The following is a 113,102-nucleotide window of genomic DNA, read 5'->3' as shown; positions in this document are numbered from 1 at the left end:
GCCAACGCCACCTGCAAGGTAGGCAACTGCCCCAACAAACAGCATGACGATGCCGCCAAGCTGCTGATCTTGGCTCGCAGTCATGGTCACGCCAAAGCAGGTCACATCAGCCACGCCATAAAGAGGGCGCGGAGCCATCGTCAGCAGCACTGCGAGAAGCGTCATATGCATCGAGGTGAGAAGGAGTGCGACAGCGCCGCTAAGCCCTGCATCTGCTTTCCTGCCGGCTCCAAGACACGCAATCCAGAGAAGGCCGCCCGCGACCAGAAAAATTGCAAGCTCAGCCAAACGCATGCCAATCGAGGCTTCCGCCAGATCCCTCATCGCCGGGACATGCCAAACCCAAACGACGACGAGCTCGACGAAGGACAACAGAAGGCCGGCGCCAGGATGCCAGTGGCTGCTCGGGTCCCATCGTGTTCCCGAGACAGCGAAAGCAGCGAGCGGGGCGACCACAGCAACGAGCGCCATGTGCGTCCCCATATGTCCGGAAAATGCCCGTGGGTCGAAAACAAACAGAGATGTGCATACCGCCGCCACCAGCAAAATCATAGCAGCGATGAGACTGGCCCATCTCATGAAAAGCACCCGTTGATCAGCATGATCGGGGTCGCCACGAACAGGACGGCGACGAAACTCAGGGCCGATAGAAGCAGGGTTGCAAAGCCCTGGAAGAGTCTGCGCGCCCGATCCGTCGATTCATCATGCGGTGGGTCCGCCGTGCCAAATCCCCACTGTCTCCAAGCGAGATAGGCAGAAATCGCGATCGCTACGAGTGCCAGCAAAGTTAGGGCGCCAAGCATCAACTGAAGGCCGACATATTGTTGCGCGCTTCCTCCCTTGGCGCAGAAGATCGCCGCCGTCAGATAACAGACGAGGAAATGCAGCGCCCAGACAATCGGCGCCGTAAACAGCGTCCAAAAAGTCTCGATCTCTCGCGGTAATAGCCGCATAGTTCCTCTCACATCATTGCCGGGAACAAACCGATGACACCCAGGGTGGTAAACGCGGTGATCGTCAGAAAGTGCCAATATAGAACCACATTGACGAGATCGATGTCATGAGCAGCGGTCAGGTGACCGAAAAAGCTTCGCGCCAGGCAATAGACCTGCATCACCACGCCTACGCCGGCATGACAAACGAGCCAAAGCACCAAAACCCAGACGATGGCCGGATAGACATGCTGCGTCGGATCCATCTGCGAGAGCCACGGCCCGGCCAATGTAGCGACACTGCCGAGAAGCGTCAGAGCAAGTGCACACAAGACAAGCAGACGCATCGCAAGTCTCTGACCCCTGCGGTTCACCGACCGCGCCGTAACCATTGCAAACCAAGCTACGAGAAACAGGCAGAGGGACGCCATTGGCCATCCGATACCAGGCCCGGAAAGGCCGGCCGTGAAGTCGCGATGGATGGTCCAATAGAAGAAGTAGCCGAAAACCAGGCTACCGAACGCCGTTCCGTCACCAACCATGGTGATGAACATCGCCCACCAGCCAACCGATGCGGGTCCAGAGACGTAGAGTGGCAAGGAAAGGCCAAGGCCGACATCTTTTCCCGCTTTCTCGGGCACGGTCGCCGTGCCGGTCCACAACCAGCTGACCACGAAAACAAGGAAGGCGGCGGCAAACAACGTGGCCAGGAGCCACCAGTGAAAGGTAACGGCCACAAACACCCCGCCTAGCGCGGCCGCACTGAGGATGGTCAGATAGGATGTACCGCCGACGCGCAGACATTGGATCGGTTCGGCATCGAGCACAGAGGTGACGAGCGTCTCGCGAAAGCCCTCTGCTGCATCGGGCAGATAAAAGCGCGCGTTGTCTATATCTTCGCGAATTCCCGGCTGGTCCCAAAGCGGGTAGCGACTGCTTATGATCGGGATCGAGCGCACACCCCAGTTTTCCTCTGGTTCGGATATCCACTCGAGGGTTCCGGCATTCCAGGGATTAGCCTCGCCCCTGGGCTGGCGATGCTTTGGCCTCAAGACATCGACGACAACAATGAGGATGCCCGAGGCGAAGATGAAGGCGCCCACCGTCGAGATCAGATTGAACCAATGCCAACCGACATCGCTTGGATAGGTAAAGACACGCCGGGGCATGCCGCGCAATCCGGCGAGGTGCATCGGAAAGAAGGCGAGGTTGAAGCCTGAAAACATCAGCCAGAAAGCAATCTTGCCCAACCGGTCAGAGAGCTTCCGGGCATTGATGAGCGGATAGTAGTAATAGATGCCGGCAACGACGGGAAAGAGCATGCCGCCGATCAGAACGTAGTGCAGATGCGCGACGACGAAGTAGGTGTCGTGCGCCTGCCAGTCGATCGGTACGAGCGCAACCATGACGCCTGTCAGGCCACCGATGACAAAGATCACGAGACCGCCGCCGCCAAAGAGCATCGGTACGGAAGGGGTCACGCGCCCTGCCAGCATCGTTGCTATGAATACGAATATCTGGACGCCGGTCGGAATCGCGACGGCCTCGGAGGCCGCGGAGAAAAAGGCAAGGGAGATTTGCGGCAGGCCCGTGGTGAACATGTGGTGGACCCAAAGGCCGAAGCTTAAGAAACCGGTTCCGACCGCCGCCAGCACGATCCAGGAGTAGCCGACGATCGGTCGTTGGGCGAAGGTTGGAACGATCATCGCCATCAGGGCGATCGCCGGCAGGAAGATGATGTAGACCTCAGGGTGACCGAAGATCCAGAAAAGATGCTGCCACAGCAGCGGATCACCGCCACGCTCGGCATCGAAAAATGGCCAGTCGAACATCCGCTCCATTTCGAACAGGATGTCGCCGGCGATAAGAGGCGGGAAGGCAAAAAGGATCATACCGGCGACAATCAGCAGATACCAGGCAAAGAGCGGCATCATGTTGATGCGCATGCCCGGAGCGCGGCATTTCATGATGCCGACGATCAACTCTACTGCTGCGGCAATCGAGGCCACTTCGATAAAGGATAGCCCGAGCAGCCAGATGTCAGCGCCAATACCCGAATACTGTTTGTCCGTGGCCAGCGGTGGATACATGAACCAGCCCGTATTGGGTGCTGCGTCAAAGAAGATCGATCCGCATACAAACAACCCGCCGAGCAGGAAACTCCAAAAACCAAACGCCGAAAGCCGCGGAAAGGGTAGTTCGCGCGCGCCGAGCATCGGCGGCAAAAGGAAGATCGCCACAGCCTCGAAGATCGGCACGGCAAACAGAAACATCATGACGGTTCCGTGCAGGGTGAACGCCTGATTGAAGAAATCCGCCGACAGGAAATCGTTTTCGGGTATGGCGAGCTGCGCGCGCACGAGCAACGCGAGGACGCCGGCAAACAACATGAAGATGAAGGCAGTGGCCGCATACCAAAGGCCGATTTGGGTATTGTTGACCGAAGTCCAATAGCGCCATCCCGACGGATTGGCCCAGACAGCTCGAAGCTGCCGCTCTTCCTCGCTCTTCGACGCCTGTTCGCCGAGCCGGTCCTCGGTGGTGGTCATGTTTCACCTGCGAGGTAGTCGATGATTTCGTTCAATTCGTCCTGCGGGATCATAGGGAATGCCGGCATTTGGGCGCCGGGCTTGACGGAGGAAGGATCACGAATGAAACGGGCGAGGTTTTCCGGCGTGTTGGCCAGCGCCCCTGCTCCCACATGCTTGCGCTGCCCGAACCCTGTCAGGTTCGGTCCTGTCAAGCCTTGTGCCTGTGTCCCATCAAGCGCGTGACAGGCCGAGCAGCCATGAACGAGAAAAGCGTTTGCGGCGTGGTTACTTGTTGATCGCCTTTTCGCGCGGCTTTGTTGCCATGTCTGAAAATCTTCTGCGGACAGAACGTCTGCGGTAAGGTTCATGAGGGCATGCGACGTGCCGCAAAACTCCGCGCATGGCCCGCGATACGAACCGATGCGGGTCGGCTCCAGCCAGAGGGTGTTGGTTCGCCCGGGCAACATGTCCATCTTGCCCGCAAGCGCGGGGATCCAGAACGAATGGATGACATCGTGCGCCTTGAGCGAAATCCGGATCCGTCGATCGACGGGCAGTGTGAGTTCGTTTGCGGTTTCGAAAGCAATCCCCCCTGACTTGTCGAGGTATCGAATGCGCCACCAGAACTGTTCGCCCGTGACCTCGATCGCCAGGTCCGCCTGCTGCCGATCGAACCATGGTCTCGTCGCCGGCATGCTCCACACCGCATAGGACAGAAGCGCAAAGAGAACCGCCGTCGGCGCTACCACGCCGCCCCAGGTGATAAACCTTTGGGCCTGCTCTTGGCTCAACTGGCCCCGGCGCGCACGGCCGGCGTAGATCAGGAGGGATATGACGACTAGCCAGACGAAGGCTGCACCGACCACCGTTACCGTGATCAGGCTCTCGATTGCCGAAGCCTCGCGGCCAGCCGCTGCGAAGGTGGATTGCCAATCGCCGCAGCTTGCGAGCGGCATGGAAAGCAGCATTGCGACGGAACCGCGAACGCCAATGACAATGTGACGGTGGATGAAACTACTCGTCTTTTTGCGAACAAGACTACGCATCGCCCAGCGGCTGCATCGACAGGTCAAATGGCCCTCCCCTTCCCTGATGAGATGGAAACTGCGACCTTGGCGGGAAGTTCCTTCCGAAATCACGTTTCGGCGCATTTGGAGACAAGCGATGAAACGAACGACGGATTGGCGAGTTAGACGGCTGTCACAGTCTTCCGAGGAGTGTCAGCATGCAACGCGTTCTGATATCGATGGCGGCATTGTTCGCCGTCCTTCTGATTGTCGGTGCAGCGCTTGTTTTCTTATCTCAAGAACAGGCGAAACTAACGGCTGAACAGGGTTACGGAACAGCCCCGCTACTGCCTGCACCCAATCCCACCCTTATCCCCACGGTCAATGTGGCGGAGGCGTCCCACTGGGCCCCAGGCGAAAAGCCGACGGCTGCCGATGGGCTCGTTGTCGGCGCTTTCGCCGAGGAACTCGATCATCCGCGTTGGCTTCACGTCCTGCCAAATGGCGACGTTCTTGTCGCGGAAACGAACAAGCCAGAAAAGGAAGACACAGGTTTCAGCTTGCGCGGCTTTGCCATGGGACTGTTCATGGGGCGAGCCGGGGCAGAGGTTCCGAGCGCTAACAGGATCACGCTGTTGCGCGATGCGGATGGCGATGGCGTTGCAGAAACCCGGTCAGTCTTCCTCGAAAACCTCAACTCGCCATTCGGCATGACCCTGTCGAACGGGATCCTCTATGTCGCCAACACCGATGCCATCATGGCGTTCGACTACAAGGATGGCGACACGACGATCACGGCAAAGGGCAAAAAAATCGTCGATCTGCCTGCCGGTCCGATCAATCACCATTGGACCAAGGACGTCATTGCCAATCGGGAAGGCACCAAGCTTTACGCAACCGTCGGCTCCAACAGCAATGTCGGTGAAAACGGCATCGAGGCGGAAACCAACAGGGCAGCCGTGCTGGAGGTCGATCTGGTGAGCCGACAACTCCGCCTTTTCGCATCCGGACTGCGCAATCCCAACGGGCTTTCATGGCAGCCCGAATCCGGCGCGCTATGGGTTGCCGTCAATGAGCGTGACGAAATCGGAAGTGATCTCGTCCCTGATTACATGACCTCAGTCAAGGACGGCGGGTTCTACGGCTGGCCGTACAGCTATTTCGGCACCCATGTCGACGTCAGAGTAAAACCGCAAAGACCCGATCTCGTCGAAAAGGCAATCGTGCCGGACTATGCACTCGGACCTCATACAGCTTCCCTCGGATTGACGTTTTACACCGGCGAGCTCTTTGGAGAGCAATATCGGAATGGGGCTTTTGTGGGCCAACATGGATCTTGGAACCGCCGACCGCGCAGCGGTTACAAGGTAATTTTCGTTCCCTTTGCCAACGGTCAGCCGTCCGGGCCGCCAAAGGATATTTTGACCGGGTTCATCGGAGGCGACGACAAGGCCCGCGGTCGTCCCGTCGGCGTTGCCGTTGACCGGCAGGGTGCGCTTCTCGTAGCCGACGACGTCGGCAATGCGATCTGGCGGGTGACGCCCGCCAAATGAGAGACCTTTCGATAATACGGAACCGGTTGCCGAGCGCGCCGTTTCTTCCTGACAGGGGAATTCCGACCCCTACCTACTGATCAACCGCGGCCGAACCCCGAAGGAGATAAAAATGTCCAACAATGTGCAGCGTGGTGGCGACGTGAAGTCCACCGGCGAGAGCGATACGGAGTTTGGGAGATCAATGGAAAGCAAGGCACAGTTTGCCGATGCGCGGCGCCAATCGACCGATTTTGTCGGGGATGGCGAGACGTTGAACGTCTATCGGCTGGTGCCGGTGGCCGCACCCACGGACCCGCGGTGGCAGAATGCCCTCAATCAAGGTGAGGTGCTGGTGGCCGCTCGTTCGTCGGGCGATGCGCGTGTCGTCGCTTCGGGATGCGAACTAGACTACATGGAGGTCGATGCCGCACCCGCCGAAGGCGTCAGCACGCTTGATGCAAGCGCGTTCCGTGACGAAAAGCTCTACACGGTCATTGAGGTCGAGCATGCAAAGCCAGGGCTTGTGCGCGGCCTGATGGAAGGCGACCTATCGATAGCGACTATAAAGCCGGTACAGATCTGAGTGTCACGCTGGGAGAAGCTCGGTCTGTTTGACGATGGCGACAGTCTGAATGCTTCAGCCTCTATTCTCTTGATGGCTCGGTCTCTGACGGCGGCTCCCAGCCGAAGACACTGCGTCCGCCAAGTGAGGCGGAGTTTCGGAATTCGCCGGCAACGATTTCTTTCAGGTCAGGGCCGGTCACGTAATGTTCAAGGCGACGCGCCTGCTCGTCAAGGCGCCGAAGTGCGTCGAGCTCTTCCGTGTTACCGAGCTTGCCTCTTGAAACGGCGGACTTCATCACCTTGAGTGTTTCGTCATACACTTTCAACGGAACGGGGAACGGATGACGATCCTTGCCGCCGTGAGCCAACGAAAAGCGTGCAGGGTCGGAAAAGCGGCATGGTGCGCCGTGGACGACTTCAGCAACCATGGCCAGTGCTTCGACGGTTCGCGCGCCGACGCCAGGCGTCAAAAGCAGCTCCTGAAAATCCTTCGGTCCCCGCTCGGCTGCAGAGGCGAGCGCTGCATGCAGACGACCCATATTGACGTCCTTTTCGCGCACGTCGTGGTGAGCCGGCATGATCAGATGCGGGAGCGACAGTTGATCTGGAAGACTTTCGGCAAGGGGCCCTCCCCGCCGCACGGCGAGGGCCTCGCGCACGATGCTGTCGGGTCCCATATTTGCAAGCAGGTCAAGCTGTCCTTCTCGCGATCGCTCAGCGCGCCGGTCGGCGAGGTTGACGATGATGCCTTGGGCGTTTCCTTCAATGGCAGCATGCGGGGAATCGAGAAAGCATTCCAGGTTTTCCGACAGCCAGTGATAGCGCCTGGCCTGTCGTTGATCGCCGTTCATACCCTGCTGGACGACGACCCATTGTCCATCGTCGGTGACGATGAAACCGTGCAGGTAGAGATCAAATCCATCTTGAACCGCGGCACTGTCGATCTTCGCGACGAGGCGGCTGGTGGTTACGAGACGGTGAGCGTCGAAGCCGACCCGATCACCGATCGCAAGCAGTTCCGTGGGAGTTTTACGTGACTGCGCACCACGCCCGCCGCAAACATGAATTCCAAGTTCCGCGGACAGCGGCGTCAGTCCGCGCTTCAGAGCGCCAATGACGCTGGTGGTGATACCGGAAGAGTGCCAGTCCATGCCCATCACGGCGCCAAAGGACTGAAACCAGAAAGGGTGGGCCATTCGACGCAGGAATTCGTCTCGTCCGTAGTGCAGGATGACAGCTTCGGTAATGATGGCACCGAGCTTCGTCATGCGATCTCCGAGCCACTTCGGCACGCGCCCGCCGTGGAGGGGAAGATCGGCACTACCGGAACGTTTTACCATGAGCTTATCCTGTTGATCCGCAACGACGGATGGCGCGTTTTAGCATTTGCGGTGCCGGATTGGGAAGTTTGCGCTTGAGGCGGACGGTCGCAGGCTGGACGGGTAAGAAGCTCGACTGCCGTTTCGTTGGCCAAAAGGTGAAAGCGGAAAAACCCTGATGTTCTCCATCCCCATCGCGTCCGCTTGGCACAGCCTGTGACCTTTATAGGGAATGCACCCGGTGCTGGGATGTTCCACCGTCATTCCCTTCGATGGATTGATTATGACGCCGGCGCGTCAATTTCCGACAAAACGGTCGGGTCTGGAAAACTCCGGCTTAGAAAACCAGAACCCCTTGCGCCGAATCGCCACGGCAGATCGACAGCCTTGCTGATGCCAACACGCGGACCTCGGCAAACCTCGACTGCACTGCTGCCGGCGGAAAGCCTGAAGGGGGCCGAAAAAAGTGACAATCCGTCGAACTCCTGTGACACAGCCAGTGCCTGGCAAAGGCGCCCGGGGCCTGCACATAAAAGAAATGTGTTGGCGCCGCTGCGTCGCTGTCGCATCGATTCGATGCCAGTGGTCGGTTCGATCGCCCGGATCAGCACAGCGCTGCCTGCTTCGCACACGAAGTTCAGGCACCAATGCAGCCCATAGGACCTGTAAACGTAGGCATTGCCAGCTGCAGCGAACATGGAAGCGTTGCGTTTCGTCGGGCCTTTGTGACTATGGGAAGCGGGATCTTCGATTGTGTAAGCTTCTGTTTCGACGATTATGCCGCCGACGCCGTCGACCTCCAGGACGGTCCCGATCAGCGCTTTGGCAACATCAACAGCGTAACGATTGAAAAACGCGTGCGAAATCACTGCTGTTCCTCCTTTCTCCGGTGGCCTTGTGGGCGACGAAATTGGGCCGTTCCCAACAGAAGCCGCCAGCGTCTGGCGGCCCAGATCGATAGGCAAGCTCAGTCGACCTTTCGCTGACGCCTTACGCAACCCGTCCTATGTTTAAAAGCGGTACGCTCGTCTCAAAAGGCAATAACTTGCAATGGACGAAACATCGGCGCAAATCCTCGCGTTCGCTTAGCGTTGGAACACATCCGAACCTTTCTTGGATGCCAGAAGCGCGACGGCATCATAAAGAACCGAAGATCGACCATCGCGATCAAGCTTGCCGGCTGGTACGTGTTTACCTTTTCGATCCACGTGAGCGATCAACATCGAGCGCGCCGGATCAACGGCCTGATCTGGAAGGCAGAGACGATCATTAACGCCGTCGGATAGACGCCCCCCAGAGGTATCCTATGGCGGCGGCCGCAATCAGAACGGGGGCGAGGTGGTCTCTGATCCGGTTCTGCGTTGTTTCAAGTGCGACGACAGCCTCAGTCACGGCCAACCGGGACGTCCCACCAACGATTGCGGCGAGTTCCGCGCGCAGGTTCACAATTTCTGTCCGCAGCGCCTCAAGTTGGGCCTGTCGTGCCAGTGTGGCGTCATTTTCTGGTGCCGTCTCGAGTGGCTCGTTGACGACCCCGACTTTTGCGAAATCGCCATCGCTTTCGTAGCCGGTCTGATCCACCATCGCTGTTTCCTCTCACATGAAGGCAATGCCACTCAACGGTGAAAACGTCGTGTTGTTCCATCGGAAACGACCGCGGCGAGCATTTACAAATGCCAGCCCCAATGGAGCGTTCGTGACGAATGAACCTGTGGCGTTCGTGAGCGTTAGGCTCACCAGATAGTATTTTACGGTGACGACGATGCCTAAGCCCAAGGAAAGGTCTGATAGCGAACCCCGTCTTGGCGCCACAGCGAAATTCGCCTACGACAGAATGACGGTGGAACGCTTCCGCAATGCATTCCCACGCGCTCGCTGGAACGAGGAGCAACGCAGTTGGTTCGTGCCGGGCAAGACCGCCGGCAAACGCATTGCACAGTGGCTGGCGCGCGAGAGCGAAAACCTCGATTTATATGCGGATGCCAAAGGCCGCGATGCGTACGCTTTCGATCCTATTTCCAGTCAATATCTTCAAATCGAAGACGATATCCAGATACGCACCCCTTATTCCAGGGACGTTGTTGAGCAATTGCGGTTAATCCCTTGGGCTCGGTGGGATGATGAGATGCACGCTTGGCGGGTGCCGTTCCGATCCTACGAAGCACTGCGACGTTCGTGGCCTGATATAGACGCAGCTGCGCGCGCTAGCGAACCTGAGGAGCGCAAGCGCCGGAAGGAAGCGGAAAAACATACGGCGAAGTCCGAGCGCGCGAAATTGCGCTATGCCGAACGTCGCCGCCGGCGTTATCCGGTTCCAGCCGGGGCGCTACCACCGATCGGTCAGGCGGTGACGACATGTTCCTACCGCGTGGTGATTATAGCCGAGGTGGCCGGAGAATACGCCGAGCCGGATGATATCAAGCGCTTCTATCCCCATGCTGCAGGCGATCCGCGCGATTTTGTCTGGGTTCGTTGGCGCCCGGCGTCGCTAGCCGAACTGGTGGCAACCTGGCCGGCGCGTGAGAAGCCGAACGCGTTCGAGAAGGCGCGGGGCTGGTGGCGGCCAGTTCTGGACGAGCTGCGTGAAGCGCGATCGGAGGCGCGCCGCCTGGAGCGAAAAAAACAAAGGAGAACTGCGCCCCCCAGTGAGAGGGCCCGTGGTGCTGCACACGAAGGCACCCATTGAGCATGTCAAGCAGTTGGAAGTGTACGAGAGCGTGAACGTCGTTCTGCGGAGGCAGCGTGCACTGATGCTCGTCATCCTCGGGAAGAATGAGGGCTTTTCCTGCTTTTTCCTTTCGATTGGAGGTTTGATGACGCGCTATTTTTTCGATCTTCATAACGGTGACGGCGAAACACGAGATGAGCAAGGCGTCGAGCTTGGTTCGCGGGATGCCGTGATGCAGGAAATCCTCTTGGACGTTGCTCGGGATGAACTCCCAGATCGCAACCGCACAGACATATCCGTTTTGGTTCGTACCGACATCGGCAAAACCGGTTCGGTCGCAACGCTCACGTTTCGCAATCAATGGCTCGATTGATTGTCGCGAGCCGGGGAAGTTTTACGGCGTCGCTCGACCAGCTCTTAGGATTTACCGCCTTGCGCCTCGGAGATTGCGATTTCGGAACTATCTTGATCCGGTCGCGGTTAGTGGCACATCCAAATGGAGGAGCGTGACGTGCGTTTTCTACGAGACAACAGCCTGACGATCGTCCTCGTGACCGCGACACTCATGACCATCGCCGGCATGTACATAGCCGGCTGGCTGGCGAACAATGAAGAGTTGGCGGCCCACGGATCGCCGGCGCTGACATTGATGCAGTATGGCTTAAGCGGCGACTTTCTATCCGCCGTCTTCGAGAACTGGGAAAGTGAATTTCTGCAAATGTCGGTTTATGTCGTGCTGACCGCCTATCTCTATCAAAGGGGCTCTGCGGAATCCAAGGATCCTGACGAGAGGTCGCCTCAAGATGAAGGACTTGCGCACCGAGAAGAAGATCCCGAGGCGCCGTGGCCAGTCAAGAGGGGCGGTATGGTACGGCTGCTTTATGCGTACTCGCTGGGAATTGTTCTCACCGGTCTCTTCCTTGCGAGTTTCGTACTCCATCTTGTCTCCAGCGCCAGATCGGAGAGCGAGACGGCGCAATTGCATGGCCAAGCGACAACGACGGTCATGCAGCATCTCGGCAGCGCACAATTCTGGTTTGAATCCCTTCAAAACTGGCAATCGGAATTCCTGTCAACGGCGCTGATTGTTGTTTTGTCGATCTTCTTGAGGTACCGGGGCTCTCCTGAATCCAAGCCTGTAGGCGCGCCTCACCGCGAGACCGGCTCATAAGAGCAGCGCTTGGCCCGCGCGTGCGCCGATACGGTGCGGATAGCTGATAGTTGGCCGGGCCGATCGCGGTCCGGAGTGCCCGAAAAAATGTCTTGGTGCGGCCGGCCAATGGATATGCCGATGCGGTAGCTATGTCGGACACAGCTTTTCCGCAACGACCGGCGTGAAGCGCCACTCTTCTTGCACCGTTACAGGCCGGGCTCGGCAATCATCACAACCGGCTCGGTCACGGGTCTTGACGGCGAAAAAAGCTGTTTGACTATTCGATGGACAAGGGAGGTATCCACGCCATGAGACCCGGTGTAGAGGCCGCTCAATCCAAGCGACAAGGAGGCATCGCCGAAGTTCGGGCCCAACCTTCCCATGAAGCGACCGCGCAACCCTACATTTTCTTATCTGCATTGTTCTAGAAACATGAGCAGAGAGATCCTCGCCGATTACCGGCGACTCAAGGCCAAAGCACGTGTTCCCAATGGATCGCACACTATCGTTATTGGCCAGAGGCATGGATGATCACGTTTGTCGCTCTGAAGCAAAGTAAACAAATAAGAAAGGCCGCCCACATGGACGGCCTTTTCGAAGTTCTGTTTGGTTAGATCAACGTTCCACGGCTAGCGTATCGTGTGCGTTCCTCTTCAATTTGCGCCGGGCTATAGGGATCGAGTGTCTCATCGAATCGGTTCCAACCTTGCTCGCGATAAGAGGAGCGCCGCTCCTCGAGATCCACCCAGTTCGATCGCCTGAGGATCGCCTCCGCCTCGGCAGCCTCGCTGTCGGCAACGCGCGCTGTTACCAATGTGCCGCCTCGGCGCACACCCTCGGCATAGACATGCGCATCTTCTTCCGGCACGCCGGAATCCGTCAGCGCCCCGATAATCCCGCCGACCGCACCACCGGCAACCGCACCGGCAGCAGCACCCGCAGCAGTCGCCGCAAGCCAGCCGGCAGCAACGACCGGGCCGACACCCGGGATCGCCATCAGCCCGAGGCCGGTCAGAAGACCGCCTGCGCCGCCGACCGCAGCACCGATGCCAGCACCGGTACCCGCCCCTTCGGCCGCACCTTCTGTGTCGTCAACCTTGTATCGGCCCTCGCCGTTGCTCGCGACCATGCTGATGTCGTCATCGGGAATGCCGGCGGCTTTCAGCGCTCGTACAGCTTCAGATGCTTGGTCATAGGTGTCGAAAAGTCCAGTCACGGTTTTCATGTTGGTGTTCCTTCGATGGGTTTGCTGAGATTACAACTTCAGTTGGCGACGATGTTGCCCTGGTAGTCGAGGGTGACGGTTACGGGCTTTCCGTCCTTGGTGGCAGAGGCGTGCCATATGCCCTTCTCGTCCAGCTTCAGCCCGGTCACCGCGGTGTAGCCGTTCTCCTGAAGTCGGGCGCGCGCCTGCTCTTCGGTGAAGCTGTTGGCGCCCTCGACAGGCGCGGTCGGATTGGTGGTGTCGGGCGTGGCGATTGCCGGCGTTTCAGGGTCCGGCGACGTTGTTGCGGTCTGTGCATAGGCACTGAATGCGCTTGCCGCCAGAAAGGCTGTCGCGACGATCATTTGTCTCATTGTTGTCTCCTCGATGCGAAAATTGAACGACGCTGAGACAACGCGGGTGCTTGGCGATGGTTCCTTTTCCGTCGCAAAGAAGATTTTGGTTATCTATAAGTTACAATGGCTTACAAAAACCGTTCGTATGCCAACCACCTTCCTAGGTGAGGCCGAACTTCTTAAAAATTCGCTCGATGACGAGGCGCTTCAGTCAAACTTCGACGCGAGCTGAAAGTTCCCCAATTCGACCGCCGAGGCGCTCAATTCGGATGCCGAGTTTGGACGTGCGGGTTACCGCAAACCCGCGGCAGGAACAAAACTAACGATGTCCGTACTGCGATGGAAATTCGACTGGCAGATCATCGAGCGCCTGAATTTGCGGATCACGTACTCCAAGTCACGATGAACGACGAAGCGCTTGGCGTTCGTTACAGCCAGGCCGCTCGTACTCGGTCTGTATAGCGATCGCGGCCGGTTGGCATCAACGCCTTTCTTCTGCCCTTTCTCGCACTAATTTCTTAGAAGGAACAATATCGCCGGCAGGAAATGACCCACTCCGCTGACAGCCCAAATCAGACCGATGATGAAGATACCAATTCTTCGACGATTGGGGTCGAACCAGAAACCATTCGGGCAGCAGTGGAGCCGGCTGTCAGCTCTAGCGACAGCGCCGCTGCGGTTGCATCGTCAGACGAGAGCGAGCCGCACCCACCCGCCTTTACGGAAAGCAAGCGCGCACTTCGCCATCTTGCATCCGCTTTTCGCCGCGATCTCGGCACAGTCGGACAGCGTTGCCTCGCAGGTGCGCCCGCGCTGATCAAGAAGGTCAAACTGGTCGCGAGAGCTTCGCGCGCCTCATTCCCCCCCAAATTTCGACAGAGGGCGGCATCAGCCATGGCCCCCCTCCGCAAAGGAATATCCGGTGCAGTAGGCGTCGTCTCCACGCCGGCATGGTTTCCCGCCTTGCGACTTCAGCCTCGCTCATGGAAAGCCGGGATCTTGATGGTGACGTTGACCTTTGCGATCTTCGTGATCGGAATGCTGATCTGGGCACTGAAGGATGTGCCGTGGCGAGAAATCGCCGACGGCTCCCTAAAACCTATCGTGGTCCTTGAAGCCGCGGACGGCCAGCCAATCGTAAGACAAGGTCCTTTCCAGGGCCCCTACGCCCGATACGAGGAATTTCCAGCGCATTTGGTCGATGCCGTACTTTCAATCGAGGATCGGCGGTTCATGGATCATTACGGAGTCGATTTGAAAGGCATCATGCGGGCCGTATTGAGAAACTTCCAGGCCGGCTCGGTCGTTCAAGGCGGCAGCACGATTACCCAGCAACTGATCAAAGTGCAGTACCTTGAAAGCGATCGCACGCTGAAGCGCAAGCTGCAGGAACTGGTTATCGCGTTCTGGCTCGAGTGGAAGCTTGGCAAGCGGGAGATCCTCACGCGATACTTGAACTCCGTTTACCTCGGGTCCGGCGCGACAGGAATGCCCGCGGCAGCCCGGATCTATTTCAACAAGGAGATTGCCGCACTCAACGTCCAGGAAGCTGCGATGCTGGCCGGACTGTTGAAGGCGCCGAGCCAATTGAATCCGATCGACAATTTCGAAGCCGCACGCGAAAGGACGACAACGGTCCTCGATGCGATGGTGGCAAACGGCAAGCTCGCAGCGCAAGATGCGTCCGCCGCCAAGGCGAAGTTTGCCGAATTGCATCCGACCACGCCGACGCCGCGCTCGGGCAGTTGGTTTGCTGACTGGATTTCGCCCCAGGCCGGCGAAATTGCAGGTGCCTCTCCAGGTTCGACAACAGTGCGCACGACGCTGGTGCCACGCCTTCAGCAGCTTGCCGAAGATGTCGTCGCTCGCAATCTTGATAAGGAAGGAAAAACTCTGGGTGCGTCACAGGCCGCACTGGTCGCAATGACGCCAGATGGAGCGGTGGTCGCGATGGTCGGCGGACGCGACTACAAGGCCAGCCAGTTTAACCGCGCCGTTGCCGCGAAGAGACAGCCTGGCTCAACGTTCAAGCTTTTCGTCTTCTATGCCGCATTGAAGAACGGACTTACCTTGCGTGATCAGGTCTTCGATGGCCCGATTGAAGTCGACGGGTGGTCGCCGCAAAACTCGACAGGCCGCTATCATGGATGGGTAACAATTGCGGAAGCCTTCGCCCGATCTCTCAATGGTGCAACGGTTGCGCTGGCGCAGGAAGTGGGCATCGAGAATGTTGTAGCGGCCGCAAGAGAGCTCGGAATCGATGCTCCACTAAATCCCGTGCCGGCATTAGCGCTCGGATCATCCGAAGTCAGTCTGCTTGACCTGACGGGCGCCTATGCCTCGATCCGCCTGGGAAAATCGCCGGTCGAACCTTGGGGCGTAATCGATTTTCAGGCGTCGACCCAAACCAAGGCGTTCCGCGTCGGCCCGCTCACAGCCGCTTCGACCGATCTCTCCACCTACCAACAGGATCTGGTGAGCCTATTGCAGCTTGTGGTCGAGCGCGGCACCGGACGTGATGCTTTCCCGGGTTCATTTGCAGCCGGAAAGACCGGCACCAGCCAGAACAACCGTGACGCCTGGTTTGTAGGTTTTACGGAAGATCTTGTTGCCGGCGTCTGGGTCGGTAACGATGACGACACGCCTATGAAGGGCGTCACCGGTGGTGCGCTCCCGGCGCGCATTTGGCGGGATTTCATGCAAGCGGCAATGGCCCAACCTGAACCTCAGATTGATCCAGATACAGGGCTGATGACAAGCCAAGAAGGGCCAGCAGCGTCCTGCAATATTAGGGCTTGCGCGCGGAGCTATCGATCGTTTCGAGCGTCCGACTGCACCTACCAGCCTTATCGGGGAGAGCGCCGGCTGTGTCAGCGGTAGCTGTTCGCGATACGATCATATTTTCAGACGAATTATGATTTTTGCTCGATTGGCAGTCTGTCGGGCCTCGAGGGGGAACATCTGCCGTCCGAAGTGGTTCTCCTTATCACCAACGGAGATAGCTATGAACATCATCGGACAACAGGTGCTTTCCGACCCAGGGGGCGTGATGACTGTTGAATGGGTCGCAGAGGGTGGCAACGTGATCTCGGTTCGGCTGCAGGACAGCGAACACGATCTGGACGTTGATAGTGCCGTCGCAAAGGCTAAGGCGCTCATGGTCCAGGTGGCCACGTTCGATAAGGTCGCCACCGAGGTGGAGCCAGAGACAGATCCCCAGGTATCGCCCGCTGTAGAATCACTGCGCAGCGCGCGCACCGCCAAGGACACGGGCACATTGGAGGAACAGCTTGACGAAGGTCTGAAGGCGTCTTTTCCAGCAAGTGATCCGCCCGCCGCCACCGTTAGCACGATTCCCACGGGAAGAACTGATCATCCTGACGCCAAATCATGATCACAAACGGTGACGCGGGCAGTCGTTCATCCACCGGAGGATGCGCGGAGCGGGAGTTTCGTCATTTGCAACGAAAGTGCAGATCGCCGCACGATGACACTATTTTGGAAGTTGATCTTATCCCCAGAAAGGGAAGCCCAAGTCCGCGCCTCGATGGAGGAGAGTTCAAAAAGCGCTTTCTGCAACAGTTTCAGGACAGTTCCTCGATAGGATAACAGGCCTCATCATTCAGAACGGCGACATCTACGAGGATGTCATGGGCCCCAAGTATGCGGCGCTGAAATCCTGGTGGGCGGATCGCACGACCGAGACGCACCGGGTGTTGGAAGACGCGGTATCGGAAGCAGGCTTTCGCGCGGAATTTGTGGGTGAAGTGTCGGCCGAGGTTGCCGCACGAGTTCCCCCGGATTTGTGGAAACTGCATTGGCCCTTGATGAATACGCCGGAAAGACGAAGGATTTCAGTCCGGCTGATCGAAATCTGGGAAGAGAATTTTACCTGGTTTCCCCGCTATCAAGCCTATTTGCGGCAGAACCAGCCTTCGACTTTGATCGTATGGGGACCAGAAGACGGCTACATGCCGGCCCAGTCTGCCCGAGCCTATTTGCGTGATCTGCCGAATGCGCAGCTGCATCTGATCGCTGGTGCCGGTCACTGGCTGCTGGAAACCCACTTCGATGAAGCACGAGTGCTTGTGCGCGAATTTCTTTCTCGGCTGTCCGCATGACTTCGGGGCAAGTTGCCGCACTTGAGCCTGCCGCACGCTTCGGGTTTTCACAGCCCGGTAGGATGATTGCGGCGATCGACTACTTGGGTATCCGGTCGATCATGGCTGCGTGCGCCTTACAAACTGGAATGTGGAGGAATTGGTAGCCATCACCATTCGATCAACCGGGCGAAGATCTCGCTGATGCCGGGGATTGTATTCAACAGCTTCACATTGCATTGGCTTTGGTAATCGCCAGGATCGTTACCAACTCCCCGCCTGAATGGCGATCGAGGATGATTAATCGGGCGAAAGACCGTCAAGGCGTCGCGAACAAGCAGCGAACATCCACAGGACATACCGTGTATATCTGGTCTGGATTAGCTTCCCCGGAGTAGGAATGAGTTGAGGGCGCCTGTTGGCCTAGACGGCCGGGGCGAAATAACACTGACTTTCGTCATCATGGTCAAAAATTCAAAGCGATGCCGTGATCCATTCTGCACTCATAAGCAATGCCGATAACGAGGAATCCGTTCACCGCCAGCGGAGCCAGCCCAGCATCAGGTAAGTCCCGCCGCGCCAAAATTCCGCTCAAGATACTCGACGCCAAATTCGACGATGTCCTTGGCATCGAACAGGTAGCTGTGCGCACGCGCCACCGGGCCTTCGCGATGCCGACCCAAGAGCACGTACGCATTTGCAATCGTTTCGACGGCATCGGGCTCTCCATCGATCGCAAAGCAACTCAGGATGCCGTTCGAATCGAAGTCTTCCGTATGCGCCCAGATGGTTTGGCCTTGCGGGTCGAGAAGCGGCATCTCATAGGTCACGCGGCGCTTTCCAGGAATTTCGGCTATTGCCTCGGCATAGTGTAGAACAGTGACGGCATCCAGGGGAGCACCGAGCAACAGCACCTTTCCGCCCCGCTTGACAAAACGCTCCAAGGGAGACCCTTGACCGAATGCCCGTCCGAGAACATGCGGCTCGATCATCTCTCTTGCAAGCGATCCCACCGCGACCATGGATGCATCCGGGTGCGCACTGCGCAAAGCATCCGGCGTATCGACGAGGTACTGGTTAAGGACGCCAAAGCCGCGGTATGTTCCCGCCGTCTCGGGGTGGAACGGTGGCCAATTCCGGCGTCGCTCCTCGCTCAATTGGGCGCCGTTCAGAGTCTCGTCATAGGGTGATCGATCCCATGAGGCATAGCCCATCAAAGTGCCGTTCGGCCCGACGGCCTCAAGGATCGATGCCACAATGGCACGCGGGCCACCCTCCACGGCGCCGATAGCCTTCAGCGATGCGTGCACCATGAGTAGATCGCCAGATTGAACGCCCAGCGCTCGAAGGTTGCCGGTGATTGTCGCTTTGTCGTTCATCTATCGGCTCACCCCTCACGCGTTTCGTGTAGGCCCTGGGCGATATCTAGCCGATCGACTACGCACCGGATGACCAGCACCAGGCAGAGAAATTCATGGTGGCATCGTCCCATCGATGAGATGCTCGTGCAATGCGCGCGAGACGCACCCACAGACCGCCCGCAAAGCGCGAGCGGAACGTGGCCCCCATATCTCGCCAAATAAACCCGCTGCCCGACGTCGGCGATAGCCTCCCGCCCCTTCAGCAAGGGCCTTTTCATTATGCGCCACTGCGTCCTCTACCAGAAGCAGTCCGCCGCCATAAAAATCTCAACTTTTGCTCACTTGGAGCCAATTGGAGATTTCGCTATCTTTTCTCCCCCGGTGAAAGCGATAGCTCATAGAGGGAGGTCTATATGGCTATTCAGTTTGACCAGTCAGGCTTTGAACTCGCACCTCAGCAGATCGGCACCCTGCAAAGGATATTCGATCGAATTTGCTTCGAAGCGAGAATCCCGCGCCAAGACATTCGCGCACGCCGCCTCGCAAAATTCTTGATGGATGAACTCAGGTTCGGCAATACTGATGAAGTGGCATTGACCGAATGTGGCCGCTGGTTCTGCAGGCGGTAGCCCCCACACCTCGTATTCAGAGCGAACAGCCGACCTGGATGCACCACTAAGCTCTGTCATTTTCACATGGAATGCTCCGTGCAGTGGCTGGAGCTAATCCAGATACTAAGCCTTTGTGATAAATACTGCTGGAATACGCCACAATCTCCAAGGAGTGACAACAAAAGCAGCTGGGACCTTCTTCGAGAAGGTCCGATCTCCACGCGAAAATCCCAGAACGAGGGCTTGATTACGGCAACGTCCGCTATCCCCGAGGGGCCGGCTGGGATTAAGGCTATGAGTAAAAGTGATTGGACTTCGCACTGAGGTGATAATGCCTGACCACTTCAAGAATTTAGTCGGCGTCTCCAGGGAAGCAGTTCGGGAAAGGCACCTCCCCCTAGGCAGTGAAGGAGCCGCGCGGCGCGCCTGATCAGTCTGAGGCGCCTAACGAGATGGCCAGATAATTCTGGTTCTAGGACGGTTCGAGAACGGAGAACCAATGTCGTCCACCTTCATTCGAAGGTGCCAGCGGGACCCGCCTCGTTGATGCGGCGTGTCATAATGGAACCATTCTTTCCGGTTTCGGTTGGAGTCCTGAGGTTTAAAAGCTGCTGATCGGCGGTGGACTTCGAAACGATCGTCTGGAGGCTTTGATGGTCCAACTACCTGCGTATCGCCGGCAGTAGGACGCGTCGGGCTGCCTGCCGCGCCGAGCTTCGGCGTAGCCCTGTCACGGTCCTGGCATCGTAATGTTCATACGTCCCATCACATCGGAGGCGAGATAAAATGAACCGCTGGAACAAGGACGGCCAAGGCAACATAAGGGTGTCGCCTATCATTGGCTGGAAGACCGCGACGCTTATAAACCAGAACTCCGATGTTTTCCTTCGCCTCGAATTCGGTGTCGATCACGATCTGGAACAAGTTTCGGCTTTGCAGTTTGGACTCACCGCCCTCCAAGCCAAAGCACTCGGAGAACAACTCGCCTCCCACGGGGACAAGTTGGCTGGGATAGTCAAGGTGATCAAATAATGACCAAGCGAACGACCGAACGCACTTGGCTTTCAATCGGAATTAACAGCCCGTTTGGAAGAGGCCAGTCCGACACCACTGTGAACTCACAATCGCCTGGCGGGTTTCGATGTTGTTCACGTCCGAGGAAATCGCCGCTATCTCAGCCTCCATTTCAAATCGCGTCGGGCCGTTAAGTACCGATTACGGCAGGAAGTCCGTGAAGAATGCACTTGGGGTCGCTGAAACAGCGGATCAAGCGCCGAGCTCGAATGCAGCGGCGGGGCTGACCCGCTCAGCGCCTGAGGGCAAAAACCTCGACCGCGGTTTGACGTCCACGCACCTGCACCGATCCCATCGCAACTGCATCAACGCAACTCTCACGCGCGGCGTTAAATGTGGAGCCGCTAATGAGGCAATCGGTTGAAAACTCCTTATTCAATTCCTCGAGTCGCTGCGCCAAATTCACCGTGTCGCCATACAGTGTGTAGGTGTGACGTTCCTCACCCCCGACGGTCCCGGCGGCCACCTGGCCTGTAGCAACACCGATTCTCAGACGGAGCGCGTGGCCTTCGAATTCGCGTAAAGAAACCAGAGCCAGCAGATCGCGAGCGGCGGCAACCGCCCGTGCCGGGTGGTCTTCGGCGGGAAGTGGCGCATTGAAAGCCGCGATCAAGGCATCACCGATGTAGTTTACGACGACGCCACCGCGCTCATCGATGATCGCCGTCGCCGCGCTAAAAAAGCTATTGAGGATGGTGATCACGCAGCGTCGGTCTGAACGCCTCGAAATTGAAGATTTATGTGACCATGCGCGGATGGCGAGCGGGGTGTGAGGTAAGATATCTCGGGTACATAACCACAGATCCGGCGCCCTGGGACGGCGGCGCCTCTTCTGATCTCAAGAAACGGACAGGCCGCTACCCACCCAATCCTTAGTACCAACGTTGCTGAGCCACTGAGGCGCAGAACGAGCTACATATGAATTCGAGCGACACACTATTTCCAGGCGGCTTCGTTCTTCAACTCATAGTCGGTGAATGCTTTTACCAATCCACCAAGGACTTCTGCCGAAGTTTCGCATAGGGCTCTCAATTGCGTGTCGTCGACGGCATTGACGTCTTCGCGCAGATGCTGGATGAGGGCGTTCATTTCGGATTTTATCTTGTTGGTGTGATGCGCTGAACTGAAGACGGAAGTGGTCATGATGTATTCCTTCGTCGCGAATCGATCATGTCTCTTAAACTCTCAACCGCTCCGTTGGTTCATTCGAGCTTTAGCCGGCCGTCATGCGCCCTGGAGCACTCGGCGACGCGAGTTGTCAGCGGCTTATCATCTCTGGGCAGCCCTAACGAAAGAGCCCTGGTCCAGGAACCAGGGCTCGTCCGATGACTTTGAATCTTAACCTGCAAATATCCAGCAATCGGCGCCGCAATATGCCTAGTTTGTTAGCAAATTCGTCAAGACCAGGTTGGTGCCCCGCAGTGCAAGTCTATGGGTACGGAGAAGAAAATCAATTAATTCTTATGGGTTATCGTGATCAAACCTCAAAAGGTCCAACACCGGTTGGCCGGCGGTCGGTGGACCAACGAGATGTAGCACCTGTGCCGTTCAATCGGCGAACAGCTTGGTAGCGATTTCGCGACAGGCTGTTACCAGGTCAAAGGACTACAATTCCCGGCCGCGTGCTGTCCCGCCGCAAGCAAATCAGTGTTTTCGGTTGTCGTTTGTTGAGGTCGCGCTTTCCAGAACCACGATACCCGAATAGAGAACCGGACTGCCTTTGCGATCGCGGAAGCATCTACCGAAGGCAATGACTGAAACATAGCGGCCACCATGCGTTTTGACGCGATAGGCGGATTGCTGCGCCCGCCCTCCAACTATTGTTTCGGTGATCTTCTTTGCCAAGCGTGGCCGATCTTCGGGATGGACTCGATCAAGGTAGAGTTTGAGGGGCAATCCGCAATTGGTCTCCTCGGCGACAAGACCGAAAAGCTCCGCCAAGGCGGCATCGCCATAAACAAGGTCTTGGGCAATATCCCAGGTAAAAATTCCAGAGTCCGTTGTATCCGCATCGGGCAGATCCACAACGAACGTGCGCTCTCCAACCTCTACCATCGATCCTCCCTGTTTTGGGCTACACGGTTGTAGACAATGCCCTCTAGGGGCATCGTCAATCCCAGCGTCACAGTCGATTGGCGATTTTACATCTCCGGCATTCGCAGCCACCAATTTTTTCCCAAAAATCATGAAGATTTGTTTGTCGCGGCATCCGATGCTGTCGTCTTCAAGCGAATTTAGATAGACCTGCGCCCGCCTTGAATTAGCATAAACTAACAACTCCAGCCAAGATCGAACAATCGCTAGGGGGCAAAAGCGTGGGCACGACCTTGCTGCAGCAGCAAATCTCGCAAATGCGGCCTGTCGTTCCGACCATAACCCCCAAGAGCCGGTCAAATTCACCGGGAAACCGGCAAGGCGATGAATACCATACCGCCCAATGATTTCAGCTATTTCGAGATGATCAATGACCTGGTGCAAAAGGAACCGGCAGAGGCGCTCGATCCAGAGATTATGGGGTCGCTGGCCGCACTTGGCATCATCAAGGGCAAGCCCTTCGAGCCCGACGCCCAACGCCGCAGCTACCGATCGGTTGCGCTTGTAGGCCTATCCCGAACCTGCCGACTTATGCCGAAGAGAGACCCGAGGGCTTGGTGGTCAACGAGCGCGTGCGGGAACATGGATTGCGCGCCGACGGCGGTCGACGCGCTTCCCGGGATCGCCGACACCGTGGGCGGACGCATGACCATCCTCGCTGACAGCATCATCTGCCGTGGCAGCGACATCTCGATCAATGTCGGGCATGCTGCGCGAGTCGTCAGCGCATGAGGCGGCGGGCAGTCTTGCTAGTGCAGCGGGTCGGCGTCCGCGGTGGATTTGTCAGCGGCCAGCCCAAATAGAAGGGTTGCGTATATTCGCGCGCCCTAATGGAACTTTTAGCATCAGGTCCGATTCTACAATTATTCACCCGGTCACAAGGGGCCATCTCGCAGATGCAGCCTCGCCGACGCCGAAGAAGCTGTGCGGACGAATTCTTTCGATTGAGAGAATACAAAAGCCAAGGTGTAGTGGGCGGTTTGTTACATGCGTCGATGGAAAGCTCGTCGCGTTGGGCACGACCATCGCTGAGACGTCAAGTCGGGGCTAGCGGGGGATGGGATGGCATCATTGGTTAAGGTAAGACGATCGTCGCCTGCGCACCAACCCACCAAATCTTGTCGCTGGGGGAATGAACCCTCGTCGAGACGGGTTCCATAAAGCGGCATAGGAGTAAAACCGGACGGCTCACCCCCGGGGGGGGCAGGCACGATGAAGGGTGAGATACCGTCCGGCTCACTCACAACTGCCAAAACTTCTTTCGAATAGAAATGTTCCATCGTGTTCCTGCCGTTCGGACAGAGGAAGATGCTCACGACAGAAATCCCCGCCAGCAGGTTGGCTCGTTCCCACGTTAGACGGGTGTACCCGCGAGATGACGTTGCCCACCGCGTCGGCGACAGTGGGCGCCCCGTCTGGTCGAAAGTCACCGCGACCGACTCCCCATGGGCGTATCGCGTGCGCCGATGAAGAGAATGTCCTTTGGCTGGTCGGCTGGTTGACCGTTACGGAACTGCATGAATGTCACTTTGTAACCGCTGTGCACGCTGTCCTTCTGCCCGCCGAAGATTATGATTTCGAATGGAATTTGTTGAAGCCTTCCAACGACTCGGTGTGGCGCTTGCAATCGGGCTCCTTGTGGGTTGCGAGCGAGGCTGGCAGGACCGCGATTTGCCATCCGGCGGCAGAACCGCGGGCATCCGGACGTTCGGACTTTCAGGTTTCCTCGGCGGACTTGCCGGCTATCTCCAGCTACGATCGGGTCCTGTCATGCCTGCGGTGCTGCTATTGCTCTTCGGCACTGCTTTCGTCATTTTCAAGCGGCGCGAGGCGGAGGAAGAAGAGGATTACGGCGCAACGACAGTCATCGCGAGTTTCGTGGTCGTCGCGCTTGGCGCGGTTGCGGTCGTGGGCGACATACGGCTAGCCGCCGCCGGTGGGGTTGCAACCACGGCACTTCTTGCGGCCAAACGCAGCCTGCATGGCTTTCTCCGGCAATTGACCTGGCGGGAGGTTCGAGCAGCCCTCGTTCTTCTTGCCATGAGCTTAGTTGCTCTCCCGCTGTTGCCGAACGAGCCCATCGATCCGTGGCAGGCGCTAAACCCATTCGCGCTGTGGCTGCTGACGATCACGATCGCCGCCATCTCCTTTGCCGGCTATGTCGCAATCCGCGTTGCCGGCCCCAATCGCGGAATTCTGTTTGCTGGTGCCGCCGGTGGACTGGTCTCCTCCACGGCGCTGACACTCTCCTTTGCTCGCTTCGCAGCTGACGCACCGGAGAGTGCTCGGCGACTGGCTTGCGGCGCGGTGATTGCCGGCGCCCTGTCGCTGGTCCGTGTCGTCATTATCGGTGCCGTCATAGCGCCTGTTCTCCTGGTACCTCTCGCGATCGTGTTAACGCCGGCCGTGTTCGTGCTACTGGCTGCAAGTGGTTTGATTCTGTGGCGAAGCGGCGGTAAGCGTGATGCGCCGGATCTTCACCTGAAAAACCCATTCGAACTCGGCGAGGTACTGCGTTTCGGCGCCCTGCTCGGCGGCGTTACCGTGGCGTCAAAGTTTCTGGTCGAGAGAATCGGCCAGGTCATGCTTTTTGTGGTTGCCGCTGTCTCCGGCCTGATGGATCTCGATGCGATCACGCTTTCGACTGCACGGCTTACGCCGACGTCGGTCGATCTCACAACTGCCGTCGCGGCGATCCTGATCGCGGTGATGATCAATTTGCTGACGAAAGTGGTGCTGGCCTTTTCAGCCGGCGGCAAAGGACCATACGCGCTCACGCTCGCTTTGGCGACGCTTGCTGCAATCGCCGCAGGTTTGTTCGCCTATTTCGTGCTTGGTACCAGCTTTCCCAATTCTCAGTAAGCAGCACGTCCCAGCAATCCGAAAATCGACGAGAGTCGCTTCGCCAGCCGTGCGATTGGCGGCAGTAAAGGCGCGCAGCCGAGATCAATCACCGCCGCCGCAAGATTTCTTTTGCAGTGGCCGGGACGCGGTTACGAGGTCTGACAGGCTCGCCGTTTGGGTTCGGCGCTGGCGTCTCTCTCGTGTCTCGGCACGGATGATTGAGATCATCGGGTTCCGGTATCGTTTCCTGGTGCTTGGGGCGGCGGTCCGCTTGCTTCTTAGCTACAGTAATTTTCTTGGGCATAGCCAGTTACTCCCGTTTCAACAAGAGGAAGCGGCGTGTGGGGCTTAAGGTTCCAAAGCAAACGTGAATTGAAGCGGGCTCAGCTCGAATTGGTTTTCGGCACCGAGTTCGGTGAAGGCGAGAAAGGCTACCCACCCGCCGATCGAACGCGCCATTTGCTACCGGTTCTCACCAAAAATCCCGTTTGAGCCAGGTTCAAGGCATGGAAGTAACGTTGAGATCCCGCCGTCGGCTTCATCCCTCACCTCGATACCGAGACACTCCTCTCCGGTCAATTTCTCAAGCCGATGAACCGTCCCGGCACTGCCGCAGACCAACGCGTCTGACCTGCGGGCGGCGCAGTCTCCCAGTGAGCAAAAGCGGCCTGGTCGGAGACGATCCCGTTACCACCCGCCATTCCGGGGGAACAAAACTGTGCTTTAGCGGTTATATTAGTGCACGCGCAAAAAAAACGATCCAGATGATGATCCGTCGGGATCGTGTGCAAGGATGACCTTCGCCACGGAGGTCATCCTTTTTTGCATTCGGGCGTGGGACCCAGGTCCCACGCCCGAATTGGTCTGTTTGCCATCAGAGATTGGCAAGCAGGTCGTTGATGCGGCTCTCCGCGCTGCCAAGAGCTTCGTCGACTGTTTTGTCGCCGTTCACGGCCGCGCCCACCTCTTCGCCGATGATGTCCTGGATGGCGAACTGACGCTGGACAGCACCGGGCAGCGAGCGACCAGTCTCGGCAATCTCGGCGATGTTTTCACGGTGCGGCAGCGAGTTGAATTCTGGCATGTCGAAGACGACCTTGACCGCCGGCAGGTGACCGGTGCGAGCCCACTGGAAGTCGTTCTCGGCGAGGAACTTGAAGAGCTTGCCGATCGCTTCGATCTGTTCCGGCGAGCGATCCTTGTGCGGCATAACCCAGCTGTGGCCGTCGGCATAGGTACTGTCACGACCAGGATAGAGCTGCGGGACCGGATAAACGGTGTAGCCCTTCGCAAGAGCCGTACCCTCCTTTTCCGACTGGGCGACGAAATCGCCAATCAGCCAGGTGCCGTTGACCGCAATGCCACCATCGCCATTGGTGAAGGCCGTAACAGCAGCCGCATAGTCGAGACCGGTTGTCGTCAGGCCTACGTCCTTGATCTTCTTCATCAACTCGACGACGTTCTTGGCTTCCGGCGTGTTCAGCGTGATCTTGGTCGGATCGGCGAAGAAGTCAGCGTTCTGCTGCTGCAGCAGCGTGTAGAGTACACGCGCATAGGCGGCCGTCTCATTGGCGAGGATCTGCACGAGATAGGGCTTGCCAGTCTTTTCCTTGAACTGCTTTCCCTGAGCTATGAGTTCGTCGGCCGACTTCGGAAGAATAGGCGTGCCGTCTGCGTTCACGAGGCCGGCTTCCTTCATCAGGTTCATGTTGACGTGGAAGAGCATGGTCCAGTTGTCGAAGGGCAAACCGAACATCTTGCCTTCCTTGGTCACTCCGTCACGGGCGGCATCCGTGAAACTGTCAGGCGAGATGCCTTGGGTGGAAAGAACCTGATCGATCGGGTCAATCAGGCCCCGCGACTGGTAGTCAGAGATCGCGGAGTAGTGCATGGAGACGACATCTGGAGCGGCGCCCGATGAGAGCTGGGCGTTGAGCTGGTCGTAACCCGGCCATTCCACGGTGGTCACATTGACGTCGATATCCGGATTGTCGGCCTCGAACTTGTTGACCAGCGAAGTAATGATGCCGCACTCGCCGACGGCCTTGGAAACGTCGGTGACGGAACCATACTCTGCGTCGCAGGCGCCGAAGAAGCGCTGCAGCTCGATCTTCGTCTGCGCGTGGGCCGAGGTGCCGCAGGTCAGCGCAATCAGTGCTGCCGTACTGAGTAGAAAACGTCTCATGGTATATCTCTCCCTTTGAGGGGCTCTCGCCCTGGTTCAAGCCTGCTGCGGCCCTTTCCTCCCGGCCACAGCAGCAGTCACTTCACAGCACCGCTCGAAACCGCGGTGACGATATGGCGCTGGAAAATCACGTAGACGATCAGCACGGGCAGGCTGGCAAAGACGGCCTGTGCGCTGAGGAAGCCGAGACCTTCGCTTTGGGCGAAATTGGTCTGAGAGGAGGCGATGCCGATGGTGAGCGTGAACATCTCCTTCCTCGTGGCCGAGATCAGCGGCCACCAGTAGTCATTCCAGGCATGCAGGAAAGTAAAGATACCAAGCGTCGCCTGGGCCGGCAGCGTCAGCGGCAAAAGGACCTTCCAAAAAATGCGCAGCGACGAGGCATTGTCGAGCAGTGCCGCCTCGTCGATCTCCTTAGGGATCGCCTTGAAGAACTGGGTCATCAGGAAGACCCCAAAGGCAGAGGACATGCCAGGCAGCATCAGCCCGATATAGGAGTTATGCAGGCCAAACCAGTTGACCATCTGGTGACGGGCGATGATGACCGCCTGCTCGGGCACGGCAAGGCCGAAGAGCACGATGACGAAGATCGTCTTGCGAAACGGAAATTCGAGGCGCGCGAAAGCATAACCTGCAAGCGAGGACAGGATCAGCACGCCGGCCGTCTGCCCGATCGCAACTACGACGCTGTTGAAGAACCAGCCGAAGGCCTGCGACGAGTGGATGATATTGACGTAATTGACAAGCGTGTAGGGCAACTGGAACACCGATTCCGTGCCGAGCATCAGCTCCTTATTGTCCTTGACCGACAGGCCGACGAGCCAGGCGACGGGCGCCATCATGACGACCGAGAGCACAATGGCGATCGTAAGCAGCGTCCGATTACCAGTCAGGGCCTCAGGGCGATAGGTCGTTTGATCCGTGCTCATTCGGAGGCTTCCGTCTTGCGCGTCGAGACCACATACTGCGCCATCGCCGCCACGAGAATGATGAGGAACAGGAACTCGGAAGCTGCAGCAGCCTTGCCGACATCCCAGCGCACGAAGCCTACTTCGTAAATATACATGACCAGCGGTCGAGACGTGCCGTTGGGGCCGCCATTGGTCATGATCTGCGCCTGTCCGAAAAGCTGAAACTGCATGACGATCTGGATAATCGTGACCAGCATGATGGTGCGAGCGATCGAGGGGAGCGTAACGCGGGTGAGCACGCGCCAAGGGTTGGCATTGTCGAGTGCTGCTGCTTCATAGAGATCGTTCGGGATTTGTTGCAGAGCGGCAAGAAACAGCATCATCGGCAGGCCGAGGCACCACCACACGGTCGCGACGCCAACCGAAAACAAAGACCAGCCGCTCGTCGAGAGGACGTTTATCGGTTGTACCCCGAACTGTTCGGAAACAACCGCCAACAGTCCGTCACCGGGGATGAAGACGAAACGCCAAATCAGCGTCACGATCGTCACCGAAAGTACTGACGAAGAAAAGAACAGGCCGCGCAGGAACGAGGTTGTCCGTGTCGTTTTATTGAGGGCAAGTGCTAGGAAAAGTCCGAGCGCCACCAGCGACGGCACACTCACAAGCACGAAGACCATCGTGTTGCGCAGAGCCTGCAGGAAAACTGGGTCGGCAAGCACGCGCGCATAGTTTCCAAGACCGACGAAACGACCCGGCCCGAACAGATCGGCCTTGTGCAAGCTCAGCCACGCGCCCCAGAAGAGCGGAAAGACGAGCAGCGCCATAAAGACGGATAGGTAAGGTACGATGAAAAGGCCATTGCTCCACTGGCTGCGGCGATAACTCTCGGCCATGTCAGTCGCGCTCCGAATGGTGGGCGATACCGGCGGCGTCAAAAAGATGGATGGCAGTCGTATCGATAGCGATCTGCAATATCTCGCCGCCGCGCGCCTCGCTGCGTCCGTCGGTTTCGGCCGTCAACTTAGTGCCGTCAGACATTTGTCCGTAGATCAGCGTGCGATCGCCAAGCCGCTCGACGACTTCGGCCGTAAGAGCAATGCCTTCCTGACCGGCCGGCAGGACGGCCACATTCTCGGCGCGGATGCCGAGGCTTGCACCTTCTGGCGAAAAACTCGGTGGCAAGCGGAAGGCCGCATGGATGTCGCCAAGGCCCCTCGTCCCGAGCGTCAGTGTGTTGCTTTTGTCGGCCACACTCTTGATCGGCACGAAGTTCATGGCTGGCGAGCCGACGAAGCCTGCAACAAACCGGCTTGCGGGACGTCGATAGATTTCCATCGGTGTGCCGATCTGCTCAATCCTGCGGTTCTGCATGATGACGATGCGGTCGGCGAGCGTCATCGCTTCCACCTGATCATGCGTTACGAAGATCATCGTGCTGCCGAGGCGGCCGTGAAGCTGCGCAAGTTCCAGCCGGGTGCGCCCGCGAAGGGCAGCATCAAGATTAGACAGCGGCTCGTCGAACAGGAAGGCCTTCGGCTCCTTGACGATGGCGCGCCCTATCGCCACGCGTTGGCGTTGTCCACCGGAAAGTTTCTGTGGCTTTCGATCGAGAAGATGGGCGATTTCCAGCGTTGCGGCGGCCTGCTGGACGCGACGCCCGATCTCCTTCTTCGGCATGCCGATGTTTTCTAGGCCGAAGGACATGTTCTGGGCGACGGACATATGCGGATAAAGCGCATAGGACTGGAAGACCATGGCGACGCCGCGCTTGCCTGGTGGCAGCGTGTCGACGCGCTGATCGCCCACCGCGATCGTGCCGCTCGTCACATCCTCCAGACCTGCAATCATACGCAGAAGGGTGGACTTACCGCAGCCCGAAGGCCCGAGGAAGACGACGAACTCGCCTGCCTTGATCGACAGCGAAATGTCGTCCAGCACGGTAAGCGCACCGTAGCGCTTTGTGACGTTGCTGATCTCGATCGATGCTGACATGGTCCCTCCTCCCTGTCGTTGGCGTCTTACGCGCCGAGCCGGATCATCCGGTAGCTCAGCGGCGCGATTGCGGCGACCAAACGCCTGCCAGCAACCGATGCACCCGAGCCATCCCGCGGCTCGATCGCTTCGCCTCCGGGACCATTGACGGCGCGAAGATCGTGACCCTCCATGACCTTGTCCATGATCACCTTGCGGTCGCCGAAGCCTTCAAGAGCGAGTTCAAGCTCGATCGCTTCCTTCTGGTGTCGGTTGACGATGAAGAAGGTAAGGGCACCATCGGCCTCAGTCTCGACAGCGGAAACGTCGAGATAGGCGACATTTTCTGCAAAGTCGGTGGAATAGCCGGGGCAGTCCAGCGCCAATTGCAGCGCCTTGCCTCGACCATATCGCGAGGCGTAGGCGTAGGGGAAGAACGTGGTCTGCCGCCAGGCGGGTCCACCCGGGACAGTCATGATCGGTGCGATGACGTTGACGAGCTGTGCCAGGCAACCGACCTTTACCACGTCCGAACGGCGGATGAAGGTGTTGAGGATGCAGCCGACCTGCAGCACATCCTCGAAATTGTAGATGTCTTCCAAAAGCGCCGGGGCATGCGGCCAACCGTCGTTGCCTTCCAGCACCTTCCGGTCGGCCTCACGCGAGTGATACCAGACGTTCCACTCGTCGAAGCTGATATAGACATCCTTCTTCGAGCGCTTCTTGGCCTTGGTGTAGGTGATCACGCCTGCAACGGTGGCGATGTAGTCGTCGAGACGGGCGTTCTGCGCCAGATAATCGGCCGTGTTTCCTGCATGATTATCGAAGTACATGTGGAGGCTGATGTAGTCGATGGAATCATAGGTGTAATCGAGAACCGTGGCTTCCCACGCCGGGTAGGTCGGCATCTTCGGCGAGGACGAACCGCAGACCACAAGTTCGATCGACTTGTCGAAGGCGCGCATGGCCTTTGCGGTCTCGAACGCGATGCGGCCGTATTCTTCCGCCGTCTTCTGGCCGATTTGCCAGGGGCCATCCATCTCGTTGCCCAAGCACCACATCTTGACGTTCCAGGGCTCGTCGCGGCCGTTCTTGCGGCGAAGATCCGACCAGTAGCTGCCGCCCGGATGATTGACATATTCGAGGAAGGCGCGAGCCGAATCCAGGCCGCGCGACCCGAGATTGACGGCGAGCATCATGTCGGTGCTGGCCGCTTCCGCCCAATCGGCGAATTCATGGATACCAACGTGGTTGCTCTCGGAGCTGTGCCAGGCGAGATCGAGGCGCACGGGACGTTCTTCGCGCGGGCCGATGCCGTCTTCCCAGTTATAGGCCGATACAAAGTTACCACCGGGATAGCGTACGATCGGAACATCGGCTTCACGAACGAGGTCGATCACGTCCTGGCGCATTCCGTTCTTGTCAGCCGTCGGGTGATCCGGCTCGTAGATCCCCGAATAAACGGCGCGGCCGAGATGTTCGACGAACGAGCCGTAAAGGCGTGGATCAACGGTACTGATGACGTAACCGCTGTGTGCGGTACCGACTGCGCGCATGCTTTCCTCCCTGTATATCCAAAATACAGATATATATCAATTAGTATGATAATTTACACGGGAAGGCGCAGGCGTCAATCCGCCAATTTCGGCAACAAGCGCCCAATCACCAAATCAGATCTTCAAACGCAGCACGATGTCTTGGTCGTAATTGCCAAAACCTCGACCGAAGATATTGATTCCACCTGGGTGTTCGGCCGTTTCCGGAACTTCAATCCGTAGACGAATTGAACGATGTTCGAGCAGGTTGAGGTCAGCGAGATTGGTGTCGGAAAAGCGCACACCATCAATGAAGGTACCATGTTCGGTGACGCGGAAGGACTTCAGTACGCCATACTGGCTGCCCCGAAGCTTCCACCAGTCGGGAGTATATTTTCCCCGGCGATCGCCAAAGTCGCCAGGCGAGGTCCACACGAAGATACTCTTGCCATTGATGGAAAGCGTGATGTCCGATGGCCAGTTGTCCGAGGTTCCCGGCACTTCGGAGGAGAGCTCTAGGATGACCTCGAGTTCCTTGACCTCCGCACCCTTGATGCGGGCATTGTTGGGAAACTGATAATCGACATATCCCTTTGAAAACCATAGTAAACCAGCCTTCATGCGGTCTGGCGCGAGGAATGTGTCGGGGCTGTCGAGGTAACCGATGATGCCGTCACGGGAGCACATGCCGCAGGGCGCGTAGACCTCGTATCCGCTATAGAGACCGACTGGCATCGCAACCTCGATCAACTCCTGCGCTGTTCGGGCCGGGCTGGCAAAAGAGAGAATGATCTCCTCGTGCACGGCGTGGCAGATCTTTTGGCTGCCCTTGCGCGCCTTGGAAACCTCGGTTCGGATAAGACCCGCTTCCTCCAGTAGATTGAGATGCGTTGACGTGGTCGACTGCGGCAGCTCCAATGCCTCCGCTATTTCATTGACGTTCAGCGGTCCGCGATTGTGCAAAAGCTCCAACATCGAAAGACGCGCGGGAGCGGCAAGGCATCTCAACACGTCCTTGCCGTCTTCCGGGCTGATCATCAGAAATCGCGTACTCATATGTCCTCCGAAACGTCGCACCCGATCTGTATCAAATACCTTGATATAATCAATTGCCACAGGGCCATTCCGGAACTCGACGCCTCGCGCGTTTCCCCAGCTGAAAATTGTGTTCTCCAGGCTTTGGATGATGTGGTTGGTCAAGCCAGGGACGTGCAGTTCGATATTGAGATGCTTGCCGCCAAAGTGGGCGAGCAACACCGGCCCGCTGACTGATCCCTGCGGACAGCGCGACAGCAAATTCGCCAATTCTGCCGCAACGCACACCCCAGCGCTTGAGCAGGCATTACTCCCGGAAATTCTCGATTGCACCGCGCCAAATGCGGCGCATAATTATCTGCGCTGGGACAGCATGACATGTCCTCCTTACCGGTGGGGAGTTATGTGTGATGAACAAAACCGTTGGATCTCGCCAAGAGATAATAGCGCCTGAAGACTTTAGGAAAATCGAAGGTGTGTTTCGCGAATTGGTGCGTCGAAAGCGGGTTGCACTGGAAAGTGAAGAGGCTGATGCGCTCGCCGCCCGCCTTATAGGGCTGTACCAAAGCGGCATCCAAGACGCGGAGGCCCTCAGGCACCTTATGAGCTGTTAGCGGTCGTCGCCGCTCCAAAACAAGCGGGCACTGCGTAGGCCGCAACCGCTCAAGATTTCGAACCGGCCGAGCAATGAGGGCAGGATCGATAGCTCGTCTTTGATCCTGTCTGGGTCTTGGAAAGGTCCAATCTATTCAAGCCGCGAAGCGGCTTTCGACAACTCTTCATGGCCCTTGCGAGGAAAGTTCTGCTACCTTGCTAGGGCGCAACCGACTGACCACGGCTTCAGTGAACAGTAGGGTAGTTTGTTGTCACCTCTCGTGTCCCACTGACGAATATCAATTCGTTGTTTTCGCACTTGAAAAGCACTTAGCGGAAGATAGATGGTCGAACACGAGGCACCGCAGGAGGGGTCGAACCATGGGACAGTTGACGACCATCGAACGGGGGCTGGCGTCCGCCATATTAATTTTGCTCGCGATTATCGGGATCGCGATGGGAGTGGCTGGTCGAACCGACCCCCTGGGCGTTCATGGCGCAATAATCTTCTTCTACAGTGTCGCGCTCATATTCATCATCATTTCGCGTGCATTTGAGGGTGTGCCCGATCCGACCCGTATCGAGCGATACTATGATGATCCGATCAAGGCCGGTGTCGCATTCACCCTCGCCTGGGCGATCTTTGGGATGTTCATCGGTGTTTGGGCGGCCGCACAGCTCGCTTGGCCCAGTCTTAATTTCGATACGGCATGGACAAGTTTCGGCCGCATCCGTCCTGCGCATACGACGGGCGTCATTTTTGGATTTGGTGGCAATGCCTTGATCGCAACTTCATTCCACGTCGTCCAGAGAACGTCCCGCGCAAGGTTGGCCGACCAGCTCAGTCCGTGGTTCGTGCTGATGGGCTATAATCTATTCTGCATATTGGCAGTCACCGGGTATTTCATGGGGATCACCCAATCGAAAGAATATGCCGAGGCGGAATGGTATGCTGATCTCTGGCTTGTAATTGTCTGGGTGACCTACTTCATCCTGTACATCAGGACTTTGGCGCGTCGCCGTGAACCTCACATCTATGTCGCCAACTGGTACTATATGGCTTTCATCCTGGTGGTCGCTATCTTGCACATCGTCAACAACCTGACGATCCCCGTCTCACTCGGCCACGCAAAAAGCTATACAATCTGGGCAGGCGTCCAGGATTCTATGGTGCAATGGTGGTATGGGCACAACGCTGTTGCTTTCTTTTTGACTGCAGGCTTTCTGGCAATGCTTTATTACTATTTGCCGAAACGAGCCGAACGACCTATTTTTTCGTATCGCCTATCGATACTAAGCTTCTGGGGTATTACATTCTTTTATATGTGGGCCGGATCCCATCACTTACACTACACGGCATTGCCCCATTGGGTACAAAATCTTGGCATGACATTTTCGGTCATGTTGCTCGTTCCATCATGGGCCTCAGCGGGAAACGCGCTGCTCACGCTCAACGGCGCGTGGCATAAGGTGCGGGATGACGCCACACTTCGTTTCATGATGACCGCGGCCTTTTTCTATGGGTTGTCCACCTTCGAAGGCTCGTTTCTCGCCATACGCCCGGTGAACTCCCTTTCCCATTATACCGATTGGACCGTCGGGCACGTGCATGCGGGTGCACTCGGGTGGGTGGCGCTGATCACCTACGGATCACTGTACACGCTGGTGCCCGCCATCTGGAAACGGGAACGCATGTATTCAGCCACGCTGGTCGAAGTCCACTTCTGGCTCGCTCTTGCAGGCACGCTGATCTATGTGTTTGCCATGTGGAACTCGGGCATCATCCAGGGTCTGATGTGGCGCACCTATAGTGAGGACAACAATCTTACCTACTCGTTCGTCGATTCACTTGTTGCAATGTATCCCTATTATATCGCCCGCGCCTTCGGGGGGTTCCTCTTCCTGTTGGGCGCGATCGTTGCGACCTACAATATCTGGATGACCGTTCGGGAAGCCCCTGTGGGGGGTTACGCAGGAGATGCGCCGCCCATCACGTCAATCCCACAGAACACGGCAACAGGCCCAGCGGAGTAAAGCGATGCCAGAACTGTTTCATCGCAAGCTCGAACGGACTGCAATCGGATTTGTACTGGCAATCATCGCTGCGGCAAGTGTAGGAGGCATTGTGGAGATTGCCCCCTTGTTCACGATCGACGAGACGGTCGAAACTGTGGACGATATGCGGCTTTATACGCCGCTCGAGTTAGCAGGCCGCAATATCTATGTCCGGGAAGGTTGCTACGCCTGTCACAGCCAGATGATCCGCACGCTACGCGATGAGGTTGAACGGTACGGCCCCTACTCGCTTGCAGTCGAGTCGAAATACGATCATCCAATGTTATGGGGATCTAAACGCACGGGACCCGATCTTGCCCGCATCGGTGGGAAGTATTCAGACTTCTGGCACGTCGCTCATCTAAGCAATCCTCGTGACGTTGTGCCGGAGTCGAACATGCCGGCATATGCTTGGCTTGCGAGGACGCCATTGCGGATGAACGACCTTGCCGAGCACCTCCAAGCTCAGCGAGTGGTTGGCGTGCCCTACACAGACGCTATGATTGCCAATGCCTCGTCTGACGCCTACGGCCAGGCAATGCCCGACAGCACGCAATCCTCAGGCGTCTCCGAGCGATACGGGGAGAATACGACAGTCACTGCCTTCGATGGCGTTGCCACGAACGTGACCGAGATGGATGCGCTCGTGGCCTACCTCCAAGTGCTTGGCCGTCTGACCGAAGCCGCCTATGCCAACACGGCAGCGACGGAACAAGCACCCGATCCCAACGATTGAACCCGGGGAGAGCCGAAATGTTTACGCACGATACTCTGGTTAAAGCAGCCAAGAGTTGGGGCTTATTCTACCTCATCGGCTTCTCGATTTGCGTGCTTGTTTACACTTTCTGGCCGTCTAACAAGGCTCGGTTCGACCGGGCAAAACACAACATTCTCGATGAGGACGATGTGCCATGGAAGTAGACGAAATCGATCCCGTTAGCGGCCGCAAAACAACCGGGCACGAATGGAACGGCATAAAAGAACTGGACACTCCGGTACCGCGAGGGGTCCTTCTTTTCCTCATCGTCACGCATATTTTCGCGCTTGTATGGTGGGTGCTGCTTCCTACATGGCCGCTTGGTTCGACCTACACCAAGGGGCTGCTGGGTATCGACCAGCGCAAAACCGTCGAAGAGAAATTGGCAAGTGCCACATCAGCCCGGGCCGCCCTGACGACACAACTTGAAACCCTATCTTTCGACGAAATCAGAGCCAACGAACGTTTGATGGCCACCGTCAGATCGATGGGGCACCAATTGTTCGGAGATAACTGTGCTGCCTGTCATGGCGTCGATGGGCGGGGTAGGAATAACTACCCAGACCTCACGGATGACGATTGGCTGTGGGGCGGCAGTCCGGAAAACATTGCTCAGACGCTCAAAGTCGGGATCAACACCCAGCATGAGGAGAGCCGGGTGGCGCAGATGCCCGCCTTTGGCCGTGACGAAATGCTGGATCGCAATCAGGTCAGGGATGTCGCATTGTATGTTCGCTCCCTCACTATTCCCGCCGCCTCCACTGCCGATAACGTCGGGCAAATGGAGCGCGGCCGCGAAGTCTTCCTCACAACGTGCGCTGCGTGCCATGGTGAGGATGCCCAAGGAAATCAGGAGGTTGGGGCACCCAACCTTACAGACCAGTATTGGGTATATGGCGGTAGCCTTCAAAATATCATCGATACAGTTCACGGCGGACGGCAGGGCCACATGCCAACTTGGGACGAGCGGTTGACGCCCCTCGAGATCAAGGTCCTGGCTCTTTATGTGAACTCCCTTGGAGTAGAGAAGCCGTGATGACGACAAGAAACCGATCAAAATCGGCCATCCTGGTTTTCTCTCTCATTGCTGCGGCATGCGCGCTCTTTGTGGGCGCGAATGCTCATTTGTTGTTTGTGGCGTACGACAGCGATCCTGGATGTGTAGCGCATCTGAAGGATGCCGGAACTGGACCGGGGCAGTTCAAGGCAGCCAAGTCATCGTGCTGATCGCGAGCTTAAGGAGAGTCATATGGTTTCGCACAACAAAACCAGGCGTCTCATTAGTGAGGTCTCGGGTATAGAAGAAACTTGGAACCCAAAATGGCAACGACACCTGCCCATAAACGCCCCGTTCACCTGGCTGGCTAAAGGCTGGCGCGACTTCTTGATCTCCCCTGCCCAAAGCCTGGCCTATGGCGTCGTCGTCTGCGCTCTTTGCAGCCTCTCGGTATGGGTATTGTTTGCAACCGGGCGCGATTACTTTCTCTTTCCAGTTGTTGCCGGTCTGATGATCATCGGACCACTTCTGGCGTCGGGTCTTTATTTGAAGAGTGCTCGCCTTGAGAGCGCGCAGCAGACCACGTTCGGTGGGATGCTTGGCGTCCGCCCGAGAGCTGGCGCTCAGGTATTTTTCACAGGATTGCTCCTTTGCATGCTCATGCTTTTGTGGATGCGAGCCGCAGTCCTGATTTATGCACTCTTTTTTGGCGTTCGCCCCTTCCCCGGCCTCCAGCACGTCGCCGAACTGCTCCTCACCACGCCGACCGGCTGGGCGATGCTAGCCGTGGGTCTATTTGTGGGGGCCTTGTTCGCAGGTTTCTCATTTGCAATCAGCGCCTTTTCGATTCCAATGCTACTCGACCAGCAGATCGATGCCTTCACGGCGATGGGTGTCAGTGCCGCGTTGGTCTGGAACAACTTGCGTCCAATGCTGCTCTGGGGTGCGCTGATTTTGGCTCTGTTTGTGATCGCAGTGGCCACCGCGGGCATCGGGTTGATCGTCATTTTCCCGCTTCTCGGCCACGCAACCTGGCACGCGTATAAAGCGGTGAAATAGCCATGGCTTGCTGCTCGTTCGCTGATATTTGTCCAGACAAGGATGCGGTTCGTTCTCGTGGCGAGGAAATATTCCTGGCAAGCCGGGGTGTTGGAAATGGACTTCGACAGGTAACCCTTTCTACACCTGAGGTGCATTGCGCAGGTTGTATCGCAAAGATCGAACGGGCGTTGGGCGACCTCCAAGCTGTTGAATCCGCGCGCGTGAACCTGTCACGAAGACGCGTCACAGTCAGTTGGGACAGCGAAAAGGCCCAATGCCCCGATTTCATCGGGGCGTTAGCCAGGGCGGGCTATTCTGCTCACATCGTCACTGATGTGTCCGCCGATGAATCCTTGTCGTCGTTCTTGGTAGCGCTTGCGGTTGCCGGCTTTTGCTCAATGAATATCATGATCCTCTCTGTTTCGGTCTGGTCAGGGGCAGATCCAGCAACACAAAACGCATTTCACATGATTTCCGCTGGTTTGGCCCTTCCGGCTGTCTTCTACTCCGGCAGGATTTTCTATGCATCCGCATGGAGGGCGCTGCGGAGCGGACAGACCAACATGGATGTACCTATCAGTGTCGGCATCATCCTCGCTTTCATCCTCAGTTTGTACGATACCTTTACAGGCGCGCGACATGTTTATTTCGATGCCAGCGTGTCGCTCATCTTCGTCCTCCTGGCTGGCAGGACCCTGGATCAAATGATGCGGGGCAAGGTACGTTCCGCGATCGATGATCTTCAAAAACTCATACCGATGGGCGCCAACGTCGCGCATGAGGATGGGACGTTTTCTTACACCCCACTCGAGGAAGTTCAGCCGGGAATGCGCCTGCTTGTCCGGTCAGGCGATCGCGTACCGGTCGACGCCGTTGTGCACGAGGGAGGAACCGAAATCGACTCGTCCTTAGTGTCAGGGGAAAGTCGATGGAGGTCCGTCGACGTGGGCGCAACGTTGTCAGCGGGCGTACTGAACGCTGGTAGCCCAATCCTGGTTGTTGCGACCAAAAATGCCGGCGACTCATTTTTAGCAGAAACGGCACGCATGGTGGACGCGGCCGAGAGCGCTCGAACAAACTACAGGCGCGTGGCGGATCGCGCCGCAGCCTTGTATTCGCCGGTGGTCCACTCCATTGCCGCAATCACGCTTGCTGGCTGGTTGTACGTCTCGGGAGACCTTCACCAAGCCGTCACAACTGCGATCGCGGTTCTGATCATCACCTGCCCATGCGCACTTGGATTGGCGGTTCCCATGGTCCAGGTCGTCGCAACACGGCGGCTTTTCGAACGGGGCATCATGGTGAGGGACGGTTCTGCCCTGGAACGGGTATGCCACGCGCGCACCGTGTTGTTCGACAAGACAGGAACGCTGACGCTTGGCCTACCTCAGTTGGTCAAGGCCGAGCAAATACCTGCCGGCGCTCTTGGAATTGCAACCAGCCTTGCGCAGCTTTCAAACCATCCCGTCGCGCGAGCAGTTGCCGATGCGGGTACGCGCGCGGGTTCGAAGCCGGAAGTATTCGACAGTGTAGACGAAATTCACGGTCTTGGTATCGAAGGGCGCAGGCACGGGCAGACCTACCGTTTGGGCCGAGCATCCTGGGCAACGAACCTTCCGGACTTTTCACGAGACTTCGATGGGACCGCTTCGGTGCTCACCAGAGACGATCAGATACTTGCCGTCTTCGAATTTGAGGACGTCGTCCGACCAGGAGCGTCAGAGCTGGTTCAAACACTGAGGGCGGGTGGGACCTCGCTCGGTATTGTCTCGGGAGATAACAAACGTGCCGTATCTCGCGTTGCAAACCGTCTCGGTATTGAAAGATACAGCGCGGAGCTGCTCCCGGCTGACAAGGTTGCCGCGATAAGGGCTCTCCAATCCTCATCAGATAAAGTCGTGATGGTTGGCGATGGGTTAAATGACGCCCCTGCCCTCGCCGCAGCCGATGTTTCGATCGCGCCATCAACGGCCTCGGACATTGGCCGAAACCATGCTGACTTCATATTCCTGAGCGATAATCTGTTGGCTGTGCGAGACATTATCGAGACCGCCAAACGAGCAAACGATCTTGTCCGCCAAAATTTCGGTTTCGCGGTGGCCTATAACGTCGTCAGTATTCCGTTTGCGATTGCGGGAAGCGTCACGCCGCTAGCAGCAGCAATTGCAATGTCGTTGTCGTCGGTTCTTGTCGTTTGCAATTCCATGCGGTTAGCTAGCCCGATATTTCGCTGGGAGCAATGGAGCGGCCACCCCGCCGTGATATCATGAGTTATCTGGTGGTTCTCATACCCGTGGCACTCCCTTATGGGCCCAGTCGGCCTGTGTGCTGACAGTTCAGCAGTTCAGCGATTTGGACGGTGCAGCGGCGCGAATCCTCTTGAACGACGGCGAGGGTCGCCGGCGATACAAGGGCGTTTCGCAAGTGGGCAATTGAAGCGGCGATAGGGAGTGGAAAATGGAGCAAGGCGCAGAAAACGAACATCCGCCGATTGATGACACCGCACGTTCAACAATGATCGATCCGTCGGAAACGGTGACGGGCTTCGCAATTATGCTTGGCATTGTGGGTGCCGTTTTGGGGCTGGCGGCAGGGATTTACGTGCAGGCCGCGTCCGGCGTCCTGCCTGCACTGCTGAACGCCTTCATCGCAGTTCTTGCGGGCGGTTCCGCAGGCGCGGTTACAGGTGGAACTTTGGGAGCGGTTCTGGGCGTCGTCCGGGGCCGCCGCGTACCAAAGGCCATTGAGCAACCTTGAGCCGAATGGCCATCCATAAGCCTAGGTCAGCTTGACGGAGCGACGGCTCTTGATGCGTCGCGGCGAAGTGATGGGGCGTGATCCTCGCCCGGCTCGATCGAAAAGCCGAGATCGGCGGCAAGCAAAACACCGCCAAGCCCGGCGACACATCCTGACAGACCAGCGGATTGCTACTGCCTCAGCGACAGTCGGCGCTCTTTTGAGAGTGAGGCTCCACCTGCCCACCAGCTGACAACAATCCAGGGCGGCGCTTTCCAGGCTACGAGCAGCATGAACCCTGTCAGCGCTAAACCGTAAGGATCGAGCACAGCATTGGCCCGCACAGGGCTGTAGAGAGTCGACATTTCGCCCAACATCAGCATCAAATCAGCCTCATGCGGCTCGCCTCTAGTCTACCCCTCGCTACCTACGAGAGCGCAGGATTGTTGCCAAGCGACCTGCAGCAAAGCCTGGCCACTATGATCACTGGATCGCGAGGACGGCCAACGAAGCAGCGAGCGCGGGCACCATCACGACAAAGCCAGTCTTCATGAATGCCCAGGCTCCGATCTGAAGTCCCTCGCGGCGAAGCGCGGTTAGCCAAAGTATCGTCGCAAGCGATCCGGTGATGGAGAGGTTGGGGCCAAGATCGACGCCGATCAGCACCGCGCCGGCAATCTTATCGGACGCGTGTGCCAACTGAACGGCGCTTCCAGCGACAATCCCCGCGGGCAGATTGTTGACGAGATTGGACGTCAGAGCCACGACTGCGCCCGCAGCAGCTGCGGTCTGTGCCGGAGAGGCCGATGCCTGGTCGGAAAGATACTGCGCGAGATGATCAATCAGTCCTGTTCGGTTCAATGCCTCAACAACGACGAACAAGCTGGCGACCAGAGGCAGCACACTCCACGAAACATCTTTCAGCGTCTCGATAGGGCTTTTTCGCGTGATCAGCAGAACTGCGGCGGTTGCCACACAACCGGCGAGAAACGTAGGGAGACCGAGATCGAAATGCAGCGCCGATGCGCCAAGCAGTATGACGGCCGTCCCGCACAAAGCAAAACCAGCAAGCTTCGCACTGAAGGATAATGGCACGGCCTGTACATTGGACGCGACGCCATCAGCCGCAATGACCGAGCGTTGCGTCCAGTACAGTGCGAGAAATGTAACGATGATAGAGGCGAGCGAAGGCTGTGCGAAGTTGGCGAACCAACGCGATAGTGGCGGCATGTCCCCGCCTCCGAAAATCACCAGGTTGGCCGGATTGGAGATGGGAAGGACAAAGCTTGCAGCGTTGGCGATGAAAGCGCAGATAAGGAGATAGGGCATAGGGTCCCTCACCTTCGCTGCCCGGCAGGCCGCATAGACTGCAGGAGTGAGCACGACCGCTGTAGCGTCGTTCGACAGGAATACGGTCACAACAACTCCGACCGCGTAGATCAGGACAAACAAGCGTTTGGGCGATCCCTTGGCGTGGGTGGTGGCGATCGAAGCCAGCCAGTCGAACAGCCCCTCCTGACGAGCGAGCTCGGAGAGCAACATCATGCCGATTAGAAACAGATAGACATCAATACCCTTTGCAATACCAGCCCAGGCATCGGTCGGACCGATAAGCCCAAACCCAACAAGCAGAACCGCGCCGAGCATCGCCCATATTGATTCCGACCAGGCAAAGGGCCGTGTAATCACCCCGAGTGCGGTCAAGCCAGCTATGCCCCAGGTCATGGTCAATGCGTTCATCGTGTTTCCAAATTAGATTTCGGAGGCTGCAACAGCAGGAAAGAAGGGCGGTATATCCGCAATCGCTCACCGAAAAAAGGCCCGTGGAAATGCGCTGCCCTGAGTTGGGGTAGCCAACCTGTCCGGAATCAATCCGCGTCTGAAGAAGTGCATCTGAAGCCGGAAACCGGGCGCTGGATTAGGCAAAGCGTGTCATCGGTAAATCGGGGTTCATCGCCCGGCTTGCCGCATACGACCCAGTCGCGCTTCGCCCGCAGGTAATTGGTCAGCTCGGCCAATTGGGTTGCCTTCTGCTCAAGCTTGACGAGCTGGATGTTCATGATCTCGATTTCCCGCGCCGGCGATAAACCCTCGCGTTGGAGTTCCGTAGCAATCTCCGCGATCTCCTTGAGTGGCAGACCCAGTGATTGTGCGAAACGGATCATCCGAACCGTCGAGGCGTCCCGGTCGGTGAAGATCTGATAGGGATTGCGACCACCTTTGGCACCGAGTTGCGGCGTGAGCAGACCTTTGCGGACATAAAATCGGACAGTGTCCTGGCTCAACCCTGTCCGCTGGGCGAATTCTCCGATCAGCATATTTCACCCCTCAAGCTCTTGACCATGGACCTTAGTCCAGCCTTATACGAGGTGTTCCCTCAAATATGGAACACTTTCATGCTGAACTATCCCAATAATGATTCCCATGCGCCCACTGCCTTCGTGACGGGCGCAACCGGCCTCCTTGGCAACAATCTGGTCCGCGAACTAATCGCCGACGGCTGGAGCGTGCGAGCGCTGGTTCGCTCGCCCGAAAAAGCAACATTGCAGTTTGCCGGGCTGGATTTGGAGATCATCACCGGCGACATGCTCGACGTGCGGGGTTTCGCTGACGCGCTTAAGGGCGTGGACGTGGTTTTCCACACAGCGGCCTATTTCCGCGACTCTTACAAGGGCGGGAGTCATTGGGACGCCCTCTACGCGGCCAATGTCGCGGGAACCCGTGGCTTGCTCGATCACGCTTATCGAGCCGGCGTCCGGCGCTTCGTCCATACCAGCTCGGTCGCTGTACTGCGTGGTGCGAAGGGACAGACCATAGACGAGTCCATGTTGCGGGATGAGCGGGATGCCGATGATTATTATCGCAGCAAGATCCTGGCGGACCGCGTGGTGCTCGATTTTCTCGACAAACATCCCGATTTCTGGGCGGCCATGGTGCTACCGGGTTGGATGCACGGGCCGGGGGATATCGGGCCGACCTCGGCTGGCCAGACGGTGCTGGACGTGGCGCTCGAGCGCTTGCCCGGTGTTCCACCCGGCTCCTTCTCGGTGGTCGATGCGCGCGATGTGGCGCGGGCGATGATCCTGGCTAACCGCCGGGGGCAACGGGGCGAACGTTACCTTGCCGCCGGACAGCATATGACCATGACCGATTTGTTGCCCTTGATCGCACAAGCCACCACGGCAAAGGCACCGACGCGCCGCATTCCGCTCATTTTGCTTTACCTGATCGGCGCTGGCAATGAACTCTACGCTCGGATAACTGGCAAGCCGGTCCTCTTGAGTTGGGCCATGGCGAAAACGGTGGCAGCGGAGAATGATCGCTCTCGCTATGATTGTGCGAAGAGCACACGAGAATTGGGTCTGGAGTTCCGGCCGGTGATCGAGACCCTGCGTGATGAAGTGGCTTGGTTCCGTACGCACGGCTTCCTGCCTAGCTGAAACGTTCGGTGAGAAGGCCCTCATGCGAGTCCATCGGCAAGATGGTGCCGAGGTGCAATAGCAATGCGCCGATCATTTACGCTCGCAGCCAATGGTGGTCCCGATCTACTCGAGGACCCACCCCACGCTGGCGGGCGTCACCTCTCATGTGATGGGGCATCAAAGTCGGGGACGTTTCTTCGACCGCCACCGCGTGCTCAGGTTTCGGGTTGGCCAGCACCCGACGGCACCATGGTGGCGAGGAGCGACTGCGTTTCGGCTATTCTCGGCTGTTCATCCATGTTTCTTCGACGGAGCTGAGAGCCCTTCCTCGTCGCTACTGGCTCCCCTCCTGGAAATGCGGTCAGGTTTGGTAACGACAATCGAGTTCTGCCAAAGCGCGCTGAACCTCGTCAATAAGGACCGGTTCAGGTGTTCCTGGAATTTGACGCAGGGCCGGTTGTGAGTCTATCGCGTAATAGTCCGAAGCCCAGGCAGCGAGGATCGCGCGCTTGTCATCGACAGAAAGTGCGGGTGCCATCACAACGTCGATTGGCCGTTGAAACGCCAGACCTTGCAAGGCCAGAACTGTTGGTCCTTTCGTCATCGCATCGTTGACCGCGTTTTCCAAAGTCTTGTGGATCATTGGGCCACTCAACGCACGTGCGGATCTCTATCGCGCGGCAGGCGAAACGCAACGATGGATTTGGTGTCCGGCGTCAGCACATCGTGTTTCTCTGCAAAGGCCGCGAACAAGCCACGCGCGGTCTCTGCTTCTATCTCGCCGCGAAGCGCGGCTCCACATGCCCTTAACGCAATAGAATGTGCCGTGTCTCTGAGTGACGTCGGACACTCGGAGAGATAGCGGTAGGCCTCGAGGACGCTGCGAACCTCTGCGGGAAAACCGAGGCCAACAAGAATGGATACGGGCTCTTTGAACATATCGGGTTTCATCGTCTCTCTCCTTCCTGACCCGAAGTGTCATAGGGCGCCGACGCATCGGCGCCCCCTCACAGCTTCTCAAGCAGCCTTGTCCGCTTTGATTTGTGCCGGAGCGGTTGATGGCGCCAGAGATGGTTCGCTCTGGATGGAGATTTTCCTCGGCTTCAGTGCTTCTGGGATTTCTCGAACGAGATCGATGGACAGAAGACCGTTCTTCAGATCCGCGCCAGTCACCTTGACATGGTCGGCAAGCTCAAACCGGTGTTCAAACGGGCGGCCGGCAATGCCACGATGCAGATAGCCGTCCGTGGAAGGTTCCTGCCTCTTGCCGGTCACGGTCAGCAGGTTGGACTGAAAGGTCAAGTCAAGATCGTCCTGCGCGAAGCCGGCCACTGCGATCGAAATCCGGTAGCTGTCCTCGCCGGTCTTGACGATGTCATAGGGCGGCCAGTCGCTGATCGAGCGGCCGCGCTGCGCGTCTTCCAAAAGATTGAAGATCCGATCGAAGCCGATGCTCGAGCGGAACAGCGGTGCGTAGTCGTAAGATGTTGCCATAGCCATATCCTCCTTGAGCAACATGGGTACGGAAGCGCCGAAAGACGGGGCTTCCAGCAAAGCCAGCCCTGATCGCAGCGGCTGGCGACAATTGATCTGGTTTTCGCGAATTTCGGATTCAAGAGCGATGGCTGGGAAAATTTTCGGCCTTCAGACCAGCGGTAAATCTCTGGTTTCCCGATCAAGCTCATCGATCCTCGAGAGCACATGGGCCAGGGAGTAACTAATTCCGTTGAAGCCTCAATACAATCTGAACTCGCCGTCGACGCGCCGCCATTCATTAGGCCCGATCAGACGCTGATACGAATAGCGGACAGAGTGCAGCGGACCTTCAAGATTGGGCTGCCAGAAGTCGAGGAACCTATGCAATTGCGGGAAATCGGGAGCCAAATCGTAGTCCTGCCAGACATAGGCCTGCAGGACGGATTCGAAATCGGGAATGCGATAGAGGATATGCGCAGTGGTGAGACCATAACCGTTAAGCTGGCAATCGAGATCTGATGAGAATTGCATGCTTCACCTCCGTCCATTTGACTTTGTAAGGCGGTGCCTTTGCGCCTATAGCAAAAAAGCGAAACGCGGCGCGAAGGTTTGTTGTTCCTTTCCAGTGCCTTAGCAGCCACCGAGCTCGAGTGCTATTTTTTTGCGTCTTCCTCTTGAAATCGAAAATTCGGCAAACCAGATCATTTCGCGCAAGACGCTCGATTGAGGTTTTGTACCTGACCGGACTGGTCATCCAGGCCGACTGGGGGAACACCAACATCATTGTTTGTCCATTGGAGGAAAACATGTCGTTCCGACCGCTTCATGATCGCATTCTCGTCCGCCGGGTCGATTCCGAGGAGAAAACCAAGGGCGGCATCATCATTCCCGACACCGCCAAGGAAAAGCCGCAAGAAGGCGAGGTCATCGCCGTCGGCTCAGGCGCGCGCAACGAGGCGGGCCAGATCCAGGCGCTGGATGTCCAGGCGGGTGATCGCATCTTGTTCGGCAAATGGTCCGGCACCGAGATCAAGATCAACGGCGAGGATCTGCTGATTATGAAGGAAAGCGATGTCTTGGGCGTCATCGAGCCACAGGCCGAGCAGATTAAGGCCGCCTGATCCACGTCAGTCAACAAAGCTGCCTATTGAAGGAGTGAAAAATGGCCGCGAAAGAAGTCAAATTCAACACCGATGCCCGTGACCGTATGCTGCGCGGGGTCGATTTGCTTGCTAATGCCGTGAAGGTGACACTGGGACCGAAGGGTCGCAATGTCGTGATCGACAAATCCTTCGGCGCCCCCCGCATTACCAAGGATGGTGTTACGGTCGCCAAGGAGATCGAGCTTGAGGACAAGTTCGAGAACATGGGCGCCCAGATGCTGCGCGAAGTGGCATCCAAGACGAATGATCTCGCTGGGGACGGTACGACGACCGCGACCGTCCTTGCCCAGGCGATCGTGAAGGAAGGCGCGAAGGCCGTGGCCTCGGGGATGAACCCGATGGACCTAAAGCGCGGTGTCGACGTGGCCGTCGACGCGGTCGTCAAGGAACTGAAGACCAACGCCCGCAAGATTTCTAACAACTCCGAGATCGCTCAGGTGGGCACCATTTCAGCCAACGGCGACGAGGAAATCGGCCGGTACCTCGCTGAGGCAATGGAAAAGGTTGGGAACGAGGGCGTCATCACCGTCGAGGAAGCCAAGACAGCGGAAACCGAGCTTGAAGTCGTCGAAGGCATGCAGTTCGACCGTGGCTATCTCAGCCCATATTTCGTTACCAATGCCGACAAGATGCGCGTTGAGTTCGAGGACCCCTATATCCTCATCCATGAGAAGAAGCTCTCGAACCTGCAGTCGATGCTTCCGGTTCTCGAAGCTGTCGTTCAGGGCGGGAAACCGCTCCTGATCATTGCTGAGGACGTCGAAGGCGAAGCTCTTGCCACGCTTGTCGTGAACAAACTGCGTGGCGGGCTCAAGATCGCTGCCGTCAAGGCACCCGGTTTCGGCGATCGCCGCAAGGCCATGCTGGAAGACATCGCCATCCTCACCGGCGGCACGGTCATCTCCGAAGACGTCGGCATCAAGCTCGAGAACGTCACTCTCGAAATGCTCGGACGCGCCAAGAAGGTGGCGATCGAAAAAGAGAATACCACCATTATCGATGGTGTCGGTTCGAAGACGGAAATTGACGGTCGCGTGGCCCAGATCCGGGCGCAAATTGAGGAGACCACCTCCGATTACGATCGGGAAAAACTGCAGGAACGCCTTGCCAAGCTTGCCGGCGGCGTCGCTGTCATCCGCGTTGGCGGCTCCACCGAAGTTGAGGTGAAGGAAAAGAAGGATCGGGTCGACGACGCTCTGCACGCGACGCGGGCTGCGGTCGAGGAAGGTATCCTGCCCGGTGGCGGCGTCGCGCTGCTGCGCGCGGTGAAGGCGCTCGATAGCCTGCAGACAGCCAACCGGGACCAGAGGGTCGGCGTCGACATCGTTCGCCGCGCAATTGAGGCCCCCGTCCGCCAAATTGCAGAGAACGCCGGTGCGGAAGGCTCTGTGATCGTTGGCAAGCTGCGCGAAAAGAGCGAGTTCTCCTATGGCTGGAATGCTCAGACCGGTGAATATGGCGACCTTTACTCCCAAGGGGTCATTGATCCGGCGAAGGTCGTCCGGACCGCGCTTCAAGACGCAGCATCTGTCGCGGGTCTGCTGGTGACGACGGAAGCCATGATCGCTGAAAAACCGAAGAAGGAACCCGCCCCGGCCGTGCCTGCTGGTCCTGGGATGGAATTCTAATTCTTAAGGCCCGCCCCGACCGGCGGGCCCTGTCCAGAGTGTGCCACGCCCCAGGCGGTTCTTACCATCAAAGCAGAGGTGCGTTCGTGTGCGAGCGCACCTCATGGATGACAACAGGACACCCGAGTCTGGATCTGGGACTCCAGCCGAGGCGATTTAGACCGCCGAGTGTTGACGATCACCGCCGGCGTTGGGTCCGAGCGTTTCGTCCGCGTCCGATAACATGCCAGCATCTCGGCAGGCATCAATGAACGCTTCTCGCGTTATCGGGACTGGCGTTATTCGGCTTAGAGCACGTCGGCGCGTTTGAACCGCTCGATTGTGTTTTCTCCCCGTAACCTTACTGTTCCTCGGGACAGGACGATCGACGATCACGGTCGAGGTGGCTTTAGCGCAGGCTTTCTTGCGCGTTCTGCCAAGTGCGACCGCCATGGTCTTTGGCTTTAGGGCTTAAGGACCACCTTGATGCAGCCGTCCTGCTTGTCGCGGAAAGTCTTGTGGAGGTCAGGTCCCTTTTCCAAGGACGCTCGGTGGGTGATGATGAAGGAGGGATCGATCTCACCCTTTACGATGCGCTCCATCAACAGCGGCAGGAACCCTCCATAAATCCCCACGATGCCTGGCGCTACATGCCAAGGGGGCGCCGGCCGCCGAAAACCGGGCGTTCGAGATCAAATTGGTTGGATATAGCCTTATAGTGCTTGTCCAGCCAGGCCGGGTGCGCAATCTGAGGCGCGATGGACGGCTGTACACATCCATTCAGGAAAGAACGCGTTGTGCTGCAAGCCAGCCTTTGCCACTGAAACCACCTGTACCGCGATGACCAGTGGCGGGGAGCTCCGCCCCGCTCTGCCAAATTCATGCGTGAGCTGCTACAAACGCGCTAGCTGGATCAAGCTAGCGAAAAAGCCGAGATTGTCGCGCCCGGGCGTCGGCCTCACAACGAGGCTGTAATACCGCCGTCGACGTAGAGCACGTGGCCGTTGACAAAGGAGGAAGCGTCCGAAGACAAAAAGATGCAGGCGCCGACGAGTTCCTCGACCTTGCCCCAGCGACCGGCCGGCGTGCGCTTTTCCAGCCAGGCGGAAAAGGTCGGATCCGCGACGAGTGCGGCGTTCAGCGGCGTGTCGAAATAGCCCGGTGCGATCGCGTTGCATTGCAGACCGTACTTCGCCCAGTCGGCCGTCATGCCCTTGGTCAGGTTACCGACCGCGCCCTTGGTGGCCGTATAGGGTGCAATGCCAGGGCGAGCGAGCGCTGTCTGCACGCTGGCGATGTTGATGATCTTGCCGGAACCGCGCTTTATCATGTGGCGGGCAACCGCCTGACCGACGTTGAAGACCGTCGAAACATTCGTCTTCAGGAGCCGCTCGAATGCATCGGCCGGAAAATCCTCCAGCGGCATGCGGTGCTGCATTCCGGCATTGTTGACGAGGATGTCGATTGCGCCGACCTGCGCCTCGAAGGTGTCAATGGCCATCCGCACTGCATCATGATCCGTGGCGTCGAAGGCTAGTGTATGCCTTGCCCCGAGGCTTTCGGCGGCAGCCTTCAGCTTTTCCTCGTCGCGTCCATTGAGAATGATCTCGGCGCCTGCCGCTGCCAGCCCGTTTGCCAGCGCATGGCCGATGCCCTGCGAGGAGCCCGTAATGAGGGCGCGTTTGCCTGACAGGTCGAAGAGTTGGATGCTCATGGTTCCTCCCAAATCGTTTGGTCGCTTCGCATATCCGCTAAAATCGATCTGCGCCTTCCTCGCCCTTTTCCGAGCCAATATTGAAAGCCTTGAGCGCATCCGACAGTGCCAGAGTATGGGTGATTAGCGGTTTGACGTCGATCAGGCCACTCTGCATCAGCTTTACAGCAACGGCGCGCGCCTAGATGCGCGGAAACGGCACGGCCGAGCTTCGGCAGCCATTTCGGTCGCGCCCGTCCTTGGTATCCCACGAGATCGCCTCTAACGGTGGCGCTTGCTCACTTGGCATTCCACAGGCCCAATCGAGCTCGCTTGATAGTCACACTTGTGCACGCTCTGGCAAAGCAGGGTTTGAGTCGCGGCGCGCAGGTTTCGCTCTGCATGGGCCTTGGATCACGACGCGGATCACTTCTTGGCGGAAAAGCCGGCGCAAGGCCAATGCCAAGACACCGATCAGAACGGATAATGATCGAAGGCTTACCGCAGCGAGAGATCAGAGATGAATTGCCGGTTCAAGTGAGCGCCATCCTGGCCTCGTCGTGATGTCGCACCTCCCGTTCGGCCTCACCAGGTGTTTGACGAGCGCATCCAGGATGCGACGAAATTGGAGATTGATTTCCTTGATCTTGGATCTCCTCGGAGACCGCGCTTTCGCGTTCATCGGCCCCAAATGGCAAAAGCGACCGTCACGGTCAAAGCTGTGGGACGATTTCGAATGCTGCTTCTTTAGGTTGCCACTCATCACGAAAAGATATGATTCCATCTGAACCTTTCATGATTTCGTCTGCTCGACGGCCTTGACTCGGGAATATAAGCACTGACACATTCAGTTGTCAGACATCTTACATAACAGGGGATCATGGCTGACGGATCGAATAGGAGGATCATGTGAGGAAGCTCTTTGTACGATTGGCCGTAGGCGCCGCATTTATCGCCGCGGCCGCGTCTGCCCATGCCGGGCAGACGCTCGACCGCGTTATGGAAAAAAAGGCGATGGTCGTCGCCACCAACAGCGGCTGGCCGCCCCAGAGTTATCTGGACGACAGCAACGAGATGGTCGGCTTCGATATCGACGTCTCCCGGGAAATCGCCAAGCGCCTCGGCGTCGAAGTTAGCTTCGAGACACCGGACTGGGCGACGCTGACCGGCGGCCGCTGGCAAGGACGCTACGATCTCGGCGTCGGTTCTGTAACGCCGACCAAAGCGCGCGCACAGGTCATCGATTTCGTCGGCATCTACTACTACAGCCCCTATGTCTATGTCGTGCACAAGGACAGTGAGGCGAAGTCCGTTGCCGACCTCAACGGCAAAGTCATCGGCGTCGAGACCGCGACGACGTCGGAAGACTTCATCAACCGCCGACTGGAAATCGACGCGCCTGGCCTGCCGCCGATCGAATACAAACTGGAGCCGGGCGAAGTGCGAACCTTTGCCGATTCCATGCTGCCGTTCGACGATCTTCGCCTTGGCAGCGGCGTGCGCCTTGACGCAGTCATCGCGCCTGAGCAGACGGCCCTCAATGCCATCAAGAATGGCTATCCGCTCCGCAGCCTGGAAGGTGAATATGCCTTCCGCGAGCCGCTCGTCGTAATCGCCGAAAAAGTCGATCCGGAGTGGACGGCAAAGGTCGGCAGCATCATTGAGGAGATGAAGAAGGACGGCACTCTCAGCACGTTGACCACCAAGTGGTACGGCAAGGACTACAGCACGGACTGACGACATGGCGGCGTGGGTCGATCTGTCTCACGCCGCACCAAGCATCTGGGAGCCGGACAGCATGACCTATCCTGATACCTACTATAAACGCACCATGGTAGATCTGACAGCGCGTCCTTCGCTGTCGAGCTCGCACGATTGCGACGTCGTGATCGTCGGCGGCGGCCTCGCGGGGCTGTCGACGGCCCTGCAACTGGCGCGAGCCGGCAAAAGTGTTACGGTTCTGGAAGCCGAAAGCGTTGGTTACGGCGCATCCGGCCGAAACGGCGGCTTCGTCAGCCCGGGCTATGCAACCGACGGCGACGAAATCACGCGTATCGCCGGTGAAGAAGCAGCCCGTAGCCTCCATCTGCTGTCGATCGAAGGCATGGAGTTCATCCGCGAAAACATCCGCGACCTATCGATCGATGACGCTCAACCGCAACCCGGCCTGATGAGCGTGCTGCGCTACGACAATGCTGCAAGCCTAAAGACCTATGCGGAAAACACCAGCCGGCGCTACGGCTACGAACTCGAATTCATGGATCGCGAAGCGGTCCGCGCGGCCCTCAAGTCAGACCGGTATTTCCAGGCATTGCGCAACGACAATGCGTTCCACATGCACCCGCTGAACTATCTGCGCGCCATCGCCCGCGAGATCGAACGCCTTGGCGGCCGCATCTGCGAAATGTCCGCGGTACAATCCGTGGACCTTGCAGGCGCCCAGAAGCGGGTGAAAACGGCAGGTGGACACGTGACCGCCCGCGATGTCGTCTTCACGACAGGTGGTTACACCGGATCGCTCAATGGAAAATTGAAGCGCTCCTTCCTGCCGATCGCAACCTACGTCATGGTCAGCGAGGATGCACCGGATCTTATCGCCTCGGCGATCGCAACGAAGGATGCCATCGGCGACAATCGGCGCGCGGGCGACTACTACCGCGTGATCGATGGCGGCCGGCGCCTCTTGTGGGGCGGTCGCATCACCACCCGTGCAGCCTCGAGCGACGCGCTCGTGCGCGAACTGCGCGCCGAAATGGTCGGCACCTATCCGCAACTCGCCGGGTTGAAGACCGAAATTGCCTGGTCCGGCCTGATGTCCTACGCCCGCCATTTGATGCCCCAGATCGGGCGCATGAGCCCCGGCGTGTGGTATTGCACTGCCTTCGGCGGGCACGGCCTCAACACGACGGCGATCGGCGGCAAGGTCATCGCCGAAGGCATTCTCGGTGAGACCGAACGCTACAAGCTCTATGAACCGTTCGGCCTCGTCTGGGCGGGCGGGCTTGCCGGGCTTGCCGTCGCCCAGCTCACTTATTGGAAGCTCCAGGCACAGGATTGGTGGCGCGAGCGCGCCGCCTGAGAAGACGGGAAAGGTCTAAACCATGATCGGTCGATTGATACTAATCTATCCCGAGGCCTCGCGCCGTGCCGGAGCGCTGCTGATCCTCACCCTGGTGGTCCTTGCGCTCTATATGCTCGGTGTCAGCTCCGCCTGGATCGGCCATGTCTTGCCCGCCACGGCCGGTTGGCTTGGCGAAAACCCCACCATGGGACGGCTGGCTTCGTCTCTCCTGATCGCGCTCATCGTTGCCGCCAACTGGAAGGCATTGCGTCAGCTGTCACGGCGCCAGCAGGTGGTCGGCGTCTGGCTTGAGCTTTTCGTTCTTCTGATGCTCTTCTTCTACTCGTTCGATCTGTCCTTCGCGTTCATCGCCAAGAAGATCGGCTTTCTCATTTCACAGGGCGTGGTGACGACGCTCTACATTTCCGCGATCTCCATCGTGATCGCGACGGTCATCGCGTTGGCGGGCGCAATCGCCAAGTTGTCCAGCAACGGTGTCATCTACGGCCTCGCCACCTTCTACACCTCGCTGTTTCGCGGCCTGCCGCTGCTGATGCAGATCTACATCATCTATCTCGGCCTGCCACAGGTCGGCTATGTGATCGGCGCGGTGCCTGCCGGCATCCTGGCGCTTTCGCTGTGCTACGGCGCCTACATGACGGAAATTTTCCGCGCCGGCATCCAGAGCATTTCACGCGGCCAAACGGAAGGCGCCACCGCGCTCGGGCTCAGCCCCAACCAGACCCTGGCGCTCGTAATCCTGCCGCAGGCGATGCGTGTCATCATTCCTCCGACCGGAAACCAGTTCATCGCCATGCTGAAGGACTCCTCACTCGTCTCCGTCGTCGGCGTCTGGGAAATCATGTATCTCGCCCGCACCCAGGGCCAGACGGAGTTCCGTCACATCGAGATGCTGATCACCGCTTCGATGATCTATTGGATCCTTTCGATCGGCCTGGAATACGCCCAGTCTCGCATCGAGGAACGTTTCGGCCGCTTCAATGCCCGTTGATGCGCCCGCCCACGACCCGCGGCGGCGCATCCATCGTGCCGCCGAACAGCCGTGGACCTTCTTGTTGTTGCCCTCGCGATCTTCTCCGCCCACTGGTGCCATCTTGAAGGTCATGGCATGGGGGGTTGCCGGCGCCTAAGGCGACCTTTCTTGTAACCGAGGCCGCCCTCGTGGCACTGTAGATCCAGTCTTTCGCAACCGGCCGAAGGCTGCGGCTGTTACCGCGACAGCCTGGGCTCGCCGTCTGACATGCATCGCCCGCCCCGTCAGAGCGGCTGCGGCACCTGCGGAAAACCGCCAACATGCATGCAGGTCATTGCGGCCCGATCGCGCCCGGCCGCAAGGCAATCAGGCAGCGGCAGACTTGCAATACGGGCTGCGAGAAAGCCGGCAATGAAGCTGTCGCCGGCACCGGTCGTGTCGACCACCTCGACCGGCCGGATGCCGATCGAAACAGTTTGTCTTCCATCGCTGACCAGGGCTCCCTTGCTGCCTCGGGTAACGACAGCGAGCGGCACGCCGCATTCCAGCAGGCGGCGCAGCGTTGCGTCGTCGTCGCCGGCGGAACCAAAGGCGATCGTCAGACCTTCGATTCCCAGATTGACCGGATCGGCATTGACGGACACATCCTGGGACACACTGACACCGGCATCGGCGAGCGTGCGACGCAGAACGCCTTCATCGTCCATCCAGCCGAGATGCACGTGATCCATGGTCTTGAGGACGGCAATTTCGTCCGCGTCCGGCTTGTAGCCGGCGCAGACGCCGAAATCCTCGAAAGTGAAGACACGCTCCCCGGAGGGAAGCACGTCTATCTCCGTGTAGGCGGTGATGCCGAAACGTTCCTGCATGTGGGTTACGTCGACACCGTTTTCAGCCAGGAGATGCCGCGTTCGCTGTCCGGCCGGATCCGAACCGACTGCGCCGAAATAGTGCGAGCCGTGGCCGAGCCGGGCGAGCTGTACCGCAACGTTAACAGCGTTGCCGCCAACCAGCGATTGCGAAAGCGGAGGCTGGAACCGGTCTATGCAATTGTCGCCGACGGCGGCGAAGCGGAGGGTTTTCATGCGTATCTCGGGATAGGACGCGGAAGCCGCGAACGCGATAATGCGCGTTCGCAGCTCCGGATTATAGCGTCAAGCAGCTATATCAGTAGGCGACGCGCTTGTAGTAGCGCCTTGTCGTGAGAGGATGATTGCGCAGGACTTCAAGATGGGCGCTGATGCGCTCCAGGACAGTCGCCATCAGCACCGGCGACACCAGCGCCCGCACATCGGCCGAAACGCCGGGCAGTTCGAACTCGGCAGTGTCGAGAACGGTAAGCTTGTCGGTGTAGCCCGGCGCAAAGTTCTGGACGCGTTCGGCAAGCGGGCGTGCCGCATCCTCGCCCTTGAAGAGAATGACACTGACGCCCTTTTCGACGAGTTCGAGCGTGCCATGGAAAAAATCGGACGCGTGCACGGGACGGGTGCGGATCCACTGCATCTCCTCGAGGATACACATACCGTAATAGAACGCTTCCGGCCAGACGTTCCCGGCGCCGGTAATGATGTGGTAGTCCGAGGCGGCGAGGACTTTGGCAAAGGCCTCTGCCTTGGGCTCATAGGCTCGCTTCACCTCCAGTAGCAGCGCCGGCATGCGGGAGAGCTGGCTGACGATCTCGGCGTGGTTTTCGATCTCGTCACGATGGTTCAGGATCGCGAGCGCAATGAACAGCGACTGCAGATAGAAAGATTCGCAGGACGTGTCGTCCTCGGCAAAGTTGACGAAGACGTGGTCCCCGCCCTTGCCGAGCGGTGTCTCCTGATGGCCGACCAGGGCAATAACGGTCGCGCCGATTTCCTTCAGCCTGGAGAGAAGGGCTACACTTTCCTTCGTCGTCCCGGAAAGCGACGGCATGACGACAATCGACTTGTCCGTCAGCTGCGCCGAGCCTGCGAGCACCAGTTCCGCCGGCATGTCTATGAAGGTGGGAAAGCGCGAGCGCCGTTGCAGCAACTGAGCTGCGGGCTGCATCAGTATCGCCGCGCCGCCGGTGCCGAGGAAGAAAATGTTCTCTGCGCCCGCCGAAAGACTGGATACGATCACGGTTTCCAGGCGGCTCTGCAGTGCGATTGCCCCGGATTGGATACGCAGAAATCTCTGTTCGTCAAAATTCAGCATGGTTCTGTTCTCGGTGTCTACTTGAGATAGTTGTAAGACAACTGACATCATCAGGAATATCTGTCAAGACGGCTTTTCCGCGATCTACGGAAACGCCACGTGAACCGAGGCGGACGCGCTGCCCAAAGCGGGGCCTTCGTACACTTGACCGGCAAGGATTTGTCAGACAAGAACGATTGAACGATTAACAACGACATGAGGCGTTTAAGTGCAGGAGCCCCTTCGCGACTCGCGCACCCTGGCCATTCAGCTTCGCGACCGGATTGCCGATCTCATCCGGTTGGAGGGGCTGAAACCCGGGGACAAGCTGCCCACAGAAGCGCAGCTCACGCAGCGTTTCAAAATTTCCCGCCCGGCGCTTCGCGAAGCACTGAAGCTGCTCGAACAGGACGACGTCATCTATGTCGAGCACGGTCGCGGCCGTTTCGTTTCGGCGCTCGCGGCCGTGCAGGTCGATCGCCCGATCACGGTCTTCGAGAGCGTCACCGACATGGCGCACCATTACGGTTATACGACCGTCAACAAGGTGCTGTCGATTTCCGAGGAAACACCCGACGCGCGCGTCGCTGATAGCTTGCATCTCCCACCCACCGGTCGCGTGATCCGCATTGAGCGCATCCGTTTGCATGAGGACGAGCCGATCCTCTACTGTATCGACTACGTTCCGCGCAGCATTATCCCGGCGAAGCTCTACGACCTCGACTGGAGCGGATCGCTGATGGACCTGCTCGAGGAATGCGGCAGCCGCCCGCGTATGTCCGCCGCAAGCGTATCCTCCGTCATGCTTCCCGATGACGTCGTCGCGCGCCATGACCTCAGGGATTTCGGGCCAGCCCTGCTCATCACCGAAACCTGCTTCAACGCAGCCGGCATCCCGGTGAACTACGCGATTGACTATCATCGCGGCAGCCATTTCTCCTTTAGCCTGATGCGCAAGTAGGCGCTTTCCGAGAAGGCGTGCCGGACTCGATGTGGGGCCGTGCGTCGGCGTCCGGGGGCCCGCGACGGCAATGCAGACTGGCGATGCCGACCTGGCTATGGATTTTGCGATCTCACAGGAAGTCGATGACAGTCTGCCTCCGATCTTGGGTGTCCTGGAAGCTGTCGATCCCTCGTTTCGGGCCGTCCCCCATCAGGCCGACAAGGCGCGCGTGTGACCGCATTCGTCAACCGGACCAATTTCCTGACGGGAAACCCGGCGTCGCCGGCTGCCATTAGCGTTAAGATCATCGCACACGAAAACTCTGCAAGAAGGATCGCTTGAACCTTTACGAACAGAGTGGTTCAAATATATTCAAAGTGAACTTGAAAGGTCCGCTCACGGCAGCATTCACAATCCGCGTCCCGGACGAAGTTGCCGACCGTCTAAACCAACTTGCCCAAAAACACGACCGTTCCCGCTCCTACATGGCACAGGCTGTTGAAGATTTCGTATCATTCGAAGAGTGGCAGGTTGCGGAAATGGAAGCTGGTATTGCCGAGGCGGACCGAGGTGAATTCGCGAGTGACGACGACGTGGCACGCGTGATCGGCAAATACGTCAAGGCGGCTTCTCGGTAATGAAGCAGAGGCGCATCCGCTGGACCGTGTGGGCGTTGCAGCGGCTTGACGAAATCGGTGCGTACATCGAACATGACGATCCAAATGCTGCTGCACGGGTCGTTGCCCGTCTCGTAGCGTCTGTCGATATGCTAGCAGAGCTGCCGGCAGCTGGACGCATCGGTCGCATCGCAGGCACGCGCGAAATTGTATTATCCGATATTCTTTACATAATCCCTTATCGGGTTCGACAGGACATTTAAATCATTACTATGATGCAGAAGCCGTAAGCGCGCGCATTCATTTCAACGGCCTTCCATTTCCGCGCGTCGCTGTTTGTCCTATCCTTGCGGAGCGAGGCTCGTTCTGATGCCGGCCTCGGCAAAGCGGGTCAACTGCATCTGAGTAGCGTCGTCGGTATAAAGGACGTGAACGGCACGGCCGCTTGCAGTGAGCTTTTTGGCCTGCTCGAAAGCCTCTTCAAAACTGACAGGAATCGCATCGGTGGGGCTGGAGGTGTCGTGCTGTTCCAGGACGTAAAATGTCGAGCTTCTAATATCTCGTGTCATCGGTATTCTCCTTTTAGGCACCAACAGCTCGCGAGCACGATAGTTCCCGACGTCGGTCGTCAAACCCGGCCAGCAGCAGCGGAACCGGCCGGCCTCTCGACTACCGAATTGACAAAGTCTGATCGGCGCCCCAATTCATCAAGATGAGTTTGAGCGAGGTCGTGCGGAGCAACGCACAACGAGCAACAGCACTGGTCAAATGGTCCCTCCGCGGAAAACGCCGACGCCGGAGCAGCCCTGTTTCCTCAATGCGCAGCTTCTGGGGCCTATTGCTGGCTTATTGGCTATCTGAACGGTGGCGCGAGGCCTGGGGCTTAACGTTCCTCATCCTTCTACTCACCGGTTTGTCGGCTCAAGCGAGCGTCTGGTTCGCTTTGACGTCCGGCGAGCTCGTCAATCGGATTGCCAACTTCCACCATCCAACCGTGCCCACCACACCTTCGTCGCTGCTGACTACCGCGGCGACCCTCGCCGCGATCGCGATCACTAGGGATGCGGGATTTACTGCGGTCCGTCACTTCTTTTCGACCACGCTCCATCGGAAATGGCGCCAATGGCTTGACGCACGCTTTAACCAGGCCCTGCTCGATTCCAACCATACCCATTTTCATCTTCAGCAAAACGGGTTCGGGGCGACGACGGGCCAGGACACTTCAACGCCCGACAACATCGATCAGAGGGTACAGGAAGCCATAAAGGGCATGACGGGTGGCGCCATCGGCCTTGGCGTGGGAATCGCCGGCGTTGTGCTATCGCTGGGATTTGTCGGGACAAAACTGATCGAAACCTCGAGCCCCGTCAGGGGAATTGAGTTTCTGGGTAGCTACGGTACCGCCTGTCTGACATTGCTGGCCATCGCGATCTACGTGCCACTCAATACATTTGTCGCAGCCAAGCTCGGCAGTGTGATGCAAGGCCTATCCGTGGGCATTCAGTCCGCAGAGGGGAGTTATCGTGGCGAACTGAACCAATTGTTGCACCGTAGTTTTCATGTTGCAGTTATCAAGGGCGAACCGGCCCAGAGAGCCATCAACGGGCGCCGATATCGCGAGATTGACCAAACTTGGGCGAGCCTTAATCGCGTGACCGCCGGTTACATGGGCTTCGAGCTGGTGCATAACTTCCTAGGATCGCGTATCGTCGCCTATGCGCCCGGACTGATCCCCTATGTCGACAAAACGATCAGCTTGCAGGATTACGTCACCGGCGCCGAGCTGGCGACAGCGCTCATCAACGAATGTTCCTGGTTCATCCATGCGATGCCCGATATTGCGACGTTAAGGGCCGACGCACGCAGAATCACCGAACTTGCGCAAGCGGTCGAAGCGGTTCAGCAGCCGCAGGATTATTATGCTCGCAGCGGTCCCTCAGTTTTCGAATACAAGATCCAGGATGCTGCGCTCGGTTTGACCATCGAGCGGATTGAGCTCCTGCACACGGGTGATGACGAGCCATTCTTGGCCGCTGACCAGCTGCGCTTCGTTCCCGGAGAATGGATTTTAGTCGTGGGAGAATCCGGAAGTGGCAAAACCTCGCTTATCAAGGCGATAAATGGTCTCTGGGCGCACGGCCGCGGCACGATCACGACGCCAGAGACCGGAAAGAGCCTCTATGCCGCACAGGACGTGAAGCTTCAGAGTATTTGCCTGAAGGATCTCATTTGTTTGCCGGACCGGGCTGACGCGCACACCGACGCCTCTGTAGTGGCGGCCTTGGAAGGCGCCGGCCTCGGAGAGTTCGGGGAGGAGCTTTTGAGCGATGGACGCGATGGGCAGAACTGGGACAAACTCCTGTCGGGGGGCGAAAAACAAAAACTCGTCCTTGCGAAAATTCTTCTGCTAAGGCCGGATCTGCTATTCCTTGACGAGGCGACGAGCGCACTTGATGGCCAGGCGGCGCAGTCGTTTCACCAATCGATCAAGGACCATTGTCCAGAGGCGATCGTAGTCGCCGTGATGCACGATACCTCGTCCATCCAGTCAGAAGAAGGAGCGGACTTCTTCGATAGCGTGCTCGCCATCAACGACGGCGTTGCGGAAAGGATAACAATAAATGCCTGGCGTGACGGACAGGGATAGGATCGACACCTTAATGCAGCCACCGGTGGAGCCCTTTGCCGGCACCAGTTTTATATCTTCGAAGAAGCCCCCGGTACGCCCTCGGTTCACACGAGGATTCTAGCCAATGACGGACGGAACAAATTCCGGCGTAGGCAGTTCGATTTTCGAAAGTCGCTGCGCAGACCTTCACCCGCAAAGTTGAAAGATTACCGATGGCACGAAGGATCACAGCCGACAAAGCCCATAAGATGAATCTGATGCTCAGCCACGCCATCACCGCTATACGCGTCAATGAGCAGCTGATCTGTCGCCTCCTTCAGTGGGCTGCGGCGCACAGCCAGGATCCTCATGCCTTCATCGAAAGTGCATTGGAAGCAGCCAGGAGCGACATACGCCGTTCGGCCGACGATGGCAGCACAAACTCGGCGATCGCAACGGGCGAAGCGCTTGAGTATCTTGATGATCTCGCCAACGAGATGAAGCCGCGCCTTTCCAAGTCTAACAGCCAGTAAAGGACAGGATCAGCCTACGGCGCGGCGATTGGGGTTTGATGAGCACCGTTAGGTGCACGAGGCGTCGGGCCGCCGAGTGTCGACTAGGCTACGCGGGTTAGAACTGCGGATTCGCTTGGCACACTACCAAACTGGCCGCATAGCGCTGACCAGTTCCTAAAACGACAGCTATCGGTCTATATCGAGCGGTTGCGGCCGTGGAGCCTTAAACCATCTGGGTCAGCGCAATGCTTGCCTTGACACCGCCTCGGCGTCCGCGACGCGCCACGAGGTCGCTATGGTGCAGTGCCCAACTCTTTGAATAATATAGGTGCGTAAAAATCCACGTATTCTCCAACCCGTGCCGTTACCTCCTCGTCGGTATCGTTCCATGGTGTTTCTAGGCCGATAGCGGCCCTGCGCAAGGGCTCAGCAACAAGAGCGGCAAGGATCATCCGGGCAGATCGGTTGACATCAAATGATGGGACATCGGCTTGGTACTCGCGCAGCCAGTTTGCCACGGCCTGCACTCCTCGCTCGACCCCGTTTCGATTATAAATTTCTGCGAGCCGTTCTCGACCCTCCTTGTCAGCACAGATGAGACGGAAAAGGGCTACAGCTTCCTTGGATAGGGCGATCCGGTAAATCCTGCTCAATAGCGCCCGCAGGCTCCCCGGATCAGGACGCGCCTCGCCCGGCCGGGGATCTCCACTGGTTTGGAGTTGCTCAGTCCAGGACGCTACGATTTTCCCGACTAGTTCCTCACGATTGGTCGCCATAGCGTAAACAGTCTTTTTGGCAACTCCTGCGCTACGCGATACCGCATCGATGCTGAACTTGGCAAATCCCTGGTCAAACAGAAGCTGGGTTGAGGCTTGGAGAATACTGCGTTCCACCTCAAGCCGATTACGGGCCGGACGCCCTCTCGCTCGCTTTGCCAAATCTTGATCTCCTTGACCAACGTCGTACGAACGGTATACCGATTATATTTAGGAAACGACACACGTTTCCTAAATATAGGAGATTGGAATGCAACATGATTTGGAAGCCGCAATCCCTGTCGCACTGCTGCACGCCGACCCAATTAGACTGGAAATGGGGATCGAGCGCTTCGCCTCCGGCACCCTCACGGTCGCCTGCAGAACGGTAATGCCAGGGTGCAATGGAGCGATGCTGGAATGGTGGTTCAAGTATTTTGAAACCGACGAACACCTTCGCTGGTGGCACCCGATTGATCACAAGCGCCATTTCGGCTGGGACGAGCTTTGGAAAAAAGGGGAGAACTATATTGGCGCGACGATCAGGGCGACGGAGTCGTTAGGAGAGGTTCCTCCTGTCAAAGCAACCATCAAATTCCTAAGCCCAGCCGCATACTTCAGTGCCACGGACATCGATCCCGCAAAGCGGGTGGGCGGCGTCTCCGCACTAATCTACGCCGGAATTGGCTTTGGCGATAATGTTGAGATTGACGAGCATGGAATTCCATTAAGCGGCCGGATGATGCACGTCGCACGGGACACGCCCGACGGCCTCGTTCTGCGAAGCAGATTCGTTCTTGGTCTCGATAGCGACAAGGGCGGCCACGCCGTCCCGGACGAAATCGGACTGGGCCTGATGCGCCATTGCCATTCGGAGTTTTCATTCCTCGCGAAGGCACTCCCGTCTGTGTTTTACGGTGATCCAGCAAACCCCAGACCAGCTGACAACTGGTAGGTTGCTCGACTAGGAATAACGCAAGATAGCCGAGCGTCCAAACACCAGGAACGCTCGGCCTTCTGAGATGCCTAGTCGGTGATTGTGTTTTTGAGCACTCCTAGCCTTGTCGACTTCGACAACCTCGCAGGGTTTCTCCCAAAGCGCCGGATTACACTTGGCCGACCGTTGGTGCCACTTGCTGTCACCTGTCGTTAGGAGCGTAAAGCTGTAGCTATATTCGATTTGCCGATGTGGGTGCCCGCTGTCGGATGCCGCTTATGGCCGCTTCGAGCGCCGAATCCCGCTCGGCGTCGACGTCAAGGAAGATCAGGTCGACGCTAGCTTTAAGAACGGCGTGCTGAGCGTAACCTTGCCAAAGACCGATAAGGCGCAGTCGCAGGTCAAGCGCATCGCAATCAAGAGCTGAGCGAATATACGCGCGCGGCAACGCCGCTTGGCGGTTGCCGCGCATACTTCGCCGCGTGCGCGGGCTCGGGATTTCCGGCCTTCGAACGGTAGGTGGACCATCTTTTTTGAATTCTGTGCACCCACTCTCGATGCGGAAGCCGTGCCCTCCACATCTACTCAAGCTCGGCGGCGATCGATGCGTGCTGAGCAGATGACATCTAGAGGTCCCTTAATGGTTTACGGGCGACGATCGCGTATCGGTGTTGCAATCCGCGAGAAAGCCCTTTCAGGTAACTTAAGTGCTTCGATTGGGCACGATGGATTGCCTTCAGATCAGTATCGACGGTTACGTTCGCAAACCCGGAATTCTGGATCAGGGCAGCAACATCCGCAGCGCGCGCGCCTTCTGAGAAATGCACCTGCGACAGGATGCGGTTGTGAATTTCGGCCATGCCCACCGGCGCGGGGACCTGGTCCGCTTTCGTCAATCCCAACTGCTGGAGCAATTCTGCTGCTGTCTTCACGACACGCTCCGCCATACTGAGGTTGACGAAGTCACCATCAACGACAAGCAAGGTTCCGCCGGGCTTCAAGACCCTCAACCATTCCGCAAATGCCTGCCTCGGATCGACGAGTGTCCAAACGAGATGACGTGTTACCACGACATCATAGCTTTCATCCGGCTCCATGGTATTTTCAGCATCGGCGATGCGAAACTCAATCGCTCGTCCACGCGTCTTCGCCTTTGCCCGGGCCCGTTCCAGCATCGGCTCTGCCCAATCGAGGCCTGTGACCTTGTAACCTAAATCGTCCATGAGATGCGATATGACCCCAGTGCCGCACGCCAGATCCAATGCGTGACGTCCTTCTCCTCGAGCGAGGTGCCTGATGATCAAATTGTGCCAGGCCTGGCGTTCCTCTTCTGAAAAGATCTCATGTCCGGGCGATTGATCGAAAGTCGCCGCACGCGCCGACCAATAGGTTTTAATCTCGTCCCGCAGCCCAAAATTGTGGCCCGCAGCCGCTCCTGTGTTCATCCTGCTCGATCCTGATTGCATGAGATTAAAATGGTTCTAATAGATATAACTTGACTGTTAAAGTCATAAAATAATACAGGCATCGCAGTTTCCACGGAGTGAAATTCGATGCGCATTAAAGCCAAAGCAGCCGCACTTGCAATGGGTCTACTTGCCACCGCTACCTGGCCGGCTTTCGCCGACAAGATTACCATCAAGGACGTGACCGGACGCGACGTCGAAGTTGAAGCTCCGGTCAAGAACATGATTCTCGGCGAAGGCCGGCAGATCTATTTCCTTGCTGCGCTCGACAGGCAAGCTCCGTTCGAACACGTTGTAGGCTGGCGCGACGACCTGCCGAAAGCCGACCCTGAATCCTACGAAGCCTATCTGGCAAAATACCCGGAAATCGCCAAGCTGCCGACGTTTGGCGGCATGAAGGACGGGACCTTCGACATCGAACAAGCCGTCGCACTTAAGCCCGACGTGATCCTCATGAACGTCGACGCCAAGACTGCCACGGAAGAAGCTGGTTACATCGAAAAGCTCGGCAAGGTCGGCATCCCACTGGTCTATGTCGACTTCCGTGAAAAGCCGATGGAAAACACCGAGCCGAGCATGCGCATCATGGGCAAGCTGATGGGCAAGGAAACAATCGCCGAAGACTTCATCAAGTTCCGCGCCGACAGCATCGAGCGGGTCACGGGCGTGCTGGCGAAGGCCGACGCGAAGAAACCGCTGGTGTTCGTCGAGCGTGCCGGTGGATATTCCGATGATTGCTGCATGTCGTTTGGCAACGAGAATTTCGGCAAGATGGTCGAGATCGCCGGTGGCATCAACATCGCAAAGGACATCATCCCCGGCACCTTCGGTACGGTCAATCCGGAGCAGGTGATTGCCTCCAATCCGGACCAGATCATCATTACCGGCGGCAACTGGGACAAGTATGTTCCAGGGGGTGCCTGGGTCGGTGTCGGCTACGGTGCCGATCTGAAGGAAGCCCATCGCAAGCTTGAAGCGCTGACCAAGCGTCCAGCCTTTACCGGCGTCAAGGCTGTCGCGGCCGGCAATGTCCACGCCATCTGGCATCAGTTCTATAACAATCCGTATCAGTTCGTTGCAATCCAGGAGATCGCCAAGTGGCTGCATCCGGAACTGTTTGCCGACCTTGACCCCGAAGCGACATTCAAGGAACTGCACGCGCGCTTCCTGCCGCTCGATTACAAGCCGGGATACTTCGTCTCGCTCAAGGATGAATGATCCATGGCGATCGAGGCTGCGACCACCGAGTCAACGGGACGCGATCTATATCGCGCCCTCGCTTTTCGCCGAATTGCCATCTTGAGCTTGCTTGTCATTGCATTGTGCTTCAGCATATCGCTCGACATGGCGCTCGGGCCGGCAAATTACCCACTTTCGGACGTCCTGTCGGCAATGCTCGACCCGGCGGCCGTCGCGCAACAGCTGCGCGTCATCGTTTGGGATATCCGCATGCCGATTGCATTGATGGCAGTGACGGTAGGCGCCTCCCTATCGGTTGCGGGCGCCCAAATGCAGACGATCCTTTCCAATCCGCTTGCCAGCCCTTTCACGCTCGGGATTTCCGCTGCAGCCAGTTTCGGAGCTGCGTTGGCATTGGTCGGTGGCGTCGCGCTGTTTCCGGCAGCGATCCAGTACATGGTTCCACTCAATGCCTTCCTGATGGCGATGGTGGCAGCCCTCTTCATCCATTTCGCCTCGACAATGCGCGGCGTCAGCGTCGAAACGATCGTGCTTCTCGGCATTGCGCTTGTCTTCACGTTCAACGCCGCACTTTCCTTGCTGGAATATCTGGCCTCTGAACAGGCGCTTGCAGCGGTGGTGTTCTGGACAATGGGCAGCCTCACCAAGGCGACCTGGCCGAAGGTTTACTTTACTGGGGCCATTCTGGTTGCGATGGTCCCGTTCCTGATGAAGGACGCCTGGGCATTGACGGCGCTTCGTCTCGGCGATGATAAGGCAGCCAGCATGGGCGTGAACGTGCGTCGACTGCGCCTGCAGACGATGATGATCGTCAGCCTGCTTGCTGCCATCCCGGTGTCGTTCGTGGGCACTATTGGCTTTGTCGGCCTGGTCGGACCCCATATCGCCCGCATACTCGTCGGCGAGGACCAGCGCTTCTTCCTGCCGGGCTCGGTTATTTGCGGCGCGCTGCTGCTCTCGGCGACATCGGTCGTCAGTAAGATGATCATCCCTGGTGCGATTTTGCCGATCGGTGTGATCACCGCCCTCATCGGCGTACCGTTCTTCTTCGTCCTGATCTTCAGCAATCGGAGGCGCGCATGGTAGCGCTCGCACTTGATAAAGTCGGCGCCATGTATGGCCGCAGTTCTGTCCTTTCCGGCGTCAGTACCGACATTCTGGAAAAAGGCAGTATGACCGCCGTGATTGGCCCGAACGCTGCGGGCAAGTCGACACTTTTCAAACGCATAGCGTCGCTTATTTCCGGGCCAGGTCTCGTCCATCTGTCTGACACCGAGCGCGCGCAAACGAGCATCTGCTACATGCCGCAGGACACCGGCGCAAACGCTGTCTTGACGGTATATGAATCTATTCTCCTATCTGCAAAGCAAGGCAGCGGCTGGCGCGTTCACAATGACGAGCTCGATGAAATCGACAGCATTTTGAAGGCACTACGGATCGACGCGCTTGCGTTTCGCGGCCTCGGCGAACTTTCCGGCGGACAGCGCCAGTTGGTCTCCCTCGCCCAGGCGCTAATCCGCAAGCCCGAAGTGCTGCTGATGGACGAACCGACCTCGGCTCTTGACCTTCACCGCCAGGTTGACGTGCTGAGTTTTGTTTCCAACCTTGCTCGCCGCAAAGGCATGATCGTTCTCATCGCGCTTCACGACCTCAACCATGCCCTGCGTTATTGCGAAAACACCATCGTCATAGCCAATGGAACAATGGTTGCAAGCGGCAAGACCGCAAGCGTCATCACCACTCCGATGTTGCAGGAAATCTACCAGGTCAATGCCCGCATCGAGAATTGCTCGCAGGGCCGTGCATTGGTGATCGTCGACGGCCCGATCTAGTCCGAGCCGCTGGCAAATGGCAGTGACTTTGGCTTCACGGCGCGTGTGATGGTGCATAGGCCTAAGCGATCACCTTGGGGGCGGAACGGAAGCCGGGTGAGATCGCACTCACCGGCCTGCTTGGTTGCCTTCCGCATGCGACAGGATCGCCTCCGGACCGGGATTTCGTAGAAAGCTGCGGGTGCGCGATTACATCGGGATCTTGCGGGTAACGGGCTTTCGATCGCTCCAGCCATGTAGGCCAGTGAAACGCCGATCGCGCCGGTATTGCAGCCCAGCGTGTGGGCGGCATAGTCAACGTGGGCCGTGTTGCTAGTTCCCTGGCGAAATGAGCGTGCTCGTTGTCGGGATCAGAGGTCGATAGGCTTCGACGCTCCCATCCGCGATGATACGATACATCTTCACCGGCTGGAGCCAATCCAGCGGCGGGCAGTAGGTCATCTTGAAATTACCTTTCGGTGAGCCAGTTGATTGTTCAACTCTGAAGCAAGCGGGAGGCAGCCGTGGATCGCTCCGACAGCTTTCAAATTCAGTGCCCGAGGTGCGGCATGCGCGAGAGACTCACAATCTCGGGCATGGAGACGAGAGAGGTGTTCCAGTGCTTTGTCTGCGGGACCACTCGCAGCTTGCAGAAAGAGGACATTCTGCAGACTTGCCGCGATGCAGCGAGCAAGACGCGGCAAGCGCTTTGAAGGATTTCACAGAATGCAAATGGCCGCTTCTCATACGGATACAGTTGAAGCTCCGTCTGAGCGTTCAAATTAACAGATCGGCGGACTAGGCTGAAAACGTTGAGAATTCGAAGCCGGGTAAGGTTGACTTTTTTCGCGTCGCCTTTTGCGATCAAAGACTGATCGTCGGCCATCTGCACAAGCTCCGGCGCGTCAGACTCCGGTTGCATTATGCAAGCAGATTTGCGATCCTGCGGGGACGGAGGTGTGATCCATTTGCCCGATTGAAATGGCCGCAGAGGCGTTCCGTGAAGTGGTGTTCCTGCGGGGCATCATGTTCGAGGACGGACCGTCGGTGGTTTCGTGACTGAAAGGAGACGAGACAATGCCCAAGTTCATCACAATCGGATATGGCGATCCGGCCGACTACGACCGCACGCCCAAGTCCGCCAGAGACGCCGCGCACGCCCAGGACGCCAAACTTCGGTCCGACGGCGCTGTGATGGGGATCGCTGGCGAACCGGTGCAGGTTCGCAATCCAGACGCTCACGGCGTGGAAACCCGCGATGGACCGTTCATGTCGTCCGCCTTGCCGATCGCCGGTTTCGCCATCATCGAAGCTGCCGACCTGAGCGAAGCTATCAAAAAGGTTTCGTGCGTGCCCTGTGCGGTTGCGCATGGCGTCGTTGAAGTTTGGCCATTGAAACAGGCAACTTGATCCGAGCCGCAACGTCTTCAGCAGCCACGAGCATCGCCGATGCACTGGCAGGGTCGTTTCGTGCAAACCGCTCGGCCAGATGATGGATTTCGCCCGACCGCACCTCGAGATCACTGTCATTGACCAGGGTGTGGGTTCCACAGTGCTTGCTCACGGCCGTGTACCCCTCGACAGCTTCGACGATCTTGCCGTTACGCTTCATCGCAAGTCGAACCTCGTCCGGCCCCTTCCGCAGGTGCCGCAACTAGTCTGGATGTTGGGCCTTTTGGGGCAAGTACGATCAACGATGATCAATGCGGCACGGCATCTGTCCTCTCGGGCAGATCGGAAGCGGTGATCCAAATGTGGCCGTCGAATGCCAATTCTCCGCCATCGAGCTTGCGGCTGGCAATCCTCTCAAGCGTCGTAAGCTTGGAACGAATATCGCCAATCGCGCTGTCATTGACCACGCAGACCGCCTGACAGGTGCTGCCATCTCTCATCACGATCAAGGTATGGTGGCTGTTCTCCATAATTCTTCCCGACAGTGTCACGAGCCTCATGCTGTTTTCCTTCCGTAAGAGATTGCGGAAAGCCCCAGGGCTGGAGGTTCCGGATATATGGTTAACGAAAGGTTAACAGGAGCCAGGCCTGGCCGGTCATGGACGGTCAAACCCACCTTGAGAAGTCCGGTGCCCACCGCGTTTCACGCGCCAAGCGTGGCCTTCTATTTGAATTACGGGACGCGCGAACGGCCCCTGCGCTGTACTGCGCCGAGTTTGTTTTCGTCGACAATTTTTCTATGGATCTAGATGCAACTACCGCATTTACAATGCCGGCAGCGACATTGGAGCTTGCGGGTGCTGCAACAACGCTATCGAGCTGAGCGCTTAAAAAGCCTTCTCCCCGGCAAGCTGCTAGCTTCGCTGCAAGGTTCGCTCCTCCAACAGGGCGAGCAGCGTAACTACATCTACCTGCAGGTCCCGGCAGACTTCCTCGTATTCGTCTATAAGCGCCTCTCGATGGGGCATCTCACGCCGGAGATTGTCGAGCGTCGTTGATGCCAGCGCGTAGGATTCAAAGAGATCGTCCAATCGCCGGTCCTTGGTTGCGAGCAACCACCCACGATGGCGCGGTAGCGCCATCCCCAGGCGAGCCCGCCCTAGCTTTAACAATCTCATTCCGCGCCTCCCTTGGCCCTGAGTAAGGCTATTTCGCCTCTACCTTAGGAAGGTACACGGCGACGGCCCGGCTATTGTCATTGAGAATTTCGCCTCCAACGATCAGGTAAACGGCTATCGCTGCTACCGAGAGAAGCATCACACCGATGGGCAACCCGGTTGATGCGGTTTTTTCCGGCTGCCCATAGCTATGTCTTTCATGCATCCTGATATCTCCCATGGTCTCCTCGAACCGAGGTAACAGCACCAGAGCAGCCGAAGGGACGGAAGAGCCGCTCTGGCACCGTTACAAACCCATGGCTTTTTTGTGAGGGTCTTCAGCGACATGGGCTAATTGAGAAATTTAGTGCAACGCGGCTTCCCAACAATCGACCTCAGACTTTTGCCAAGGGCCGATCAGACTGAAGTCCCATGCCGGAACTTTTCACATTGTCGCGGGTTTTGGTGCGCCTGCCAAATGGCGTGCCTAAGGCTAGGCTGGCAGTCCGCAACAAGCGCTTGTCTTATCGGGAACCCAACCCCGAACCCGCTTCGAGATGGAGAGGAACGGCAGGCCCAACACACTCGTAAGAATCGTCAACCCGCGGAAGCGGAAACCTCGCGCAGCCACTCAATGAACAGTCTCCCACTTTCTTTTTTTGGCTTCCTTGTTGGAACGACGACGAAGTAGGCCGCCCTGGTGCGGATGGATGCATCAGTAAGACGGACCAAGCGAGTTTGCTGGATAAGGTCGGCCACTAGACGATTCCAACCGAGCGCAATGCCTTGCCCGTTCATTGCGGCATAAATGGCCTCGATGTAGAAACTGCATCGAAGGCCTCGGGCCTTTTTCGGCGCCTTCACGGAAAAGGCCGCTAGCCACTCCTCCCAGCCCGTCCATGTAGGATCTTCCGTATCGCTTGATATCAAAGGATGGCCGACAAGATCTTGCGGTGTGCGGACCTCGCCAGCCGTGAGCAAATAATCTGCGCTGCAAATCGGGAAAACTTCGTCGTCGAACAATAGCTCCGCCTGACCGTCCGACCAAGTACCGGTTCCGTAGCGGATCGCCAGGTCTACATCGCTCGTCTCGATGCTTGTTCGGGCATCCTGCGTAATGATGCGAAGTTTGATTTCGGGATGGGCGCGAGAAAACGCGGCGATCCTTGGCAGAAGCCAGAAGTGCGAGAAGGAAATGGTCGCCGAGATGGCCAACTCATCATCCGGGCCTTCAGATCGGAGGTCGGCTACGGTGTCGGCAATCAGATTGAACGCGTCGCCGGCCGCTGCTGAAAGCAGCTTGCCCTTCTCCGTCAATTCGATCTTGCGGTGGAGCCGCCGAAACAAGGGGAAACCGAAATCTTCTTCCAGCAAATGGATTTGCCGGCTTACGGCAGCCTGAGTAACACCGAGCTCCGTCGCCGCGCGCGTGAAGCTGGACAAGCGGGCCGCCGCTTCAAATGCCGTCAAGGCGGTGAGCGGCGGTAGTTTCTTCCTCAGGTTCGACATCTGTCTTCCATTACATTTGGTAATGTCACCTGCGCATATTTATGCCGTTGAGCGACCAGAATAGTTGAGCGATTTTGTCTTTCAGCCCCTCGGCCTTTCGATCGGAACATAAGGTGGATTTATGCTGCAGACATTTGCTTCTCCCATATCGGCCCTCCTGGACGCAAGGGCTGAAGGACATTCACTTCCAGCCGGCCTTTACACACGCGAGGACGTGTTCGAGGCAGATCTCGAGGTGTTCTTCCGCCGGCACTGGATCTGTATCGGCCTTGAATGCGATGTGCCGGAGCCTGGCGATGCATCCGTTATTGATATCGGCAAGACGAGCCTCATCGTCCTTCGCGACGACGACGGCGATATCCGCGTCATGCACAACGTCTGCCGTCACCGCGGCTCACGTCTGCTGGATCCGGGCAAGACGATCGTTTCGAAGCTCGTCTGTCCCTATCATACCTGGACCTATGAGTTGACGGGCGAGCTGAGCTACGCGCCTCATATGGGCAAGAACTTCGACAAGGAATGCCGCAGCCTCAAGGCGGCGGCATTCAAGTCGGTTGGCGGCCTCATCTATGTCTGCCTATCGGACAATCCGCCCGAAGATATCGAGCGCCTCATCGACGTCATGGCCGAACGCCTTGCACCCTACGATATCAGCAACGCCAAGGTCGCGTACGAATCCGATGTCATCGAACAGGGCAACTGGAAGCTCACGATCGAAAACAACCGTGAATGCTACCACTGCTCCGCTAACCATCCCGAACTCTGCGTCTCCTTTGTCGACCTCGATTTCGGCTTCGACCCGGACGCCTTGAGCCTGGAAGATCGCGCCCAGGCCGAGGAGCATTTCTCGCTCTATGCGGAACGCACCAAGCGGTGGGAGGCAGACGGGTATCCATCTGCAGCGGTCGAGCAATTGGTGAACTGCACCACTAATTTCCGAACGCAACGGCTCGTCATTTCGGGTGCTGGCGAATCCCAGACCCCCGACGCGACCGCAGCCTCGGCAAAGCTGCTCGGCACGATATTGCGCAAGGATCTCGGCGATATGCACCTCTGGGGCCACAACAGCTGGAACCACTTCATGGGCGACCACGCCGTCGTTTCGATCGTCATACCGCTCTCAGCGGATAAAACGCTCGTGCGGACGAAATGGCTCGTGCACAAGGATGCGGTCGAAGGCATCGATTACGACCTCGAAAAGCTGACCAACGTCTGGATCGCCACGACCGAGCAGGACGCCGAACTCGTCGCCCGCTCGCACGCCGGGATCGAAGATCCAGCCTATGTGCCAGGCCCCTACTCACCCTTCTCCGAAACCAACCTCGACAAGTTCACGTCGTGGTACATCGACCGGATGCGTGCCCATGGATATTAAGAGCTCCTTTTCTCCGGTCGGGCGTCTTGAGCCTGACAACTTGTGGAGCCGCGACAGGGATGAAGATCTGGTCTGCGTGGATGTCCATCAGGAAACGCACGACGTGAAGACCTTCACCTTTGCGTCTCCCGAGGGCAAACGTTTTGCCTTCGAAGCCGGTCAATATTTCCTGTTCGACCTCGATGTCGATGGCGAGCCGGAAAGCCGGTGCTACAGCATATCGTCGTCCCCGAAGCGCAGCAATGCGTTCTCGGTCACGGTCAAACGCGTCGCCGGCGGCAAGATATCGAACTGGCTTCATGACAAGCTCGTCGTCAACGCCAAGGTCAAGGCAAACGGTCCTCTCGGCCACTTCGTTCGGCCGAACGGCCGGAAGTATCTGTTTCTGTCCGGAGGATCAGGGATTACCCCGGTCATGGCGATGGTCCGCGAGTTGGCAGACACGTGCGAACCCGCCGATGTTGTCTTCATGCACGCGGCGCGGACCCCGAAGGACCTCATCTTTCGCAACGAACTCGGCAATCTGGCCAACCGAGTGAAGGGCCTGCGACTGCAGTTTCTGCCGGAAGTCGTTTCCGGTGAGGCCAATTGGCACGGTCTGACGGGACGCATATCGGCTGCATATATGCAACTCGCGGTTCCCGACGTCGCTGAACGCATCATCATGTGCTGCGGCCCTGCGCCGTTCATGGCGGCGGCGCGCGCGATCACGGCCGAACTGGGCGTTCAGGCGTCCAACTATATCGAGGAGAGCTTCGATGCAGCGGTGATCGACGACGTGGATATTCCTAACGTCGAACAGCCCGCCACCCGAACATTCCAGGTCGAATTTTCCAAACAGGCTCGCAAGATCGAGGTTGCAGGTGAGCAGACCGTGCTCGCCTGCGCAAAAAAGGCAGGAGTAAAGCTTCCCTCATCCTGTTCGAATGGCGTTTGCGGCACATGCAAGTCGAAACTCGTATCCGGCTCGGTCGAGATGAACCACAATGGCGGCATCCGGCAACGAGAGATAGATGCCGGACTCTTTCTGCCTTGCTGTTCGAAGCCGCTGAGCGATCTCGTCATCGATCGCTAGCATCATCCGAGAATCGGGACACGGGTTCATTGTCGGGCCTTAGCTTGTCAGGCCGCGAGCGCGCCACTCTTCTTTGCCGTCCAGGTGGCGACGGGTCCCATGAGGCCAGTGTTGTGGCAGTCATAGGCCTCAATACCAAGCTCTCGTCGCCGTTTTCTCGTATCTCGACCTTGTCTGTCGGGGCGGCGGCGACGTCCGAGAACAGCACCATCGGGCTTCAGCACTTGGTGCAGCCGCAGGCATGGTTATCGGCAATGTTCCTCCTGCGCTCGGTTGCACCCGAGCCGTTCACTTCAATGTCTCGGGCGATCAGGCAACAACGCCCAGAAGGCGAACAACGGCGTTTCGTCGGAGCGCATGGCGTGCCGGACACCAGGTGGATTGTAAAACGAGCCTCCGACCCCGGGTGAGAACCACTCGGAGGTGCCATGCTGAAACTCTCCCTCCGACAGAACCAGGTAAATTTCTTCCGGGGCATGGTCGTGATCGGGATAACGCACGTTCGGCGCCATCAGCGTCGCTCCAAGCCATAGGTCACTTCGGTCCTCCAAGCCACCCGGTCCGACGATCATCGTATTGGCGTGGCTCATCAGGAAATTCTCGCTTGCCGTATGATCGTAGACGGAGCGCCACTTCCATTCGAGCATCGGCTCAAGGTCCGCGAAGCGCTCAATCAGCGCATCCAGTGACGGTCGCCAGGTTTTCGTTGCCAGAACGCTCTCGATATGTCGGTTGCACACCGGAAGGCGCTTTCCGATGTTCAAGCGTTGGGGTTGTGGCGCTTCGAGTTGGGCAAATATCTCCATGACGGACCGGCGCGCCCTTAAATCCTGAGCGAATTGGTCGAACGCGACGAAAGCCGCATCCAGAAAAGCTTGCAGAGCGTCGACCCGCGCCATCGTTAGAGATCCTTGGCAAGACGCAGCGCGTCGTAGATGGCCGCATGCGTGTTACGCGCCGCGACCGCATCGCCGATCCGGAAGAGTTGGTAGGCACCTTCCGGGTTGCGTTCAACCGATTGCGGCGTTCCAGAAATCAGGTCGTCGTAGGACACTTCGCCGAGGTTCCTCGAACCAGGCTTCAGTTCGAAATAGAGGTCATCGAGCGGAATGGTGCCGTGATTGACGACGATCTGATCGAAGGTCTGCTGCTTGGCCACGCCGCCATAGTCGCTGCCGACATGCGCGATGATCTGATTGCCGCTCTTCTCTGCCGCCTCCAGCCTGTAGGTGACGGTAAAGGTGACATCGAGTTTCTGCAGCGAGCGCATGTAGGGAACGAGGTTCATCGCCATGACTTCCGGCGCGAAGGAACGGTCCGGCGTCATGATCTCGACTTTCGCACCGGCCCTGGCGAGGAACTCCGCAGCCTGAAGACCAGCATGATCGCCCGCATCGTCGAAGATGAGCACGTTGGTTCCCGGCTTTACATCACCCGAGATGATGTCCCAGGAGGAAACGACAAGCTCGTTTCCCTTCGAAAGAACCTCCGTATGCGGCAGTCCGCCTGTCGCGATGATGACAACATCGGGCGCTTCGGCATGCACGGTGTCAGCCTCGGCCCAGTTGTTGAACCGGAAGGTGACGCCGAGCTTTTCGCACTGGTTCATGCGCCAGTCGATGATGCTGATCATTTCCCGTCGGCGCTCGCTTTGGGCCGTAAGCCGGATCTGGCCGCCCGGATTGTTCGCGGCCTCGAAAACGACGACCTCATGCCCCCGCTCCGCAGAGACGCGAGCGGCTTCAAGGCCAGCTGGGCCCGCCCCCACAATTACGACCTTCTTGCGGACCACCGCCTTCGGGATCCGGTGCGGCATCGTTTCTTCCCGGCCGGTCGCAGCATTATGGATGCAGAAGGCCATGCCACCTTGATATATGCGGTCAAGACAGTAGTTGGCGCCGACACAGGGGCGGATATCATCCTCTCGCTTTTCCATGATCTTTCGCACGATATGCGGGTCGGTCATGTGGGCGCGGGTCATTCCGACCATGTCCACCTTGCCCGACGCGATTGCGTGGCGCGCGGTTGCCACATCCGGAATCTTGGCTGCATGGAACGTCGGAAAATTGGTCGCGGCGCGGATCTCGCCCGCGAAATCAAGATGCGGCGAATTTGCCATACCCTGAATCGGGATGACGTCGGTCAGACCCGCATCCGTATCGATATGGCCGCGAATAACATTCAGATAGTCTATAAGGCCGCTGTCGCGAAGGCGTTTTGAGATCTCAATGCCTTCGCTCATTCCGGTCCCGCCGGGAAGACATTCGTCGGCTGTGTAGCGAACGCCCAGGATGAAGTCGTCACCGACCCTTTCACGCATTGCCTTGAAGACGTCGAAACAGAAACGCAAGCGATTGTCGAGCGAACCACCATAGGGACCATCGAGCTCGTTGGTGAGCGGCGAGGTGAACTGGTCAATGAGATGGCCGTAGGCTTCAAGTTCGACGCCATCCATACCACCGGCCTTCATACGCTCGGCCGCGTCAGCGAAGTCCTTGATGATGCGCTCGATATCCCAGTCTTCGATCTTCTTCGGAAACGCGCGGTGTGAGGCTTCGCGATGGTGCGAGGGTGCAATGACCGGGAGCCAGTCGCCCTTGTCCCAGCGGGTGCGCCTGCCGAGATGAGTGAGCTGGATCATGATCGCGGCGCCCTCATCGTGCACAGCGTCCGTCATCTGCCTAATCCACGGCACGATCTCGTCCTTGTAAGCCAGCAGATTGTTGAAGACCGGGGGGCTGTCTTTCGAGACTGCAGCTGAGCCGGCAGTCATCGTCAGCGCCACACCGCCCTTCGCCCGTTCAACCGTATAGGCGCGGTAGCGGCCCTTCGGCATACCGTCTTCTGGGTAGGCAGGCTCGTGGGACGTGACGATGATGCGGTTGCGCAGGGTCAAATGCTTCAACTGAAACGGCTGAAGCAGGGGATCGTTCGACATGCGAGGGGCTCCGGTTTAAGGGACTTTAATTCGCAACGGTAAGCGAAAATGTACACAAGTGTCAACAAACAAAAACACCGTAGTTTGGAACTTCGACACTCGTGTACATTTTGCTTGAAGCAGTCCTTTGGATTTGTTAGGAGGTAATCATGGAACAGGCGATGAGTGACACTGGCTGGCGCGGTTCTCAGGAGGGGTGGCTCGAAGCGGCCTACGACGCCCTGCTCGAGTCTGGCGTGGAGTCGGTGAAGATCCTGCCGTTGGCCAAACGGCTCAATCTTTCCCGGACTAGCTTCTATTGGTTCTTCAAGGACCGCGAGGAACTGTTGAACGCTCTCATTGCGCGCTGGAGGGAGAAGAATACGGGTAACCTCGTCAAGCAATCCGAAGCCTATGCGGAGTCCCTGGCCGAGGCGATGCTGAACGTTTTCGACTGCTGGGTGAGCAAGGACCTGTTTGACTCCCAGTTCGAATTCGCCGTTCGTAGCTGGGCGCTGCAATCGCCGGAGATACTGGCCGAAGTCCAGCAGGCCGATCAGGTCAGAATGGAGGCGCTGGGCCGCATGTTCATGCGTTTCGGCTACGAGGCGGGACCAGCGGATGTTCGCGCGCGAACAACCTACCTGGTCCAGATTGGATACATCTCGATGCAGTCCAAGGAGGACCTGGCGCTCCGTATGAGGCGCATTCCGGATTACATCGCGATTTATACCGGACAAACGCCGCAGCAGAGGGAGCTCGACCGCTTCTACGCCCGGCATGGCTACAAAGCAGAGTGAGAGAACAATGGAAACGGGCGGACCTTTGAGGGTTGGCGTACTTGGTGGTGCCGGATGGCTGGGCGGCGCAATAGCCAAAGCCATTGTCGGCGCAGGCGTCGTTGAACCTGAAAACCTGTCCCTCTCCTATCGCCGCGAGCGTCCCTACCGTTTCAACCGCTCCTCCTGGACATCAGACAACCAGGCACTCGCCGACCGCTCTGACGTTATCGTTCTCTCCGTCCGCCCGGCGGACTGGCCCACCCTGAACGTCGATGCCGAAGGCAAGCTTCTCATCTCCGTCATGGCGGGTATTCGCCTGAGCGCTCTTTGTGCGCACCACCGGACGGACCGTGTGGTTCGTGCCCTGCCGAATGCGGCGGCCGAAGTTCGAAAGTCCTACACGCCTTGGATCGCCACGGCCGGCTTGCGAAAAGATGATCGGGCGATCGTGCGGGCTATATTCGATGCCTGCGGCTCTCAAGATGAAGTGTGCGAAGAGGCGGAAATCGACTATCTGACCGGCCTCACCGGATCGGGGCCCGCCTTTCCGGCGCTGCTCGCCGAAGCGATGATGACAGACGCCATCTCGCATGGACTGTCGCCCGAGATCGCCAAGCGGGCCGTCAACACCCTCATGGTGGGTGCGGGCCGGCTGCTGGAACAGCGGGACGACTGTCCCAGTGAAACAGTCCAGACCTTCCTTGACTATCGCGGCACCACAGCTGCCGCGATCGAGGAGATGCGCGCGGCCGGGTTCGATGATGCCGTTTCGCGCGGGTTGACGGCTGCATTGAGGAAATCGGTTGGCATGGGGGAAGCCTCCTAGCGCCGTAAGGGCGGGTTCCGCGGCACTCCGCTTTCAAAAGATAAGCCGCCAAAAGAGGGAACGATAATGAAACGCTTGCTTGCATCGACATGCCTGTTTCTTGGAACCGTCACTGGTTCGTCGCTCGCCAATGCTGCGGACTGCGGCGGCGTCACAATCGCCAGCATGAATTGGCAAAGTGCCGAGGTAATTTCCAACCTCGACAAGATCATCCTCAATGAAGGTTACGGCTGCAGCGCCGAGATCACCATCGGAGACACCGTCCCAACCATCACGTCGATGGCGGAAAAAGGCGAGCCTGATATCGCGCCGGAAGCCTGGATCGATCTGCTGCCCGACGTGGTCAAGAAAGGTACGGAGGAAGGTCGCATCGTCAAGGTTGGCTCTCCCCTTCCCGACGGCGGCATCCAAGGCTGGTGGATCCCGAAGTACTTTGCCGATGCCCACCCCGACATCAAGACAATTCCCGACCTCCTGAAACATCCCGATCTTATCAAGGATCCTGAAAACCCGAGCAAGGGGGCAATCTTCAACGGGCCGCAGGGTTGGGGAGGCACCGTCGTAACCGCACAGCTGTACAAGGCCTTCGAAGCTGAAAAAGCCGGCTGGACTCTCGTTGACACCGGATCCGCCGCAGGTCTCGACGGTTCAATCGCCAAGGCCTACGAACGCAAGGAAGGCTGGGTCGGCTACTACTGGGCGCCGACCGCCCTTCTCGGCAAATACGAGATGGTGCAGCTGCAAGCCGGCGTGCCATACAATCCGGCCGAGTGGAAGCGCTGCATTACGGTTGCCGAATGCACCGACCCCAAACCCAGCGCATGGCCGGTCGACACGATCGTTACGCTCGTCGCCAAGCCCTTTTCCGAAAAGGCAGGCCCCGAGGTCATGGATTATCTCAACAAACGCTCCTGGAGCAATGAGACGATCGCCAAGCTCATGGCCTGGATGACCGACAACCAGGCGAGCGGCGAAGAAGGTGCCAAGCACTTCCTCGAAGAAAACCCGGATATCTGGAAGAAGTGGGTTTCCCCGGAGGCCGCCACCAAGATCGAGGCTGCGCTTTAATCACCACTGCCGAACGCCGGTGCGGTGCGCTTTCGGCACACCGCACCGTGCGTGCCGATATAACAACAAGAACGGATCGGCTCTTTCGAGAAGGGGAACCGAATGGACTGGTTTTATCAATTTCCTCACATGAACGACAACGCACTTCGAGATCTGAAGAAGGTCATCGACGAGACTTTTCGCGGCTTTACGCGCAGCTACGGCGACCTGATCGAGGGCTTCTTCACGCCCCTGCAGCATTTTCTGATCGCCGCCGATCGGTTCATGACCAAGACGCCTTGGCCGATCATCACGCTCCTGATCCTGGTCATCGCCTGGGCAGCCACGAGGAGCCTGCGGATCGTCGGCGGCTGTCTCGTGACGCTGTTGTTGATCGGCTACTTCGGCATGTGGGACGACACGATGCGGACGATCTCGATGATCTTCGTGTGCACCGTTCTGTCGATCGCGATCGGACTGCCGACGGGCATTCTGATGTCGCGCTCGGACAAGGTCCAGCGGATCGTCAATCCCGTGCTCGACGTGATGCAGACCATGCCGAGCTTTGTTTACCTGATCCCCGTCGTCATGCTGCTCGGCATCGGCAAGGTTCCCGGTCTGATCGCCGTTGTCATCTATGCCATCCCGCCGATGATCCGGCTCACCAATCTCGGCATTCGTCTCGTCGACAAGGATGTGCTGGAGGCGGCCGACGCCTTTGGCGCTGACAACAGACAGAAGCTTTTCAAGGTGCAGCTGCCCCTAGCGCTTCCAACCATCATGGCCGGCATCAACCAGACCATCATGATGGCGCTCGCCATGGTCGTCATCGCTTCGATGATCGGCGTTCAAGGTCTTGGCCAGCCGGTGCTCAAAGCGATCGCGAACCAATACTTCACGCTCGGCATCTTCAATGGCCTTGCCATCGTCGGCATTGCTATCATGTTCGACCGTGTCAGTCAGGCCTATGGTGAACGGCTCCAGAAGCATCGGGAGGTTGTCCATGGCTGACCATGCTTTCGGCGGCATCGCGATCCGCCATCTCTACAAGATCTTCGGGCCGAATGCGCAGGCTCATGTCGAGGCCGTCAGGAGCGGTCTGACCAAGACCGAACTGAATGAGCGGCACGGACACGTGCTCGGACTTCGCGACATCAACATCGAAATGCCGTCGGGCTCCATTCAGGTGATCATGGGGCTTTCCGGATCGGGCAAATCGACGCTCATCCGCCACATCAACCGGCTGATCGACCCGACAGCCGGCGAAGTCCTCGTCGACGGCATCGATGTGGTGAAGATGCTGGATAAGGATTTGCGCGAATTCCGTCGTCACCAGACGGCCATGGTATTCCAGAAGTTTGCCCTTCTTCCGCACCGCAGCGTGCTCGACAACACTATCTTCGGCCTTGAAATCCAGGGTGTGTCTCACGCGCAGAGCATCGATACCGCCATGCGATGGCTGGAGCGCGTCGGGCTCAGAGGTTTCGAGCAGAAGTACCCGAACCAGCTGTCGGGCGGCATGCAGCAGCGCGTCGGCCTTGCCCGGGCGCTTGCCAACGACGCACCGGTGCTCTTGATGGATGAGGCTTATTCGGCACTCGACCCGCTCATCCGCACGGATATGCAGACGGTGCTTCTGGACCTGCAAAAGGAGATCAAGAAGACGATCGTCTTCATCACCCACGACCTCGACGAGGCTTTGAGACTCGGCGACCAGATCGCCATTCTGCGCGACGGCGAGGTCATACAGCAGGGGACCAGCCAGGATATCGTGTTGAGACCCGCCGACGACTATGTCGCGAACTTCGTGAAGGAGGTGAACCGGGGCCGCGTCGTGCATGTCGAGGCCATCATGACGCCACTTGGGGCGGGCGCTGTCGATAGCGGGCAACGGATTCCCGCCGATTTCACGATCGAAGAGGCGGTACGTGCGCTCACAGCTGCACCCGAAGGCGACATCACCGTCGTCGATTCTTCCGGCAAGCCTCTCGGCACCGTCACGTTTCGCCAGCTGGCCGGTGCGATGGTCAATGCGCATGAAGCCTACGATCGCACAATGACGGTCGCAGCTACCGCCGCGTGACATGACTGGTCGGTCGCCCAAACGCTGCATGCTCCGGGTGGCCGGCCTTTGCCCCGAAAAGCGCGAGGTGGCCGAGGCACTACCAACTCAATCCCTATCCCCTCGCCGCCGGGGGCGCACAGACGGCAAACACGGCGGTCGAGGGCCGCCCGACGGAACGTCATGCAGCCTACTACACAGAACGGGCAATCGGGATCGCCGCGATGATTGTCGTCGAACCAATGCCGGTTCATCTGCGGCCGTTTTGACCCCCCCGGGCAACTTCTGGCATTCCGCGTAACGATCCTGCCGAACCCCATTCTCGTTCAGATCCAACGCGGCTAAGTTTAGCTGCTTCCTACTGCGGTTCCCGGGTAGTTGGTGCGTGCTATCGCGCCTGCGTTTCTTTGGTCGCGTGACTTGTAAGACTTTGCTCGGTCAGCATCCTCAAATATGGCTCGATACTGTTTTCGATCTTCAAGCAAATCTGGTCGTATTCTTCAATCAAGACCCCATCGGGAGTGTCGGTACTGCGCAGCACATCGAGTTGGATTGACGCCTCGGCATAGGCAATGAAAATCTCGATCATCGATCGGCTTCTTAACTCGGAAAGTAAGCGCCCGTAGGCAGGCAGCCGTAGAATCATGCGTGCTCTGCCGATCTTTTCCAGGTTCATTTTCTTGCTCCGTTTTGGCCACAAGCAGTAACCGCAGCGGTCCAACTCTGACTGCTAAGAAAAGTTCCTGGTGAGGGTCTATGCCTTTACGGCCCGGGCGGCGACATTCGTGAGCAGCCCAACAACATCCATCTCGATCCTCGCGCAGTCGCAATCCAGTCGGGTTTACATGGCGCGTTTTGTGGCCTTCAACCGCACGCACCTGGTCCCTCTGAATGGCCGCGAACCCGTAGGCCTTTAGGAGGTCCTTTAGGGCTGGGATTTTCAGCGTTTCTAGCTGCCGTCGATACGCCGGCAAGCGCATCATCAGACGCCGACGGCCGATCGTCTCGAAGTCCACAGCTGGTCTCCAATTTTGTCGTCTTTCTAAAGATTCAAATCGAAACCAAAGGAAAGGTTCCCTCAGGCAGCGCTCGGCGGGCGTGGCGCCAAGCGCGTCGTCGGCCAGGCGCTGTTTTATGCATTCGACGAACAGCCCATGCGCTTTGATTGGCGTGGAACTTGTCCTTCAAGGATGACGCGGAAAGCCTGCACCGGTTCCGCGATATTCTTCACCTTCTGCGCCCATCGGCTCGAGCCCGGAAGCCAGCTTATTCTCAACCTCTGGTGACCTTTGCCGAGACCATATCTCGCCCGGTCTGCCACCTGTCGAAGCCGGGCCGCGACATTGACGCCCTCGCCATACCGGTCCTCGCCCTCGACGATCACCTTCCCGAGATTAACCCAACTTCGTCGAACGCAGCCCGCCTCAGGCGACGGATCATCCACCGTCCACCCAGCAGGTTCGCGCCGGTGATTAGGCTCGCAGCTGTTTCAGGACCCATTCGGTTCCATCCACCCGCGGCACGCGATCGGTCGCACGCTTCTGGAGCCACTGGAGATCCATGGGCTGGATCGGCGCCAGGAACGGGTGAACAAAGCACTCGAAGATGTTGGTTTGCCACAGAATTTTCGATATCGGTTCCGGCATCAGCTGTCCGGCGGCCAGCGCCAGCGCGTGGCCATTGCCCGGGCGCTTATCCTGTCACCCCACATTCTACTGCTCGATGAACCGACGTCGGCGCTCGACGTGTCCATCCAGGCCGAGATCCTGAACCTGCTGAAAGATCTGCGTGAGCGAGAAGGGCTGACATATATCCTCGTCACCCACGATCTCGCCGTGGTCGCTCACCTGTGCGACCGCATTGCCATGATGCAGGATGGTGGCTTCGTCGAAGTTGCGGAAAAGCGGCAGCTGATCAAGCGGGCCGTTATCCACCCCTACACCCGCACCCTGATCAACGGCAGTCGTGGCTACATTCCTCGTCGCGATGATCTCACGTTAACCTGCCATGATTTTGTTTGCTTATAACTGGCGACGATTATCCGGCCCCCTGTTAGCTACAAGCGCCATCGTTTTCCAGCATCTGTCATCGCTGACGCCTCTAGAAAGTTCGGCTCGGCCTATGCCGGTCGCTTACGTCGAAAGCCGGCTACTTCAAGCCATAGCGAGGCAACGCGACAGCCACCTTTGCAAAATAAACCATTGGCTGTGTACCGCGATCATAGCGCGTTTTGGGAGGTAGTCTTATATTCCGTTTTTGAAATATACATTGTGCTTATGTCCAATGGGAGAGGAGGACACCGTGCACGGACCTAGCGTCAAGGACACCCGCGAGCGCGCGGCTTCACCGATCGAATTACAGGATCTCGCAAAAAAGCTTGCGGCTCTCGCTCGACAAATCAAGACAATCGCAGCAACACCTCTCAGCGAGGGGGGCGATTTGGACGACAGCGGCCAAACCTCTACGAGTGCAGCAAGGCTGAATCAGCCGCGATCTATGTGACAAGAAAGTCACCGAAGGCAAAATCGAAAAACCGTTGGTGACCGTTTCGGCATCGACACCTTTGGCATCAGCGCGGACACGGTCAGCCCGTCGCACTTGAATACAAACCACCGTTTGCATTCAACGTGCCCCTGAAAGATGTCCAGATCGAACTGATGCCGCGCTCGAAGGAAAAGTCACGGACGGGCAATATGGCGGGCGCGAGGTGCAACAGCGCCACCGGTAGCGAAGGCTAGGCGGCGTTGGACCATCAAGGCGCGTCACGTAGGTTCTGTTTGAGGCGCCCCCGCCAAGCTGATCCGAGCCCGGTCAGATGCGCGCTTCGAGGAACGGAAGCATGCCACTGCTATGATGCGTAAGTAAAAACAGAAATTGCACGACAAAAGCCCGTATTGCACCAAAAGCGGGAGTTCAGGCCCATCACCCAACCGAGGCAGCTTCCATAGCCTGGTACAGCCGATCAAATCCAACGCCTGTGCCACTTTCTCTTCTCTCTGCGTGCTTGACATCTGCAAACATGGCTTGCTCGGTGAAGGTCATCTCGGTTCCTGTAGGAGTGCTTTCGAACTCCACGGTTACAAGAGATGAAGAAATGCTTCGGCCATCTGTCCGCATCGTATAGGCATAAACTATGCGTTGCCGCTCGGCGATTTCGAGGAAATGAGCAGTCATCTCCTGAACGATCCCCTGGGGCATGCGCCAGACCAAGCGTTCGCAACCATCGACTCGGAAGTCGAACCGATCTTCCAGCACATGCCAGTCGGGATGACAGGCATTCCATTGTCGCTTCAAGGCACGATCAGACCAAAAGCGAAATGCGTGAGCGGGGCTACCCGGCAGTGCGCGCTTGATGACGAACGTGCGGTGGTCGACATTGACTCCCATCAGTGATCCTTCTTTTCCGGTGTTTGCGCCATCAGAATAGCCAGTCGATCGAAGGCATCGTTCATCTCGCTCTGGCGCTCATCGATCCAGTTGCCCACTGCACGAAAGGCGTCTGGGCGCATCCGGTAGGTCCGCACGCGGCCGACCTTTTCGGAGATGACGATGCCGCCTTCCTCGAGGACACGAAGGTGCTTCAGGACCGCCGGAAGTTGCACGGCCGCTGGTGCAGCGAGTTCCTTCACCGCGGCCGGTCCCTTCGAAAGCTGCTCGATGAAGGCTCTTCGGTAAGGATCCGAGAGAGCATGAAACATCCGATCGAAATTCGTCTGCGGTGTGTTCTTCATTCAGTCTTCTCCCGGAAGCGCTCTGGCAGGGCCTCCTTATAAGGGAAAAACCGGAAGAAGGGACGTGCCTCGTCCATTACACGCGCCACCGACGGGCGTGACAGGAGCCGATCCAGATAGGAGGACAACGCGGGCCTCACGCCTCCAATCGGATGAACGACGGATGCGAAAAACAAGGCTGGGAAGGCGGCGCAATCCGCCAGCGTGAAGTCGTCACCCACCGCCCAGGCCTTTCCCGATAGCTGCGTCTCGATCATTGCATAGGCCGTCTCGAGCGCCTCATGCGCCTCGGCAACTCCGTACGGATCTCCGGCTCCGGCCGGCCTGATCCGGTCCGTGACGATCTTCTGCATGGGCACACTAACATGGAGATCATAGAAGCGATCCCAGAGCCGCGTGTCCAGCCGCAGCCGTGCGTCGTCAGGGAGGAAGCGGAATTGCTCGGGGTATCGCGTCTGCAGATACTCAATGATGATGCTCGTCTCGGGCACGACGCGACCCGTTGCGCTATCATGCAACACGGGAATCTTCCCGACAGGCCAACGTTCAAAATGCGCTGCGGCCGATCCCGGATCGGAGAAATCCACCGTCCTTGCCTCAAAGACCAGCTCGCTTTCATAAAGGCTTATGAGAACCTTGTGGCAGAAGGAGGCAAGTGGGTGGATGTAGAGCGTCAGCATGGGTCACTCCTAAGTTTCCAACATTGGAAACTTATAGACCTGCCCTTCCATCGACGCAACAACAGTTTCCTTTCTTGGAAACCTTTTTGCGATTTCGAATGGCGATAGACTGCAGGGAGTAGCACCGGTCCGATCACCCGAAAACGGAAGGCGCGTCCGACAATGTTGCCCATGCCGTTCGGCTCTCTTGCCGAATCTGCTGGTCGCGGCTGCCCTCTTGGCATCCAGCCAAGCCGTTGCCGGAGGACTGGAGGAAGCGCACCGGGCGATGCAGCGCCCGCGCACGCCCGGCGCGAACTTGCGCATCTCCAACCTCAAGGACTGGCTTGCGATCCATCGGCAGAAAGATCTGGAACGCTTCGGGTCTGCGCCACGCGCAGGCAAGAGAGATCTTGCCGAGTGGAAAGCGGCTCGCACATTGTCGCCGGCATCCCTTCGCTTTCATCTCGTCAAGCTAATGCGTCTTTGACCGCCGCAAGAAGAACTCGGGTGTCGAACGGTTTGCGGAAAATCCCCAAGTTCGATGTTTCGCTCCGTTTGCCTTCAATGTCGTGGCGGCCGGTCATCAAGAAAACCGGCATTTCCGGCCGAACAGAGTTCACGGCATCGCAGAGTTCAAAGCCATCCATTCCTGGCATTCCAATATCGGTGATTATGACATCCAACCCGGAGAGACCGTTGGAAAGCAAAGACGCGGCAGACGGGAACCCGCGCGCAGAATAACCGGCAGATTCCAGCAAGTCTTCCAGCGCTTCGAGCACAACCGGATCGTCATCGACGACTGCAACGACGGGTCTCTGTTTACTTGCCTGCTGTTCCTGTTCCCCATCGATTGCCATGGATGAACGGTCCTCCTGGCCATGCACTGTCACTTGAACAGACTGCGGCATGCAACTTTCTCCACCTGCACCAATGGCTAGCGAAAGCACAACGCATTGTCACGGCACTTCTCGTTAAAACAATCTTAAGGTGAACGAGGCATTTGGCGATTGGTTCCTTCTTCCAGGAGCCCTATCACTCCGGAGAACTATGTCACCTCGATCATGTGTGCAGATCGGCCTGCTTCCGGCGGTATTGTCGGGGAGACATGCCCGTCACCCGGCGAAACATGGCACTAAATCCACTGTCAGTCGCAAATCCAAGTTCCTGGCCGATATGTGATATCGGCAAATTGCTTCCGCGGAGCTTGGCGGATGCCAATCTCACCCGCCAACGGGCGATATAGTCCATTGGCGACAATCCCACATGAGCGCGAAATCTTGCCGCAAACCCAGACCGCGATTGCCCGGCGATGCGCGCCAGTTCGCTGACCGTCCAGGCACGAGTCGGATCTGCGTGAATGGCTCGCATCGCTGGGCCCAAGTTTCGATCAATCAGAGCGTGAAGCCATCCGACGCCCTCGTCGAGCTTCGCCAAATGCGCACGCAATACGTGAATGAAAGCAAGGCGCATGAGGTCGTTACTCGCCAGTCGAGCTCCAGGCCTGCCGCTGTCCCATTCGTGATCCAGCTGCTCCAATAGCCACCCTACTGGTGCCATTTCATCCGCCCGTATTACGACAACGGAAGGTAACACGCCCGTTACGAACAGAACGTCACCAGCGTCGAGTTGAAGCGTCCCACCGAGGACAGTGAAGTCCGTCACAGCGCCGATTTGTGCGGGTCCCGCTGGCGAAAACACCTCCTGTGCAGGAAGGGCCGGCGTATCCGGATCGTTGGCAAGCTCATAGTGGACGCCGGCTACGATGATACAATCACCAGCGTTGATCCGCACTGGCTCGGCGCCACTGAGGCGTAGCCAGCATTCGCCGCGCCGAACAAAGTCGAACTTGAGTACCCGCGGCAAGGGAAAATGGACGGCCCAACTCCCGCCAGCCTCCAATCGCATCGAGCAGAGGGCTCGGGCGCCAAGACATTCCAGAATGGATGAGAGTGCATCTTCGTTGGGCTTTTGGACGATCACGACAGTACTTTGGCGCCTTGATGATGGATCCTCCAGAGGTAGTGCCGATATATCCCTGGCACAAGCATCACGGAGCCATACATGCACAATCCGAATCTCATTAACTCGCGTTTTGGTGTTGCCAGCACAGCACAGCAGGTGGTCGAAGGCCTTGACCTAAATGGCACGACCGCCGTTGTCACCGGCGGCTATTCAGGTCTAGGTCTGGAGGCAACACGCGCGCTTGCGAGCGTCGGCGCCACCGTCATCGTTCCGGCGCGGGACTGCTCAAAGGCCGAACGAAATCTTGCACATCTGCGCAACGTAACGATCGCTGATCTGGACCTCTCGGTTCCCAGCGAGATTGCGGCATTCGGGGCAGAAGTCGTTTCCAGTGGGCGACCCATATCGATGCTGATCAATAGTGCCGGCGTCATGGCAACCCCACTGTGGCGCAACTCGGACGGCCACGAGGGACAGTTTGCGATCAATCACCTCGGCCATTTCCAACTGACCGCGGCTCTATGGCCGGCGCTCACGCGCGCGAATGGCGCGCGTGTTGTCAGTGTTTCCTCACGCGCACATCAGGCGGGAGGTATCGATTTCGACGATATCCATTTCGTCCGCCGCGCCTATGACAGCGTGCTCGCCTATGGTCAGGCCAAAACAGCAAACGCATTGTTCGCAGTTGAGCTCGACAGGCGCGGACGCGAAGTCGGCGTGCGCGCCTTTTCATTGCATCCGGGCCAAATCCTGACCGATATTGTCAGGCACCTGACGCCGGAATACTTGGCACGGTTCGACGCATACGACGCAGACGGAAACCTGCGCATCGATCCGGCGAACGGCCGCAAGACCCCGCAACAAGGCGCCGCTTCAATGGTCTGGGCAGGTGCCAGCCTCGAGCTTGATGGGTTTGGAGGTGAATATCTCGAAGACTTCGGCGTCGCCCAACCCTACAACGGCGAATTAGGCAGCAAGGGGGTTGCAAGTTGGGCAATCGATCCTGTTGCGGCACGGCGTCTCTGGGACGCATCGGTTTCGATGACTGGAGCCTTTGCTGGATGAAATATAGGGGGACGCCGACCCGGCTGCAGGTGGGCCGGCAAGATCACGGCTGCACCTATCCACGAGTATAGTCCTCACCGCAGCCGGCTGCTGATAGCGTCTATCCATCGACACAAGCATTGATGACATACCGCTTTTGACGCCACTCCCCGATCATGCCCGTATCGCCTTGGACAATTCCGCCTATCGGCGTCGCTCGGCGAAAAACGGCAATCAACAGACCGGTAAAGACCCGGTGACCATGGGTGGCGTCCAGAACGCTACGCCTCACGATATCGCCAATACAGTTGCGGCCGCAGCTCTTGGTGCTGCGGTCTTCTACATCGATGCGTTTACTCAAATCGAGAGCGCGATAGCGGTGCTCTATGTAATCGTGATGCTACTCTCGGCGGGCTTGCTGAGCCGACATGGAGTGATTTTCGTAGGCGTGACATGTAATATTCTGACCCTCGTCTCCTATACGATGGGTCACGGCTTCATTTTCGACATCTCCAGTCTGCTTCGCCTGACGGTATCGCTTTCAGCCATTTCCGTTACCTGTGCACTCATCCTCAGGAACGCTGCAGCTCGCACCGAACTCATCGCATCGAACAAGGCGCTTCGCGACAGCGAGCGCCGTTATCGCTCGATCTTCGAACAAAGCCGGGTCGCCCTATGGGAGCGCGACTATTCCTCAGTAAGAACCTATCTTTTGTCACTCAAGCGTGAAGGCGTCGCCGACTTTCGATCCCATGCCCTTGGTAATCCTGACGTCGTGGAAAAATGCGCCCGTTTGATCAGGACGATTGCTGCAAACGATGCTGCCATCGAACTGCTTGGCCATGTAGCGACAAAGGGAATCACCGTCGCGATGACAGGACACGTCCTGGCCGACCGTGAAACGACCATCAACCTCCTTGATGCGATTTTCAGTGAACGAAAAAGCCTCGAGCAGACCGGAACTATCGTCAGGCACGACGCCGAGACCCGGCAGGTGATCATCAGTCTGCGCTTTCCGGAAGACACGGCTGCCTTTGACCGCGTCGTTGTCGGAATGGTCGACATCACACAACGAGAGATGACACAGAAGGCGCTGTTGGAGGCGCAGGCCGAGTTGGCCAAAGCAGCAAGAGCCGCAACCGTGGGCGCCCTATCTGCCTCGCTTGCCCACGAACTCAACCAACCGCTCGCCGCTCTGACTGTCAACACTCAAACCCTGTTGAAGTGGTTGTCCAGGGCCCCGCCAAACCTCGTCGCGGTGCGGCGATCAGCGGAACGAATGGTGCGGGACTGCAAGCGCGCAAGCGACATTATCGAGAATACCCGGCGCCTGCTAAGGCAAGAACGACGCATGCCAGAGGTCTTGGATCTGATGTCGCTGGTCGACGAAACCTGTGCATTGATGACGCCGGATCTGCTTCGCGGCAAGGTCGACATCCGCGTCGAGTCCGAAAGGGATTTGCCTGCTGTGAACGCAGTCAGGATCGAACTTCAGCAGGTGTTAGTTAACCTGATCGCCAATGCAATCCAGGCGATGGAGAGCATGGACGGCGCCAGGAAAATGATCCGGATCGGTTTGGCGCAGGCAGGCACCACTTCGGTTAGGATGTCCGTCATGGATAACGGCCCGGGGATATCGCCTGCTATCATGGGTAAGTTGTTTGCAGCATTCCAGAGCACAAAACCATACGGCTTGGGGATCGGCCTCGCCATCTGCGTCAGCATGGTGGAGGCAAATGGCGGCACTCTCAAGGCTGAGAATGCCGCCGGGGGTGGCACTGTTTTCGAGATAACGCTTCCCGTATGATATCTTTCGCACAGGGACTGGCGATAATTGGGTACTAGCGAACCCGGCGAAGCGAGCGAATGATATTCATCTGTAGCTCGTGGCGGGACGCATATCGACCCAGCAAGGTAATCAGCCGCCGCTCCTCCGCCTCATCTACACCCGCGTGCCGGCAGTACTCCGATACTTCCAGTAAAGGTTGCGCTTCCCGGCGAGAAAACCATCTGACCTCATTCGACGGCATCGAGCCAATTCCATCTACATCTCACTCACCACCAGCTCCCTTTGGCAAAGACATGGGAAACATGAGGTGTCGCAATGCTAGACCGAGGTGATAGGAGCCGAAACTATACGGAAGTTAGTCAAGGTGCTGCCGAAGTTGGGACGCGGAGCCGGAAGGCGTGTCCGTGACAACGTTCCGGGCCAACGCTATACAGAGCCGCCGTTAACGGACACTATGGCTTTGGGTTTTCGCGGCACCGAACGGTCGAAAACTCAACACGGATCTAAATCTCTACCCGTTGGGCATAGCCCATAGAACGGGTGTTTTTTCCGTCTGGGAGGGAGGAGCGTCAGTATCTGATTGCCCGTCGGATATGGTCCTGGAAAGCCTCGATGCGAGATCTTCCGCCAATTCTGGGTGAGATCCGACAACTTTATCGAGCGCCTCCTTTGCGATCACGGAGACGGAGATTTCGGTCAGCGCCTCGAAACTGCCGCTCTCCGGTGTGTCCGAAAGCAGATGGCGCGCGCCGAACATTTCGCCAGGATAAAGCCGCTCGATATCCTTTCCGTTTTGCCGCCTGCAAACGACACCGGACTGTATGATCATCAAGCTCGAAAACGTTTCATTCTCTGCCACGATTGTCGCGCCTGCAGGAAACTGGCGGGTCGTCGCTTGACTACCAAGCGCGTTGCGCTCGTCGAGAGGCAATGCAGCAAAAGCAGGCACGGCCCGCAGCAACTCCCTCGCAGAGAGCATCGTCGGCGTCAGGTGGCTCCCGATGGGAGATTGTGTGCCAAACACATAGGAGCCGGCCGGCATCGCGAGCGAGACGCCATTTTCCGCGCAATGGCGGAAGACAACATCGATGACCTCATTGCATGCAGCCACGCGTTCGCCCGGAGCGGAGACATAGAAGAGCAGCTCCACGTCTATGCCCATAGCATCCATCTTTTTGAGCGCCACCGTTGGCGGCACCTCTTTGGAAATCAGCTTGCAGCTATCGAGAGCCAGACTCAGGACCTCCATCGATACGCCAGGTGGCAGTGTAGGAGCGATCCTCATTGGCAGTTTGATCTGGTGCGTTTCGGTCGGGCGGCTGAAATTCGTCAGGCCGAGCTTCGCAAGCACACTATTTGGAAGCACGATGAGATTGTTTGCCGATGTAAGGATGCAGGTCGCCCGCCAATTGCTTGCGACAACTCTTCCCTCGGTTCCATCTGCCAGCAGAATCCAGTCGCCCAGAACATAGGGACGCCCAATCGTCAGGGCGATGCCGGAGAAGACGTCCGACAGCGTATTCTGCAAGGCAAGGCCTAGAATGATCGCCACGACGCCGGAGGTTGCAAGAAGTGTACCGATCGGCACGCCGAAGACGAAGGCCATCATTGAAAGAGTAGTGCCGAGATAGACGACGGCCACCAGGAGATCTTGGATAAGACGCGCTTCCTTGGGGCGCTTGTCCAGCACTATGTAGATGCGCGTAAAACCGATCACTGCCCAGGCAAGGTGCGTCCACCACAAGACCTTACCGCAGTCGACGAGAAACCGCGCGAACACTTCTTCGTGGATCCTCTCAAACCGAAAAGGTGCAACCTGTGCAGTGAAAAGAGCTGCCGTCATCGCGGCGAAGAAGATGATCTGAACGACAAGTCGTGCATTGGGACGACCTCGTCCCTGCAGATGCCATACTATGATTCCCGCCACCCCAAGCAGGTTCAGCATTACGAGCGGCACTAAAGGAAGGGGCGTCGGCATGGTTTGCTCCGATTAACGGTTCGCCGGCATCGCGCGAAAATATGGGAGACTCGCGTCAGCGCGGCGGCACAGAACGACGGGAGCCACTGTGCAAGGCTGTAGCCTTCGCACGGACACGCAGGAACCCAAACGAAGGTACAGCTTGCTGTAGGAACGAAGGTGTGAGTTCGATTGCCGACGGCGGAGGCAGTTCGGCCGCCGCCGCTCGAACGAAGCAAACGTTGGTTTTATAGCCAGCTTAGTCCCTTGGAGTAAAATCGCGGTCCACGAAGTGTCGAAGCGTGACAACTAAGGGAGCGATGCCGTGCCTGAACACGCAAACACCGTTGAGACAATCACCGACATTCCGGTGGTAAACATTATCGACGACGACGAGCAACTTCGCTTGTCGCTGCTCGAACTTTTCGAAGCCGTAGGGATGCAGGCCGTGGCCTTCGTCGACACAATCGATTTCGACCACCGGGGCGACCCACAGACTGTCGGTTGCCTGTTGCTTGATGTCAATTTGCCGGGCGTAAGCGGTATAGAATTTCAGCGGAGGCTGTCGGAAGCCGGCTTCGATGTACCAATCGTCTTCATGACTGGAGACGGAGACGTGACGACGAGCGTCTCCGCCATGAAAGCGGGAGCCATCGACTTTCTCTTGAAGCCATTCCAGCCAGACGACCTCATTAGCGCGGTCACCACGGCGATCGAAGAAGGCAAAAAACAGCGTGAAATCGCTTTCAGACGGAGACATGTTCGCGAATGTGCGGCAAGCCTCACACCGCGCGAAAGACAAGTGATGAAGCTTGTGACAGATGGGCTGATGAACAAGCAGGTCGCCTATGAATTGGGGATCAGCGAAATCATGGTCAAGCTTCATCGCGGGAGCGCCATGAGAAAGATGCAGGCCCGCTCTCTCAGTGACCTCGTGAGAAAATCCGAACTGCTTCAGTGAACATCGCACGTGCATGCCTCGAGCGACACTTCACAACGAACTCCGGTTGGTGGCAGATTGGCAGTGTCAGTATCACCGCTGTCGAGCCTGGGTAATGACGGACACGTCCGCGTCGAGGAGATACCTGGCTCCACGCAGCGTCTTGATCAATAGCGGGTTCGAAGGCTTCTCTTCAATCTTGCGTCTCAGCCGCAAGATGAGAACGTCGACGCTTCGATCGACATCCCTTCCTACCCGTCCTTGTTTCAGCCATCAGCGGCTCGCGCGTCAGCACTCGACTTGAACGAGCGAACGAGATTGGCCCGAAACGCGTTTACGATCGTCCGGGTGGACGATTTCGACGATCAACCCTGCCAACTGGTTGGCACTTTTGCGTCGCTCCACCCTCCTTATCCTCGATGCCGGCCCATTGAAGCAGCTGGCGATTGAGATAGGAGGTCCCATCGCGGTCGCTGACCGAGGTCAGGACCGCAGTGAATTGGAGGGCGGCCGTGAGGTCACCGGCCACCCATTGCTCGTTAGGCCAGTTGCGCCTTATCGAGGCCGAAAACCTTGTCGGCGGAGCCGGGCACAGCTTTGACCGCGATGCTGGCGCGATTCCATGCATTGATCGCCATGATCTGGAAGGTGAGATCGGAAATTTCCTTCTCAGACAATTGCCCCCGGACCTTTTCGTAGAGCTCGTCCGGGACGCCGCTATCAGAGACCTTGGTCAAGGCTTCGGTCCAGGCAAGCGCTGCCCGCTCGCGGGAGGAGAAAAGGGTCGAGTCGCGCCACACGGCAACGTGGTGAAGGCGAAGCGGGCGCTCGCCATGCATAGTCGCTTCCTTGGAGTGCATATCGAGGCAGAACGCGCAGCCGTTGATCTGCGATGCGCGAATGTCGACCAAGTCGAGAATAGACTGCTCGATCGTGCCTTTCTTGACTTCGTTGCTAAGCGCCATAAGAGCCTTGAAGAGGTCCGGCGAAAGTTGAGCGTAATTGAGGCGTTGGGTCATTGTCCATCATCCATGGTGAGGAATGAAATTTTCCACGCGCAAACAAGCTTTGCTGCGACGCAAGCATCGTGCCCAAGCGATCCTCGGGCGAATAGCTATCTGTTTGGCTTGCCGCCGGTTCGATGCCGCAAAATTCCTCAAAGGTGCCTTACAGGCGGGGATAACCCGCCCGCTAAATAGGTATCGATACGCTTTCGAGGAAGAGAGGGCGCCGACGGCACCCTCTCGCATCATCAAGCCGCGATAAATTCCAGCAGATCCTCGTTGATAAGACCGGCGTGGGTGGTCGCCATCCCATGGGGAAGACCCTTGTAAACCTTCAGCGTCGCGTTCTTCAGGAGCTTTGCCGAAAGGAGGGCGGAGTCTGCGATCGGGACGATCTGATCGTCATCTCCGTGGAGTACGAGGGTCGGTACATCGATTGATTTCAGATCGTCAGTAAAGTCGGTTTCAGAGAACGCCTTAATGCCAAGATAGTGGGCGTTTGCGGCACCAGCCATGCCCTGGCGCCACCAGTTTTGGACCATCGCCTCAGAGCGTTTCGCTCCCTCCCGGTTGAAACCATAGAAGGGGCCGCCGGCAAAATCGAGGTAGAATTGAGACCTGTCAGCCGCCAGACCGGAGCGCAAGCCGTCGAAGACCTCGACTGGAAGGCCGCCAGGGTTGGCCGAAGTCTTGACCATGATCGGGGGGACAGCGCCGATAAGGACAAGCTTGGAAATGCGCCCCTTTCCATGGCGGGCCGCATAGTGAGCCGCCTCACCGCCCCCGGTGGAGTGACCGATGTGAACCGCGTTGCGAAGATCGAGGTGCTCTACCACAGCAGCAACATCCGCTGCATAGTGATCCATATCGTGTCCATCGCTTACCTGGGCGGAGCGACCGTGGCCGCGTCGGTCATGCGCGACGACTCGGAAGCCCTTGCCGAGGAAGAACAACATCTGGGCGTCCCAGTCATCGCCGCTGAGGGGCCATCCATGATGGAATACGAGCGGCTGCGCGCTTTTCGGACCCCAGTCCTTGTAGAAAATCGCAGTACCATCTTTCGACGTGACGTATTCGCCATCGGACCGATGTCCGGCACCCTTGGCGGGCTCCTTGGCTCGCGCCGAGCTGGCGGCAACTGCCGTTGTGGCGGCGGCAATACCCAGTGTGCCTGTCATCATGTCTCGCCGCGTCGGCGTGGTGGAACCCAGGTTCATGTTCATCTCCTATTCAAAGAAATATTGGAAAATAAACCGTGTAAATCTGAGGATCTAAACTTCATCGATCTACAAATCCGGCGACTAACCGTACCAATCGATACGATTGGTTGTAGCTATACGTTCGTTTCGTACACCTAAGTTTAGGCGAACGGCGACAGGCACGGATAGAAGGTATCGGACGGAGTGGGTCGTTTCGCCCGGCGTCCATGTCGCCGATCGCTTCGACAAAGCTTGATAGGTGCTTCTGGCGCATGCAAGGCAACCCAAACTTCTGTTTGATGTCTCGATCAGGAAGAGAGCGGTAAGACTGGCGGCGCCCTGCCAACGATCAGAGCGTCACAACAAGTCGGAGATCACGACATGCTTAGGCTGCTGAGGGAAGCAACCGGACTGATAGCATTCGTTCGCACGGTTCAGACAGGCTCCTTCAGTGCGGCTGCGCGGAGCCTCGGAGCGACGCCATCGTCAATTTCTAAAAGCATTTCGCGATTGGAACGCCTGCTGGGCGTGCATCTGTTCCGCCGCTCGACCCGACTTCTGGCGATGACGCAGGAAGGTGAAGCCTTCTACGACAAGATAATGCCGTTGCTCGAGCAGATCGACAGTTCGGCAGAGACGGTTCAGTCTTATCGGGCGCCCGCAGGTCATCTGCGTGCCAGTTTGCCCAGCGAACTCGGCAGGATGATTCTGGAACCGATATTCACCGAGTTCGTCCCGATGTACCCGGAGATTTCGTTGTCTGTTGGCATGACGGACCGGCACGTCGATCTCCTGAGGGAAAACTATGACGTGGCATTCAGGGTCGGCCAGGTCGAGCAGGCAGGCCTGATGTGCAAGACACTCTCGCACCTCGACATGACGCTTGTCGCATCGCCTTCCTTTCTCCGTAAGCATGGAGATATTGAGAGCCTTGGCCAACTGAAGAACATACCATTCGCCCGATATGTCGCAGATGGCAAACCTTATCCCATCGGCTTTGTTGACGGCGGCAGCATCTTGCCGTCAGGCCGGATCGACCTGGATTCAGCCACGGCCATCCGCGATGCGGCGCTGAGCGGCGTCGGTGCAGCACATCTGATAAAGCGGACGGTCCAGGACGATCTCGATCGGGGTCTTCTTGTCGAGCTCCTTCCGCACGTGAAATTGCAAACGGTTCCGTTCCAGGCTGTGCATGCATCAGGCAGATTGCCGAGCTTCCGCCTGCAGTTGTTTACCGACTTCATCGCAACGTTGATGCGATCCTCGGCAAGGGAATAGACTGACCGTGATAGGTGCTAATAGCGAGCAAAACGGTACGAGCGCCCGCGCATGCGAGGGAGAGCCGGAGCCTTCATCGGCTCCGGCAAAGGCGTTAGCGCGCGGGCGGCGGAGTGGCCGTCTTGACCCACTCCGAAAAGCCAACTGCGCCGAGCCGGACACCGGCGGCAGGCATCAGGGTCGTGTCGTCTAGAAGAGCGCCGAAGTATCGCGTCTTGTTGTCAACGACGATCTCCCGGTGGTCTCCGATCTGCCGGAGGTATTTCGTGACGGCATCTGCGATCTTGATGGGCTCCGGGCCTGCAATTTCAACGATGGCATTGCGAGGTTGGCCAAGCACCAGATCGGCCAGAGCGTCAGCCACGTCATCCGACAAGATCGGCTGCATCATGGCCGGCGAGAGATGAACTTTTTCACCCTCGGTCCCAGATTGGGCGATGCCGAACATGAACTCGAAAAATTGCGTCGAGTGAACCAGCGTGTAAGGAATTTTCGCTTCCTTGATAATCTTTTCCTGGGCCAGTTTCGCCCGAAAATAGCCGCTCGCCTGAAGACGTTCGGTTCCAACGACCGAAAGCGCGACGTGATGCCTCACGCCGGCGACTTCTTCAGCGGCCATCAGGTTGCGGCCGGATGTCTGGAAGAATTCCATGACCGCGTTGTCTTCAAAGGACGGCGAGTTTGCAACGTCCACCACGACTTGCGCTCCGGCCAATGTCTTCTCCAGCCCCTCGCCGGTGATTGTATTCACTCCGGATGCCGGCGATGCGGCAATGACTTCATGCCCCTTCCCCTGAAGGCGCTTGACCAATTTCGAGCCGATGAGGCCGGTTCCACCGATAACGACGATCTTCATAGTTCGCTCCTTGAGTATGAGAAGTCCAGCTGGAAAGCGCACCAGTCGGGTGCGCCGCGTTAATTACTTCAGGTCTGCTTTGTCGAGGCCGAGCATGGCATCGGACGAGCCCGGTACTGACTTGAACGCGGCATTTACGCGGGTCCACGCGTTCGCCGACATGACAGCAAAAGTGAGATCGGAGATTTCCTTCTCGCTGAGATGCGAACGAACGCGTTCATAGATTTCGTCGGGAACGCCGAGATCCGGCAGTTTCGTCACGATTTCCGCCCATGCGAGGGCTGCGCGCTCCCGGGGTGCAAAAAGCGTGGATTCACGCCACGATGCCACGTGGTAGAGGCGCAGTTCACGCTCGCCCTGGATCTTCGCCTGCTTGATGTGCATGTCGAGGCAATAGGTGCAGTTGTTGAGCTGCGCGATGCGAACGTTGACCAGGTTGCGAATGGATTCCTCGACGGAGTTTTCCTTGGTCGCCGTCACGAATTCCATGAACTTCTTCATGAGATTCGGCGATTCCTTCGCGAAATTAATGCGCTGTGTCATTGTGTAGTTCCTATATTTGATCCGTCGGTCCACTGGTGTGACTGTCGGCAGATGCAAATCTAGGGAATTACGATTGGGCTCATAGCTAACCATAGGTTTGGGGGGCGTGTGCGGCTTGCTTAATCGCGTTATCCTGGCTACGGGGATTTCCACCCTTGCGGCCTTCGGCAAAAGTATCAATTTGCTTCTGATGTGGTGGTACTAAGGAAGTGACAAGGTGGCTCCGCATCAAAGGCACGGCGATGCTCCGCTGGCCAACTTTTCCCGATTGCTGGTGTCGGCTTCTCAGTTCCGTCGAACTTGCTCGACCTTCCGAACGAGATCCGCGAGCGAGCGAGCCTGCATCTTGCGCATGAGGCTCATGCGATGGAGCTTCACGGTCATTTCGCTGATACCGAGCTGATACGCGACCTGTTTGTTCATCAGCCCGCTGACGACCGCAAACATCACCTCCAATTCGCGGGGCGTGAGGGTGTCGACCAATGCTTGGATTCGATTCCGTTCCGCGTCCACCTTGCGTCGTTCGGAATCGAGCTTGATGGCTCGATCCACCGCATCAAGGAGATCCTGATCGGCGAAAGGTTTGATGATGAAATCCATCGCCCCCGCCTTCATCGCCTTTACACTCGTCAGGATGTCCGCATGACCTGTCAGAAAGATCACGGGAAGACGACTACCGGCCTTCGACAGACGCTCTTGAAGATCCAGGCCAGTTCCTCCCGGCATTCGGAAATCGAGTACGAGGCAACCTGGCGCACAGATGTCAGCCGTTTCCAAAAACTCGGGACCGTTGGAAAATGCGGTCGCCCGCTTGTTGGTCACCATGAACAGATCAAGCAATGCTTCTCGCATCGCCTCGTCGTCGTCAACGACGTACACAATCGGCTCGGCCGCGTCTTCTATCTTGGGTTGAGTGTGTTGCATCAGATTGCCCTCAACTTTTATCGCGCAACGGCCCGTCATACATTCGAGATATGGCGTTGTCCGACCGACGGTTCAAACCCGCACGCACAGCGAAGGTTATGACGGCTTGTCTTGCCGTTGAAGCTATATTTAACACGGATGAGGGAGCTCGTGACCGTACACCTTGGTCTATGCGGTCCTATACCCTGCGGCATGTTCTTCACTGTCACGTGGGTCGTGGAAACCGGAGCTTGAGCTAATGGATAAGGTGCAGGGATTGGAGGCTAGATTGCAGCAATCGGCGGTCAACCCATAACTTCGTTTAGTCGAACGCCCGGGCCAAAGGCCTATCATCCGCTCGGCATGTATCGGATGGAGTTCGAGATGAAAGTAGCGGTAATCGGCGCGAGCGGCGCCATGGGTTCCAGGATCGTCGGCAGACTGCAAGGGGACGGACACGATGTCGTGGCTGCATCGAAGAAAACAGGGGTCGATGCCTTGTCCGGTGAGGGTCTGGAAAAGGCACTGGAAGGTGTCGATGTCGTTATCGACGTTACAAATTCCGGCTCGTTCGGAGATGGCGATGCGCTGACCTTCTTCAGGCAATCGGGGAAGAACCTGCTCGGAGCAGCCAAGACGTCCGGGGTCCGGCATTATCTGACGCTCTCCGTCGTGGGAACGGACCGCATGGTTGAGAATGACTACTTCCGCGCCAAACTCGTCCAGGAAAACCTGATCCGGTCCTCCGGATTGCCTTACACGATCGTCCGTTCCACCCAATTCTTCGAGTTCTTCAGCGGTATCGTGAACGCTGCGGCGGTCAACGGAGATTTACGCCTGCCGGCGATCGCCGTACGTCCGGTCTCAGCAGACGAAGCGGCAAACTGGATCACAAAGCTGGCGGTGGCCGTGCCGCAAAACACCATCGTCGAACTTGGCGGACCGCAATCCATCGAACTCGCCGATCTGGCCCGCGAATTGCTCACTGCCACCGCGGACAATCGCCCGGTCAGTCTCGACAAGGACGCACTATACTTCGGTGTGGCATTACCTCCAGACGGGCTTTTGCCCATGAAGCAAACCATCTCTGGCAAGCTGTCTTTCCACGAGTGGCTTACCAAGAGCATTGCCGGTTAGAGAGTACCCGCAGCTTCCGTTCGGTTAGATGATGGAAAGAGCGGTGCAAACTGCATCGCCCTTTCCATGAACGATTTCGTCCTTTCAGGAGACGATCTCTTTTGCATTTGGCAGAGTAGCCAATCCTTGACCGCGAGCGCATGCCCAGCCAGTGGCGGCAATGCCGAAAAGTGCCGGCAAGCTCACAGCAGGAAAATCGCGCAGGATAACGGAAGCCGAACATATCCCGACCGCAACTTCCCAGAGATGAAAGATGGCGTGTGCGATCAGCCAGAGAGTTGCAGCTCCCCAAAGCTCGATTCGGCGGCCCGGCCTGAACCAGCCGATCGCGAAGGCCAGAGCGATGAAACCCTGAATGATGCCGATGTCTCGAATGAAATGCTGATTGTAGAGGCCCGTATCGGTTACTCCGGGGACGAAATAATACCATCCTTCCGGATCATAGAGCATGTATACCGAGAGCCAGGCGGCGAGCAGTATGTTAAACCATACCATGGCAAGGACGGTGTATCTGAGGGGTTCCATTCTTCTCTCCTGCTTTCGATAGGCAACAGGGTAACACCGAGAGTTGGGCTGTGCCTCCCAAACCAAGGTTTAGGAGATCGCGACCCATGCTGGCCGGAGCGTCGCCCGGCCAGCTTTGGAGAGGCGGCGCGCGCGCCAAAGTCACGCTACGCGATATGGACGATCGTTTGGGAACCCGCCTCCCGACACCGGCCCATCGCAGCAAAGAATTACTTCGCCGACGCGGCTTGCTCGATGAGCTTTGCAACTTCGCCGGGATGAGAGATCATGACGACATGTGAGCCACCTTTAACGACAACTGTTTTCCTGGAGTTTGCGCGGTCGGCCATCCACTGCAGCGTATGGGGCGGAATATTCCTGTCGGCATCTCCGTGGATGAACCAGGATGGTATTTCCTTCCATGCCGCCTTCGGAGCGGGCTCCGCCAATGCCGCATCGGTGATAGGGCGCTGGGTCGCAGCCATGAGCTTCGCCTCCGCCAACGGCACGTCGGCTGCAAATTGCGCCGGGAACTTCCTTTGATCGATGTAAAGGTCCTTGCCCTCCCCGTTGGCGAGTGCGACCGCCTCACCCAGAGCCGAGGCGAGTGTGCTGCCCGGGAATTTACCCGAGAGATCCACCGCCGACTCCCCGATTTCCGGAGCGAATGCGGCCACGAAGACCAGTGCTTGAACGTTTTCCATGCCGGCGGCGGCATCACTGATCACAGAGCCGCCGTAGGAATGTCCGACAAGGACAATTGGCGCCTTGATGTCCTTCACGGCACGCCGGACATAATCCCCGTCGCGCTTTACGCCACGGAGCGGATTGGCCACCGCTAGGACCGGATATCCATGCTTTTCCAAATGTGAAATGACCTCGTTCCAGCTCGACGAATCGGCGAACGCCCCGTGAACCAGGACGATCGTCGGCTTGTTCGATTGCGTGAAGCCGGGTATTGCCGACGTGGTGTAGAGCGCCAAAGCCAAAGCCAGTTTTGCGATCTTGTGCATTCCCTTGTCCTTCTAATTTTGCCGGAGGATGTGTTTTCGCCGCTCGACTGCTGTCCGTTGCCCACATTCCTAATGCGGCGGTGGCCATCAGGCGCATTCCCTGAGGCTACGCGTGATTTGGATTGGTTTTTCCGGATGCTTCAACCCAAACCTAGGTATGGGCGCCCCCCGCTGACGGCAGGTGTGGACAGAGCAACAGCGCGCGCGGGAGGGGCGAACGGTGTCCAGGGACCGCACATTCATCCGGAAATGACCCGTCCAGTCACCAGCGTTGCTCGACCGGGCCGCTTAGGAAGACGCGCCTTCGACAACCCCTGATTGGCAAAAGGCGCCGACCCGCATTCGATGGAATTCGGCACCACGGCTTCAAACCTGAAGCCTTTGAAGTGAAGCCGAGCGGCACCGATCAATGACGGCTTACCACTTTGTGCGGAGGCGGTCGGTTGCCGAGAAGGGTTCAGCAACCGACCTCGGTGTCATCAGGTGAGCGACATTCCACCATCCACGTGCAGTTCGATGCCGTTCACAAACGTTCCAGTGGCCGCCAGGAATAGGGCTGCACGCGCCAGTTCCTCAGGACGCCCCAGCCTGCCCGCTGGGATAAGCTCCGACATCTGTTGCTCGAACGCGGGACGTTCAGCCTCACCTATGCCCAGTTTGCCAAGAATCTCCGTCTCGACCGGGCCAGGGCTCAGGATGTTCACCCGGATCTTGCGATCCTTGAATTCAAGCGCCCAATTGCGTGCGAAGGCCGCAAGCGCGGCCTTCGATCCCGCGTATACTGTATGCTGCGGCAGGATTTTCGTCGCTGCGAGCGAGCTCGTGACGATGATGTTTCCGCCTTCGCGGATGAGAGGAGCCAACGTCTGGACTCCAAAGAAGACGCCACGCGTATTGGTGGCGAAATGGCGGTCATATTCTTCTTCCGTCACCATGGAAGAAGGCAGGAGGTTTATCACGCCGGCATTTGCCATATAAATGTCGATTGCGCCGAACTGGTCGCGAACTCTTGCGGCGAGGCGCTGGTGATCGGCGATGTCGGCAGCATCGCCGCAAAAGCCGGTGGCACCGTTGCCGATCTCATCGACAGCCGCGTCCACAACGTTTTGCCGCCTGCCGGTAATCACGACTTTGGCCCCTTCACTGGCGAACAGCCGAGCGGTTTCCTTGCCGATACCACTGTTACCGCCGGTGATGATGGCTACCTTGTCTTGAAGCATTTTCATTTTTTGATCTCCGTGTTTGCGTGCCAGAGATAGATCTTGTCTGGGCCCGCGATTAGCGGCCCCCTGGGAACAAGATGTGTTCCCGGCAACGGGTAATGCGCATTGTCTGGCAGGTGCGCGCATCCCCGGCGCCTGTCGGCTCGTGGCAACAGCGCCGGTCAAAGCACTGAGCCTCGCCATCTCGGTGTCGACGTTGTCGCCCACAAGCGAGCCGGCGGTCGTCGTTGGTTGCTCTCATCCGCCGCGGCACCGCATTCAGGTCGCGCGGCTGCTGACCCGGAAGAGACGGTGCCATGGGCGTTCTGGAGCGCATATTCGTTTGTTCGGGCATTCAGGTTCGCGGAATGGACGCTCTGCTCGCAAAGCGGACCTGGAGTAGCGCTTGCCGCGAACCAATACGAAAGCCCAATGGCTGTCATGAGCGTTGCACGGACGCACTGAAGGGCTATTGCCGCCGAAAAGGAAAGCTTCCTCTCAGCATCGCGTATGACGCTTCCGTTGCAAGGCCGGACTGGGTTGGGTTAGGGCCCACCGTCATATATAGCGCGATTGCGAGCCGATTAGTCTGCTCGCAATCGCAAGGCGCACGCCGGCACATAGGCTGGCGTCGCACCTGGCAGCGTTCGACTGGGTTCAAACGCGGTGGTCATTTCTGTCAGTGCCAGCTCAGCAACTGTCAGTAATCCCAGAAAATCGGCACCCAACGGAAGGCGTCTCCGTCAACCGCCACGCGGCCAACGGACGGGAACGGCAGGTGTGTGGCCACCAGCTGTTCGCCGGTCTCCGCCAACTCCGTCAACAGCCGGACCCGGACGCGGGCCGCCTCCTCGGGGTCGTGCTCGAAACCGTTGTGCCAGTCGGGATGGTCGAACCCGACCGCGAACACAGCATCGCCGGCGAACGTGAGCCGGTCGCCGCCAGACGCCAGGCGGACAACGCTGTGCCCGGGGGTGTGGCCGCCGGTGCGAACGGCAACCACCCCCGGCGCCACCTCATGTTGCTCGTCGAACAGCCGCAGCTGGTTACGGTACTCTTTCGCGAACTTTTTCGCGGCCGCTCGAAGCGCGTCCGGGAACCCCGGCGGCATGGAGACGTGGGTAAAGTCGGGCGATTCCCAGAATTTGACCTCGGCGGCGGCCACGTGGATGCGCAGGTCCGGACGAAGCCGGTCCTTCACCCCGTCGACGAGCAACCCGCCAACGTGGTCCATGTGCATGTGGGTGAGTACCACGTCGGTAACGGATGCAAGATCGATGCCGGCCGCCTCGAGCCGTTTGACCAGTTGGCCGGCCCGCGGGAGGTTCAAGTCGGGGTCCAAGCCCAGCCCAGCGTCGATGAGTATGGTTTGACTGCCGCTGCGTACTACGACCACATTCAGTGACCAGTCGAAAGCGTCCTGCGGAAGGAACATGTCGTCCAGCCAGGCCGCCCGCACCGCCGGGTCAGCGTTGTGTCCCAACATCTTGGTTGGAAGCGGCAGCACCCCATCGCTGACCACCAGCACTTCAATCTCGCCGATTCGCAGCGCATAGCGCGACGGAACCAGCTCCTCGGGAACCGGCCTGCCGGTATTAACGGTGTTGTCCAAGCTCATTTTTGTCTCCTTTTGACCAATCGTACGGAGTGCGGCTTCTGCCTGCGACATGGTGCACTCCTGTTTTGAGTGACCGAGACGGGTCGATCACGAGCCACGACATCGACGCTATGTTGAAGCGTGTTGGCGGTCGAGCCAAACCAATGGATAGGGTAGCCGTGCCCCCAATTGGCGTCGGCGAGGCATGGCTAAATCCGCCGCGCTCTCAAACATACATGTCAAAACAGCGGGTTAGCACTTGAGTGGCGGCGGTTTGCAGCCGCAGGCGACAAGCCGCAGAAACGATAGTTGCAACGCCATTTCCTGCTTCCATCCCGCGGCAACACATGGCGCGCCAGCGGCACCAGCTCGCTCTTAAGAACCGGAAGCGTTCTGGAGGTCTGCGGGCTTGAAGCCCAGAAGCGTGCCGAGCGCCGAGCGTCTCTCGACGAGATCCGCCAGCGTATACTTGTCGAAAACCGCCACAAAGGCCGCAGTGGCTTCCGAAAGAACGATCGGCAAGGTGCAGGCCGGTGCGATACGACATCCTTCGCAATCGATCAGGTCCGTCAAGCCCTCGGTGTGGCGAAGCAGAGCTCCCAGATTGATTTCGTTTGCAGGGCGGGCAAGCCTTATGCCCCCGTTGCGGCCGCGCACGGACACCAGGAAGTGTGCGTTTGCAAGGTCCTGAACCACCTTCATCATGTGGTTTTGTGAGACCGAGAATGTATCCGATATTTCGCGGATCGAGCTAAGCCCCGATGACCGTGAGCCCAGATAGATCATCAATCGCATGGCGTAGTCGGTGTATTTCGTGAGCTTCATCGGGGGTCTGCGTCAAAAAGTCCAATCCAAAAACATGCATTTCGTTAGCATCTTTTCTCTCGAGCGAATAGATGCATCTCAGATACATCTTTAAGGCAAAAGCGATGAGTACCGACGCGATAACCGAAGCAGACATCCGGATGGTCGTGGAACGCTTTCACGGAGAAGTTCGGGTTGATCAGCTCCTCAACGAAGCATTCACCGCCATAACCGAATGGGACGATCATCTCGAACGCATGACGGAGTTCTGGAGTTCGATGATGCTGTCGACAGGGCGTTACAAGGGAAGCCCAGTTGCAATGCATCTGATCCACCTGAAACACATTCGGCCGGAAATGTTCGAGCGCTGGTTGGCACTTTGGGAGAAGGTCACGTCAGACGCACTCAAGCCCGAAGTAGCGACAGAGATCCAGCGAAGGGCCGCTAGAATAGCCGCGCGTTTGTCGGCTGCCTTGTTTGGAGCACAGCGCCCAGATTGTAAGACCTTGGCCCCCCAGATCTCCTGCCGACCGTATAGAAGCACGCCGGTCTTCAACGAGGCCACAATCCCCGGACCACTGCTGAAATGCCATCAGCTTCGACCCGGGACCTGGGTCAAGCTCAGCGTGATCGAGGGCAGTCTGATCTATCACCGTGATACGCAGCCGGCGATCAACGCAGGCGCTGGCGCCACAATCATTATCCCGCCGGACGTTGCTCATCATCTTCAGATCGTGGGCCCGGTAAAATGCCAGCTGCACTTCTACGATCACCAGCCCAGCCCCCTGTGACACATCGTATCGAAAGGAAAGACCATGCCGAAACCCCTCTCGTCCCAGACAGTCCAAATTGTAAAGGCGAGCGTCCCGGCGCTCGCCGCGCACGGCACGAACATTACAAAGAGCATGTATGCCCGCATGTTCCGCGACGATCATATTCGGGAGCTGTTCAATCACGCCAACCAGGGTGAAGGTGGCTCGCAAGTCAACGCGCTCGCCGCGGCCATTCTGGCCTATGCGCAGAACATCGATAACCTTGGCGTGCTCGGCCCTGTGGTTGAGCGCATTGCTCACAAGCATATTGGCTATCATATCCTGCCGGACCACTACCCCTATGTCGCAAAGGCACTGCTTGCCGCCATCGAGGACGTGCTCGGAAGCGCGGCAACACCTGAACTCCTGGATGCCTGGGGCGAGGCCTACTGGTTCCTGGCGGATGTTCTTCAGGAACGCGAGGCTGAAATACGCGATGAGCTTGTGAAGAAATCCGGCGGCTGGAACGGCTGGAGAGATTTCGTCATCACCTCAAAGGTTCGCGAAAGTGAGGTTGTCACATCATTCGTCTTGGAGCCCAAGGACGGCGGTCGCATCTTGAGGCACAAACCCGGCCAATACCTCACATTGCGCTTCAAGCTTCAGAGTGGCCTGGAGATCAAGCGGAACTATTCAATCTCCAGCGGCCCGAGCGACAGTTCCTACCGGATTTCTGTAAAGCGGGAAGCGCATGGACAAGGTGGATCGCGCCATCTTCACGATACGGCGACGGTCGGTACGGTCTTGAGCGTCACGCCTCCGGCGGGTGACTTCTATCTTCCGGAAATCCCTCGGGCACCGGTCGTCTTGTTGTCGGGTGGCGTCGGGCTTACACCCATGGTCAGCATCCTGGAGACAATCGTCGAAGAGCATCCGAACCTCGAAGCTCACTTCGTCCACGGCGCGTTGAACAGCACTACTCACGCCATGGATCAGCATGTCCGCAAGCTCGCCAACGCTCACGGCAACATCAGGATCAGCAGTTTCTATAGTGATCCCCGCAGCGAAGATGCGGCCGGCTTGTCTCACGACTTTGATGGCTTCATCACGGCGGAATGGCTTCGGGAGAACACACCTGTTCACGAGGCCGAATACTACCTCTGTGGACCCAAACCGTTCCTTCGTGCCCTCGTCCCGGCTCTTGTCAGGGAAGGCGTTTCAAGCGAGCGGGTGCACTACGAGTTCTTCGGGCCATCGGACGAACTTCTTGCCGCCTGAGCGGCCGAAGGTAATCTCTCAGAAAAGTGCCTCATGGTACTCCTTCTGATAGCTTTTCCACGATGGAGTGGCTCTCGTTAGAGCCGGCGCCAGAGCCTGCTGCGGCCATTGCCGCGGCTGCCAGCGTGAAAATGAACCTCGCGCCACGGGGTTCATTTTGCTCCGCCCATAGCTTTCCGCCATGGGCTTCCACGATGGAGCGACAGATAGCCAGACCCATGCCCATCCCTCTTTCCTTTGTCGTGAAAAACGGGTCGAATATCCGCTCCGGAAACTCAATACCTCCACCTCGATCAATAACCTCGGTGAAGACCTCATCGTCCTTGCGATAGACCCGAATTTCAAGCAGCCTGTCATCCGGCGCCGACACCATTGCATCCAAGCCGTTTTGAACAAGGTTCATCAGGACCTGCTGGATCTGCACGCGATCGAATGCCACCAGTTGCTGGCTGCTCTCGATCTCGACCTGAACGCGGATACGCTGCCTGGAGGCTTCAGCCGCCACAAGATCGGCCACCTCGTCAATGATGCCCTCCAGCGAAGTAGCGTCGCGAACATCCATGGAATGCTGGAACAGGGCGCGGATCCGTCGCACGACCTCCGCGGCTGAATTCGCGCTGCGAATGATGCGCTCGGCCGATTTCCTTGCTCGCTCCACGTTTGGTGGGTCCGCGTCAAGCCAGCGCACGCAAGCATCCGTCGAGTTGACGATGGCCGAGAGCGGCTGGCTGACTTCGTGTGCGATGGACGCTGACAACTCGGCCAGACTGGCCGCCTGGGCCGCGCGTGCCAGTCCCTCTTGTGCAATGCGCAGATTCTCTTGGGCCTTAACCTCCCCGTCTATATCCAGGTAGATGACATTCCATTGGATGATGGCGCCCGAGGCATCGCGCATTGGAGCTGCTCGGGTCTCTACCCAACGGTATTCACCGTCGAACCGGCGAAGACGATGTCGGCGCGCGTAAGGTTCGCCCGATGCGAGGCAACGCGCATATTGCTGCTTGACGCCCTCGACGTCATCGGGATGAACCCCGGCATCCAGTGTCCCCTCAAGCCGGGATTTTCCGGAACCATCAAGCGCCTGCAATTCGTAGCCGAGGAACTCTCTCAGGCCTTGCCCGCGGAATATTGGCTCCCCATCGGGGGCGGCGCAGTCGATCATGAGCGGCAGGGTTTCTACCAATTGCCAGAGAAAGCGCTCCCTCTCCCTCAAGGCTGCCTCGGCCTGCACCTGGTCGTCGATATCCAGAAGCACACCGTACCATTGCAGAATGGAGCCGTCCTCATCGCGGAAAGGCTCCGAACGGCCCTCCACCCATCGGTACGTCCCGTCAGCGCGTCGCATTCGGTACCGCATAACGAACGCCTGACCGGTGCGCCGACACTTGGCCAAATGATCACGGACAGCCACCAGATCGTCGGGATGGACCTGTTGCCGACGCGCGACCTCCCCTCTTGGCTCATCCGGGGAATCGAAGTCCTCGAGATCAAAGCCAATGAAATCCCTTAGCCTCTTGTTGACGTAGGTTGGATCTCCCTCGGTGTTCGAACACCAGATCTGCGCAGGAACGGCATCGACCAGGCGCCGAAGCTGCCGCTCACTGTCGCGCATTGCCTCCTGTGCGCGCACCTCGTCGTCGATATCGAGCGAGATGACGAGCCATTGCACGATCGTTCCGTCGTCATCGCGCAACGCCTCCGCACGCCCATCAACCCAACGATAAGCTCCATCCGCCCGCCGCATGCGATACTTCATGGAATATGGCTCGCCGGTCACCAGCGAGTTTCTGACGGCATCAAACAGGCGCGTTGCGTCCTCGGGATGCACGAGAGAGTGAATCGCCGCGCTCAGACGACTTATGCCCGGCCGGTCCAGTTGATTTACGTCACTCAAACCAAAGAAATCGAGTAGTCGGCGGTTAAAGAAAATCGGCTGACCCTCTGGGGTCAGTCGCCTGATCTGCACGGGCACAAGGTCGACCAACTGCGAAAGTTCACGTTCGCGTTCCCGCAAAGTCTCAACACTCCGACGCAATGTAACGAGTGCCAGTTGGTGCTGCCTAGAGATCGCTGCCACGACCAACGCAGAAAACGCAGAGATGCCCAGAAACAGCTGCAGCATGATTTGTTTGTGTTGTTGAGATTCGGCGTCGCCCGCAAACTGGCTTGTGCCGGAAATCGTGAAGGCCGCAGTGATGAGCGCGAGGAAAGACAGGGCGAGAACTGTACCCTTGAATTCGAAACGGACCGCGACCCAGAGAAGCGGCGGCATGATGATGTATGCGTAGGGCAGAAAGCCGCTCAAGGAAAGAGCGGCGATTCCAAGAAACACCAGCGCCAGAGCAAAGACCTCGGTCCAGCGCGCCGCGAGAAATTCACTCTTTCCACGCCAATTCTGGAACACCACAAGAGCCAGGGGTGCGATGATGGCAACCCCGGTGGCATCGCCGATCCACCATAGCGGCCAAGCTGTGGCAAAGGCTTGGATGTCAAACCAAGCAAGCGTCGCGCTACCTACCGTTGCACTCAAGATTGGTGCGACACCGGCACCCAGTACAAGCAGCGCCAGTACCTCGCGCAAAGTCTCTAGCCGAACCGGTTCGCCGCAAAATCGCTTTAAAAGCCATGCGCCGAACGCAGCTTCGCAAGCGTTTCCAACGTAGATCAGGGTCGCGACGGGAATGGAATTGTGAAACCAGGCGAGATTTCCAAGAAGTTCGCCTGTGAGCCCCACCAGTATCCACCAGGGCCAACTGCGTTGCGAGGCAAGGACAAGGGTCGCAAGGAACAAGCCGCTCGGCGGCCAGATTGATATTCCTGTCCCAGGAATGATTGCAAGAAGGTGGGCAAACCCGCTACCCGCAACGTAGGCCGCGACAAACAGCCCCGCGTGGAGCGCTTGGGGGCGATGTGATCGGACGCTCATCAAGACCTGTTCCTGTCGAAGTCGAACCGGATTATGCATTCAACGGCATCAACGCTGCGTGTGCGAGCGCGTTTTGGCATACCCCGGCGATCCCCTGCTTGGCCGCGGCATCGGTCTTCTTTCCCGAGCCGGCCCGCTCAACACCTATCGGGCATATCTATATACACGGAAGCCAATGATAAAAAGCCGGCTGCAGGCACGACAGGTCTTCTTCGCCTGGGCCCGGGCGCGTTTCTTCCGGAAGACTTGCGCCGGATCGGCGCAGACTGGACGACACCGCAAAGCCTCCGGCGGGCTATGAGAAAGCGGCGATCGCTGCGGATATCGAGAAGCTCGTGAAAGTGCTCAAACTCGGCCCGCCCATCAATCTGGCCGGCCACGGCATGGTCGCATACGCCTACGCGGCTCAGTATCGCGAGGAAGTGACGACTCTGACGATCCTCGACGTACCTCTGCCCGGCATAGAGCCATGGAGCGCGCTGTTAGAGAGGACTCGCTGACTAGCTTTCGAACTCGTTGATCTCGCGATGACGAGCGAATTCGCAATCGACGCAGTTTGACAGGTCGCCCTTTGTAATCGGAGCGACGCCGCCGGCACGCAGAATGGGGGAGAAGGCCGTCCGCAAGGGGCGGCTGGGACGGCCTTCTGGCGGACAACGTCCGCTTTGCGGCGCGGAGGGGAACGCCGCCGCAGGCCTCGTCCGGCAACACGCTTGAGATGTTTCCGAAGCCGAGTGCACCTTGATTATGCTGGCGGTCGTCCAGGAATGAAACCTATACCGACGTTTCACGCTTGACGATGCTGACTACTTCTCCTTGATCGTGGCTCCGGGGAAGTGTCCCTGTAGACGCAGGTACAGTTACCTTATTTCCAAAGATTGGATACGCAGAGTGACCGGACAGCCGTCTGCCAAGCGGCCCGATCATTTCCAGATCACTGATCGGTCACGCCTTGTTGTGGCATGACGCAAAGCCAATTTGAGACATGCATGCACTGCCAAGACACCATCGCCTCGAACGGGAGGCCCGTTGAATGCGCGGGACAAAGCGCTTTCACCGGAGCAGCATTGCTATGAGGACGGTGACCGCCACTCTCGTATTCAACCAGACGGAACGCCGTTCGCAGGCTTGGCTCCGGCTGCCGGCGTCGGACGAGAACGTTTCAAAATGCTTCAGTCGCTCTCTTGGTTAGCCCTGCATCGCGCATCGATCCAGGAAGGCTATCCCAGGCGCGGATAAGTTCACTCAGGGATGCGACTTCCATCTTGCGCATGACGTTGCCCCGATGAAGCTTCACCGTCACTTCGCTGATGCCGAGGTCAAAAGCGATCTGCTTGTTAAGCCGTCCATGCGCCACCTCCTGCAAGACCTCGCGCTCTCGTGGCGTCAGTGTCTCGTGCCGCTCCATGTTGCGTTTGACGAGCATCGTCTCCATCCGCCGCGCCGCATCCAGGTCGATCGCGGTCGTGATTGCATCCAGCAGTGTCTGGTCTCGTACCGGCTTTATCAGGAAATCGACGGCGCCAGCCTTCATCGCCTGCACGGTCATCGGAATATCCCCGTGTCCCGAGAGGAAAATCACCGGTTTCGGGTTTCCACTTTGCGTCAGGTGACGCTGCAAATCGAGACCGCTCGCTCCCGGCATGCGAACATCCAGGATCAGGCAGCCGGGGCTATGCAGCGTGTCGGAAGCGAGCAATTCTCGGGTCGAGGCGAAGCAGGCTGATTGGAACCCCGCTGATGCAATCAACTCGGACAGTGCCTCACGGACAGAGGCGTCATCATCGACAATGATGACGAGCGGCTGTTCGCCGTCACTCCGGTGCCACGAACCTGCCTTTCGCTGTAGTGACTGGTCAGATTTCATCATTACCCTCCATTTCTGGATCACGCAGGGCGTTGGCGAGCGTAGCAAGCAGAACCTGCGCGTCGAACGGTTTTCGGAAGCAACCACCAATGTCCTGGCCGCTATGCTGTTCGGCAAGCTCGTGACGTCCGGTTATTAGGAAGACGGGCAGATCGGGACGCACTTTCCTCACGAAATCTCGTAGTTCAAACCCGTCCATACCGGGCATGCCAATATCCGTGATAACTGCATCCACGCCAGCCAGACCGCTGGCAAGAAACGAGCCTGCCGATGAGAAGCTGCGAGCCAGATAGCCAGCGGACTCCAAAAGATCCTCCAGCGACTCCAGTAGTCTCAGATCATCATCGACAATTGCCACCACCCGCCGATGCTTGGTCATTCTAGGCTTCCCCACCCTGCGAGAGTGCGTGA

Annotated in this window: 109 protein-coding genes and 7 pseudogenes (3 of these 116 cut by a window edge); 56 read left to right on the top strand and 60 right to left on the bottom strand. The window is 58.0% G+C overall.

Annotated features, from left to right (window positions below; genetic code table 11):
- The 4 genes in view from ASD02_RS32825 to coxB are tightly spaced (at most 23 nt apart) and all read right to left on the bottom strand, a layout consistent with a single transcriptional unit that may run on beyond the window.
- Positions 1-552, bottom strand: partial view of a cytochrome c oxidase assembly protein gene (locus ASD02_RS32825; protein WP_162255934.1) — the 5' portion only. The gene continues 60 nt to the left of window position 1, outside the view; 552 of the gene's 612 nt are visible here — the first part of the coding sequence; its start codon is at positions 550-552; its stop codon lies off the left edge, out of view.
- 23 nt (positions 553-575) lie between these two features.
- Positions 576-953: a hypothetical protein gene (locus tag ASD02_RS32820; RefSeq protein WP_057221687.1), complete on the bottom strand. Its 378-nt coding sequence runs from the start codon at positions 951-953 to the stop codon at positions 576-578.
- Between the two features lie 8 nt (positions 954-961).
- The gene (gene ctaD, locus ASD02_RS32815; protein ID WP_057221686.1) at positions 962-3,481 is read right to left on the bottom strand and encodes a cytochrome c oxidase subunit I; all 2,520 of its coding nucleotides are present in this window, start codon (positions 3,479-3,481) and stop codon (positions 962-964) included.
- Positions 3,478-4,419, bottom strand: a complete 942-nt coding sequence (coxB, locus tag ASD02_RS32810) for a cytochrome c oxidase subunit II (protein ID WP_082555704.1) — start codon at positions 4,417-4,419, stop codon at positions 3,478-3,480. Before coxB ends, ctaD begins: the two co-directional genes overlap by 4 nt.
- Before the next feature lie 269 nt (positions 4,420-4,688).
- Here coxB and ASD02_RS32805 point away from each other — a divergent pair, with 269 nt between their 5' ends.
- The gene (locus ASD02_RS32805) at positions 4,689-6,023 is read left to right on the top strand and encodes a sorbosone dehydrogenase family protein (protein ID WP_113567609.1); all 1,335 of its coding nucleotides are present in this window, start codon (positions 4,689-4,691) and stop codon (positions 6,021-6,023) included.
- A gap of 112 nt (positions 6,024-6,135) precedes the next feature.
- On the top strand, positions 6,136-6,588 hold the full coding sequence (locus ASD02_RS32800; protein ID WP_057221685.1) for a hypothetical protein: 453 nt from the start codon (positions 6,136-6,138) through the stop codon (positions 6,586-6,588).
- Positions 6,589-6,649: 61 nt separating this feature from the next.
- Here the strand turns inward: ASD02_RS32800 and ASD02_RS32795 are convergent, their stop codons facing one another.
- The 3 genes from ASD02_RS32795 to ASD02_RS32780 form a co-directional block, all read right to left on the bottom strand.
- Positions 6,650-7,909, bottom strand: a complete 1,260-nt coding sequence (locus ASD02_RS32795; protein WP_057221684.1) for a DUF763 domain-containing protein — start codon at positions 7,907-7,909, stop codon at positions 6,650-6,652.
- Between the two features lie 260 nt (positions 7,910-8,169).
- Entirely contained in the window at positions 8,170-8,754 is a 585-nt protein-coding gene (locus tag ASD02_RS32790; RefSeq protein ID WP_113567621.1) for a DNA-3-methyladenine glycosylase, read from the bottom strand.
- Between the two features lie 403 nt (positions 8,755-9,157).
- The gene (locus ASD02_RS32780) at positions 9,158-9,472 is read right to left on the bottom strand and encodes a hypothetical protein (RefSeq protein WP_057218552.1); all 315 of its coding nucleotides are present in this window, start codon (positions 9,470-9,472) and stop codon (positions 9,158-9,160) included.
- A 178-nt stretch (positions 9,473-9,650) separates the two neighbouring features.
- On the opposite strand from ASD02_RS32780, the gene ASD02_RS32775 reads away from it, so the two are divergent.
- The 3 genes from ASD02_RS32775 to ASD02_RS32765 all read left to right on the top strand — a co-directional run bounded on the left by ASD02_RS32775 (position 9,651) and on the right by ASD02_RS32765 (position 11,727).
- Positions 9,651-10,574, top strand: coding sequence for a hypothetical protein (locus tag ASD02_RS32775; protein WP_057221683.1), 924 nt, complete (start codon positions 9,651-9,653; stop codon positions 10,572-10,574).
- A 127-nt stretch (positions 10,575-10,701) separates the two neighbouring features.
- Entirely contained in the window at positions 10,702-10,929 is a 228-nt protein-coding gene (locus ASD02_RS32770) for a hypothetical protein (protein WP_057221758.1), read from the top strand.
- A gap of 138 nt (positions 10,930-11,067) precedes the next feature.
- On the top strand, positions 11,068-11,727 hold the full coding sequence (locus tag ASD02_RS32765; RefSeq protein ID WP_057205612.1) for a DUF6766 family protein: 660 nt from the start codon (positions 11,068-11,070) through the stop codon (positions 11,725-11,727).
- A gap of 592 nt (positions 11,728-12,319) precedes the next feature.
- Here ASD02_RS32765 and ASD02_RS32760 read toward each other — a convergent pair.
- Both ASD02_RS32760 and ASD02_RS32755 read right to left on the bottom strand, forming a co-directional pair.
- A complete protein-coding gene (locus ASD02_RS32760; protein ID WP_057205552.1) occupies positions 12,320-12,934 on the bottom strand; it encodes a general stress protein in 615 nt (204 codons plus the stop codon).
- A gap of 38 nt (positions 12,935-12,972) precedes the next feature.
- Positions 12,973-13,287 carry a hypothetical protein gene (locus ASD02_RS32755; protein ID WP_057205554.1) on the bottom strand — a complete coding sequence of 105 codons (315 nt, stop codon included), beginning with the start codon at positions 13,285-13,287 and terminating at the stop codon, positions 12,973-12,975.
- Between the two features lie 528 nt (positions 13,288-13,815).
- Here ASD02_RS32755 and ASD02_RS32745 point away from each other — a divergent pair.
- The 3 genes from ASD02_RS32745 (at position 13,816) to ASD02_RS32735 (ending at position 17,390) form a co-directional block, all read left to right on the top strand.
- Entirely contained in the window at positions 13,816-16,149 is a 2,334-nt protein-coding gene (locus ASD02_RS32745) for a PBP1A family penicillin-binding protein (RefSeq protein WP_057221682.1), read from the top strand.
- Between the two features lie 124 nt (positions 16,150-16,273).
- On the top strand, positions 16,274-16,663 hold the full coding sequence (locus ASD02_RS32740; RefSeq protein ID WP_057218557.1) for a hypothetical protein: 390 nt from the start codon (positions 16,274-16,276) through the stop codon (positions 16,661-16,663).
- Between the two features lie 211 nt (positions 16,664-16,874).
- The gene (locus ASD02_RS32735; RefSeq protein WP_347376844.1) at positions 16,875-17,390 is read left to right on the top strand and encodes an alpha/beta fold hydrolase; all 516 of its coding nucleotides are present in this window, start codon (positions 16,875-16,877) and stop codon (positions 17,388-17,390) included.
- 539 nt (positions 17,391-17,929) lie between these two features.
- Here the strand turns inward: ASD02_RS32735 and aac(3) are convergent.
- Positions 17,930-18,748 (bottom strand): aminoglycoside 3-N-acetyltransferase, encoded by an 819-nt coding sequence (gene aac(3) / locus ASD02_RS32730; protein ID WP_057218559.1) that lies wholly within the window; start codon positions 18,746-18,748, stop codon positions 17,930-17,932.
- A 395-nt stretch (positions 18,749-19,143) separates the two neighbouring features.
- Here aac(3) and ASD02_RS32725 point away from each other — a divergent pair, with 395 nt between their 5' ends.
- Both ASD02_RS32725 and ASD02_RS32720 read left to right on the top strand, forming a co-directional pair.
- Positions 19,144-19,359 (top strand): hypothetical protein, encoded by a 216-nt coding sequence (locus ASD02_RS32725; RefSeq protein ID WP_057218560.1) that lies wholly within the window; start codon positions 19,144-19,146, stop codon positions 19,357-19,359.
- 768 nt (positions 19,360-20,127) lie between these two features.
- Positions 20,128-20,373: a hypothetical protein gene (locus ASD02_RS32720; protein WP_057218561.1), complete on the top strand. Its 246-nt coding sequence runs from the start codon at positions 20,128-20,130 to the stop codon at positions 20,371-20,373.
- Positions 20,374-20,647: 274 nt separating this feature from the next.
- Here ASD02_RS32720 and ASD02_RS32715 read toward each other — a convergent pair whose 3' ends face one another.
- From ASD02_RS32715 to ASD02_RS32705, 3 genes are all read right to left on the bottom strand, one after another.
- Positions 20,648-21,145: an adenylate/guanylate cyclase domain-containing protein gene (locus tag ASD02_RS32715; protein ID WP_225968602.1), complete on the bottom strand. Its 498-nt coding sequence runs from the start codon at positions 21,143-21,145 to the stop codon at positions 20,648-20,650.
- Positions 21,146-21,351: 206 nt separating this feature from the next.
- On the bottom strand, positions 21,352-21,558 hold the full coding sequence (locus tag ASD02_RS32710; protein WP_057218573.1) for a hypothetical protein: 207 nt from the start codon (positions 21,556-21,558) through the stop codon (positions 21,352-21,354).
- 501 nt (positions 21,559-22,059) lie between these two features.
- Positions 22,060-22,470, bottom strand: coding sequence for a PAS domain-containing protein (locus ASD02_RS32705; RefSeq protein WP_057218574.1), 411 nt, complete (start codon positions 22,468-22,470; stop codon positions 22,060-22,062).
- Between the two features lie 363 nt (positions 22,471-22,833).
- Here ASD02_RS32705 and ASD02_RS40665 point away from each other — a divergent pair, with 363 nt between their 5' ends.
- Positions 22,834-23,241 carry an alpha-hydroxy-acid oxidizing protein gene (locus tag ASD02_RS40665; RefSeq protein WP_057218576.1) on the top strand — a complete coding sequence of 136 codons (408 nt, stop codon included), beginning with the start codon at positions 22,834-22,836 and terminating at the stop codon, positions 23,239-23,241.
- A gap of 849 nt (positions 23,242-24,090) precedes the next feature.
- Complete coding sequence (locus ASD02_RS32695; RefSeq protein ID WP_057221681.1) at positions 24,091-25,371, top strand: MgtC/SapB family protein; 1,281 nt, start codon at positions 24,091-24,093, stop codon at positions 25,369-25,371.
- Between the two features lie 856 nt (positions 25,372-26,227).
- On the opposite strand, the gene ASD02_RS32690 is transcribed toward ASD02_RS32695, so the two are convergent.
- From ASD02_RS32690 to ASD02_RS32665, 6 genes are all read right to left on the bottom strand, one after another.
- Entirely contained in the window at positions 26,228-27,538 is a 1,311-nt protein-coding gene (locus ASD02_RS32690; protein WP_057218578.1) for an extracellular solute-binding protein, read from the bottom strand.
- Positions 27,539-27,615: 77 nt separating this feature from the next.
- The gene (locus tag ASD02_RS32685) at positions 27,616-28,467 is read right to left on the bottom strand and encodes a carbohydrate ABC transporter permease (protein ID WP_057221680.1); all 852 of its coding nucleotides are present in this window, start codon (positions 28,465-28,467) and stop codon (positions 27,616-27,618) included.
- Positions 28,464-29,345: a sugar ABC transporter permease gene (locus ASD02_RS32680; protein WP_057221679.1), complete on the bottom strand. Its 882-nt coding sequence runs from the start codon at positions 29,343-29,345 to the stop codon at positions 28,464-28,466. The genes ASD02_RS32685 and ASD02_RS32680 overlap by 4 nt, the downstream gene beginning before the upstream one ends.
- A gap of 1 nt (position 29,346) precedes the next feature.
- Positions 29,347-30,444, bottom strand: coding sequence for a sn-glycerol-3-phosphate ABC transporter ATP-binding protein UgpC (gene ugpC, locus ASD02_RS32675; protein WP_057218581.1), 1,098 nt, complete (start codon positions 30,442-30,444; stop codon positions 29,347-29,349).
- Between the two features lie 26 nt (positions 30,445-30,470).
- The gene (locus ASD02_RS32670; RefSeq protein ID WP_057221678.1) at positions 30,471-31,979 is read right to left on the bottom strand and encodes an alpha-N-arabinofuranosidase; all 1,509 of its coding nucleotides are present in this window, start codon (positions 31,977-31,979) and stop codon (positions 30,471-30,473) included.
- 114 nt (positions 31,980-32,093) lie between these two features.
- A complete protein-coding gene (locus ASD02_RS32665; protein ID WP_057221677.1) occupies positions 32,094-33,014 on the bottom strand; it encodes a metalloregulator ArsR/SmtB family transcription factor in 921 nt (306 codons plus the stop codon).
- A gap of 389 nt (positions 33,015-33,403) precedes the next feature.
- Between ASD02_RS32665 and ASD02_RS32655 the strand changes: the two genes are divergently transcribed.
- The 9 genes from ASD02_RS32655 to ASD02_RS32620 all read left to right on the top strand — a co-directional run bounded on the left by ASD02_RS32655 (position 33,404) and on the right by ASD02_RS32620 (position 41,194).
- Positions 33,404-33,607 (top strand): hypothetical protein, encoded by a 204-nt coding sequence (locus ASD02_RS32655; RefSeq protein WP_057209358.1) that lies wholly within the window; start codon positions 33,404-33,406, stop codon positions 33,605-33,607.
- Positions 33,608-33,968: 361 nt separating this feature from the next.
- Complete coding sequence (gene ccoN / locus ASD02_RS32650) at positions 33,969-35,621, top strand: cytochrome-c oxidase, cbb3-type subunit I (protein WP_057221675.1); 1,653 nt, start codon at positions 33,969-33,971, stop codon at positions 35,619-35,621.
- Between the two features lie 4 nt (positions 35,622-35,625).
- Entirely contained in the window at positions 35,626-36,378 is a 753-nt protein-coding gene (gene ccoO / locus ASD02_RS32645) for a cytochrome-c oxidase, cbb3-type subunit II (protein WP_057209355.1), read from the top strand.
- Positions 36,379-36,395: 17 nt separating this feature from the next.
- On the top strand, positions 36,396-36,563 hold the full coding sequence (locus ASD02_RS32640; RefSeq protein WP_057221674.1) for a CcoQ/FixQ family Cbb3-type cytochrome c oxidase assembly chaperone: 168 nt from the start codon (positions 36,396-36,398) through the stop codon (positions 36,561-36,563).
- On the top strand, positions 36,554-37,435 hold the full coding sequence (gene ccoP / locus ASD02_RS32635) for a cytochrome-c oxidase, cbb3-type subunit III (RefSeq protein ID WP_057221673.1): 882 nt from the start codon (positions 36,554-36,556) through the stop codon (positions 37,433-37,435). The genes ASD02_RS32640 and ccoP overlap by 10 nt, the downstream gene beginning before the upstream one ends.
- Positions 37,435-37,626, top strand: coding sequence for a hypothetical protein (locus ASD02_RS40660; RefSeq protein WP_082523695.1), 192 nt, complete (start codon positions 37,435-37,437; stop codon positions 37,624-37,626). Before ccoP ends, ASD02_RS40660 begins: the two co-directional genes overlap by 1 nt.
- A gap of 22 nt (positions 37,627-37,648) precedes the next feature.
- Positions 37,649-38,455, top strand: a complete 807-nt coding sequence (locus tag ASD02_RS32630; RefSeq protein ID WP_057209347.1) for a DUF2189 domain-containing protein — start codon at positions 37,649-37,651, stop codon at positions 38,453-38,455.
- 2 nt (positions 38,456-38,457) lie between these two features.
- On the top strand, positions 38,458-40,707 hold the full coding sequence (locus ASD02_RS32625; protein WP_057221672.1) for a heavy metal translocating P-type ATPase: 2,250 nt from the start codon (positions 38,458-38,460) through the stop codon (positions 40,705-40,707).
- A 187-nt stretch (positions 40,708-40,894) separates the two neighbouring features.
- A complete protein-coding gene (locus ASD02_RS32620; protein ID WP_057209341.1) occupies positions 40,895-41,194 on the top strand; it encodes a hypothetical protein in 300 nt (99 codons plus the stop codon).
- A gap of 462 nt (positions 41,195-41,656) precedes the next feature.
- Here the strand turns inward: ASD02_RS32620 and ASD02_RS32615 are convergent, their stop codons facing one another.
- Both ASD02_RS32615 and ASD02_RS32610 read right to left on the bottom strand, forming a co-directional pair.
- Complete coding sequence (locus tag ASD02_RS32615) at positions 41,657-42,913, bottom strand: arsenic transporter (RefSeq protein ID WP_057221671.1); 1,257 nt, start codon at positions 42,911-42,913, stop codon at positions 41,657-41,659.
- A 128-nt stretch (positions 42,914-43,041) separates the two neighbouring features.
- Positions 43,042-43,491: a MerR family transcriptional regulator gene (locus ASD02_RS32610; RefSeq protein WP_057218587.1), complete on the bottom strand. Its 450-nt coding sequence runs from the start codon at positions 43,489-43,491 to the stop codon at positions 43,042-43,044.
- A gap of 78 nt (positions 43,492-43,569) precedes the next feature.
- On the opposite strand from ASD02_RS32610, the gene ASD02_RS32605 reads away from it, so the two are divergent.
- Positions 43,570-44,613 (top strand): SDR family oxidoreductase, encoded by a 1,044-nt coding sequence (locus ASD02_RS32605; RefSeq protein WP_057218588.1) that lies wholly within the window; start codon positions 43,570-43,572, stop codon positions 44,611-44,613.
- A 343-nt stretch (positions 44,614-44,956) separates the two neighbouring features.
- On the opposite strand, the gene ASD02_RS32600 is transcribed toward ASD02_RS32605, so the two are convergent.
- The 4 genes from ASD02_RS32600 to ASD02_RS37750 all read right to left on the bottom strand — a co-directional run bounded on the left by ASD02_RS32600 (position 44,957) and on the right by ASD02_RS37750 (position 46,602).
- Positions 44,957-45,238 carry a hypothetical protein gene (locus tag ASD02_RS32600; protein WP_057218589.1) on the bottom strand — a complete coding sequence of 94 codons (282 nt, stop codon included), beginning with the start codon at positions 45,236-45,238 and terminating at the stop codon, positions 44,957-44,959.
- A gap of 8 nt (positions 45,239-45,246) precedes the next feature.
- Positions 45,247-45,546, bottom strand: coding sequence for a DUF982 domain-containing protein (locus ASD02_RS32595; protein ID WP_057218591.1), 300 nt, complete (start codon positions 45,544-45,546; stop codon positions 45,247-45,249).
- Between the two features lie 66 nt (positions 45,547-45,612).
- A complete protein-coding gene (locus ASD02_RS32590; protein ID WP_057218592.1) occupies positions 45,613-46,089 on the bottom strand; it encodes an Hsp20 family protein in 477 nt (158 codons plus the stop codon).
- A gap of 240 nt (positions 46,090-46,329) precedes the next feature.
- On the bottom strand, positions 46,330-46,602 hold the full coding sequence (locus tag ASD02_RS37750; protein ID WP_082555694.1) for an usg protein: 273 nt from the start codon (positions 46,600-46,602) through the stop codon (positions 46,330-46,332).
- Positions 46,603-46,877: 275 nt separating this feature from the next.
- Here ASD02_RS37750 and groES point away from each other — a divergent pair, with 275 nt between their 5' ends.
- Entirely contained in the window at positions 46,878-47,192 is a 315-nt protein-coding gene (groES, locus tag ASD02_RS32580; protein ID WP_057218594.1) for a co-chaperone GroES, read from the top strand.
- Between the two features lie 41 nt (positions 47,193-47,233).
- Positions 47,234-48,862 carry a chaperonin GroEL gene (groL, locus tag ASD02_RS32575; protein WP_057221670.1) on the top strand — a complete coding sequence of 543 codons (1,629 nt, stop codon included), beginning with the start codon at positions 47,234-47,236 and terminating at the stop codon, positions 48,860-48,862.
- A 443-nt stretch (positions 48,863-49,305) separates the two neighbouring features.
- On the opposite strand, the pseudogene ASD02_RS37740 reads toward groL, so the two are convergent.
- Both ASD02_RS37740 and ASD02_RS32570 read right to left on the bottom strand, forming a co-directional pair.
- Positions 49,306-49,458: pseudogene (locus tag ASD02_RS37740) on the bottom strand (glutathione-dependent formaldehyde dehydrogenase); the annotation flags it as partial.
- A gap of 341 nt (positions 49,459-49,799) precedes the next feature.
- Complete coding sequence (locus tag ASD02_RS32570; RefSeq protein WP_057221669.1) at positions 49,800-50,555, bottom strand: SDR family oxidoreductase; 756 nt, start codon at positions 50,553-50,555, stop codon at positions 49,800-49,802.
- Positions 50,556-51,443: 888 nt separating this feature from the next.
- Here ASD02_RS32570 and ASD02_RS32560 point away from each other — a divergent pair.
- From ASD02_RS32560 to ASD02_RS32550, 3 genes are all read left to right on the top strand, one after another.
- The gene (locus tag ASD02_RS32560) at positions 51,444-52,271 is read left to right on the top strand and encodes a transporter substrate-binding domain-containing protein (RefSeq protein ID WP_057221667.1); all 828 of its coding nucleotides are present in this window, start codon (positions 51,444-51,446) and stop codon (positions 52,269-52,271) included.
- A gap of 61 nt (positions 52,272-52,332) precedes the next feature.
- Positions 52,333-53,613: an FAD-binding oxidoreductase gene (locus tag ASD02_RS32555; RefSeq protein WP_082555703.1), complete on the top strand. Its 1,281-nt coding sequence runs from the start codon at positions 52,333-52,335 to the stop codon at positions 53,611-53,613.
- A 22-nt stretch (positions 53,614-53,635) separates the two neighbouring features.
- A complete protein-coding gene (locus ASD02_RS32550) occupies positions 53,636-54,607 on the top strand; it encodes an amino acid ABC transporter permease (RefSeq protein WP_057209309.1) in 972 nt (323 codons plus the stop codon).
- A gap of 266 nt (positions 54,608-54,873) precedes the next feature.
- On the opposite strand, the gene ASD02_RS32545 is transcribed toward ASD02_RS32550, so the two are convergent.
- On the bottom strand, positions 54,874-55,674 hold the full coding sequence (locus ASD02_RS32545; RefSeq protein ID WP_057221666.1) for a PfkB family carbohydrate kinase: 801 nt from the start codon (positions 55,672-55,674) through the stop codon (positions 54,874-54,876).
- 82 nt (positions 55,675-55,756) lie between these two features.
- Positions 55,757-56,770: an SIS domain-containing protein gene (locus ASD02_RS32540; RefSeq protein WP_057221665.1), complete on the bottom strand. Its 1,014-nt coding sequence runs from the start codon at positions 56,768-56,770 to the stop codon at positions 55,757-55,759.
- Positions 56,771-56,978: 208 nt separating this feature from the next.
- Here ASD02_RS32540 and ASD02_RS32535 point away from each other — a divergent pair, with 208 nt between their 5' ends.
- The 4 genes and pseudogenes from ASD02_RS32535 to ASD02_RS32525 all read left to right on the top strand — a co-directional run bounded on the left by ASD02_RS32535 (position 56,979) and on the right by ASD02_RS32525 (position 58,572).
- Positions 56,979-57,710: a GntR family transcriptional regulator gene (locus tag ASD02_RS32535; RefSeq protein WP_057218601.1), complete on the top strand. Its 732-nt coding sequence runs from the start codon at positions 56,979-56,981 to the stop codon at positions 57,708-57,710.
- A gap of 43 nt (positions 57,711-57,753) precedes the next feature.
- A pseudogene (locus ASD02_RS37735) lies at positions 57,754-57,965 on the top strand (GSU2403 family nucleotidyltransferase fold protein); the annotation flags it as partial.
- Between the two features lie 110 nt (positions 57,966-58,075).
- On the top strand, positions 58,076-58,330 hold the full coding sequence (locus ASD02_RS32530) for a CopG family ribbon-helix-helix protein (protein WP_057221756.1): 255 nt from the start codon (positions 58,076-58,078) through the stop codon (positions 58,328-58,330).
- Positions 58,330-58,572 (top strand): type II toxin-antitoxin system RelE/ParE family toxin, encoded by a 243-nt coding sequence (locus ASD02_RS32525; protein ID WP_057221664.1) that lies wholly within the window; start codon positions 58,330-58,332, stop codon positions 58,570-58,572. The genes ASD02_RS32530 and ASD02_RS32525 overlap by 1 nt, the downstream gene beginning before the upstream one ends.
- Positions 58,573-58,650: 78 nt before the next feature.
- Here the strand turns inward: ASD02_RS32525 and ASD02_RS32520 are convergent, their stop codons facing one another.
- A complete protein-coding gene (locus ASD02_RS32520; protein ID WP_057221663.1) occupies positions 58,651-58,878 on the bottom strand; it encodes a hypothetical protein in 228 nt (75 codons plus the stop codon).
- 248 nt (positions 58,879-59,126) lie between these two features.
- On the opposite strand from ASD02_RS32520, the gene ASD02_RS32515 reads away from it, so the two are divergent.
- Together ASD02_RS32515 and ASD02_RS32510 are read left to right on the top strand one after the other, a co-directional pair.
- Complete coding sequence (locus tag ASD02_RS32515) at positions 59,127-60,956, top strand: ATP-binding cassette domain-containing protein (protein ID WP_063978404.1); 1,830 nt, start codon at positions 59,127-59,129, stop codon at positions 60,954-60,956.
- Between the two features lie 230 nt (positions 60,957-61,186).
- Positions 61,187-61,450, top strand: a complete 264-nt coding sequence (locus ASD02_RS32510; protein WP_210178854.1) for a hypothetical protein — start codon at positions 61,187-61,189, stop codon at positions 61,448-61,450.
- A 275-nt stretch (positions 61,451-61,725) separates the two neighbouring features.
- Here the strand turns inward: ASD02_RS32510 and ASD02_RS32505 are convergent, their stop codons facing one another.
- Entirely contained in the window at positions 61,726-62,370 is a 645-nt protein-coding gene (locus tag ASD02_RS32505) for a TetR/AcrR family transcriptional regulator (RefSeq protein ID WP_057221661.1), read from the bottom strand.
- A gap of 88 nt (positions 62,371-62,458) precedes the next feature.
- Between ASD02_RS32505 and ASD02_RS32500 the strand changes: the two genes are divergently transcribed.
- Positions 62,459-63,142 (top strand): hypothetical protein, encoded by a 684-nt coding sequence (locus ASD02_RS32500; RefSeq protein ID WP_057221660.1) that lies wholly within the window; start codon positions 62,459-62,461, stop codon positions 63,140-63,142.
- A 247-nt stretch (positions 63,143-63,389) separates the two neighbouring features.
- Positions 63,390-63,551, top strand: a pseudogene (locus ASD02_RS37730) (Hsp20/alpha crystallin family protein); the annotation flags it as partial.
- 199 nt (positions 63,552-63,750) lie between these two features.
- Here ASD02_RS37730 and ASD02_RS32490 read toward each other — a convergent pair.
- Positions 63,751-64,569, bottom strand: a complete 819-nt coding sequence (locus ASD02_RS32490) for a class I SAM-dependent methyltransferase (protein ID WP_057221658.1) — start codon at positions 64,567-64,569, stop codon at positions 63,751-63,753.
- Between the two features lie 108 nt (positions 64,570-64,677).
- Here ASD02_RS32490 and ASD02_RS32485 point away from each other — a divergent pair, with 108 nt between their 5' ends.
- The 4 genes from ASD02_RS32485 to ASD02_RS32465 all read left to right on the top strand — a co-directional run bounded on the left by ASD02_RS32485 (position 64,678) and on the right by ASD02_RS32465 (position 69,011).
- The gene (locus ASD02_RS32485) at positions 64,678-65,808 is read left to right on the top strand and encodes an ABC transporter substrate-binding protein (protein WP_057221657.1); all 1,131 of its coding nucleotides are present in this window, start codon (positions 64,678-64,680) and stop codon (positions 65,806-65,808) included.
- A gap of 3 nt (positions 65,809-65,811) precedes the next feature.
- Positions 65,812-66,876, top strand: coding sequence for an iron ABC transporter permease (locus tag ASD02_RS32480; RefSeq protein ID WP_057221656.1), 1,065 nt, complete (start codon positions 65,812-65,814; stop codon positions 66,874-66,876).
- On the top strand, positions 66,870-67,622 hold the full coding sequence (locus ASD02_RS32475; protein WP_057221655.1) for an ABC transporter ATP-binding protein: 753 nt from the start codon (positions 66,870-66,872) through the stop codon (positions 67,620-67,622). Before ASD02_RS32480 ends, ASD02_RS32475 begins: the two co-directional genes overlap by 7 nt.
- A 1,056-nt stretch (positions 67,623-68,678) precedes the next feature.
- Positions 68,679-69,011, top strand: a complete 333-nt coding sequence (locus tag ASD02_RS32465; protein ID WP_057221654.1) for a YciI family protein — start codon at positions 68,679-68,681, stop codon at positions 69,009-69,011.
- A gap of 290 nt (positions 69,012-69,301) precedes the next feature.
- On the opposite strand, the gene ASD02_RS32460 is transcribed toward ASD02_RS32465, so the two are convergent.
- Positions 69,302-69,553, bottom strand: coding sequence for a hypothetical protein (locus ASD02_RS32460; RefSeq protein ID WP_063978403.1), 252 nt, complete (start codon positions 69,551-69,553; stop codon positions 69,302-69,304).
- 297 nt (positions 69,554-69,850) lie between these two features.
- Here ASD02_RS32460 and ASD02_RS38790 point away from each other — a divergent pair, with 297 nt between their 5' ends.
- Entirely contained in the window at positions 69,851-70,051 is a 201-nt protein-coding gene (locus tag ASD02_RS38790; protein ID WP_156408515.1) for a hypothetical protein, read from the top strand.
- Positions 70,052-70,747: 696 nt separating this feature from the next.
- On the opposite strand, the gene ASD02_RS32445 is transcribed toward ASD02_RS38790, so the two are convergent.
- Entirely contained in the window at positions 70,748-71,659 is a 912-nt protein-coding gene (locus ASD02_RS32445) for a LysR substrate-binding domain-containing protein (RefSeq protein ID WP_057221651.1), read from the bottom strand.
- Positions 71,660-71,780: 121 nt separating this feature from the next.
- On the opposite strand from ASD02_RS32445, the gene ASD02_RS32440 reads away from it, so the two are divergent.
- Both ASD02_RS32440 and ASD02_RS32435 read left to right on the top strand, forming a co-directional pair.
- On the top strand, positions 71,781-73,034 hold the full coding sequence (locus tag ASD02_RS32440; protein ID WP_057221650.1) for an SRPBCC family protein: 1,254 nt from the start codon (positions 71,781-71,783) through the stop codon (positions 73,032-73,034).
- Positions 73,024-74,109, top strand: coding sequence for a hybrid-cluster NAD(P)-dependent oxidoreductase (locus ASD02_RS32435; protein ID WP_057221649.1), 1,086 nt, complete (start codon positions 73,024-73,026; stop codon positions 74,107-74,109). Before ASD02_RS32440 ends, ASD02_RS32435 begins: the two co-directional genes overlap by 11 nt.
- 47 nt (positions 74,110-74,156) lie before the next feature.
- On the opposite strand, the pseudogene ASD02_RS40180 reads toward ASD02_RS32435, so the two are convergent.
- The 3 genes and pseudogenes from ASD02_RS40180 to ASD02_RS32425 form a co-directional block, all read right to left on the bottom strand.
- Positions 74,157-74,368: pseudogene (locus ASD02_RS40180) on the bottom strand (hypothetical protein); the annotation flags it as partial.
- Between the two features lie 34 nt (positions 74,369-74,402).
- A complete protein-coding gene (locus tag ASD02_RS32430; protein WP_057218620.1) occupies positions 74,403-75,008 on the bottom strand; it encodes a dimethylsulfonioproprionate lyase family protein in 606 nt (201 codons plus the stop codon).
- A 2-nt stretch (positions 75,009-75,010) separates the two neighbouring features.
- Positions 75,011-77,047 carry an NADH:flavin oxidoreductase gene (locus ASD02_RS32425; RefSeq protein WP_057218621.1) on the bottom strand — a complete coding sequence of 679 codons (2,037 nt, stop codon included), beginning with the start codon at positions 77,045-77,047 and terminating at the stop codon, positions 75,011-75,013.
- Between the two features lie 149 nt (positions 77,048-77,196).
- On the opposite strand from ASD02_RS32425, the gene ASD02_RS32420 reads away from it, so the two are divergent.
- The 5 genes from ASD02_RS32420 (at position 77,197) to ASD02_RS32400 (ending at position 81,764) form a co-directional block, all read left to right on the top strand.
- On the top strand, positions 77,197-77,826 hold the full coding sequence (locus ASD02_RS32420; RefSeq protein ID WP_057221648.1) for a TetR/AcrR family transcriptional regulator: 630 nt from the start codon (positions 77,197-77,199) through the stop codon (positions 77,824-77,826).
- Between the two features lie 7 nt (positions 77,827-77,833).
- Positions 77,834-78,634 (top strand): pyrroline-5-carboxylate reductase dimerization domain-containing protein, encoded by an 801-nt coding sequence (locus ASD02_RS32415; protein WP_057218623.1) that lies wholly within the window; start codon positions 77,834-77,836, stop codon positions 78,632-78,634.
- Positions 78,635-78,700: 66 nt separating this feature from the next.
- The gene (locus ASD02_RS32410) at positions 78,701-79,702 is read left to right on the top strand and encodes an ABC transporter substrate-binding protein (RefSeq protein ID WP_057221647.1); all 1,002 of its coding nucleotides are present in this window, start codon (positions 78,701-78,703) and stop codon (positions 79,700-79,702) included.
- 102 nt (positions 79,703-79,804) lie between these two features.
- Entirely contained in the window at positions 79,805-80,692 is an 888-nt protein-coding gene (locus ASD02_RS32405) for a proline/glycine betaine ABC transporter permease (RefSeq protein ID WP_057221646.1), read from the top strand.
- The gene (locus ASD02_RS32400; protein WP_057221645.1) at positions 80,685-81,764 is read left to right on the top strand and encodes a glycine betaine/L-proline ABC transporter ATP-binding protein; all 1,080 of its coding nucleotides are present in this window, start codon (positions 80,685-80,687) and stop codon (positions 81,762-81,764) included. Before ASD02_RS32405 ends, ASD02_RS32400 begins: the two co-directional genes overlap by 8 nt.
- A gap of 367 nt (positions 81,765-82,131) precedes the next feature.
- Here ASD02_RS32400 and ASD02_RS32395 read toward each other — a convergent pair whose 3' ends face one another.
- Positions 82,132-82,419, bottom strand: a complete 288-nt coding sequence (locus tag ASD02_RS32395; RefSeq protein ID WP_057221644.1) for a hypothetical protein — start codon at positions 82,417-82,419, stop codon at positions 82,132-82,134.
- An 808-nt stretch (positions 82,420-83,227) separates the two neighbouring features.
- Between ASD02_RS32395 and ASD02_RS32390 the strand changes: the two are divergent.
- Positions 83,228-83,770, top strand: a pseudogene (locus ASD02_RS32390) (ATP-binding cassette domain-containing protein); the annotation flags it as partial.
- Between the two features lie 895 nt (positions 83,771-84,665).
- Here the strand turns inward: ASD02_RS32390 and ASD02_RS32380 are convergent.
- The 5 genes from ASD02_RS32380 to ASD02_RS32355 form a co-directional block, all read right to left on the bottom strand.
- Complete coding sequence (locus tag ASD02_RS32380) at positions 84,666-85,130, bottom strand: SRPBCC domain-containing protein (protein WP_057221642.1); 465 nt, start codon at positions 85,128-85,130, stop codon at positions 84,666-84,668.
- Complete coding sequence (locus ASD02_RS32375; RefSeq protein WP_057209084.1) at positions 85,130-85,474, bottom strand: metalloregulator ArsR/SmtB family transcription factor; 345 nt, start codon at positions 85,472-85,474, stop codon at positions 85,130-85,132. Before ASD02_RS32375 ends, ASD02_RS32380 begins: the two co-directional genes overlap by 1 nt.
- A complete protein-coding gene (locus ASD02_RS32370; protein WP_057218631.1) occupies positions 85,471-86,154 on the bottom strand; it encodes a glutathione S-transferase family protein in 684 nt (227 codons plus the stop codon). Before ASD02_RS32370 ends, ASD02_RS32375 begins: the two co-directional genes overlap by 4 nt.
- Before the next feature lie 449 nt (positions 86,155-86,603).
- On the bottom strand, positions 86,604-86,993 hold the full coding sequence (locus tag ASD02_RS32360; RefSeq protein ID WP_057218696.1) for a response regulator: 390 nt from the start codon (positions 86,991-86,993) through the stop codon (positions 86,604-86,606).
- A 202-nt stretch (positions 86,994-87,195) separates the two neighbouring features.
- Complete coding sequence (locus ASD02_RS32355) at positions 87,196-88,116, bottom strand: AraC family transcriptional regulator (protein WP_057221641.1); 921 nt, start codon at positions 88,114-88,116, stop codon at positions 87,196-87,198.
- 81 nt (positions 88,117-88,197) lie between these two features.
- Between ASD02_RS32355 and ASD02_RS32350 the strand changes: the two genes are divergently transcribed.
- Positions 88,198-89,163 carry an SDR family NAD(P)-dependent oxidoreductase gene (locus ASD02_RS32350; RefSeq protein ID WP_057221640.1) on the top strand — a complete coding sequence of 322 codons (966 nt, stop codon included), beginning with the start codon at positions 88,198-88,200 and terminating at the stop codon, positions 89,161-89,163.
- A gap of 136 nt (positions 89,164-89,299) precedes the next feature.
- Positions 89,300-90,949, top strand: a complete 1,650-nt coding sequence (locus ASD02_RS32345) for an ATP-binding protein (protein ID WP_244494324.1) — start codon at positions 89,300-89,302, stop codon at positions 90,947-90,949.
- A 34-nt stretch (positions 90,950-90,983) separates the two neighbouring features.
- Here the strand turns inward: ASD02_RS32345 and ASD02_RS40175 are convergent, their stop codons facing one another.
- The gene (locus ASD02_RS40175; RefSeq protein WP_082555691.1) at positions 90,984-91,172 is read right to left on the bottom strand and encodes a hypothetical protein; all 189 of its coding nucleotides are present in this window, start codon (positions 91,170-91,172) and stop codon (positions 90,984-90,986) included.
- 270 nt (positions 91,173-91,442) lie between these two features.
- Positions 91,443-92,909 (bottom strand): cyclic nucleotide-binding domain-containing protein, encoded by a 1,467-nt coding sequence (locus ASD02_RS32340; protein WP_057221639.1) that lies wholly within the window; start codon positions 92,907-92,909, stop codon positions 91,443-91,445.
- Between the two features lie 304 nt (positions 92,910-93,213).
- Between ASD02_RS32340 and ASD02_RS32335 the strand changes: the two genes are divergently transcribed.
- Entirely contained in the window at positions 93,214-93,849 is a 636-nt protein-coding gene (locus tag ASD02_RS32335) for a response regulator (protein WP_057221638.1), read from the top strand.
- Between the two features lie 72 nt (positions 93,850-93,921).
- On the opposite strand, the pseudogene ASD02_RS37715 reads toward ASD02_RS32335, so the two are convergent.
- The 3 genes and pseudogenes from ASD02_RS37715 to ASD02_RS32325 all read right to left on the bottom strand — a co-directional run.
- Positions 93,922-94,086: pseudogene (locus ASD02_RS37715) on the bottom strand (winged helix-turn-helix domain-containing protein); the annotation flags it as partial.
- A gap of 281 nt (positions 94,087-94,367) precedes the next feature.
- On the bottom strand, positions 94,368-94,847 hold the full coding sequence (locus ASD02_RS32330; RefSeq protein ID WP_057218632.1) for a carboxymuconolactone decarboxylase family protein: 480 nt from the start codon (positions 94,845-94,847) through the stop codon (positions 94,368-94,370).
- 233 nt (positions 94,848-95,080) lie between these two features.
- Positions 95,081-96,049 (bottom strand): alpha/beta hydrolase, encoded by a 969-nt coding sequence (locus ASD02_RS32325; RefSeq protein WP_057221754.1) that lies wholly within the window; start codon positions 96,047-96,049, stop codon positions 95,081-95,083.
- Positions 96,050-96,412: 363 nt separating this feature from the next.
- Here ASD02_RS32325 and ASD02_RS32320 point away from each other — a divergent pair, with 363 nt between their 5' ends.
- On the top strand, positions 96,413-97,309 hold the full coding sequence (locus ASD02_RS32320; protein ID WP_057221637.1) for a LysR family transcriptional regulator: 897 nt from the start codon (positions 96,413-96,415) through the stop codon (positions 97,307-97,309).
- A gap of 94 nt (positions 97,310-97,403) precedes the next feature.
- Here ASD02_RS32320 and ASD02_RS32315 read toward each other — a convergent pair whose 3' ends face one another.
- The 3 genes from ASD02_RS32315 to ASD02_RS32305 all read right to left on the bottom strand — a co-directional run bounded on the left by ASD02_RS32315 (position 97,404) and on the right by ASD02_RS32305 (position 99,632).
- Positions 97,404-98,165, bottom strand: a complete 762-nt coding sequence (locus ASD02_RS32315) for an SDR family oxidoreductase (protein WP_057221636.1) — start codon at positions 98,163-98,165, stop codon at positions 97,404-97,406.
- Between the two features lie 63 nt (positions 98,166-98,228).
- A complete protein-coding gene (locus ASD02_RS32310) occupies positions 98,229-98,708 on the bottom strand; it encodes a carboxymuconolactone decarboxylase family protein (protein ID WP_057221635.1) in 480 nt (159 codons plus the stop codon).
- A gap of 285 nt (positions 98,709-98,993) precedes the next feature.
- On the bottom strand, positions 98,994-99,632 hold the full coding sequence (locus ASD02_RS32305) for a response regulator (protein WP_057221634.1): 639 nt from the start codon (positions 99,630-99,632) through the stop codon (positions 98,994-98,996).
- 351 nt (positions 99,633-99,983) lie between these two features.
- On the opposite strand from ASD02_RS32305, the gene ASD02_RS32300 reads away from it, so the two are divergent.
- Complete coding sequence (locus ASD02_RS32300; RefSeq protein ID WP_225906349.1) at positions 99,984-100,748, top strand: NAD(P)H-binding protein; 765 nt, start codon at positions 99,984-99,986, stop codon at positions 100,746-100,748.
- A gap of 84 nt (positions 100,749-100,832) precedes the next feature.
- Here the strand turns inward: ASD02_RS32300 and ASD02_RS32295 are convergent, their stop codons facing one another.
- The 5 genes from ASD02_RS32295 to ASD02_RS32275 all read right to left on the bottom strand — a co-directional run bounded on the left by ASD02_RS32295 (position 100,833) and on the right by ASD02_RS32275 (position 105,889).
- Positions 100,833-101,273 (bottom strand): hypothetical protein, encoded by a 441-nt coding sequence (locus ASD02_RS32295; protein WP_057221633.1) that lies wholly within the window; start codon positions 101,271-101,273, stop codon positions 100,833-100,835.
- 209 nt (positions 101,274-101,482) lie between these two features.
- Positions 101,483-102,265 carry an alpha/beta hydrolase gene (locus ASD02_RS32290; protein ID WP_057221632.1) on the bottom strand — a complete coding sequence of 261 codons (783 nt, stop codon included), beginning with the start codon at positions 102,263-102,265 and terminating at the stop codon, positions 101,483-101,485.
- A gap of 479 nt (positions 102,266-102,744) precedes the next feature.
- Positions 102,745-103,491 (bottom strand): SDR family oxidoreductase, encoded by a 747-nt coding sequence (locus ASD02_RS32285; RefSeq protein ID WP_057221631.1) that lies wholly within the window; start codon positions 103,489-103,491, stop codon positions 102,745-102,747.
- 676 nt (positions 103,492-104,167) lie between these two features.
- Positions 104,168-105,136: an MBL fold metallo-hydrolase gene (locus ASD02_RS32280; RefSeq protein ID WP_057221630.1), complete on the bottom strand. Its 969-nt coding sequence runs from the start codon at positions 105,134-105,136 to the stop codon at positions 104,168-104,170.
- Between the two features lie 303 nt (positions 105,137-105,439).
- The gene (locus tag ASD02_RS32275; RefSeq protein WP_057221629.1) at positions 105,440-105,889 is read right to left on the bottom strand and encodes an Rrf2 family transcriptional regulator; all 450 of its coding nucleotides are present in this window, start codon (positions 105,887-105,889) and stop codon (positions 105,440-105,442) included.
- A gap of 71 nt (positions 105,890-105,960) precedes the next feature.
- On the opposite strand from ASD02_RS32275, the gene ASD02_RS32270 reads away from it, so the two are divergent.
- Together ASD02_RS32270 and hmpA are read left to right on the top strand one after the other, a co-directional pair.
- Complete coding sequence (locus tag ASD02_RS32270; RefSeq protein WP_057221628.1) at positions 105,961-106,659, top strand: DUF1971 domain-containing protein; 699 nt, start codon at positions 105,961-105,963, stop codon at positions 106,657-106,659.
- Between the two features lie 24 nt (positions 106,660-106,683).
- On the top strand, positions 106,684-107,898 hold the full coding sequence (gene hmpA, locus ASD02_RS32265) for an NO-inducible flavohemoprotein (RefSeq protein ID WP_057221627.1): 1,215 nt from the start codon (positions 106,684-106,686) through the stop codon (positions 107,896-107,898).
- Positions 107,899-107,929: 31 nt separating this feature from the next.
- On the opposite strand, the gene ASD02_RS32260 is transcribed toward hmpA, so the two are convergent.
- Positions 107,930-110,827: an MASE1 domain-containing protein gene (locus tag ASD02_RS32260; RefSeq protein ID WP_082555689.1), complete on the bottom strand. Its 2,898-nt coding sequence runs from the start codon at positions 110,825-110,827 to the stop codon at positions 107,930-107,932.
- Positions 110,828-111,159: 332 nt separating this feature from the next.
- On the opposite strand from ASD02_RS32260, the gene ASD02_RS39325 reads away from it, so the two are divergent.
- Positions 111,160-111,324: a hypothetical protein gene (locus ASD02_RS39325; RefSeq protein WP_200951729.1), complete on the top strand. Its 165-nt coding sequence runs from the start codon at positions 111,160-111,162 to the stop codon at positions 111,322-111,324.
- 662 nt (positions 111,325-111,986) lie between these two features.
- Here the strand turns inward: ASD02_RS39325 and ASD02_RS32255 are convergent.
- Entirely contained in the window at positions 111,987-112,691 is a 705-nt protein-coding gene (locus ASD02_RS32255; protein ID WP_057221626.1) for a response regulator transcription factor, read from the bottom strand.
- Positions 112,681-113,102, bottom strand: the 3' portion of a protein-coding gene (locus ASD02_RS40170; RefSeq protein ID WP_337797722.1) for a response regulator. It continues 1 nt past the right edge of the window; only the last 422 of its 423 coding nucleotides appear in the window; its start codon straddles the right edge of the window (only 2 of its three bases are visible, at positions 113,101-113,102); it ends in the stop codon at positions 112,681-112,683. The genes ASD02_RS32255 and ASD02_RS40170 overlap by 11 nt, the downstream gene beginning before the upstream one ends.
- Positions 113,080-113,102: pseudogene (locus ASD02_RS40165) on the bottom strand (response regulator) (its annotated part continues 610 nt past the right edge of the window); the annotation flags it as partial. The pseudogene ASD02_RS40165 and the gene ASD02_RS40170, both read right to left, overlap by 24 nt.

The sequence above is a fragment of the Ensifer sp. Root1252 genome (genome assembly GCF_001425885.1).
Taxonomy (GTDB): Bacteria; Pseudomonadota; Alphaproteobacteria; order Rhizobiales; family Rhizobiaceae; genus Ensifer; species Ensifer canadensis.
This window is presented reverse-complemented; position numbering and strand designations above follow the sequence as displayed.

Excerpts from the sequence above, each read along its gene's own strand:
- ASD02_RS32820 (WP_057221687.1), bottom strand. The coding sequence starts at position 953 with ATGCGGCTATTACCGCGAGAGATCGAGACTTTTTGGACGCTGTTTACG.
- ctaD (WP_057221686.1), bottom strand. The coding sequence starts at position 3,481 with ATGACCACCACCGAGGACCGGCTCGGCGAACAGGCGTCGAAGAGCGAG.
- coxB (WP_082555704.1), bottom strand. The coding sequence starts at position 4,419 with ATGCCGCTCGCAAGCTGCGGCGATTGGCAATCCACCTTCGCAGCGGCT.
- ASD02_RS32805 (WP_113567609.1), top strand. The coding sequence starts at position 4,689 with ATGCAACGCGTTCTGATATCGATGGCGGCATTGTTCGCCGTCCTTCTG.
- ASD02_RS32800 (WP_057221685.1), top strand. The coding sequence starts at position 6,136 with ATGTCCAACAATGTGCAGCGTGGTGGCGACGTGAAGTCCACCGGCGAG.
- ASD02_RS32795 (WP_057221684.1), bottom strand. The coding sequence starts at position 7,909 with ATGGTAAAACGTTCCGGTAGTGCCGATCTTCCCCTCCACGGCGGGCGC.
- ASD02_RS32780 (WP_057218552.1), bottom strand. The coding sequence starts at position 9,472 with ATGGTGGATCAGACCGGCTACGAAAGCGATGGCGATTTCGCAAAAGTC.
- ASD02_RS32775 (WP_057221683.1), top strand. The coding sequence starts at position 9,651 with ATGCCTAAGCCCAAGGAAAGGTCTGATAGCGAACCCCGTCTTGGCGCC.
- ASD02_RS32770 (WP_057221758.1), top strand. The coding sequence starts at position 10,702 with ATGACGCGCTATTTTTTCGATCTTCATAACGGTGACGGCGAAACACGA.
- ASD02_RS32760 (WP_057205552.1), bottom strand. The coding sequence starts at position 12,934 with ATGAAAACCGTGACTGGACTTTTCGACACCTATGACCAAGCATCTGAA.
- ASD02_RS32755 (WP_057205554.1), bottom strand. The coding sequence starts at position 13,287 with ATGAGACAAATGATCGTCGCGACAGCCTTTCTGGCGGCAAGCGCATTC.
- ASD02_RS32745 (WP_057221682.1), top strand. The coding sequence starts at position 13,816 with ATGACCCACTCCGCTGACAGCCCAAATCAGACCGATGATGAAGATACC.
- ASD02_RS32740 (WP_057218557.1), top strand. The coding sequence starts at position 16,274 with ATGAACATCATCGGACAACAGGTGCTTTCCGACCCAGGGGGCGTGATG.
- ASD02_RS32725 (WP_057218560.1), top strand. The coding sequence starts at position 19,144 with ATGGCTATTCAGTTTGACCAGTCAGGCTTTGAACTCGCACCTCAGCAG.
- ASD02_RS32720 (WP_057218561.1), top strand. The coding sequence starts at position 20,128 with ATGAACCGCTGGAACAAGGACGGCCAAGGCAACATAAGGGTGTCGCCT.
- ASD02_RS32710 (WP_057218573.1), bottom strand. The coding sequence starts at position 21,558 with ATGACCACTTCCGTCTTCAGTTCAGCGCATCACACCAACAAGATAAAA.
- ASD02_RS32705 (WP_057218574.1), bottom strand. The coding sequence starts at position 22,470 with ATGGTAGAGGTTGGAGAGCGCACGTTCGTTGTGGATCTGCCCGATGCG.
- ASD02_RS40665 (WP_057218576.1), top strand. The coding sequence starts at position 22,834 with ATGAATACCATACCGCCCAATGATTTCAGCTATTTCGAGATGATCAAT.
- ASD02_RS32695 (WP_057221681.1), top strand. The coding sequence starts at position 24,091 with ATGGAATTTGTTGAAGCCTTCCAACGACTCGGTGTGGCGCTTGCAATC.
- ASD02_RS32690 (WP_057218578.1), bottom strand. The coding sequence starts at position 27,538 with ATGAGACGTTTTCTACTCAGTACGGCAGCACTGATTGCGCTGACCTGC.
- ASD02_RS32685 (WP_057221680.1), bottom strand. The coding sequence starts at position 28,467 with ATGAGCACGGATCAAACGACCTATCGCCCTGAGGCCCTGACTGGTAAT.
- ASD02_RS32680 (WP_057221679.1), bottom strand. The coding sequence starts at position 29,345 with ATGGCCGAGAGTTATCGCCGCAGCCAGTGGAGCAATGGCCTTTTCATC.
- ugpC (WP_057218581.1), bottom strand. The coding sequence starts at position 30,444 with ATGTCAGCATCGATCGAGATCAGCAACGTCACAAAGCGCTACGGTGCG.
- ASD02_RS32670 (WP_057221678.1), bottom strand. The coding sequence starts at position 31,979 with ATGCGCGCAGTCGGTACCGCACACAGCGGTTACGTCATCAGTACCGTT.
- ASD02_RS32665 (WP_057221677.1), bottom strand. The coding sequence starts at position 33,014 with ATGAGTACGCGATTTCTGATGATCAGCCCGGAAGACGGCAAGGACGTG.
- ASD02_RS32655 (WP_057209358.1), top strand. The coding sequence starts at position 33,404 with ATGAACAAAACCGTTGGATCTCGCCAAGAGATAATAGCGCCTGAAGAC.
- ccoN (WP_057221675.1), top strand. The coding sequence starts at position 33,969 with ATGGGACAGTTGACGACCATCGAACGGGGGCTGGCGTCCGCCATATTA.
- ccoO (WP_057209355.1), top strand. The coding sequence starts at position 35,626 with ATGCCAGAACTGTTTCATCGCAAGCTCGAACGGACTGCAATCGGATTT.
- ASD02_RS32640 (WP_057221674.1), top strand. The coding sequence starts at position 36,396 with ATGTTTACGCACGATACTCTGGTTAAAGCAGCCAAGAGTTGGGGCTTA.
- ccoP (WP_057221673.1), top strand. The coding sequence starts at position 36,554 with ATGGAAGTAGACGAAATCGATCCCGTTAGCGGCCGCAAAACAACCGGG.
- ASD02_RS40660 (WP_082523695.1), top strand. The coding sequence starts at position 37,435 with ATGACGACAAGAAACCGATCAAAATCGGCCATCCTGGTTTTCTCTCTC.
- ASD02_RS32630 (WP_057209347.1), top strand. The coding sequence starts at position 37,649 with ATGGTTTCGCACAACAAAACCAGGCGTCTCATTAGTGAGGTCTCGGGT.
- ASD02_RS32625 (WP_057221672.1), top strand. The coding sequence starts at position 38,458 with ATGGCTTGCTGCTCGTTCGCTGATATTTGTCCAGACAAGGATGCGGTT.
- ASD02_RS32620 (WP_057209341.1), top strand. The coding sequence starts at position 40,895 with ATGGAGCAAGGCGCAGAAAACGAACATCCGCCGATTGATGACACCGCA.
- ASD02_RS32615 (WP_057221671.1), bottom strand. The coding sequence starts at position 42,913 with ATGAACGCATTGACCATGACCTGGGGCATAGCTGGCTTGACCGCACTC.
- ASD02_RS32610 (WP_057218587.1), bottom strand. The coding sequence starts at position 43,491 with ATGCTGATCGGAGAATTCGCCCAGCGGACAGGGTTGAGCCAGGACACT.
- ASD02_RS32605 (WP_057218588.1), top strand. The coding sequence starts at position 43,570 with ATGCTGAACTATCCCAATAATGATTCCCATGCGCCCACTGCCTTCGTG.
- ASD02_RS32600 (WP_057218589.1), bottom strand. The coding sequence starts at position 45,238 with ATGATCCACAAGACTTTGGAAAACGCGGTCAACGATGCGATGACGAAA.
- ASD02_RS32595 (WP_057218591.1), bottom strand. The coding sequence starts at position 45,546 with ATGAAACCCGATATGTTCAAAGAGCCCGTATCCATTCTTGTTGGCCTC.
- ASD02_RS32590 (WP_057218592.1), bottom strand. The coding sequence starts at position 46,089 with ATGGCAACATCTTACGACTACGCACCGCTGTTCCGCTCGAGCATCGGC.
- ASD02_RS37750 (WP_082555694.1), bottom strand. The coding sequence starts at position 46,602 with ATGCAATTCTCATCAGATCTCGATTGCCAGCTTAACGGTTATGGTCTC.
- groES (WP_057218594.1), top strand. The coding sequence starts at position 46,878 with ATGTCGTTCCGACCGCTTCATGATCGCATTCTCGTCCGCCGGGTCGAT.
- groL (WP_057221670.1), top strand. The coding sequence starts at position 47,234 with ATGGCCGCGAAAGAAGTCAAATTCAACACCGATGCCCGTGACCGTATG.
- ASD02_RS32570 (WP_057221669.1), bottom strand. The coding sequence starts at position 50,555 with ATGAGCATCCAACTCTTCGACCTGTCAGGCAAACGCGCCCTCATTACG.
- ASD02_RS32555 (WP_082555703.1), top strand. The coding sequence starts at position 52,333 with ATGACCTATCCTGATACCTACTATAAACGCACCATGGTAGATCTGACA.
- ASD02_RS32550 (WP_057209309.1), top strand. The coding sequence starts at position 53,636 with ATGATCGGTCGATTGATACTAATCTATCCCGAGGCCTCGCGCCGTGCC.
- ASD02_RS32545 (WP_057221666.1), bottom strand. The coding sequence starts at position 55,674 with ATGAAAACCCTCCGCTTCGCCGCCGTCGGCGACAATTGCATAGACCGG.
- ASD02_RS32540 (WP_057221665.1), bottom strand. The coding sequence starts at position 56,770 with ATGCTGAATTTTGACGAACAGAGATTTCTGCGTATCCAATCCGGGGCA.
- ASD02_RS32525 (WP_057221664.1), top strand. The coding sequence starts at position 58,330 with ATGAAGCAGAGGCGCATCCGCTGGACCGTGTGGGCGTTGCAGCGGCTT.
- ASD02_RS32520 (WP_057221663.1), bottom strand. The coding sequence starts at position 58,878 with ATGACACGAGATATTAGAAGCTCGACATTTTACGTCCTGGAACAGCAC.
- ASD02_RS32515 (WP_063978404.1), top strand. The coding sequence starts at position 59,127 with ATGCGCAGCTTCTGGGGCCTATTGCTGGCTTATTGGCTATCTGAACGG.
- ASD02_RS32510 (WP_210178854.1), top strand. The coding sequence starts at position 61,187 with ATGAATCTGATGCTCAGCCACGCCATCACCGCTATACGCGTCAATGAG.
- ASD02_RS32500 (WP_057221660.1), top strand. The coding sequence starts at position 62,459 with ATGCAACATGATTTGGAAGCCGCAATCCCTGTCGCACTGCTGCACGCC.
- ASD02_RS32490 (WP_057221658.1), bottom strand. The coding sequence starts at position 64,569 with ATGAACACAGGAGCGGCTGCGGGCCACAATTTTGGGCTGCGGGACGAG.
- ASD02_RS32485 (WP_057221657.1), top strand. The coding sequence starts at position 64,678 with ATGCGCATTAAAGCCAAAGCAGCCGCACTTGCAATGGGTCTACTTGCC.
- ASD02_RS32480 (WP_057221656.1), top strand. The coding sequence starts at position 65,812 with ATGGCGATCGAGGCTGCGACCACCGAGTCAACGGGACGCGATCTATAT.
- ASD02_RS32475 (WP_057221655.1), top strand. The coding sequence starts at position 66,870 with ATGGTAGCGCTCGCACTTGATAAAGTCGGCGCCATGTATGGCCGCAGT.
- ASD02_RS32465 (WP_057221654.1), top strand. The coding sequence starts at position 68,679 with ATGCCCAAGTTCATCACAATCGGATATGGCGATCCGGCCGACTACGAC.
- ASD02_RS32460 (WP_063978403.1), bottom strand. The coding sequence starts at position 69,553 with ATGAGGCTCGTGACACTGTCGGGAAGAATTATGGAGAACAGCCACCAT.
- ASD02_RS32445 (WP_057221651.1), bottom strand. The coding sequence starts at position 71,659 with ATGTCGAACCTGAGGAAGAAACTACCGCCGCTCACCGCCTTGACGGCA.
- ASD02_RS32440 (WP_057221650.1), top strand. The coding sequence starts at position 71,781 with ATGCTGCAGACATTTGCTTCTCCCATATCGGCCCTCCTGGACGCAAGG.
- ASD02_RS32435 (WP_057221649.1), top strand. The coding sequence starts at position 73,024 with ATGGATATTAAGAGCTCCTTTTCTCCGGTCGGGCGTCTTGAGCCTGAC.
- ASD02_RS32430 (WP_057218620.1), bottom strand. The coding sequence starts at position 75,008 with ATGGCGCGGGTCGACGCTCTGCAAGCTTTTCTGGATGCGGCTTTCGTC.
- ASD02_RS32425 (WP_057218621.1), bottom strand. The coding sequence starts at position 77,047 with ATGTCGAACGATCCCCTGCTTCAGCCGTTTCAGTTGAAGCATTTGACC.
- ASD02_RS32420 (WP_057221648.1), top strand. The coding sequence starts at position 77,197 with ATGGAACAGGCGATGAGTGACACTGGCTGGCGCGGTTCTCAGGAGGGG.
- ASD02_RS32415 (WP_057218623.1), top strand. The coding sequence starts at position 77,834 with ATGGAAACGGGCGGACCTTTGAGGGTTGGCGTACTTGGTGGTGCCGGA.
- ASD02_RS32410 (WP_057221647.1), top strand. The coding sequence starts at position 78,701 with ATGAAACGCTTGCTTGCATCGACATGCCTGTTTCTTGGAACCGTCACT.
- ASD02_RS32405 (WP_057221646.1), top strand. The coding sequence starts at position 79,805 with ATGGACTGGTTTTATCAATTTCCTCACATGAACGACAACGCACTTCGA.
- ASD02_RS32400 (WP_057221645.1), top strand. The coding sequence starts at position 80,685 with ATGGCTGACCATGCTTTCGGCGGCATCGCGATCCGCCATCTCTACAAG.
- ASD02_RS32395 (WP_057221644.1), bottom strand. The coding sequence starts at position 82,419 with ATGAACCTGGAAAAGATCGGCAGAGCACGCATGATTCTACGGCTGCCT.
- ASD02_RS32380 (WP_057221642.1), bottom strand. The coding sequence starts at position 85,130 with ATGGGAGTCAATGTCGACCACCGCACGTTCGTCATCAAGCGCGCACTG.
- ASD02_RS32375 (WP_057209084.1), bottom strand. The coding sequence starts at position 85,474 with ATGAAGAACACACCGCAGACGAATTTCGATCGGATGTTTCATGCTCTC.
- ASD02_RS32370 (WP_057218631.1), bottom strand. The coding sequence starts at position 86,154 with ATGCTGACGCTCTACATCCACCCACTTGCCTCCTTCTGCCACAAGGTT.
- ASD02_RS32360 (WP_057218696.1), bottom strand. The coding sequence starts at position 86,993 with ATGGCAATCGATGGGGAACAGGAACAGCAGGCAAGTAAACAGAGACCC.
- ASD02_RS32350 (WP_057221640.1), top strand. The coding sequence starts at position 88,198 with ATGCACAATCCGAATCTCATTAACTCGCGTTTTGGTGTTGCCAGCACA.
- ASD02_RS40175 (WP_082555691.1), bottom strand. The coding sequence starts at position 91,172 with ATGCCGTCGAATGAGGTCAGATGGTTTTCTCGCCGGGAAGCGCAACCT.
- ASD02_RS32340 (WP_057221639.1), bottom strand. The coding sequence starts at position 92,909 with ATGCCGACGCCCCTTCCTTTAGTGCCGCTCGTAATGCTGAACCTGCTT.
- ASD02_RS32330 (WP_057218632.1), bottom strand. The coding sequence starts at position 94,847 with ATGACCCAACGCCTCAATTACGCTCAACTTTCGCCGGACCTCTTCAAG.
- ASD02_RS32325 (WP_057221754.1), bottom strand. The coding sequence starts at position 96,049 with ATGAACCTGGGTTCCACCACGCCGACGCGGCGAGACATGATGACAGGC.
- ASD02_RS32320 (WP_057221637.1), top strand. The coding sequence starts at position 96,413 with ATGCTTAGGCTGCTGAGGGAAGCAACCGGACTGATAGCATTCGTTCGC.
- ASD02_RS32315 (WP_057221636.1), bottom strand. The coding sequence starts at position 98,165 with ATGAAGATCGTCGTTATCGGTGGAACCGGCCTCATCGGCTCGAAATTG.
- ASD02_RS32310 (WP_057221635.1), bottom strand. The coding sequence starts at position 98,708 with ATGACACAGCGCATTAATTTCGCGAAGGAATCGCCGAATCTCATGAAG.
- ASD02_RS32305 (WP_057221634.1), bottom strand. The coding sequence starts at position 99,632 with ATGCAACACACTCAACCCAAGATAGAAGACGCGGCCGAGCCGATTGTG.
- ASD02_RS32300 (WP_225906349.1), top strand. The coding sequence starts at position 99,984 with ATGGAGTTCGAGATGAAAGTAGCGGTAATCGGCGCGAGCGGCGCCATG.
- ASD02_RS32295 (WP_057221633.1), bottom strand. The coding sequence starts at position 101,273 with ATGGAACCCCTCAGATACACCGTCCTTGCCATGGTATGGTTTAACATA.
- ASD02_RS32290 (WP_057221632.1), bottom strand. The coding sequence starts at position 102,265 with ATGCACAAGATCGCAAAACTGGCTTTGGCTTTGGCGCTCTACACCACG.
- ASD02_RS32285 (WP_057221631.1), bottom strand. The coding sequence starts at position 103,491 with ATGAAAATGCTTCAAGACAAGGTAGCCATCATCACCGGCGGTAACAGT.
- ASD02_RS32280 (WP_057221630.1), bottom strand. The coding sequence starts at position 105,136 with ATGTCGCAGGCAGAAGCCGCACTCCGTACGATTGGTCAAAAGGAGACA.
- ASD02_RS32275 (WP_057221629.1), bottom strand. The coding sequence starts at position 105,889 with ATGAAGCTCACGAAATACACCGACTACGCCATGCGATTGATGATCTAT.
- ASD02_RS32270 (WP_057221628.1), top strand. The coding sequence starts at position 105,961 with ATGCATCTCAGATACATCTTTAAGGCAAAAGCGATGAGTACCGACGCG.
- hmpA (WP_057221627.1), top strand. The coding sequence starts at position 106,684 with ATGCCGAAACCCCTCTCGTCCCAGACAGTCCAAATTGTAAAGGCGAGC.
- ASD02_RS32255 (WP_057221626.1), bottom strand. The coding sequence starts at position 112,691 with ATGAAATCTGACCAGTCACTACAGCGAAAGGCAGGTTCGTGGCACCGG.